General features: G+C 36.6%; 98 protein-coding genes. 69 read left to right on the top strand and 29 right to left on the bottom strand.

The genetic code is table 11. The annotated features are described in order from the left end of the window. Positions 1-167 precede the first annotated feature (167 nt). Positions 168-725 (bottom strand): CDP-alcohol phosphatidyltransferase family protein, encoded by a 558-nt coding sequence (locus tag IEV35_RS14180; protein ID WP_188385320.1) that lies wholly within the window; start codon positions 723-725, stop codon positions 168-170. 223 nt (positions 726-948) lie between these two features. Here IEV35_RS14180 and IEV35_RS14175 point away from each other — a divergent pair, with 223 nt between their 5' ends. The 3 genes from IEV35_RS14175 to spxA all read left to right on the top strand — a co-directional run bounded on the left by IEV35_RS14175 (position 949) and on the right by spxA (position 3,211). Next, entirely contained in the window at positions 949-2,040 is a 1,092-nt protein-coding gene (locus IEV35_RS14175) for a metallophosphoesterase (protein WP_188385319.1), read from the top strand. A 94-nt stretch (positions 2,041-2,134) separates the two neighbouring features. Next, positions 2,135-2,539: a hypothetical protein gene (locus tag IEV35_RS14170; RefSeq protein WP_188385318.1), complete on the top strand. Its 405-nt coding sequence runs from the start codon at positions 2,135-2,137 to the stop codon at positions 2,537-2,539. Between the two features lie 276 nt (positions 2,540-2,815). Next, entirely contained in the window at positions 2,816-3,211 is a 396-nt protein-coding gene (gene spxA, locus IEV35_RS14165; protein ID WP_188385317.1) for a transcriptional regulator SpxA, read from the top strand. A 39-nt stretch (positions 3,212-3,250) separates the two neighbouring features. On the opposite strand, the gene guaC is transcribed toward spxA, so the two are convergent. Continuing rightward, positions 3,251-4,234, bottom strand: coding sequence for a GMP reductase (gene guaC, locus IEV35_RS14160; RefSeq protein WP_188385316.1), 984 nt, complete (start codon positions 4,232-4,234; stop codon positions 3,251-3,253). 807 nt (positions 4,235-5,041) lie between these two features. Continuing rightward, on the bottom strand, positions 5,042-5,695 hold the full coding sequence (locus tag IEV35_RS14155; RefSeq protein WP_188385315.1) for a YdeI/OmpD-associated family protein: 654 nt from the start codon (positions 5,693-5,695) through the stop codon (positions 5,042-5,044). 156 nt (positions 5,696-5,851) lie between these two features. Between IEV35_RS14155 and IEV35_RS14150 the strand changes: the two genes are divergently transcribed. The 6 genes from IEV35_RS14150 (at position 5,852) to IEV35_RS14125 (ending at position 9,520) form a co-directional block, all read left to right on the top strand. Continuing rightward, on the top strand, positions 5,852-6,376 hold the full coding sequence (locus IEV35_RS14150; RefSeq protein WP_188385314.1) for a D-glycero-alpha-D-manno-heptose-1,7-bisphosphate 7-phosphatase: 525 nt from the start codon (positions 5,852-5,854) through the stop codon (positions 6,374-6,376). Positions 6,377-6,529: 153 nt separating this feature from the next. Further along, the gene (locus IEV35_RS14145) at positions 6,530-7,096 is read left to right on the top strand and encodes a DJ-1/PfpI family protein (protein WP_188385313.1); all 567 of its coding nucleotides are present in this window, start codon (positions 6,530-6,532) and stop codon (positions 7,094-7,096) included. A 105-nt stretch (positions 7,097-7,201) separates the two neighbouring features. After that, a complete protein-coding gene (locus IEV35_RS14140; RefSeq protein WP_188385312.1) occupies positions 7,202-7,621 on the top strand; it encodes a VOC family protein in 420 nt (139 codons plus the stop codon). Positions 7,622-7,677: 56 nt separating this feature from the next. Further along, positions 7,678-8,247: a GNAT family N-acetyltransferase gene (locus IEV35_RS14135; protein WP_188385311.1), complete on the top strand. Its 570-nt coding sequence runs from the start codon at positions 7,678-7,680 to the stop codon at positions 8,245-8,247. A gap of 74 nt (positions 8,248-8,321) precedes the next feature. After that, the gene (locus tag IEV35_RS14130) at positions 8,322-9,251 is read left to right on the top strand and encodes a fumarylacetoacetate hydrolase family protein (protein ID WP_188385310.1); all 930 of its coding nucleotides are present in this window, start codon (positions 8,322-8,324) and stop codon (positions 9,249-9,251) included. 65 nt (positions 9,252-9,316) lie between these two features. Further along, positions 9,317-9,520, top strand: coding sequence for a CDGSH iron-sulfur domain-containing protein (locus tag IEV35_RS14125; protein ID WP_188385309.1), 204 nt, complete (start codon positions 9,317-9,319; stop codon positions 9,518-9,520). A gap of 40 nt (positions 9,521-9,560) precedes the next feature. Here the strand turns inward: IEV35_RS14125 and IEV35_RS14120 are convergent, their stop codons facing one another. Both IEV35_RS14120 and IEV35_RS14115 read right to left on the bottom strand, forming a co-directional pair. After that, positions 9,561-10,745 carry a hypothetical protein gene (locus IEV35_RS14120; RefSeq protein WP_188385308.1) on the bottom strand — a complete coding sequence of 395 codons (1,185 nt, stop codon included), beginning with the start codon at positions 10,743-10,745 and terminating at the stop codon, positions 9,561-9,563. Beyond that, positions 10,738-11,331, bottom strand: a complete 594-nt coding sequence (locus IEV35_RS14115; RefSeq protein ID WP_188385307.1) for a sigma-70 family RNA polymerase sigma factor — start codon at positions 11,329-11,331, stop codon at positions 10,738-10,740. Before IEV35_RS14115 ends, IEV35_RS14120 begins: the two co-directional genes overlap by 8 nt. A gap of 198 nt (positions 11,332-11,529) precedes the next feature. On the opposite strand from IEV35_RS14115, the gene IEV35_RS14110 reads away from it, so the two are divergent. Beyond that, the gene (locus tag IEV35_RS14110) at positions 11,530-13,227 is read left to right on the top strand and encodes an FAD-binding dehydrogenase (RefSeq protein WP_188385306.1); all 1,698 of its coding nucleotides are present in this window, start codon (positions 11,530-11,532) and stop codon (positions 13,225-13,227) included. A gap of 111 nt (positions 13,228-13,338) precedes the next feature. Beyond that, entirely contained in the window at positions 13,339-13,485 is a 147-nt protein-coding gene (locus IEV35_RS14105) for a hypothetical protein (protein ID WP_188385305.1), read from the top strand. Between the two features lie 41 nt (positions 13,486-13,526). On the opposite strand, the gene IEV35_RS14100 is transcribed toward IEV35_RS14105, so the two are convergent. Genes IEV35_RS14100 through IEV35_RS14090 form a run of 3 tightly spaced genes read right to left on the bottom strand, consistent with a single transcriptional unit; the run spans position 13,527 to position 15,677 of the window. Further along, positions 13,527-14,264 (bottom strand): P-II family nitrogen regulator, encoded by a 738-nt coding sequence (locus IEV35_RS14100; protein ID WP_188385304.1) that lies wholly within the window; start codon positions 14,262-14,264, stop codon positions 13,527-13,529. Continuing rightward, on the bottom strand, positions 14,218-14,988 hold the full coding sequence (locus IEV35_RS14095) for a DUF1538 domain-containing protein (RefSeq protein ID WP_188385303.1): 771 nt from the start codon (positions 14,986-14,988) through the stop codon (positions 14,218-14,220). The genes IEV35_RS14100 and IEV35_RS14095 overlap by 47 nt, the downstream gene beginning before the upstream one ends. Further along, complete coding sequence (locus IEV35_RS14090) at positions 14,985-15,677, bottom strand: DUF1538 domain-containing protein (RefSeq protein ID WP_188385302.1); 693 nt, start codon at positions 15,675-15,677, stop codon at positions 14,985-14,987. Before IEV35_RS14090 ends, IEV35_RS14095 begins: the two co-directional genes overlap by 4 nt. 259 nt (positions 15,678-15,936) lie before the next feature. Here IEV35_RS14090 and IEV35_RS14085 point away from each other — a divergent pair, with 259 nt between their 5' ends. Next, entirely contained in the window at positions 15,937-16,686 is a 750-nt protein-coding gene (locus IEV35_RS14085; RefSeq protein ID WP_188385301.1) for a hypothetical protein, read from the top strand. A 263-nt stretch (positions 16,687-16,949) separates the two neighbouring features. Here IEV35_RS14085 and IEV35_RS14080 read toward each other — a convergent pair whose 3' ends face one another. Further along, a complete protein-coding gene (locus IEV35_RS14080) occupies positions 16,950-18,011 on the bottom strand; it encodes an NAD(P)/FAD-dependent oxidoreductase (protein WP_188385300.1) in 1,062 nt (353 codons plus the stop codon). Positions 18,012-18,242: 231 nt separating this feature from the next. On the opposite strand from IEV35_RS14080, the gene IEV35_RS14075 reads away from it, so the two are divergent. Further along, positions 18,243-19,007, top strand: a complete 765-nt coding sequence (locus IEV35_RS14075) for a hypothetical protein (protein WP_188385299.1) — start codon at positions 18,243-18,245, stop codon at positions 19,005-19,007. Positions 19,008-19,052: 45 nt separating this feature from the next. On the opposite strand, the gene IEV35_RS14070 is transcribed toward IEV35_RS14075, so the two are convergent. Together IEV35_RS14070 and htpX are read right to left on the bottom strand one after the other, a co-directional pair. Next, positions 19,053-19,724 carry an SIMPL domain-containing protein gene (locus tag IEV35_RS14070; protein WP_188385298.1) on the bottom strand — a complete coding sequence of 224 codons (672 nt, stop codon included), beginning with the start codon at positions 19,722-19,724 and terminating at the stop codon, positions 19,053-19,055. 589 nt (positions 19,725-20,313) lie between these two features. Then, complete coding sequence (gene htpX, locus IEV35_RS14065) at positions 20,314-21,189, bottom strand: protease HtpX (RefSeq protein ID WP_188385297.1); 876 nt, start codon at positions 21,187-21,189, stop codon at positions 20,314-20,316. A gap of 146 nt (positions 21,190-21,335) precedes the next feature. Here htpX and IEV35_RS14060 point away from each other — a divergent pair, with 146 nt between their 5' ends. The 4 genes from IEV35_RS14060 (at position 21,336) to IEV35_RS14045 (ending at position 24,900) form a co-directional block, all read left to right on the top strand. Further along, positions 21,336-21,815 carry a PaaI family thioesterase gene (locus IEV35_RS14060; protein WP_188385296.1) on the top strand — a complete coding sequence of 160 codons (480 nt, stop codon included), beginning with the start codon at positions 21,336-21,338 and terminating at the stop codon, positions 21,813-21,815. 123 nt (positions 21,816-21,938) lie between these two features. Beyond that, positions 21,939-22,565, top strand: coding sequence for a LytTR family DNA-binding domain-containing protein (locus IEV35_RS14055; protein WP_188385295.1), 627 nt, complete (start codon positions 21,939-21,941; stop codon positions 22,563-22,565). A gap of 129 nt (positions 22,566-22,694) precedes the next feature. Beyond that, entirely contained in the window at positions 22,695-24,212 is a 1,518-nt protein-coding gene (gene scpC, locus IEV35_RS14050) for a succinyl-CoA:acetate CoA-transferase ScpC (protein ID WP_188385294.1), read from the top strand. Positions 24,213-24,426: 214 nt separating this feature from the next. Next, on the top strand, positions 24,427-24,900 hold the full coding sequence (locus IEV35_RS14045; protein WP_188385293.1) for a hypothetical protein: 474 nt from the start codon (positions 24,427-24,429) through the stop codon (positions 24,898-24,900). 54 nt (positions 24,901-24,954) lie between these two features. Here IEV35_RS14045 and IEV35_RS14040 read toward each other — a convergent pair whose 3' ends face one another. The 3 genes from IEV35_RS14040 to thiD all read right to left on the bottom strand — a co-directional run bounded on the left by IEV35_RS14040 (position 24,955) and on the right by thiD (position 27,640). Continuing rightward, positions 24,955-26,046: a DUF4179 domain-containing protein gene (locus tag IEV35_RS14040; RefSeq protein WP_188385292.1), complete on the bottom strand. Its 1,092-nt coding sequence runs from the start codon at positions 26,044-26,046 to the stop codon at positions 24,955-24,957. Further along, positions 26,043-26,609 carry a sigma-70 family RNA polymerase sigma factor gene (locus IEV35_RS14035; protein WP_188385291.1) on the bottom strand — a complete coding sequence of 189 codons (567 nt, stop codon included), beginning with the start codon at positions 26,607-26,609 and terminating at the stop codon, positions 26,043-26,045. Before IEV35_RS14035 ends, IEV35_RS14040 begins: the two co-directional genes overlap by 4 nt. Before the next feature lie 206 nt (positions 26,610-26,815). Beyond that, a complete protein-coding gene (thiD, locus tag IEV35_RS14030) occupies positions 26,816-27,640 on the bottom strand; it encodes a bifunctional hydroxymethylpyrimidine kinase/phosphomethylpyrimidine kinase (protein ID WP_188385290.1) in 825 nt (274 codons plus the stop codon). Positions 27,641-27,821: 181 nt separating this feature from the next. On the opposite strand from thiD, the gene IEV35_RS14025 reads away from it, so the two are divergent. Further along, positions 27,822-29,753 carry an ATP-dependent DNA helicase gene (locus IEV35_RS14025; protein ID WP_188385289.1) on the top strand — a complete coding sequence of 644 codons (1,932 nt, stop codon included), beginning with the start codon at positions 27,822-27,824 and terminating at the stop codon, positions 29,751-29,753. Positions 29,754-30,099: 346 nt separating this feature from the next. On the opposite strand, the gene IEV35_RS14020 is transcribed toward IEV35_RS14025, so the two are convergent. Further along, the gene (locus IEV35_RS14020; protein ID WP_188385325.1) at positions 30,100-30,663 is read right to left on the bottom strand and encodes an NUDIX hydrolase; all 564 of its coding nucleotides are present in this window, start codon (positions 30,661-30,663) and stop codon (positions 30,100-30,102) included. Between the two features lie 214 nt (positions 30,664-30,877). Here IEV35_RS14020 and IEV35_RS14015 point away from each other — a divergent pair, with 214 nt between their 5' ends. From IEV35_RS14015 to IEV35_RS13970, 10 genes are all read left to right on the top strand, one after another. Next, positions 30,878-31,390, top strand: coding sequence for a DUF3231 family protein (locus tag IEV35_RS14015; protein ID WP_188385324.1), 513 nt, complete (start codon positions 30,878-30,880; stop codon positions 31,388-31,390). A 204-nt stretch (positions 31,391-31,594) separates the two neighbouring features. Then, positions 31,595-32,647, top strand: a complete 1,053-nt coding sequence (desA, locus tag IEV35_RS14010) for a Delta(5) desaturase DesA (protein ID WP_188385288.1) — start codon at positions 31,595-31,597, stop codon at positions 32,645-32,647. 88 nt (positions 32,648-32,735) lie between these two features. Next, positions 32,736-33,869, top strand: coding sequence for a sensor histidine kinase (locus IEV35_RS14005; RefSeq protein WP_188385287.1), 1,134 nt, complete (start codon positions 32,736-32,738; stop codon positions 33,867-33,869). Continuing rightward, a complete protein-coding gene (locus tag IEV35_RS14000; RefSeq protein WP_188385286.1) occupies positions 33,866-34,468 on the top strand; it encodes a response regulator transcription factor in 603 nt (200 codons plus the stop codon). Before IEV35_RS14005 ends, IEV35_RS14000 begins: the two co-directional genes overlap by 4 nt. Positions 34,469-34,632: 164 nt before the next feature. After that, positions 34,633-35,742, top strand: a complete 1,110-nt coding sequence (locus IEV35_RS13995) for a PfkB family carbohydrate kinase (RefSeq protein ID WP_229740757.1) — start codon at positions 34,633-34,635, stop codon at positions 35,740-35,742. Continuing rightward, positions 35,739-36,653 (top strand): pseudouridine-5'-phosphate glycosidase, encoded by a 915-nt coding sequence (locus IEV35_RS13990; RefSeq protein ID WP_188385285.1) that lies wholly within the window; start codon positions 35,739-35,741, stop codon positions 36,651-36,653. The genes IEV35_RS13995 and IEV35_RS13990 overlap by 4 nt, the downstream gene beginning before the upstream one ends. Positions 36,654-37,199: 546 nt before the next feature. Continuing rightward, on the top strand, positions 37,200-37,964 hold the full coding sequence (locus tag IEV35_RS13985) for a MerR family transcriptional regulator (RefSeq protein ID WP_188385284.1): 765 nt from the start codon (positions 37,200-37,202) through the stop codon (positions 37,962-37,964). Further along, a complete protein-coding gene (locus tag IEV35_RS13980) occupies positions 37,961-38,971 on the top strand; it encodes a C45 family autoproteolytic acyltransferase/hydrolase (RefSeq protein ID WP_188385283.1) in 1,011 nt (336 codons plus the stop codon). Before IEV35_RS13985 ends, IEV35_RS13980 begins: the two co-directional genes overlap by 4 nt. Positions 38,972-39,044: 73 nt before the next feature. Next, on the top strand, positions 39,045-39,644 hold the full coding sequence (wrbA, locus tag IEV35_RS13975; protein WP_373284759.1) for an NAD(P)H:quinone oxidoreductase: 600 nt from the start codon (positions 39,045-39,047) through the stop codon (positions 39,642-39,644). 124 nt (positions 39,645-39,768) lie between these two features. Next, positions 39,769-40,554, top strand: a complete 786-nt coding sequence (locus IEV35_RS13970) for an ion transporter (protein WP_188385281.1) — start codon at positions 39,769-39,771, stop codon at positions 40,552-40,554. Positions 40,555-41,040: 486 nt separating this feature from the next. Here IEV35_RS13970 and IEV35_RS13965 read toward each other — a convergent pair whose 3' ends face one another. Beyond that, positions 41,041-42,060, bottom strand: a complete 1,020-nt coding sequence (locus IEV35_RS13965) for an LLM class flavin-dependent oxidoreductase (RefSeq protein ID WP_188385280.1) — start codon at positions 42,058-42,060, stop codon at positions 41,041-41,043. A 438-nt stretch (positions 42,061-42,498) separates the two neighbouring features. Between IEV35_RS13965 and rlmN the strand changes: the two genes are divergently transcribed. Together rlmN and asnB are read left to right on the top strand one after the other, a co-directional pair. Continuing rightward, positions 42,499-43,566 (top strand): dual-specificity RNA methyltransferase RlmN, encoded by a 1,068-nt coding sequence (gene rlmN, locus IEV35_RS13960; RefSeq protein WP_188385279.1) that lies wholly within the window; start codon positions 42,499-42,501, stop codon positions 43,564-43,566. A 105-nt stretch (positions 43,567-43,671) separates the two neighbouring features. Beyond that, positions 43,672-45,516, top strand: coding sequence for an asparagine synthase (glutamine-hydrolyzing) (gene asnB / locus IEV35_RS13955; RefSeq protein ID WP_188385278.1), 1,845 nt, complete (start codon positions 43,672-43,674; stop codon positions 45,514-45,516). 15 nt (positions 45,517-45,531) lie between these two features. Here asnB and IEV35_RS13950 read toward each other — a convergent pair whose 3' ends face one another. Continuing rightward, positions 45,532-46,788, bottom strand: coding sequence for a GGDEF domain-containing protein (locus IEV35_RS13950; RefSeq protein ID WP_188385277.1), 1,257 nt, complete (start codon positions 46,786-46,788; stop codon positions 45,532-45,534). Positions 46,789-47,061: 273 nt separating this feature from the next. Here IEV35_RS13950 and IEV35_RS13945 point away from each other — a divergent pair, with 273 nt between their 5' ends. The 4 genes from IEV35_RS13945 to IEV35_RS13930 are packed head-to-tail and all read left to right on the top strand — an operon-like array spanning position 47,062 to position 50,734. Further along, complete coding sequence (locus IEV35_RS13945) at positions 47,062-48,246, top strand: carboxylate--amine ligase (RefSeq protein WP_188385276.1); 1,185 nt, start codon at positions 47,062-47,064, stop codon at positions 48,244-48,246. Between the two features lie 12 nt (positions 48,247-48,258). Then, entirely contained in the window at positions 48,259-49,752 is a 1,494-nt protein-coding gene (locus IEV35_RS13940) for a Mur ligase family protein (RefSeq protein ID WP_188385275.1), read from the top strand. 37 nt (positions 49,753-49,789) lie between these two features. Beyond that, positions 49,790-50,521 carry a cysteate racemase gene (gene cuyB, locus IEV35_RS13935; RefSeq protein WP_188385274.1) on the top strand — a complete coding sequence of 244 codons (732 nt, stop codon included), beginning with the start codon at positions 49,790-49,792 and terminating at the stop codon, positions 50,519-50,521. A gap of 12 nt (positions 50,522-50,533) precedes the next feature. Continuing rightward, positions 50,534-50,734 (top strand): hypothetical protein, encoded by a 201-nt coding sequence (locus IEV35_RS13930; protein ID WP_188385273.1) that lies wholly within the window; start codon positions 50,534-50,536, stop codon positions 50,732-50,734. A 57-nt stretch (positions 50,735-50,791) separates the two neighbouring features. Here the strand turns inward: IEV35_RS13930 and IEV35_RS13925 are convergent, their stop codons facing one another. Next, on the bottom strand, positions 50,792-51,790 hold the full coding sequence (locus tag IEV35_RS13925; RefSeq protein ID WP_188385272.1) for an NAD(P)/FAD-dependent oxidoreductase: 999 nt from the start codon (positions 51,788-51,790) through the stop codon (positions 50,792-50,794). 326 nt (positions 51,791-52,116) lie between these two features. On the opposite strand from IEV35_RS13925, the gene IEV35_RS13920 reads away from it, so the two are divergent. From IEV35_RS13920 to IEV35_RS13910, 3 genes are all read left to right on the top strand, one after another. Further along, positions 52,117-52,533 carry a PaaI family thioesterase gene (locus IEV35_RS13920; protein WP_188385271.1) on the top strand — a complete coding sequence of 139 codons (417 nt, stop codon included), beginning with the start codon at positions 52,117-52,119 and terminating at the stop codon, positions 52,531-52,533. Positions 52,534-52,633: 100 nt separating this feature from the next. Then, positions 52,634-53,611 (top strand): aldo/keto reductase, encoded by a 978-nt coding sequence (locus tag IEV35_RS13915; protein ID WP_188385270.1) that lies wholly within the window; start codon positions 52,634-52,636, stop codon positions 53,609-53,611. Between the two features lie 103 nt (positions 53,612-53,714). Further along, complete coding sequence (locus IEV35_RS13910; RefSeq protein ID WP_188385269.1) at positions 53,715-54,746, top strand: S66 family peptidase; 1,032 nt, start codon at positions 53,715-53,717, stop codon at positions 54,744-54,746. A gap of 67 nt (positions 54,747-54,813) precedes the next feature. Here IEV35_RS13910 and paaX read toward each other — a convergent pair whose 3' ends face one another. After that, positions 54,814-55,647 carry a phenylacetic acid degradation operon negative regulatory protein PaaX gene (gene paaX / locus IEV35_RS13905; RefSeq protein ID WP_188385322.1) on the bottom strand — a complete coding sequence of 278 codons (834 nt, stop codon included), beginning with the start codon at positions 55,645-55,647 and terminating at the stop codon, positions 54,814-54,816. Positions 55,648-56,072: 425 nt separating this feature from the next. Between paaX and paaA the strand changes: the two genes are divergently transcribed. The 17 genes from paaA (at position 56,073) to IEV35_RS13820 (ending at position 71,938) form a co-directional block, all read left to right on the top strand. Beyond that, positions 56,073-57,062 carry a 1,2-phenylacetyl-CoA epoxidase subunit PaaA gene (gene paaA, locus IEV35_RS13900; protein ID WP_188385268.1) on the top strand — a complete coding sequence of 330 codons (990 nt, stop codon included), beginning with the start codon at positions 56,073-56,075 and terminating at the stop codon, positions 57,060-57,062. 17 nt (positions 57,063-57,079) lie between these two features. Beyond that, complete coding sequence (paaB, locus tag IEV35_RS13895; protein ID WP_188385267.1) at positions 57,080-57,433, top strand: 1,2-phenylacetyl-CoA epoxidase subunit PaaB; 354 nt, start codon at positions 57,080-57,082, stop codon at positions 57,431-57,433. Next, the gene (gene paaC, locus IEV35_RS13890; RefSeq protein ID WP_188385266.1) at positions 57,430-58,251 is read left to right on the top strand and encodes a 1,2-phenylacetyl-CoA epoxidase subunit PaaC; all 822 of its coding nucleotides are present in this window, start codon (positions 57,430-57,432) and stop codon (positions 58,249-58,251) included. The genes paaB and paaC overlap by 4 nt, the downstream gene beginning before the upstream one ends. A 45-nt stretch (positions 58,252-58,296) precedes the next feature. Continuing rightward, complete coding sequence (paaD, locus tag IEV35_RS13885; RefSeq protein WP_188385265.1) at positions 58,297-58,806, top strand: 1,2-phenylacetyl-CoA epoxidase subunit PaaD; 510 nt, start codon at positions 58,297-58,299, stop codon at positions 58,804-58,806. Between the two features lie 11 nt (positions 58,807-58,817). After that, positions 58,818-59,123 (top strand): EthD family reductase, encoded by a 306-nt coding sequence (locus IEV35_RS13880; protein ID WP_188385264.1) that lies wholly within the window; start codon positions 58,818-58,820, stop codon positions 59,121-59,123. Next, positions 59,116-59,886, top strand: coding sequence for an enoyl-CoA hydratase/isomerase family protein (locus IEV35_RS13875; RefSeq protein WP_188385263.1), 771 nt, complete (start codon positions 59,116-59,118; stop codon positions 59,884-59,886). The genes IEV35_RS13880 and IEV35_RS13875 overlap by 8 nt, the downstream gene beginning before the upstream one ends. A 2-nt stretch (positions 59,887-59,888) precedes the next feature. Beyond that, positions 59,889-60,665 (top strand): enoyl-CoA hydratase/isomerase family protein, encoded by a 777-nt coding sequence (locus IEV35_RS13870; RefSeq protein WP_229740756.1) that lies wholly within the window; start codon positions 59,889-59,891, stop codon positions 60,663-60,665. 10 nt (positions 60,666-60,675) lie between these two features. Further along, positions 60,676-62,196, top strand: coding sequence for an aldehyde dehydrogenase family protein (locus IEV35_RS13865; protein ID WP_188385261.1), 1,521 nt, complete (start codon positions 60,676-60,678; stop codon positions 62,194-62,196). Between the two features lie 486 nt (positions 62,197-62,682). Next, positions 62,683-63,558, top strand: coding sequence for a 3-hydroxyacyl-CoA dehydrogenase (locus IEV35_RS13860; protein ID WP_188385260.1), 876 nt, complete (start codon positions 62,683-62,685; stop codon positions 63,556-63,558). Further along, positions 63,555-64,754: an acetyl-CoA C-acyltransferase gene (locus IEV35_RS13855; RefSeq protein WP_188385259.1), complete on the top strand. Its 1,200-nt coding sequence runs from the start codon at positions 63,555-63,557 to the stop codon at positions 64,752-64,754. Before IEV35_RS13860 ends, IEV35_RS13855 begins: the two co-directional genes overlap by 4 nt. Positions 64,755-64,908: 154 nt before the next feature. Then, a complete protein-coding gene (locus IEV35_RS13850) occupies positions 64,909-65,685 on the top strand; it encodes an enoyl-CoA hydratase-related protein (RefSeq protein ID WP_188385258.1) in 777 nt (258 codons plus the stop codon). 8 nt (positions 65,686-65,693) lie between these two features. Next, a complete protein-coding gene (locus IEV35_RS13845) occupies positions 65,694-66,674 on the top strand; it encodes an NAD(P)H-dependent flavin oxidoreductase (RefSeq protein ID WP_188385257.1) in 981 nt (326 codons plus the stop codon). A 113-nt stretch (positions 66,675-66,787) separates the two neighbouring features. Beyond that, positions 66,788-67,843: a pyruvate dehydrogenase (acetyl-transferring) E1 component subunit alpha gene (gene pdhA, locus IEV35_RS13840; RefSeq protein ID WP_188385256.1), complete on the top strand. Its 1,056-nt coding sequence runs from the start codon at positions 66,788-66,790 to the stop codon at positions 67,841-67,843. Then, positions 67,844-68,854, top strand: coding sequence for an alpha-ketoacid dehydrogenase subunit beta (locus IEV35_RS13835; RefSeq protein ID WP_188385255.1), 1,011 nt, complete (start codon positions 67,844-67,846; stop codon positions 68,852-68,854). Between the two features lie 176 nt (positions 68,855-69,030). Then, entirely contained in the window at positions 69,031-70,047 is a 1,017-nt protein-coding gene (locus tag IEV35_RS13830) for an ABC transporter substrate-binding protein (protein ID WP_188385254.1), read from the top strand. A 117-nt stretch (positions 70,048-70,164) separates the two neighbouring features. Continuing rightward, the gene (locus IEV35_RS13825) at positions 70,165-71,142 is read left to right on the top strand and encodes an ABC transporter permease (protein ID WP_188385253.1); all 978 of its coding nucleotides are present in this window, start codon (positions 70,165-70,167) and stop codon (positions 71,140-71,142) included. Between the two features lies 1 nt (position 71,143). Then, the gene (locus IEV35_RS13820; protein WP_188385252.1) at positions 71,144-71,938 is read left to right on the top strand and encodes an ABC transporter ATP-binding protein; all 795 of its coding nucleotides are present in this window, start codon (positions 71,144-71,146) and stop codon (positions 71,936-71,938) included. A gap of 420 nt (positions 71,939-72,358) precedes the next feature. Here the strand turns inward: IEV35_RS13820 and IEV35_RS13815 are convergent, their stop codons facing one another. The 3 genes from IEV35_RS13815 to IEV35_RS13805 form a co-directional block, all read right to left on the bottom strand. Beyond that, positions 72,359-73,081: an SIR2 family NAD-dependent protein deacylase gene (locus tag IEV35_RS13815; protein ID WP_188385251.1), complete on the bottom strand. Its 723-nt coding sequence runs from the start codon at positions 73,079-73,081 to the stop codon at positions 72,359-72,361. A gap of 98 nt (positions 73,082-73,179) precedes the next feature. Beyond that, positions 73,180-73,938: a TerC family protein gene (locus tag IEV35_RS13810; protein WP_188385250.1), complete on the bottom strand. Its 759-nt coding sequence runs from the start codon at positions 73,936-73,938 to the stop codon at positions 73,180-73,182. Between the two features lie 321 nt (positions 73,939-74,259). Continuing rightward, on the bottom strand, positions 74,260-75,501 hold the full coding sequence (locus tag IEV35_RS13805) for a hypothetical protein (RefSeq protein ID WP_188385249.1): 1,242 nt from the start codon (positions 75,499-75,501) through the stop codon (positions 74,260-74,262). 119 nt (positions 75,502-75,620) lie between these two features. Between IEV35_RS13805 and IEV35_RS13800 the strand changes: the two genes are divergently transcribed. Next, complete coding sequence (locus tag IEV35_RS13800) at positions 75,621-76,091, top strand: GyrI-like domain-containing protein (RefSeq protein ID WP_188385248.1); 471 nt, start codon at positions 75,621-75,623, stop codon at positions 76,089-76,091. Between the two features lie 18 nt (positions 76,092-76,109). Here IEV35_RS13800 and IEV35_RS13795 read toward each other — a convergent pair whose 3' ends face one another. Continuing rightward, positions 76,110-76,946 carry an N-acetylmuramoyl-L-alanine amidase family protein gene (locus IEV35_RS13795; protein WP_188385247.1) on the bottom strand — a complete coding sequence of 279 codons (837 nt, stop codon included), beginning with the start codon at positions 76,944-76,946 and terminating at the stop codon, positions 76,110-76,112. Between the two features lie 180 nt (positions 76,947-77,126). Between IEV35_RS13795 and IEV35_RS13790 the strand changes: the two genes are divergently transcribed. The 6 genes from IEV35_RS13790 to IEV35_RS13765 are packed head-to-tail and all read left to right on the top strand — an operon-like array spanning position 77,127 to position 82,896. Beyond that, positions 77,127-77,903: a 3-hydroxybutyrate dehydrogenase gene (locus IEV35_RS13790; RefSeq protein ID WP_188385246.1), complete on the top strand. Its 777-nt coding sequence runs from the start codon at positions 77,127-77,129 to the stop codon at positions 77,901-77,903. Between the two features lie 42 nt (positions 77,904-77,945). Continuing rightward, positions 77,946-78,860: a hypothetical protein gene (locus IEV35_RS13785; RefSeq protein ID WP_188385245.1), complete on the top strand. Its 915-nt coding sequence runs from the start codon at positions 77,946-77,948 to the stop codon at positions 78,858-78,860. Positions 78,861-78,880: 20 nt separating this feature from the next. Next, complete coding sequence (locus IEV35_RS13780; protein WP_188385244.1) at positions 78,881-79,546, top strand: DUF4129 domain-containing protein; 666 nt, start codon at positions 78,881-78,883, stop codon at positions 79,544-79,546. Continuing rightward, entirely contained in the window at positions 79,543-80,661 is a 1,119-nt protein-coding gene (locus IEV35_RS13775; RefSeq protein WP_188385243.1) for a DUF4350 domain-containing protein, read from the top strand. The genes IEV35_RS13780 and IEV35_RS13775 overlap by 4 nt, the downstream gene beginning before the upstream one ends. After that, positions 80,658-81,587 (top strand): AAA family ATPase, encoded by a 930-nt coding sequence (locus IEV35_RS13770; protein WP_188385242.1) that lies wholly within the window; start codon positions 80,658-80,660, stop codon positions 81,585-81,587. Before IEV35_RS13775 ends, IEV35_RS13770 begins: the two co-directional genes overlap by 4 nt. Positions 81,588-81,594: 7 nt before the next feature. Beyond that, the gene (locus IEV35_RS13765; RefSeq protein ID WP_188385321.1) at positions 81,595-82,896 is read left to right on the top strand and encodes a DUF58 domain-containing protein; all 1,302 of its coding nucleotides are present in this window, start codon (positions 81,595-81,597) and stop codon (positions 82,894-82,896) included. Here IEV35_RS13765 and IEV35_RS13760 read toward each other — a convergent pair. Beyond that, positions 82,877-83,854 (bottom strand): stage II sporulation protein M, encoded by a 978-nt coding sequence (locus tag IEV35_RS13760; protein ID WP_188385241.1) that lies wholly within the window; start codon positions 83,852-83,854, stop codon positions 82,877-82,879. The genes IEV35_RS13765 and IEV35_RS13760 overlap by 20 nt on opposite strands. 79 nt (positions 83,855-83,933) lie before the next feature. Between IEV35_RS13760 and IEV35_RS13755 the strand changes: the two genes are divergently transcribed. From IEV35_RS13755 to IEV35_RS13745, 3 genes are all read left to right on the top strand, one after another. Further along, complete coding sequence (locus IEV35_RS13755; protein ID WP_188385240.1) at positions 83,934-84,725, top strand: RDD family protein; 792 nt, start codon at positions 83,934-83,936, stop codon at positions 84,723-84,725. 244 nt (positions 84,726-84,969) lie between these two features. After that, positions 84,970-86,100, top strand: a complete 1,131-nt coding sequence (gene dnaN / locus IEV35_RS13750; protein ID WP_188385239.1) for a DNA polymerase III subunit beta — start codon at positions 84,970-84,972, stop codon at positions 86,098-86,100. Between the two features lie 16 nt (positions 86,101-86,116). Further along, positions 86,117-86,485, top strand: a complete 369-nt coding sequence (locus IEV35_RS13745) for a hypothetical protein (RefSeq protein ID WP_188385238.1) — start codon at positions 86,117-86,119, stop codon at positions 86,483-86,485. On the opposite strand, the gene IEV35_RS13740 is transcribed toward IEV35_RS13745, so the two are convergent. From IEV35_RS13740 to IEV35_RS13720, 5 genes are read right to left on the bottom strand one after another with little or no spacing between them, the layout of a single operon-like run. Beyond that, positions 86,430-87,656: an ABC transporter permease gene (locus IEV35_RS13740; protein ID WP_188385237.1), complete on the bottom strand. Its 1,227-nt coding sequence runs from the start codon at positions 87,654-87,656 to the stop codon at positions 86,430-86,432. The genes IEV35_RS13745 and IEV35_RS13740 overlap by 56 nt on opposite strands. Then, positions 87,649-88,581 carry an ABC transporter ATP-binding protein gene (locus tag IEV35_RS13735; protein ID WP_188385236.1) on the bottom strand — a complete coding sequence of 311 codons (933 nt, stop codon included), beginning with the start codon at positions 88,579-88,581 and terminating at the stop codon, positions 87,649-87,651. Before IEV35_RS13735 ends, IEV35_RS13740 begins: the two co-directional genes overlap by 8 nt. A gap of 17 nt (positions 88,582-88,598) precedes the next feature. Beyond that, complete coding sequence (locus tag IEV35_RS13730; RefSeq protein WP_188385235.1) at positions 88,599-89,459, bottom strand: ATP-binding cassette domain-containing protein; 861 nt, start codon at positions 89,457-89,459, stop codon at positions 88,599-88,601. A gap of 4 nt (positions 89,460-89,463) precedes the next feature. Continuing rightward, complete coding sequence (locus IEV35_RS13725; RefSeq protein ID WP_188385234.1) at positions 89,464-89,856, bottom strand: GntR family transcriptional regulator; 393 nt, start codon at positions 89,854-89,856, stop codon at positions 89,464-89,466. A gap of 17 nt (positions 89,857-89,873) precedes the next feature. Continuing rightward, positions 89,874-90,599, bottom strand: coding sequence for a hypothetical protein (locus IEV35_RS13720; RefSeq protein ID WP_188385233.1), 726 nt, complete (start codon positions 90,597-90,599; stop codon positions 89,874-89,876). A gap of 290 nt (positions 90,600-90,889) precedes the next feature. On the opposite strand from IEV35_RS13720, the gene IEV35_RS13715 reads away from it, so the two are divergent. From IEV35_RS13715 to IEV35_RS13695, 5 genes are all read left to right on the top strand, one after another. Beyond that, positions 90,890-91,396, top strand: coding sequence for a DoxX family protein (locus IEV35_RS13715; RefSeq protein WP_188385232.1), 507 nt, complete (start codon positions 90,890-90,892; stop codon positions 91,394-91,396). A 148-nt stretch (positions 91,397-91,544) separates the two neighbouring features. After that, entirely contained in the window at positions 91,545-92,141 is a 597-nt protein-coding gene (locus IEV35_RS13710) for a superoxide dismutase family protein (protein ID WP_188385231.1), read from the top strand. Positions 92,142-92,458: 317 nt separating this feature from the next. Beyond that, positions 92,459-92,596, top strand: a complete 138-nt coding sequence (locus tag IEV35_RS13705) for a hypothetical protein (RefSeq protein ID WP_188385230.1) — start codon at positions 92,459-92,461, stop codon at positions 92,594-92,596. A 302-nt stretch (positions 92,597-92,898) separates the two neighbouring features. Next, complete coding sequence (locus IEV35_RS13700) at positions 92,899-94,104, top strand: MFS transporter (protein WP_188385229.1); 1,206 nt, start codon at positions 92,899-92,901, stop codon at positions 94,102-94,104. Between the two features lie 320 nt (positions 94,105-94,424). Continuing rightward, complete coding sequence (locus IEV35_RS13695; RefSeq protein WP_188385228.1) at positions 94,425-97,598, top strand: DEAD/DEAH box helicase; 3,174 nt, start codon at positions 94,425-94,427, stop codon at positions 97,596-97,598. Positions 97,599-97,736: the final 138 nt, after the last annotated feature.

Raw genomic sequence — 97,736 nt, 5'->3', positions numbered from 1 at the left:
TGGTGTCCTTTTTGTTTACTTTAATATCAGAAAATTGCGTGCAAAAAATAATAAGCATGGTCCTTACCATTAAAACGTTGGTAAGGACCATGCTTATATTAATTTACTGGGGTTTTGTCCCAGCCTCCATACTTATCTACTAATTTTTTAATTGTTATATTGATAAATTAAACTTTTCGATAAAGCTTTAAAAACTCTGGTATGTATAAGACAAATGCTAATGCTAGAAAAGCACCAGTAGATAAGATTAATAGAGATGCAACTTGGGAACTTATTTCGGGAAAACCGATTAATATAAATGTTGCTACGTAAAATACAGCGGTAGATACTTTTCCAAACCACATTGCGCCATCGAGTTTTTTACCTCTTTTTAGTAATATTAGACCGTTAATTCCCATAAATAACTCTTTGACGACGAGTAAGATTACTAGAATCCACATGTAGTCATAGCGAAACATTAAACAACCAAGTATTGCAGCCTGGGTTAGCTTGTCTGCTATTGGGTCAACCGTTTTCCCTAATTCAGTTATTTGATTAAACTTTCTAGCAATCCAACCATCTAGCATATCGGTTAGTCCAGATACTAGAATAATAAAAGCAGCAATATAATAAGCTTCGGCATGATCGGCAGTTATGTAAATATATACGAAAACAGGTATTAAAAGCAGCCTTATATAAGAAAGGATATTAGGTATTGTGAAAATTTCTCTTTTTGTGAGCTTCATTTCTTTTCCCCCTAGAAGCAATGAACATTGAAGTTTGTGAACTCCCTTTATTATATTGTAATATTTCTGGGGAATATTGGAAAGCAGAAGCTTGTTGACTAGAGAAAGTGGTAGGATAGATAGAAGGCGTTTATCAATATTTATTAGAAAAATACATTGCTACCATTCTCGTAGTTAGATAATCTATTGATAGAAAAACTAAAAGAAGAGAAGGGATTATTAGATGTTAAATGTTCAACAGATAAAGTTAAACAATGCAAATCGAGTAATCATCACCTCAGATATTCACGCAAATCTAAGCCTATTTAAAAAGTTATTAACTAAAGTAAATTATTCTAAGGATGATTATTTAATCATAAATGGGGATCTTTGTGAAAAGGGACCAAATAGTTTAGCGGTTATCGACTATGTACAATCATTAGTAAAAGACACCCCCAATGTTTATGTGATAAAGGGGAATTGTGATGTTGTTCATCGCTATGTATTTAATGGCAATGAAGGGATTTTCCAATACATGAGAAATAGGAAAATGTCTGTTTTAAATGAGATGATCGATAGTATTGGTTACTCACTTGATGATTTTTCTAATCTAGAAGAGCTAGCAAATTTTTATCGTAAACATTTTGCAAATGAAATTAACTGGCTGGAATCCCTGCCTACCGCGATTGAGATAGAAGATTATATTATTGTACATGCGGGGATTGATTCGCAGGATTGGTTAAAAACTGATGAAGATACAGTTCTCTATGAAAAAGCTTTTTATAATAAGGGCCATCAGTTAGACAAAACGGTTATTGTTGGACATTGGCCGGTCGTGAATTACCGTTCAGAACAAGTAAGTTCCCATAATCCATTAATAGATTTAGATAAACGGATAATATCCATTGATGGAGGAAATCTAATTAAACAAGACGGACAGCTTAACGCGCTAATCATTGAGGGGGGTAATCTTTCTTATACATATGTCGATGAATTAGTAAACGAAGTAATGATTGTTAAAGAACATATCGATACGACTAAGCGAGTTGGAACTGTCACATATCCGAACTATGAAATGGAAATTACGCAAAAAGAGCAATTTTTTACTCAATGCATAAATAAAAAACTAGGTTGTATTCAGTGGATTAAGAATGAATATCTCATTGAACAAGGCGGGCATACTTTCAGTAAAGATGATCTTAGCGTGACTTTTTTAACTGTAAAGAATGGAGAATATGTGAAAATAATAGATGATGATTGTGAGGGCTATGCACTAGTAAAGAAAACAAGTGGTGAAGTTGGCTGGATACCTAAAGAATGTATTAAACGTACCTAAGAAAAAAGCTAATAAATAGAACTTTACTACCATTGTCACTCCTAATACCTTTGGTACACTTACTTTATAAGTATTTAATAAGGAGCGTAAGGTAATGGAGTATTTAGGTAATAAAAATAAATATAAGAAGATGATTATTGTCGGGGCAATAATTTCGTTACTTGCATTCATTGTTGGTATTGTAACACAAGGGGATGGCTTCCAAATAATGAATGCCTTTTTATTTGCATTGGGTGGAGGGGCAGCAGGTGGACTTATTGGAGTACCTCTTGTTTATCTCACTCAACCTGTTAAGAAGATTGTTGTTACCAATGAAGCAATTCATGTCGTGGAAAGCAAGAAACCAAAGGTTATCAGGCTAGAAGAAATAAAGAAAATTACGTTAATGAAAAATGGAATACGTATTTCCTATAATAAGGGAAGGCTCATTATTAGCGGCATGCATGGTTATCCCTTAAAAGATATCTATAATCATATCAATTCAAAACTTAGTGCATAATTTTTAAACATTTTTGGGTAAACTTTCTATTGTGTGTTTGAAGTTTTTATTAGAAATAGGCAAAGGATTTAATTTTTGAAAAACTATAGCAAACATAGGTTTTATAATGGTATAATGATAATAGAGTCAAGGGATGATGTTGACACTAATCCCTAGCTGTAATAAAATTATATTGAATTAAGGATAATTAAATATATAATTTTTTGGGAATACATGAGTCTAAGTATCTGTCGATGTGTTTGTCAGATCTCTTCTAGAGAGAAAGGAAGTAATTACATGGTAACACTATACGTTACACCAAGTTGTACATCCTGTAGAAAGGCAAAAGCATGGTTCCAGGCGAATAACATACCATACAAAGAACGTAATATTTTTTCGGAACCGCTATCATTCGAGGAAATTAAAGGGATATTACGTTTAACTGAAGATGGTACAGAAGAAATTATTTCTGAACGTTCTAAGGTTTTCAAGGAAATTGATGTTGATATTGAACAGCTTCCAATGAAGGAGCTCTATCAACTAATCCAAGAAAATCCTGGTTTATTAAGAAGACCGATTATTATTGATGAAAAACGTCTTCAAGTGGGTTATAACGAAGATGAGATTCGTCGCTTCTTACCAAGATCGGTTCGCACATTCCAGTTGCATCAACTACAGAAAATGGTTGATTAAAAAAGGTGAGTACAATTTTGTACTCACCTTTTGCTATATTTAGTAAACTTTGTCTCCGTTAAAAATAGAATTCTTGACAACAACATAGTCTACATTACGGATAGCATCAAGTTTATTACCACCTGCGTAAGAGATGGATGATTGTAAGTCTTGTTCCATTTCCGTTAACGTATCTTTCAATGCACCTCTATGCTCCACAAGCATCTTTTTACCTTCCACATTCTTTCTTTCTCCTTTTTGGAATTCAGATGCAGAGCCAAAGTATTCTTTAAATAGTTTACCGTCTTTTTCAACTGTTTCTCCTGGAGATTCTTCATGACCTGCAAAAAGTGATCCAATCATTACCATTGAAGCACCAAAACGAACAGATTTTGCAATATCGCCATGTGTACGGATGCCGCCATCCGCAATAATTGGTTTACTTGCAGCTTTTGCACACCAGCGTAATGCTGCTAATTGCCAACCGCCAGTTCCAAATCCAGTTTTAATTTTCGTAATACATACTTTACCTGGTCCGATACCTACTTTTGTTGCATCCGCACCAGCATTTTCTAATTCACGGACTGCTTCAGGAGTACCAACATTACCAGCAATAACAAAGCTATTTGGTAGATGTTTCTTAATATGTTGGATCATTTCAATAACTTGATTAGAATGACCGTGAGCAATATCAATAGTTATATATTCAGGAGTTAGATTTTCTTCTGCTAACTCTTCGACAAATCTATATTCTTCTTCTTTAACACCAACACTAATGGACGCGTATAATCCACGTTCTTGCATATCCTTTATAAAATCAATACGCTTTTCGGGCTGGAAACGATGCATGATGTAAAAATATCCATCTTCAGCTAATTGCAATGCAATTTTTTCATCAATGATTGTTTGCATGTTTGCTGGAACAACCGGTAATTTAAATTTTCGGCCACCAAATGTAACTGATGTATCACATTCAGAACGGCTTTTCACAATACATTTTGCAGGAATTAACTGAATATCTTCGTAATCAAATACGTTTTCCATAATTTGCACCCCTAAACACGAATATTTTATTTATAGTGAACATAAATCGTTCGCCATTAGCTAATTTACTACATTTTGTTTAGTGTGTCAAATATAGTTTATAAGGATATACTAAATGCTGTTAGAATAATAGTTTTAACGTAGGTTGAAGCCATTAAATATAATATTTTTTTTATGTTAACTAACTGATCTATTGTTTTTCTTATAGTAAAAGGCACTCATTGTTGTGGTGAGTGCCTGTTGTATTGAAGTTTGTGGATCGAGGGTCACTCATGGCAGAGATGAGTGCCCGTTGCATTGAAGTTTGTGGATCGAGCGTCACTCATGTTGGAAATGAGTGCCCGTAGCAATGAAAATCCATCGTCAACCGTCACTCATAGTGGAGATGAGTGCCCGTTGCATTAGAAATTCATCGTCAACTGTCACTCATGGCAGAGATGAGTGACCTTAGCAAAGAAAATCCATGGTCAACCGTCACTCATAGTGGAGATGAGTGCCCGTTACAAAGAAAATCCATGGTCAACCGTCACTCATAGTGGAGATGAGTGCCCGTTACAAAGAAAATCCATGGTCAACCGTCATTCATAGTGGAGATGAGTGCCCGTTACCTAGGAAATCCATGGTCAACTGTCACTCATGGCAGAGATGAGTGCCCGTTACAAAGAAAATCCATGGTCAACCGTCACTCATAGTGGAGATGAGTGCCCGTTACCTAGGAAATCCATCGTCAACCGTCATTCATAATTAATATAAGTGCTCTTTGAATGAGATATTCCACCAATAAGAGCACTCATTACAGCCAAATGCTTATTTCTTCTTCATTCGATACAGATCCATCGTTTTATAGCCTTGTGATAATATATCAATCATTTGTTCGGCTCGTTTATCTCTCGTTTTTTGCTGTTTAGCAGAAAAGATATAGCGTGCCCAATCTCTGCGATACCCTGGTGTGAGACTTTGGTAGAATTTTAATTCCTTAGAGTGGTTAACTAGCAGCATCTCTATATCTGGTTCTTTTCCTTCGTAATCAGCTACACACTGACTTGCTGGAGTTGTTTTCTTTTCTTTCTTTTTCTCGTGCTTTAAGCCAACAACGGTGAACACATCATCCATACTTACCATTCGGGAGAACTTAATATCACTACCATTCACATAACCATCTTCATCAACATGTAGAGCAGGAAAGATATCATCACGGTGAACAAACGTTTCGTAGCGTTTATTTCCTTTTTTAGGATAAGCGAAAAAAAGATATCCTTTCTCTTTTAGTACTTCCTTGCTTGTAATAATTTGGTTAACTTTTGTTTTCATTTCATCTAATGTCTCTACAAAAATAAAGATAGCATCATGATTCTCTGATAGTTCAGTTGGAAATCCGTCAAATACGGAATAATCATTAGGTTCGTTGATGACAGTCATTTGAATATATTTTGTTAGTTTAAGCTTATCAATTACAGACATTAAGTACACTCCTCATATTTACTAGTAACATAAAATGAATAGCTTCATTATGTACAATAGTTATATTGAACTTACATTTCTTTAAAAATTATGTCAATGAAGAAACTGGATTAGGTTGGGAATACTAGTTATGTAGATATAAGGAGGTAATACAAGATGAAAGCAGGAATCTTTTTAGATCGTGATGGTGTGATAAACGAGGTATTAACTAAGCGAGTGAAGTTTGTAAATAAACCGAGTGATTTTTATTTGCTTGAAAAAGTAGGCGAAGCCATTAAATTGTTAAACGATGCAGAGTACAAAGTCTTTGTTGTGACAAATCAAGGGGGGATTGGCTTAGGTTATATGAAAGAGAAAGAACTCGAAAGGGTACATGGGAAAATGAAACATGAACTAGAGAAATACGGTGCCTTTATTGATGACATTGCCTATTGTCCGCATAAGCCACATGCAGGATGCGCTTGTCGAAAACCAGAGCCACAAATGATTGTTGATTTAGCGAAGAGACATGATGTAAATTTAGAAAACAGTTATATGGTAGGAGATCGGGACCCAGATATTGAAGCAGGTAAAGCTGCTGGTGTGAAGACGGTCTTAGTTGGTAAACGGGAAAAATCGAATACAAATGCAGATATGGAATTTGAACGTTTATATGATTTCGCAAAATGGTTAATAAGTTAATTACCATGTTTTTCAGGAAAGAGGGGACTACCCAGCCCGAAGATAGTCGAACTTCTTTAAGTTTATGTAAATACCTAAAATTTGGAAGGATATTTAACATACTCATCGAATATAGTATTAGAGCTGTTAATATTAAAAAGAGGAGGAGTATATATGTCCAAAAAAGTATTAATTCTAGCTGGAGATGCAGTGGAAGCCTTAGAAATCTATTATCCTTACTTTCGTTGTCTAGAGGAAGGCTTTGAAACAACAATTGCTGCATCATCACCTAAGAAACTACATACTGTTGTACATGACTTCATCGGTTGGGAAACATACACAGAAAAGGAAGGGTATTTGATTGAGGCGTCTGCAAGTTTCGCTGATATCAATCCAGAAGACTACGATGGGTTAATTATTCCTGGTGGTAGAGCACCAGAACATATGCGGTTGAATGAACATGTTCCAGCCATTGTGAGTCACTTCTTTGAAGCAGATAAGCCAATTGCTGCAGTATGTCACGCAGCTCAAGTACTAACTACTGTACGTGAACATATGAAAGACCGTCAGCTAACAGCTTACATTGCTTGTAAGCCAGAAGTGGAAGCACTTGGTTCCACGTATGTATCAGAGCCGAATCATGTTGATCGCAACTTAATCTCTGGTCATGCATGGCCAGATTTACCTGGATTAATGAAAGAATTTGTAAAACAAGTTAATGGGGCCAAGGTAGAAGCTTAATATTAAAAAGGAGTAGCCATATCGGCTGCTCCTTCATTTTGACTAAAATTCTATCAATATGGTAACCCTCATAATAAATAAAATGAATTATTTGAGGTGGAACAATTGATCCAAGAGATTAGTCCTTATTTAGTAACAAATGGAAATGGCCAAGAAGCAGTAGAATTTTATAAAGATGTTCTCCAAGCAGAGTTAATTAGTTTTCAGACATTTGGGGAAAATCCTATGGAGGGTCATTCTCTGCCCGAGGAAGCAAAGGATATGGTACTTCATGCGCATCTAAAAATCGGTGGGTCGGTACTAATGATATCCGATAACTTTCCGGGGAGGCCATATCAAGTAGGAAATCATCTATCCATTGCAATCATGATTAAAGGGGCCGATAATACAAAAGCTGTTTTTGCCAAACTTGAGCAAGGCGGAGAAGTTGAAATGCCATTACAAGAAACATTTTGGAGCCCACTATATGGACAAGTTCAAGACCGTTTTGGTATATTGTGGAAAGTATCAACAACCGAAAATTAATTGGAGTTAGGGTGTGGAACAAAATCCATGCCCTTTCATTTTACGGAGGAATAAATATGTATGAAGAAAATTTTATAACAGATATTCCTATTCTAGAAACCGACCATTATTTATTACGTGGTGTAGCATTAGAAGATTCAAAAGCATTATTTCCAATCTTGAGTGATAAAACAACGATGAAGTTTATCACTCCCCACCCTGTTTTGGGTGAAGAAGATGTAAAGTTACTTATCACTACTTATTTAACCAGATTTACTGAACAAAAGGAAATTCCATGGGTTATTGTACATAAAGAAAGTAATGAGGTTATTGGCCAGTTTCGTCTGCATAAATTGCATCTTTGGCATCGAAAAGCAGAGATGGGTGCGGTGATTCGAGAGGACTTTCAAAGAAAGGGAGTAATGACAGAGATTCTTCAATCAATTTTACCGTTCTTTTTTGATACATTGAAACTCAACCGATTAGTAGGGGATATATTTGAAGGGAATGTTGGCTCCATGAAGCTCCTAGAAAAGTTTGGGTTTACCAAGGAAGGTGTACTAAGAGATACAGACTTTGATGGAGAAGTTTTCCATCATACAGTCGTTTATTCAATGTTAAGGCGTGAATACTTAGAAAATAAGTGATAGCAACTGATAATTTACTTAATTTTTGAAAAATTATATACTAATAGTATCAAATAGTAAATAGAGGTGCAGCAATGAAACTAGTAAGTTACCGATTAAAAAATACTAATGAATCGTTACGAGTGGGAATTGTTATAGATGAAAATGTGATAAATTTACAAGATGCGTATCGAGCTGTCAATCCTGATGTTGATAGGACAAGGATTGAGGGAATCATCCCAGCTGATCCGACAAGTTTTTATAAATTAGGAAGTCCAGCAATTGAAGTTGCAAAGGAATTACATAGACAATTGAAGAACAATGATCAATATGCCTTACACTACTTATCGCTTGAAGATGTTTATTTAGGCACACCAATTCCAGAGCCATCTAAAATTATCTGTGTCGGTAGAAACTATATAGAGCATGCACAAGAGATGAAAAGTGATATTCCAGAAATTCCGGTGCTTTTTGCTAAGTTTGCTAACGCATTAATAGGACCCAATGATGATATTGAAAAAACGCCACTAACTGAAAAGCTAGATTATGAAGTGGAGCTGACAGTTGTTATAGGGAAGGAAGCTTCTAAAGTAAAGAAAGAAGATGCCCTTAATTATATTGCTGGATATACAATTGGTAACGATATATCTGCACGTGATCTACAAAAACGGACACCACAATGGTTACAAGGAAAATCGGTTGATAAAAGTACACCGATTGGACCATGGATTGTAACTGCTGATGAAATAGAAGATCCAGGTAAGCTTGATGTTCGATGCTATGTTAACGGCGAACTACGTCAGTCATCCAATACGGATAAATTTATCTTTGATGTTCCGTATTTAATTGAATTTATATCAAATATCATGACATTAAATCCAGGAGATATTATAATGACAGGCACTCCTGAGGGGGTTGCCTTTGGGATGGAAGATCCTAAATTCCTACAACCTGGAGATGTTGTAACATTAGAAATAGAGAAGATAGGTACGATGAAGAACCGTATTACTGAAGGACTTGTTTAGACATAAATCGAAATGCACACTCGTAAAATGATAGTATGTTTCCTAATCGTATAAGGAGGGATAACATGAGTGAAAAGGTTGTTATTAAAGTAAATGACAATGGCTCCTTACGTATTACAGGTGATGTGGAATTAATTGATGCGGAAGGTAATGTATTTGAGACGAAAAAGAGTTTTTCTCTATGTCGTTGTGGGCATTCAGCTAAAAAACCATTCTGTGACGGTACTCATCGCAAAATTGACTTTGAAAGTGCACCACGAGCAGAATGAAAAAATCCGTAATCCCAAAATTGGGGTTACGGATTTTTACTTATTGTAATGCTAGCCATCCAACTTTCCATACACCTAGTTCCTCATCTTTATGAAGTCGGAATGCCATATGATGGTTATCCAGAGTAAAACGAATCAATGCTTCATTGTCGGATAGATATGTTTCATCAAAATGATTAATTTCTAACATATTGTAATAATGTTTTTCAGATTCGTCAGTTGAAGAATCACTCCGCTCCGAAAGGAATGCTTCTTTATCTGGATAGATGGAATTCTCATTTTTAATATACAGGCCATATTCCACATCGAGATTATTTTCAAAAATAGCATGATAATGAAGTCTAAAGACGTCAAATGGACTCAGTCCCTTTAGCAGTTCTTCATCAAATGTAGCCTCATATTGTTTATAAATGGTTAATAACTCATCAGATAATTCTATTGTTGACTCATGCTCTGTTAAAGAGATAGAAGGAATCCCATATTCATCTAAAATAGTTACGTAAACTTTACTTCCTATATCCTGGGAATGATGGTATTCCAATTTGATAATATCAAACTTAGCCACACCATTTGTTGCAGATTCCATGTTATTTTTATAATAACGAGCTAAATCTTCATTCTTAAAATAAAAGGAAATTTCTCGATTGACATCTGTTTCAGCAATTGGTAGCTCTAATAGTGATTCCTCATCTGGAAGAAATTTCAATGGATTATCATCAATAAATTGTCCGCTAATGGAACCACTCCCTGTAAAGGAGATGATTGTTGAGTCTTTGGACTCAGTAACTGATTCTACGAACATATTGCCATACCGACCATTTGCTTGAATGGTTTCAGGGTTAAACAAAGTATTGCTAGAATAATTAGTTAGATTGTCCTGAGCAGTTGATTTTTCTTCTTCAATTACTTCGAAATTAGAAGCAGAATCTTCATCTGCATCGAATATTTCCATTTCCGAACCTTCTATACTATCCTCAACTGCTGCATTGTCATTTGAAGTAGTATTAAGTAAATTCGGTTGATTATTAATGGTAATAACAAAAATCAATACCGCAACAGAAATGGCCATACCGGTTATAACTTTTGGGATCAAAGAGACTTGCTTTTGAACCGGCTTTCTTTCTAGTTCTTGAATCTTCGTACGCACTGCCTTTCGGTTTGTATCTGAAAAGGAAATGGGAATGTTATTAAATTCATCTTTTAAATCGTGTAATCGCTTATCCATGGTTGACACCACCTTTTTCAGCAGATAAGCTATCTTTCAATTTTAACCGACCTCGGTTTAGTCTTGTACGAACAGTCGCTTCGTTCATGTTCAATACCTCACTTATTTCTTTCGTGCTAAGGTCTTTAAAATAAAATAAGATGATTACTTCACGATATTTGATCGGTAAATTCATAACCGTTTGAAGTAATTCACTCGAATGATCCTTCTGAAGTGTCAATTCTTCCGGAGTTATTTCTTCTTTCTTTTGTGTATGAGATGAGGTGATTAGTTTTTCTCGCAACCGCTTATTACGGGCATGCCAACTTCTTAAATAGTCCTTACATTTATTAATAGCAATAGAGTAAATCCAACTCTTTAATGTTGAATTTCCTTGAAATGTATTTAACTTCTGGTAAATTGTTACGAATACCTCTTGTGTAACATCATCTGTATCTGCTGCATTTTTTAAGTATGCAAATACTAGTCGTTTTATTTCATCTCCATACATATCCATAATTTTTTCAATGGCGAGGGCTGGATTGGACTGCAGTTCCTTTATGCCCTCTTTGTCGTATGAAGGATGGAAAGCTTTCGAGTGGCCCACTCTATTTCCTCCTAACTACCTAATCGTTTATAAGACGGAATGATTTAACGAGATGTTTCATGTTTTCTAATTGTAGTCTATCACAACTGGAAAAGGTTGTAATTATGTTTACAATTTTCCCAATATTATTGTAATATGCGTGGCTAATTTAATATACTGAAGGAAAGATGTTGCAGTTGATTTAAAGGGGGAAATCAAATGAAGTATGACTGTATCGTGGTTGGAGCTGGTCTTGCCGGGTTAGTTGCAACTACAGAGTTAGCCGATGCAGGAAAAAAGGTGCTATTACTTGATCAAGAGCCAGAATCAGCTTTAGGTGGACAAGCTTGGTGGTCGTTTGGGGGCTTATTTCTAGTGGATTCTCCAGAACAACGTCGTATGGGTATTAAGGATTCTTTAGATTTAGCCTGGCAGGACTGGTTAGGAACAGCGGGTTTTGACCGCGAAGAAGATGAAGATTATTGGGGCAAAAAGTGGGCTCGTGCGTATGTTGAATTTGCTGCTGGAGAAAAAAGAGATTGGTTAAGAAGTTTAGGAATTCGGTTTTTTCCTGTTGTCGGTTGGGCAGAACGTGGTGGCTATCTAGCGGATGGGCATGGCAATTCTGTTCCGAGATTTCACATTGTATGGGGAACTGGGCCAGGAGTAGTAAGTCCGTTTGAGAAAAAAGTCAGGGAGTATATAAATAATGGATTAGTGGAATACCTTCCTAGGCACCAAGTGGATTCGTTAATTCAGGAAGTTAATAGGGTAGCTGGTGTTCGTGGCTCAATATTGGAGCCTAGTGATGTAGCGCGAGGAGAGGAAAGCTCTAGAAAGATTATTGGTGAGTTTTCTTATGAAGCGGAGGCAGTTATAGTTGCAAGTGGAGGAATAGGGGCTAATTTTGAACTTATTCGTAAAAACTGGCCGAGTCGATTGGGAGTTCCTCCGAAAAATATGATATCAGGTGTTCCAGCTCATGTGGATGGAAGGATGCTAGCCATTACGGAACAGGCTGGTGGCCAAATCGTTAACAGAGATCGTATGTGGCATTACACAGAAGGAATTAAAAACTGGAATCCCATTTGGCCAGCACATGGCATTCGGATTTTACCAGGCCCATCCTCCATTTGGCTTGATGCAGTAGGGAATCGTTTTGGGGCACCAAATTTTCCGGGCTTTGATACACTAGGGACATTGGAAGCTATTATGAAGTCAGGTTATGATTATTCTTGGTATATTTTAACGGAGAAAATTATTGAAAAAGAATTTGCCTTATCTGGCTCAGAGCAAAATCCTGATTTAACAGAAAAAAGCATTCGTAAGTTATTATCAAGGATACTCCCTGGTCCACCAGCACCTGTTAAAGCATTTATGGATAAAGGTGAAGATTTTATAGTAGCTAATTCACTATCTGAATTGGTAAAAGGGATGAATGAATTAACGGGAGAAAATTTGTTACATCTGGAAAAAATAGAAGAACAGATTGCCGCCAGGGATAGGGAGATGGAGAACAAGTTTACAAAGGATCTACAAATAACAGCATTACGTGGTGCAAGGCATTATCGAGGTGATAAGTTAATACGTGTTGCTTCCCCTCATAAAATACTTGATCCCCAAAATGGACCATTAATTGCTGTTCGATTAAATATATTAAGCCGAAAAACATTAGGCGGTCTTCAAACAGATTTGTCTGCAAGAGTGTTAGGTGATAATGGTCAACCTATTCCAGGCTTATATGCTGCAGGAGAAGTAGCTGGCTTTGGTGGTGGTGGTGCTCATGGGTATAGAGCGTTAGAAGGGACCTTCCTTGGAGGATGCTTATTCTCAGGACGTGTTGCTGGTAGGAGTGTTGCCGAGGAACTTGGAAAGGGAATTGTTACTGTTAACACTAATCCTGTTTTGGAATACTAAAGTTAAAGTTTTAAACGATTTAGATTTTCATTGCCTCTTAAAACGTAAAGAACGAGCACTATGTATAAGTTTCCCATATGTTCAAAAACTAACACGAGGAGGCGATGAAAAATGGTAAATAAAGAAAAGGAATTTAATAATATGTTTAAAGAGAATAGAAATCATGGCGAACATCGTAACGGTAGAAAGAGTCAATTTAAAAATAGTTCGGCTCATGGAGATGGAAAACCAGATGAATACTTGAATCGTAAGGATTAGTAAAAAAAGGCATTCGCATTTATATTGCGAATGCCTTTATATTATTCTTTACTCTCATTCATTTTTTCGCTAACCATACTGTTTAATATATGGTTAATCCCAACCGTCTTTTCCACTTCTAATACAAAAGCAATCCCTTTTCCAGGCGTATTTAACTCCGCATCTTTATTAATTGCATCAAGGACTGTAGATGTTTTATCTCTTGAAATAAGCGTCAAAATTACTTCTTTTTCTGGTTCAATAAGAATATTGAAGAGTTTTGCCTGCTCATGAATACCGGTTCCACGACCATTTATAATCGTACCGCCTTCAGCTCCAGCTCTTTTTGAGGCATCAATCACTTTGTCTGAATCCCCTTTATTAACAATAGTAACAATTAAATCATAAAGAACTTTCTCCTCATTCATCGTGATTGAACCCTCCTTAACTTCTGTTTCATATTCTGTTTCTAATCCGAGCATATGACAAATTCCAGTTACTTGTTTTGTGTTAATGACAAATGCGATACCCTGTTTCTTTTCTTTTAATTTTGCTGTTGTAATAATGGTATTTAATACGTTTTGATAAATATCTTCCGTAACAAGCGTTAAAATAATTTCGCGTTCTCGTTCAACAGGTATTCCCATAAAGCGCATTTTTTCATCCGCGCGAAATCCATTTCCTAAAAGAGTTGTTCCCCCTCTGGCGCCTGCCTTTTTGGAAGCTTGAACAATCTTTTTTGCTTTTTCCTTTTTAACGATCGTGATAATAAGCTTTTGATTCAGCCTCATTTTGGGCATTTTGTTTCTTCTCCTTCCTACCATATAAAATTCCAAGGGTCAGAACACTTAAGATTGGTGCCAGTGCAACAAGAGCAACCATACCAAAACCGTCAAGTAGAGGATCTCTTCCATCTGTCACGCCAGCAACGCCAACAAATAAAGCTAATAAGAAAGTTGCAGTCATCGGTCCAGTTGCAACACCGCCAGAATCAAAAGCGATGGATGTAAATGTCTTAGAGGAAAACTTAACCATAATTAAGGCTATTATATAACCAGGAACAATAAAATACCATAGGGAAATGCCTAAGAAAATTCGAATGAAGGCACAAACAATTGCAAGACCAACTCCAATTGACAATGTGTATAAGAGGATCTTTCCTGGAATGTATCCACCAGATACTTTTTCCACCTGTTTCGTTAATACTGCGACAGCAGGTTCAGCATAGACGACGAAAAATCCAATGACAAATCCAACCGGTAATAAAATCCACTTATAAGATAGTGAACCTAACTTTTGTCCCATAATCTCTCCGACAGGTAAAAATCCTATATGTACACCTTGTAAGAATATGGATAAACCGAGGAAGGTTAATAGAAAACCTACACCAATATCAAATATACGACGCATAGGAAGTTTTAAAAATATTATCTGAAAGAACAGAAACAGAATAGCTAATGGTGTAAGCGCACTCAATACTTCCAACAAAACATCAGAGAAACCTTCAAAAATATGCAAGCTCATCCGTAAATCACCCCTAGCAGTAGAACCGAAATAATTGGTCCTATGGAAGCAAGAGCGACTAAGCCAAACCCGTCACTAGATGATGACTTCCCTCGAATAACTGTAGCAACACCAACTCCTAATGCCAAAATAAATGGTACAGTTAAGGGCCCAGTAGTAACCCCACCAGAATCAAATGAAATGGGCACAAATGTGGCTGGTGTAAACAGAGCAAGGATAAACGCTATGGTATACCCAACTATTAATAAATAAACAATATTTATATTTAGAATGATACGAAGCATGGCAAGTGCAACAAAAATCCCTACACCTAATGCTACAGATAATATTAATATCGATTGTGGAATTGACCCACCTGACACACTATCAACTTGGGTTCCAAGTACTCTCACATCAGGCTCTGCAATTGTTACAACCACCCCTAAAATAAATCCAAATAAGACAATCATCCATACCTTTTTTGTTTTAGATAATGCTGAGCCAATTAATTCACCAACAGGCTGTAATCCAACATTTACTCCTAATAAGAATAAAATAAGTCCAAGTCCAACCATAAATGCACCAATTAAAAATTGAAGAAATGTTTCCATTGGGAGCCATATTAAAGTGAATTGTAGAATTGTAATAATTATTGTTATTGGAACAATAGACATAATTACTTCTTTAATTGTTTCTCTAATATTGTCCATATAAAACCACCTTTCGTTTGATCATAGAAACAAAAAGCAAAATAGATATAAGAGCGAAAAAGGATAACTACCTTGAAACGGATAGGGGAAAAAATTATACTTATACTTTTAAATTATATCAGTTATTTGGTATTTTCAGAAATATTTGTGCGAAATATTAAGAGAATTCACCTTGTTTTTTATGAAATCGTCCCAGTGTTCTTACCTAACGCATAGAATAAAGTACTGTAACTTATAGGGCATAAAGGGGAGAGTACCCATGAGTTTATTTATTAATAAAAAATTACATCCAACAGTGTTCAAAAATAATGCTTCTATAAAAGAGCCTAATCAATCCTATTACGAGACAAATTATTTAAAGGAACTAATAGAAAATCAAAATAAACTAAATGATTCATTTCATCAGTCGATGAAAAACTTTAAAATATCACTCCAAAAGCATCGACATAATGACGAAAATCGTTGGCAGGAAGTTAAGCATGATATAGAAGTTATTAAACAAAGTGAACAAAAGCATCAAGAATTTGAGAAGGAGATGAGGGGGTGGATTAAGTTGTTAAAGCAAAATAATCAAGAACTTCATCGAATAGTGCAATCAAATAGCGAAGTTAATGAAGAGATTTTACAAGAAATTAATCGGATCCATGAGTCCAATCAATTAATGATGCAGCAAGTAGAGGAATTTTTCTCGATGAATCAACAGGTTAATAGTAAAGTAGAGACCCTTGTAAATGGTCAAGAAACATTACTTGAGCAAGCAGTTCACACCAACGAAAAACAGGATAAAGTAATTAATCATCTGGAAAAACAGGATGCAATTCTTGAGAAAAACAATCGTGAATTAAACCATATTCGTTCTATTATATTTGAGCGCACTAGTTTTATTGCAGAGAAAATTGAGGAAAGTGTTAAACTTACTTCATCCGTATTATATAAATTTTTTACCAAGTCAGATAAACCAATAGGATTACTCATAGGGAATGAGAAGAAAGAGAAGAAGGGTGGATAATCATTATAGAGGTTGGGACAAAACTAAATTTCTAATTTTAAAGCCGAACAATACGATACATTAGCTCCGGAAATATACGTAGACTCCTGCGGGAGGAAAGGCATAGGTGAGACCCCGCAGTGCGTTAGCACGAGGAGGCTCAGCAGCCGCCCGCGGAAAGCGAAGTATATTTCCGGAGCGGGTTAGTTGCATCCAAATCGTATAGTTCGGTTCTACTATTTAGAAAAATATTGTCTTAGCCTCTATTGTTGTGGAAAAGTTAATTAATGTCGTTTGTTTAACCAAAGTACTCCTGACTTAACAAGTCTTGGTACGATTCCAGTTAAAGGTTGTTTCATCATATTTCCGAATCCGTCATTTTTTCCAAGCGAACCAAGTGTACCTCTCAAACGGATATCCCTTGGTTTCTTTGGTTCTTGGTTTCTTAAAATGGCCTGCAGAATAACGGCAGTCTGTTCACCTTGTAAACCTGCTAATTGTGCACTTGGAGAGTGGATAGAAGATGCACAATCTCCAATAACATAAACTTTAGGGTCATCAGGTACTTGGAAATATTCATTAACAACGATCTTCTGTTGATTGTCCTTTTTATATGGAAGTTCCCGCGCAATTCTAGATGGTTGTACACCTGCTGTCCAAATGGTCACATCATTTACATAACATACTCCATTGTTACAAACCCCATCTTTTTCTACGTATTCTACATTTGCATGGTGGATTACTTCCACATCATTTTTGTTAAACCAGTCTGCTACATAGCCTTGGATTTTCGGATCAAATGGCCTTAGAACAGAGTTTCCACGATCTAATAAGCGAATATTAAGATCTTCACGGCTCTCTCTAATTTCTGAAGCAACTTCGACTCCACTTAAACCAGCGCCAACAATAGTTACTTTTCCATTTGCTTTTAAGTTACCGACTGCAAGTCCTGCTTTTCTAGCGTTAGCAAATGTTTGTACACTTTCGGTATATTGTTCTGCCCCTTCTATACCGTGATAATTATCCTCACATCCTAGTGCAACAACTAAATAGTCGTAACTAACTGTTTCACTACGGTCTAGAAATAATACTTGTTGATGTTCTACATCTACTTTATCTACTTCCCCGTACACATATTGAATCTGACTATGCTTAGGAAAGTTTTGTCGTACATCTTTGTCAGCAACAGTACCTGCAGCAATTGTATAAAATTCTGTTTTTAAAGATTGATATGGATTTCGGTCTACGATGGTTAGAGTTACATCTTCTGGTAAATTCTTTTCAACCAGGCCAAGAGCAACCTTTATTCCTCCGTATCCGCCACCTAAAATAACCACATTTCTCATTTTCTATAACCCCCATCCCCTGTAGAAGTCTAGAATGCTAGATTTAGGGATTTTATTAATTTAACCAGGAAACGCTTTCCATATTTAAGATTAACAAAGAAATGACATTTAGACTAGTGAAAATATAATGTTCCATGCCTTCTGAACAATAATTAGATAGGATTCATGTAATTTAGATTTTGGGAAATAGTAACAAATGGTAAAAGACATTTTATGAAAGGAAGGAATTATATGAAAGAAAAAATTATGTTGCTATTTGTAGCAGTTTTACTAGCGGGATCATGGCAAGTATCGACGGTGTTTGGCGATGTGGAAAATAACGAAGTATTTTTTGATTTTAAGAAAAAGGATGAAGAGAAATCAAACAAGAATTCAAAAGAGGATGATAATGGGATACATAAGCATGAAGGATGGATTAAGTACTATGCAAAGGAATTAGGAATTAAAACAGAAGGAAAAGATTTGAAAGAACTAGCAATGGAAGTTAAAGAAGCAAAGATGGAAAAAACAGCAAAAGAACTAGGTGTGGAAACTGAGGGGAAGGATTGGAAGCAATTAGCGAAAGAGCTACATCATGCAAAGGTCTTACAAGAGGCAAAACAATTAGGTGTGGAAACAGAAGGTAAAGAAGCAGAAGAATTGGCTAAAGAAGTTCTTGAACTGAAAGTAACTTCAAAAGCTGAAGAACTCGGAATTGATACAGAAGGAAAAGAATTAAAAGAACTTCTTAAAGAAGTGAAAATGGCAGCCGTTCAAAAAGAAGCAAAAGCCTATGATATTGATACGGAAGGTAAGAAACATCGTGAACTTGTGATGGAACTGCACGAAGCAAAATTGTATGACTCGGCTGATAAGCTAGGAATTGAAACAGAAGGGAAAACACCAGCTGACCTTCTAACCGAAATACTGGAGAAAAATGCCGCTGAAGCAAAAGAGTTAAATATATACCCTTTTGAGGAAAATGAAAATAAATTCTACTTTAAACATCATCATTAGGGGTATAGTCCCCATGTGAGTGTATTCGCATGGGGACTGTCCCTTTTAATAAGTAAACTCTGCTTCTACTTGTGCAATAATTTTATATTGCCCGGGTTCAATTGGTGTCGTTACTCCTTTTTCTGTGGAGGCACCTAATACAAATGGGCGCGGCGGTTCGGATGAATTCCCCGTTAACTCCCTAAGTCGTATAGGTAATGGATTAACCGTAACATCTAGCGTTTTTGCAATTACTTGTGCTTTTTCTTGAGCATCAATTATGGCATTTCCTAGTGCTTGGCGATAATATACGTCTTGGTTAGAAACTGTCATATTAATATTCCGCACAGTATTAGCACCTTGCTCTACAGCAATATCTACAATCTCTCCAACTTTATTAATATCCTTAATTAATACCGTAAGTAAGTTCGTCACTTGATACCCACGAAGTGTTTGAATCCCATTTTCAAAGTTATAAAGGATGTCGATTCGAAATTCGGATGTTTGAATATCTTCTTGTGCAATTCCGCTATTTATAAGTGCGTTAATGACATTCCGCGTTCTTTCGGCATTAATTGTCTGCACCTGTTGCAAGTCTTTTCCTTCAGTAACTACACCTAAAACTACACTTGCTTGATCAGGTTGCACCATTACAGTACCTTCGCCAAGAACTTTTACTGTGTTTCTGTTATTCCTATTTGGAAATTGTCTATGGTATGGATTTAGATAATAATACATATAATCACCTCATTTCATGTATATGGTAAATATATGTAAGTAGGAGTGATAAGTTTCTTTTTGAATTATTGGAATGAAGGGTTGTTAATAGAAATGGTGAGATAATGAGTGCCCGTTGAGGCGGAAAATTCGAATCAACGGGCACTCATCAAGGCAATGAGAGCCCGTTGAGGCGGGAAATTCGAATCAACGGTCACTCATCAAGACAATGAGTGCCCGTTGAGGCAAGAAATCCGAACCCAACGGTCACTCATCAAGGCAATGAGAGCCCGTTGAGGCGGAAAATTCGAATCAACGGTCACTCATCAAGACAATGAGTGCCCGTTGTGGCAAGAAATCCGAACCCAACGGTCACTCATCAAGGCAATGAGTGTCCGTTGAGGCAAGAAAAGCGAACCAACGGTCACTCATCTCGGGAATGAAAGCCCATTTAGGCAAGAATTCCGTAACATCTGTCACTCATCACATAAATAAGGTTTCTTTCGAAGTATACAACTCTCAATTCCTAAGTCACACATCAAGAAAAATATAAAAAAGCACATGAAAAATACATTCATGTGCTTTCTATTATGAAAAACGACCCGCCCAATTAAGCTAAGCGTTTAATACGTTCATCTAAATCTGGGTGTGTCGAGAAGATGGAAGATTTACGCTTGTTGTTAATTTTTAATGTAGCAATAGATGTATCTTCTCCACCCTTAATGCGGCTTGTGTATGCTTTTAAGCTTTCTAATGCATGGCGCATTTTATCTTTGCCCGCAAGGTCTGCTCCACCACGGTCAGCGTGGAATTCACGATGGCGAGAGTATGCGTAAACTACTAAACTTCCTAATATAGAGAAGACAAGTTGGAATACGATAATTGCAATAAAATGAACGATCCATGCAAGTTCTTCTTTTACAAATCGTGATACGATGAAAGCAGCTACACGAGATAAGAATACAACAAATGTATTCACGACACCTTGTAGGAGGGTCATCGTTACCATATCACCATTTGCGATATGGGCAACTTCATGGGCAATAACACCTTCGATAGCGTCATCATCCATTTCTTGTAATAAACCAGTTGATACAGCAACTAATGATTTCTTCTTAGAAGGACCTGTAGCAAATGCATTTACCTCTGGTGAGTTATAAATACCAACCTCAGGCATATGCATGAGGCCAGCAGCTCGTGATAAACGATGTACTTTCTCAACAACTGCTCTTTCATAATCATTCATTGGGCCGTTTGGATTAATTACTTGAACTCCCATGGCACGTTTAGCCATCCAACGTGAAATAGCTAATGAAATGAATGAACCCGAAAAACCAATAATTGCACTAAATATTAATAATGCAGCGAAATCGATTGTACCACTACTAGTAGTATATCCTCTAAACCCTATTAGATTAAGGACAATACTGATCGTTAATAGTACTAAAACGTTTGTAATAATAAAGTAGAAAATTCTCTTTCCCATACTCTCACCTTTCTATTATTTAAATTTTAAAAATTGTTTTTACAGGACAATTACGTTTATTATAAAGGTAATAGCCTTCGTTGTCATCTGGAATATATATATGAACGAGGGAGACAAGTTATTCAAGAAAAGGAGTTGGAGAAAAGTTGGATAAAGTGATACATGCTATTCAAGATGATTATGCAGATGATTATTCCTGGTGCTATGGCTGTGGCCGATTAAATAAACAGGGCCTACAGTTACGAACTGGATGGAACAGAGATAAAACGGTAACAATCTATACTCCACATGAGGAACATAAAGCAATACCTGGTTTTGTTTATGGAGGAGTTATTGCGTCATTAGTTGATTGTCATGGAACAGGTTCAGCAGCTCTCGCTTTACATCGGAAAAATGGTCATGAACCAGGTGATGAAGTCGAACCACCACGATTTGTAACGGCTTCATTACATGTCGATTATTTAAAACCAACTCCTCAAGGTGTACCATTAAAGGCAATTGGTACTATAGAAGAGATTCACCCCAAGAAATGGAAGGTTGTTACAGAAGTATTTGCTAATGACATATGTGTAGTAAAAGGTGAGGTCATTGCCGTTGTCATGCCAAAGTCGTTTATTCAACAATAATTTAAACAAAGGGCTAATTGGATGAATCCAACGGCCCTTTTTCTGTCTAAACATGATAAAATAACACTATATATATCGACAAATTTCGTATGACGAGGTTTCACGCAAAGGAGCTATTAAAGAATGGAGATATTGGACATCGTTGGGGAACTATTTTCAGATGAAATTTCTATTGCGGTTACACGTGGGCAAAAATACGTATATTACAGGCCAAGTAAACGAATTGATTTAAAAATTCGACCAGGGGACCCAGTAAAAGAGGGAACAATTGCTTATAAAGCGTGGGAATCTGAACAAAAGGTTTCGGAGTTTATTGATCGTAATATATTTGGAGTACCATATCATGGCATGGCGGTTCCATTTAAGGAAAATGGAGAAATCGCGGGTTGTGTATTGGCGATTTATCCTGCATATACGGAGGGGAAATCAGTTATTACCTTAAAAACACATGATGGATGGAAACCTATTCCTTTTCACGATGTATATTACATAGAAGTAAAAGATAGAAAGACACATGTATATGCAAAGGAACTTTCTGGAACGCATAAAAATGCCTTACAAGAGTTCGAATATAATCTACCAAGGGACACATTTATCCGATGTCATCGTTCTTTTATTGTCAATGTACATCATATTAAAGAAATTTACCCAGATACCCACTCCACATTTTCACTTGAAATGGTAAATGGAGAGACTGTACCAGTAAGTCAATCCTATTCCAGTTATTTCAGGAAGATGTTAGGGTTTTAATAAAAAATCTGCTTTAGCTATCAATTTTTCTGCTTCAGTCCATTTTCCCTTAATTCCAACATGTTTTCACAATTGTCACAATTTGTACGGTAAAATATATGAAAACGCTTAATTAGGGGGATGGCATATATGGGAAATGTAAAAGAACGTATTAAAGATCCTCTTTTACAAGATAAAGTTGTGTCTGCGGAAGAGGCAGCTTCCTGGATACAAGATGGTATGACATTGGGGTTAAGTGGATTTACTCGTGCAGGTGACGTGAAAGCGGTACCAATGGCATTAGTGAAACGAGCAGAAGCTGGGGAGAAGTTCAAAGTCAATGTCTTCACAGGGGCTTCTTTAGGATCAGATGTAGACAAGTTATTTGCTGAAGTAGGTATTATTAATAAACGCCTTCCATTCCAAGCAGAACCAACGATGAGAAAGAAAATCAATGCTGGGGAGCATCTTTTCGTTGATCATCACTTGTCACATACAGCTGAATTACTACGTGCTAATGTTATTGAACAGGTTGATTATGCAATTTTAGAAGCTATTTCGATAAATGAAGACGGTATGATTATTCCAACAACATCTATCGGAAATTCGCTAGCTTTTGCAGAGAATGCAAAAAATATCATCGTAGAAATTAACCTTGCTCAATCAGAATTATTGGAAGGTCTTCATGATCTATACAGCCCAGGAAAACAGGGAGAGCGTGATCCGATTCCATTAACGAAAGCAAATGATCGAATTGGTACAATCGGAATCCCTGTTGAACCAGGAAAGATTAAAGGAATCGTATTTACAAACCAAGACGACTCACCATCAACAATCGTTGCGCCAGATGAAGAAACCCAAATCATGGCGAATCATTTATTGGATTTCTTACGTAAGGAAATTGAGGCTGGTCGTTTAACGGAGAGATTAGCACCATTACAATCTGGTATTGGTTCCGTAGCAAACGCTGTACTACATGGGATGATAGAATCAGAGTTTACGAATTTAGAAGTGTACTCAGAAGTACTACAAGACGCAGTGTTTGATTTAATTGATGCAGGTAAAGTGGACTTCGCATCTTGCTGTTCTATCACTTTATCAGATGAAAAGATGAAACAAGTATATGGGAATTTTGAAAAATACCGCGATAAATTAATCATGCGTCCACAAGAAATTTCCAACCATCCAGAGATAATTAGACGTCTCGGATTAATTTCTATTAATACTGCATTAGAATTTGATATTTACGGAAACGTTAACTCAACGCATGTATCTGGAACGAAGATGATGAACGGTATTGGTGGTTCAGGAGACTTTGCACGTAATGCTAGACTAGCAATCTTTGTGACAAAGTCTGTTGCAAAAGGTGGTAGCATCTCTAGTATTGTTCCGTTTGTCTCTCATGTAGATCATACAGAACATGATGTTGACGTAGTTGTTACAGAACAAGGCTATGCAGATTTACGAGGACTTGCGCCACGTGAAAGAGTTCCATTAATTATTGAGAATTGTGTACATCCAATGTACCGGGCACAACTTTGGAAGTACTATGAGGAAGCACTTGAGCGGGGTGGGCAGACTCCACATGTATTAGAAAAAGCATTCTCATGGCATGACAATTTTGCTAAATATGGAACAATGCTTGAAAAAGATTTAGTAACGAATTAACAAAGTTATCTAGAAAAAAGGGAATTTGAAAAGTCTTGGGGCAGCTTGACTTTCAAATGATATTCGATTATTTAGGGGCTTGTTTGTGATATAGGACGTGAGTAACCGATTTTCTTTCTGGGGGGAAAGGAAATCGGTTATATTATTTTATGAAACTATTTTTCAATCTGTTTCGTACAATTATAGTAAATAAATGGAGGAAAAGGGTGTTCGTATGGGTTATCAATACTTACAGACTAGTCAATGGTTTAAGGAAGCGTTATGGGCATTTGCTTCTGCAATCATAGCTATTCTTTCTGCAGTTTTGACGGCTAACCAAATTGGTGGATTAGAATATATTGTGTTTGTAATAGCAATTATTCCTGTTGCATTAGGTATCATCCAAGGATTCCACTACATGAACCGCCCTAACCAAGATTATATTTACTTAGCGTCGGATGAGATGGAAATTAATAAAGGGCCATTACGTCCATCAAAAACTATAAGTTACAGAGATATTGACCATTGTGATGAATTTCATGATTATGATCGGATTGTCGTTACAGTCGTGAGGAAAGATAGAAAGGAAATCACGATTCACGGGGAGTGGCTCAGTGACAATGACTTTGCGGAATTGAAGCAAGAATTAATTAATCGAACTGGTAATGAAAAGTTATTTCGTTATCGTGTGGATAGTAAGATGGTTTAGTTGGTTTATTGAAGAAATACCCTTGATGTCTGATAACGATCAAGGGTATTAATATTACTTTAAATCAATCACAATTTCCTCCATCTGAAACTTTTCATAGTCCGCTTTACTATTCTCGGAACGGTAATTCGCCTTGATAGGTTTACCACTCTCGTAATATCCAATCGTATCATTATCGGATAGTTCAACAATTGGTGTTAGGATTAGTTTAGTAGCTTTTGGGTCTAACTTTTCAAAAGTTGAATACATTTTGACACCATAGTGGTCTTGGCCACTACCACGTATGCTTAAAGGGGTGTACGTATTTCCTAAATCATCTTCCACCTCAGCCCAAACAGAACGATTATCCCAGTTATTAATGATTTTATAATCGGAAATGAATGTATGGGTTAAAATGAATGACATTGGTGTAATTCTAATGTTTTCAGCGGTAAATTGAATCCCACTTTTTTCTACCTTTTCCTCGATTGCAATGTTCTTACTCTCAACTGCCTTCACATCAAAAGCAAATTCCCAGTTACCTTCAAAAGTAATCCCTTGGTTATTGGGCTCTGTCGATATACTGTCAATTTTCCAGTTAACTTGGGCTTCATCGAATTCGTAACTACTCATATGGTCGACAGATGAAACACCAATATAGTTACCATCTTCAATTTTTGAAACCTCATCACTTCCAACTAGTCCGCTGTCCCCAAATATTGGTGAACTATTTAACCAAGGACGAGGGCCCAAGTCTTTTTCCGTTTCAATCCTATACGTAACAAATAACTGCTTCCCGTCAAACACCGTATCCATCACACTTATTTTAATCCCATTACTCTCTTCTACTAAATCTAATTTCTTCGCATTCTCATCATATCCGGCATATGTTCCATCACTATTAAAGAACTTAAAGATATTTCCTAGAAACGGGATCTCCTCTGCATATGCTGTGAATGATAGACCAATCATGGCGGAAGTCATTAATCCAAATGTAAGGATAGCCACAGATAATCCCCTTTTCCATTTGTTTTGCTTTCTTTTTTTAACAACCTTTTGCTTTAACCCTGAGGCTAGTTTTTTCTTTTCAAACTCTGTAACTGGAGCAATATCCTCGTCTTTCAATTCCAATTCAATACCATTCAACAATTCGTAAATATCCTTCACCCAAAACTACCTCCTAATATATAGTTTTTGGCATGCTTATTTAATTTTTTTCTTCCTCTAAAGATTCTGCTATCAACAGCAGATTTAGTTAATCCGAGCTTTTCAGCAATTTCCTCTGACCGCATATCAAGGAAGTATCGCATGACTAATATTTTTTGGTCAATTGGATCTAATGTGCGAATAAGGGCTAGGATTTCCTTTTTATTTTCCATTTGAATAATCTCTTTTTCTACTGAATTATCATTAGTAGATTCAATATAATCAGACTCTACTTCTTGCTTTTTGATTGCACTTCGGTAGTAATCAATCGCTTTAAATCTAGCAATCGATGCAACCCAATGTTTGAAATTAGTTGTGTCCCCTTTGAATTTTGCTGCGTTATTCCAAATGGATAGAAAAACATCATTAATGCACTCATCTATTAAACCGTCATTATAAAGCGGTCCAAGTACTTTTATCGTGATTCCTTTTACTAAAGGTAAATAATGATCAACGATATAATCTAGAGCATCTTCTTTTTCCATTTGGAGTCGTCTGACAAAATTCTTATCATTCGATTTCATCTACATGACTCCCTTTAAAGTTATGTAAAAGCTTTTACACTATATAAGACGATAGAAAAAATATTTTTTTGCAAAATTACTTAAAAATGTTGAATTGACATTGTTTTCTTTTATTCTGGTTGAATAGAATGGCAGTTTTGCTCAGGAGAAATTAAGAAGAGGGATTGGAGGGGGGAGGCAGTTCTTTTTTTGAACCGCCCTGTTGATTAATTTACCTTAATTGGGTGAGCTTCACCAAATTTTCTTTCCGCAGCATGATAAGTCGGTCCAACCATATCATTATAAGAGAATCCGTGTTCAATCGCCGTTGTAACGAAACTTTTTGCTAAATGTACTGCTTCTTCAACGGTCTTCCCTTTTGCTAGATATGCACAGATTGCTGCCGAATACGTACATCCTGCCCCACTTGTATTTACCGTATCAATCCGTGGTGCTTCAAATGTTGTTAATGTCTTTCCGTCATATAGCACATCCACTGCAGGGCCAGAAAGACGCCCGCCTTTTACAAGGACATACTTTGCTCCTAATTCATATAAATCAATAGCAGCTTGCTTTAGTTCTTCCACATTTGAAATGGAACGGTCATCTAATAAGAACGAGGCCTCTGGTATATTAGGTGTAATGATGGTAGCTAATGGAATTAGTTTTTCTTTTAATGCCGTGATGGCATCATCTGCTAATAATTTAGAATCTAGTTTTCCAACCATTACCGGGTCAACGACAATGTGTGGAATCGAAGAACCTTGAATAAGTTCAGCGGCAGTTTCAATTACTGCTGTTGAAAATAGCATTCCAGTTTTTAATGCATCGGCCCCAACTTGTTTCATCGCAGTATCGAATTGCGCTTCAATTGCCTCTATAGTCATTGGATGTACATTTTTATCTGTTTTAGGGTGTCTTCCTACAATTGCTGTAACAACACTCATCCCATAAACATCTATTTCTTGAAACGTTTTTAAGTCTGCTTGAATTCCAGCACTTCCTCCTGAAGCAGAACCAGCAATGGTCATAACTCGTGATGGATAGTTCATCTGATTACCCTTCCTTTATATCGATTTAGATTTGTTAGTAATTTTGTCTATATTTTATCATTTATTGGATTTGTAAGGATACCAATAAGGGTTATGCTAATCATTGTCCGTTAAAATAGTATTCCTATCATTGGACATGGTAAAATAATGCTTATGTTGAGAAAGTAAAAGAGGGAAAACAATGGCAAATAATTATGGATTACCATTTCAAGTATCAAAAACAGAAAATTTTTATGATAGATTAGGCGACTATGTTGGCGATGTCTTTTATGATATTTTACCGGAGCAAGGCTTTGAAACACGTGATGAACAAATCTTCATGGCTTTTCAGTTGGAAAATACATTTAAGAACAAGCGAACAATTTTTGCTGAAGCTGGCGTAGGGACAGGGAAAACTCTTGCTTATCTTATTTATGCGATTTGTTATGCAAGATACATAGGAAAACCAGCTATTATCTCCTGTGCGGATGAAACGTTAATCGAACAGCTCGTCAAAAAAGGCGGCGATATCGAGAAACTTGAGAAAGCACTCGGTATGAATGTTGACGTTAGGTTGGCAAAAGCGCGGGAAAACTATGTATGTGCTCGAAAGTTAGATCAACTTATTGAAGTAACCGATGATAGAGATATTGTAAAAGTCTACGATGAAATCCCTGATTTTGTCTTTGATACAAGCTCGGCAAAGAAAACATTTGAACGTTATGGAGATAGAAAAGAATATCCTTGGGTGTCAGATGAAACGTGGGAGAAAATTGCTTGGGATCCACTCCAACAATGTTCAACTTGTCAATTAAGGCATCGAAGTGGTCAAACATTAAATCGTGAATATTACCGACATGCAAAGGATATTATTATTTGTTCCCATGATTTTTATATGGAACATGTGTGGACGAAAGAATCGAGAAAACGTGAGGGGCAAATTCCATTATTACCAGAGGCAAGTGCAGTTATATTTGATGAAGGGCACCTACTTGAGTTCTCTGCCCAAAAAGGACTAACATATCGTTTTCATTCTGAAACGCTAAATCAAGTTTTAACAGGGTATATGGGACAGGATGTACGTGAAGAATCGTTATACTTGATTGAAGATATTTTAACATTGCATGAAGATTGGTTTGATATATTAAGTGAATCAGCAATAGGAGTGACTGGCTCTAACCGAAAAGAGGTAGAAGCAACAGCTGCAATGCTCGACTTAGTTTCCAATCTATATGAAAAAGTAGAAAAACTACTTGATCAGCTTGTGTTTGATGCAGAGATGTTTACGATTGACGGTTATCATTTAAAAATTATTGAGGAGTATTTAGAGTTTTACCATTATGGGTTGTCTATCTTTCTTAAAGAAGATGAGGGGATCTTTTGGATTGAAGAAAATCAAGAAACAACGACTCTAGTACTCATGCCTAGACTGGTTGAAGATGTATTAAAGAAAGAAGTTTTTTCGAAAAAGATTCCATTTGTCTTTTCATCTGCGACCCTTTCACAAGGGGGAGACTTCTCCTACTTAGCTAACAGTTTGGGAATTGATGATTATGATTCCTTTACTGTAGAGTCTCCTTTTGATTATGAATCACAAATGCAGTTAATAGGACGAGTGGAAAAGGATAAAGATGTCAAGTGGAATGAAATTAGTAAACAAATGCTTGATAATAAAGGTAGTTCATTAGTACTCTTCTCTACTATGGAGGAAATGGAAGAATTCCGAAATTGGGCAAAAGAATTAAACTGGCCATTTGAGTTGTTGTTCGAAGGGGATAAGGAGATTAGCGAGATCATTAATCAATTCCAAACAGATACAAGTTCAGTATTATGTGCCCATCACTTATGGGAAGGACTTGATATTCCAGGTGAAGCTTTGACACAAGTTATCATCTCTTCCCTTCCATTCCCGCCACATGATCCAGTATTTAAAGCAAAACGCAAGGATGTAACTGATCCAGAAAGAGAAGTGGATGTTCCGTACATGCTATTACGACTAAGACAAGGAATAGGAAGATTAATTCGTACAAATGATGACCACGGAAAAATTCATCTATGGGTGAAAGAAGTAGAATGGAATAAATACAAGAAAGAAATACAAAGTGTTATGCCTATTGAGATAAAATGGGATTAGAGAGAAGCGGCTGCTCATGAACATTTATTAACTGAATTAGAGTGAAAAGTAGATGATGAAGTTTATCATAAACATTTTAAGAGAAAATTAAAGATAAAAGTACATGAAGAAGCTTCTCATAAACAATTTCAGAGAAGATTGGAGTAAAATGTATATGAGGATGCATCTCATATACATTTTGGTCGGAAATTAGATTAAAAAGTACGTGAGCAACCTTCTCGTAAACGTTTTCGAGAAAAAAACAAATGGAACGTTAATGATAAAGAATTCTCGAAACACATATAGTAAAGTGAAAAAGACAGAGTCACTATTCTACAGTGATTCTGTCTTTTTTTTATTTTCTATCTCAATCAATTAATGATACAAAATGCCTTAAAATCTTCGCTGTTAATCCCCAAATTACTTTATCCTCGTACTTATAAAATAATTCTTCAATAGGACGTGTTTTCCAATTATATTTTTCTCCACCTACAATTAGATCAAACGGGAAATTCTCTTCTGGAGTTAGGTGTACATTAACTTTAAAGGATTTAGGTGTGTACTGTTTGAGGTATGATAATGGAACAGTAAATACTTCTTCTACTTCAGCTGGGTTTGGAGAAATTTCGTCAATGGATGTAATGGTCCCAACGAATGGATAAATTATTCTACCCATATCGGCAACAACATAATCAATCGGTGTGACGTTAGATATAGAATCTTCATTAATCCCTAATTCTTCCGTTGTTTCACGAATAGCACAATATGTTGCTGTTTGATCATCTGGATCGATTCTTCCTCCAGGAAAACATATATCTCCTGGTTGACTACGCATTAGCATGGAACGGACTTCGAATAATATATGGGTTTCCCCATCAACTTCGACGAGTGGAATAAGTACTGCCGATTGTCTGTATTTGTCAGCTCCCATGATTCCGGGCTGTCTCTTCGCTAAAGTATTTACTATAGTCGTTATTTCTTTGTTCAAGATTCCTCCCCCCTCTCTCTATTTTAGTCCATTATACTAATTATTTGCGGAATTACACCATTAATTTATTATTGCGTTTTAATTTCTTAAAATTAGACAATCTAAGGATGTGCACTAAGAAAGGTGGCATACAATGAATAAATTAAGGAGGATGGCAATGGGAATTTTAAGTGGAAATCCACAAGATGAGCCGATGCATTATGGTGAGGTATTTGGTGTATGGACTGCAGTAGTTACAGAAAAAGCTTGTATTGCGGCATACCAAACATTACTTAATCACGCAGGTGATGAGGATTTAAAGAAATTAATTCAAGAAGCAATTGAACAAGCGAAACAACAGGAAGAAAGTTTAGAAGCACTGTTAAAAGCAAATGGAGTTGGCTTACCACCGTCACCACCTGAGCGACCGCAAGCGGATTTGGAATCTATTCCTCCGGGGGCTCGTTTCATGGATAATGAAATTGCAGCAAAAATGTCAGCGGATGTTGCTGCAGGACTAGTAGCGGCAAGTGGCATGATTGGCCAATCAATAAGAGAAGATATAGCTACTTTATTCGGTACTATGCATACACAAAAAGCTGCCTTTGGTGCGAAATTACTTCGTCTCAATAAAGAAAAAGGCTGGTTAGTACCCCCACCATTACATTTATCTAATGTTGATGAGAAGTAATAGAAATTGAAAAGGTAAAAAAGGTGGTGATTGATAATCATCACCTTTTTTTGTGGTGTACTAGTCTGCGCAAGTTAGCAGAAATTATGTAATAAATTTTAATATATGACATTTGTCATATACAACTCCTGACGAATATGACTTATATTTTTGCTCATTTCCACCTATCATAAATAAAAAGATATTGTTACTAGGAGGAACAAAATGAGTAAACAAAAACAAGCGCAATTAAGAAAAAGTGTTTTACCATTTGCAAAATCAAATACAAGGGCAAGTATCTTTCAGATGATCAATACGTTCATCCCATTATTCCTTCTTTGGTTTCTAGCATATCAGAGTCTTGCTGTCTCGATTTGGTTATCCATCCCCTTCATTATTCTAGCAGCAGGTTTTGTAGTTAGAACATTTATTATCTTTCACGATTGTACCCACATGTCATTTTTCCAAAATAATAAGGCAAACCGAATTGTCGGGACGATCACTGGCATAATTACACACTTTGCTTTTGAAAAATGGAAATGGAGCCACTCCATCCATCATGCAACAAGCAGTAATTTAGACAAACGTGGAATAGGTGATGTTTGGGTAATGACGGTAGATGAATATGTTAATGCTTCGTTATGGCGACGATTAGCTTATCGTTTATATCGAAATCCATTCATCATGTTTGGCTTAGGTCCACTATACTTATTCTTAATATCTAATCGTTTCAACCGTAAAGGAGCAAGAAAGAAAGAACGATTAAATACGTATCTTATTAACATAAGTATTGCATTAATATATGCCGGATTAATATGGCTAGTTGGCTGGCAGGCATTTCTCATCATTCAATTACCAATATTATTTATCGCAGGTGCGGCAGGAATTTGGTTGTTCTATGTACAACACCAATTTGAAGATTCTTACTTTGAAAATGAAGAGGAATGGGATTATGTCAAGGCTGCGGTTGATGGAAGCTCTTACTATAAACTTCCTAAAATCATAGAATGGTTAACTGGTAGTATCGGTTATCATCATGTTCACCATTTAAGCCCAAGGGTACCGAATTATAACTTAGAAAAAGCACATGAATCTACACCACCATTGCAAAAGGCTACGACAATTACTTTAAAGACTAGTTTAAAATCGATTCGTTTTCGTTTGTATGATGAGAAAACAAAGTCATTTGTTAGCTTTAAAGAGATTAAACAATACTTAAAAGATCAAAAAGAAAAATTCGAGATCCCTACAAGACGAACTAGTATTCAAGATAAGTAGTATATCATGACGAAACCCTCAATATAGAGGGTTTTTGTCATACCTTTTATTTGCTATACTGGGAGAAACATGAGGTCGGAGGTCTACTATGCAAAAGTGGTATCATATTTTCACTAAAAATACCGGATTAAGTATTTACATATGGATTGTATTTTGTATCTTGCCATTTTACTTTGTCATTCGATTCTCCACTCCTACAGAGATTTTAGTTGGAGTAGCAATGATTGTTTTATTTTTTGCTACGTTCCGATTATCGTTTATTAAGGAAGGCTGGACCGTTTATTTGTCGGTTGGCGTTGAAATGGCAATTAGTATTGGAATGATTTTATCTTTCGGCTATGTATATTTCTCCCTATTCCTTGCATTTTTTATTGGTAACATCCAAAACAAAAAAGGCTTTATTACACTGTATGTTGTACATTTAGTGACAACGATTACTGCTACAACGATTGGCTTTTTTACACAAAGTGAAATTTTCTTCACACAATTTCCATTTATCCTAATTAGTGTGGTCGGTGTCATACTTTTACCTTTTAATATGTATAATCGAATTAAGCGAGAAATGCTCGAACATCAATTGGAAGATGCCAATCAAAGAATATCCCAACTGATTGTAATGGAAGAAAGGCAACGAATTGCTCGAGATTTACATGATACATTAGGGCAGAAGCTCTCACTTATTGGTTTAAAGAGTGATTTAGCTGGTAAACTGCTACATAAACATCCAGATAGGGTATTGGAAGAAATACAAGATATCCACCAAACAGCAAGAACGGCATTAAAAGAAGTTCGGGAAATGGTCTCAGATATGCGAAGTACGAATTTGGCGGATGAGGTTACACATGCAAAGCAGGTAATTGAAGCAGCAGAGATGAAATTTTATTTAGAAGGTAATCCCAAGCTAAAAGATACCCCATTATTAGTGGAAAATGTCCTCGGTATGTGTTTGAAAGAAGCAGTTACCAATGTTGTGAAACATAGTAAGGCACGCATATGTAGGGTTAAGATCCAGCAACTACCAAGTGAAGTTTGTATTATTGTCCAAGATGATGGGATTGGTATAGAAAGCACCGACACAACAAAAGGGAATGGGCTACGTGGCATGAGAGAGCGGCTAGATTTCGTAAATGGGAACTTAGAGCTAGAGGTTAGTAACGGAACCGTTCTATCGATAAAGATTCCAAATGTTATTCAACAAATATCAGAGGAGAGGTTGTCATGATTCGGATTGTAATTGCAGAGGACCAACGGCTACTACTTGGTGCATTGGGATCCTTACTTGATTTAGAAGACGATATGGTTGTTGTAGGAAAAGCGAAGGACGGGGAAGAAGCGTTACAACTAATTCATCAACTTCAGCCTGATATTTGTATTATGGATATTGAAATGCCGCTGAAAAGTGGTCTAGATGTAGCGGAGGAGATAAAGGAACTTGATTGTAAAGTAATCATTTTAACAACCTTTGCTAGAGCTGGGTATTTCGAGCGGGCACGTAATGCAAATGTCAGTGGATATCTATTAAAAGATAGTCCAAGTGAGGAATTAGCTAACTCGATTCGAACTATTATGGATGGTAGGAAAATTTATGCTCCAGAATTAGTTGATATAGCCTACAATAAAGAGGAAAACCCATTATCTGAGCGGGAAGAACAAGTCATCAAACTTATCGCGGAAGGTAAGAATACGAAAGAAATTGCTAATCAACTATACTTAACGACTGGAACCGTAAGGAATTATGTATCTGTTATTTTAGATAAATTAGATGTAAGCAATCGAATTGAAGCTATAGCACGCTTTCGTGAAAAAGGTTGGCATAAATAAGAGAAGGCTATCTGTGTAAAAGCAGATAGCCTTTTCTTATTTTTCAAAAGTATAGAAAAGGGAGTGAAGCTAAAAATATATCTTGTTATAGTTGACGGACTGGATAAAACAATGTATTGTAAACTTATGTTTAAAAATAAACAAATGTTTGGAGGTGTGAACCTGTGAACGAAACGTTGAATATAAATGAACAGAAGTTATTTCAATTAATTAAAGAAAATCCTTTTGTTTCCCAACAAGAACTAGCGGAAAAAATGAATTTGTCACGGCCATCAGTCGCAAATCTCATATCTGGGCTAGTCAAAAAAGGCTATATTAAAGGGAAAGCATATATTGTAAATGAATCTACTCACATCACATGTATTGGTGGTGCAAACGTAGACCGGAAATATTATGTAAAAGGAAAATTGCAACTTGAAACTTCTAATCCAATCCGATCTACCCAAAGTACTGGTGGAGTTGCAAGAAACGTTGCGGAAAACTTAGGCAGATTAGGCTTAGATGTATCGCTTGTAACAGCACATGGACAAGATGCGGAGTGGAAGTATATTGAGGAGACCTCGGCTAGTTTTATGAATTTAGAACATGCAATTCCCTTACAAGAGGAAGCAACCGGGTCTTATACGGCAATCATAAATGAGAATGGGGATATGGTTCTTGCTTTAGCAGACATGGATATTTACGATTTATTAACACCAGAACTATTGCAAGCTCATTTATCTGGATTTGCTAATTCTACATGTATTATTGCAGACTTAAATCTACCTGGAGAAACGATCACTTATTTACACCAGTTGGCAACTCAACGTAATATACCACTAATTTTAATCACGGTCTCAGCACCTAAAATGGACAGGCTACCAAGTGATTTAAATGGAATTACGTGGCTCATTACAAACCGGGATGAAACAGAAGCGTATTTTAATAAGCCTATTGAGAGTGAGACAGATTGGAAAGAAGCCGTACAAAAATGGCTTGATTTAGGTATTGAACATGTTGTTATTACTAATGGTACCGAAGGCTCGATGTTTGGTAGTGGAAAAGAAGGAATTCAACACGTTCCAGCATTAAAAGTGGAACATATTGAAGATGTCACTGGAGCAGGAGATGCGTTTTCAGCTGCAGTTATTTATTCCTGGTTAGAGGGAAAAAGTCTTGTTGAAATTGCCAATGCTGCAACGGTGAATGCAGCAAAGACAATTCAAACGAAATATACAGTAAGGCAAGATCTTTCAGCAGTTCAATTACAAAAAGACATGGAGGAATTAATATGAAAAACTACGTAGTATTATCAGAAGAAGTAAAACAGGCAAAAGAACAAGGTAAGCCAGTTGTCGCATTAGAATCAACGATTATCTCTCACGGTATGCCATATCCACAAAACGTTCAAACGGCTCGTGAAGTAGAACAAATTATCCGTGACAATGGTGCAGTACCTGCTACCATTGCATTAATTGATGGAAAGATTAAAGTTGGTTTAACAGATGATGAATTAGAGCAATTTGGTAATAGTCAAGGTGTTGCAAAAGTATCTCGTCGTGACTTACCGTATATTTTAGCAACGAAGCAATTAGGGGCGACTACAGTTGCAGCAACAATGATTTGTGCAGAATTAGCTGATATTAAGATCTTTGTTACTGGTGGAATTGGTGGAGTACACCGTGGCGCAGAAACTACAATGGATATCTCAGCAGACTTAGAAGAACTTGGACAAACAAATGTAGCAGTAATATGTGCTGGTGCGAAATCTATCCTAGACTTAGGACTAACAATGGAATATTTAGAAACAAAAGGTGTTCCAGTGATTGGTTACCAAACAGATGTATTACCTGCTTTCTATACTCGTCGTAGTGAATATAAAGTTAACTTCCAAGCTGATGATGTTAATACAATTGCAGGTACATTAAAAGCGAAATGGGATCTAAACCTACATGGTGGAGCAGTAATTGCTAACCCAATTCCAGAAGAATATGCAATGCCTGAAGATGAAATTAATACAGCTATCGAATCTGCAGTTAAAGAAGCAGAAGAAAAAGGAATCGCTGGTAAAGACACAACTCCATTTTTACTTGGTAAAATTAAAGAGATTACAGCAGGTAAGAGTCTAGATGCTAATATTGCATTAGTGAAAAACAATGCTGTTGTCGGAGCGAAATTAGCAGTAGAATTAAATAAATTGGCGTAATTATATTTTTGAGGTTGACTTCGGTTGACCTCTTTTTGTTTGTGACTGGGACTGTAGTCTCATTAACATTTCAAGGTAAATTTGTGATAGAAAAGTATATGAGTGGCATTCTCATAAACATTTCAGTGAATTTTTGTTTTGGAAAGTATATGAGCGGCATTCTCATGAACATTACAAGTGAATTTTGTGTTAGAAAAGTATACGAGCGGCATTCTCATAAACATTACAAGTGAATTTTGTGTTAGAAAAGTATACGAGCAGCGTTCTCATGATCATTACAGGTGAAATATTGTCTTATAAAGTATATGAGCCACTTTCTCACAAACAATTCCAAGGTGATTTTATGTTAAAAGGTACATGATACTCGACCTCAAAGTACAATTTCAATAACCCCACCCTCACCTCAAGAACTTATAAAAGAAATTCTCCCTAAACACCCTTCTAATAAGTTCGATTTTAATATTTATCATTTTCCCTCTTGACCTTCAACTTACTTTAAGGTTTATCCTTATGGTAGAAGTTAATTTATACAAGGGGGTATGATATGTGCTAACCATCCAAGAATTTTCAAAGCGAACTGGAATACCAAAGAGTGCACTTCGGTTCTACGAAGAAAAGAAGTTGCTTATGCCGCTAAGAAACAAAGCGAACGGCTATCGGATGTACCATGAAGATCAACTAGAATATGCAAAATTAGTGTCAAGTCTCCGGTTAGCAGATGTTCCGATTAAAGATATCCAAACATATTTTTCTCAATCAAAAGAGGAACAGAAAACAATTATAAAAGAATGGATTAAGCGATTTCACAATCAGAAAGAAATATTAGAGGTACAAATTAAGTTTTTAGAAAGCCAACTAGAAGATGATTCTGTCTTCTTATTTGAAAGACAAAAGGAACGTGTTATTTGGCATTTAGCAGAAGGGGACCAAGGTGGATTTGGCAAACAGCTCTTACAAGGAAATACGTTATTACAAAAAAATAATATTAATGTAAACAACCATTACATTCAGTATATTTCCGGCAGAAAAAACGCAAAAGTATGGATAGGTTTCGGTGTTGATGAAAAGGCGGATATTTCAGACTTAGAGTTTATTGATAAGGAAGAGGAGCTAAGTAAGTCTTTATGTATAGCTACACAATTCGAGGGGGATTTTTCTAGAATAGAAACGGCATATATTAGCCTTGCAAACTATATTAGAAATAATAATTATATCCGCACTGGTGAGTTGATTGAAATGTATCATGGAAATGATTTGAAGCGAGTAACGATAATGGTGCCTGTATTAAAATTAGGGGAGGAAGAGGAATGAGAAGAGAACTAGTTGTGGAGGTGTTGGAGTATACTGGTTCAAATTATGAGATTGGATTCATGCAAGGGGAAGGTATAGAGAAGAACGGAATGTTTCAATATTTACAAGCTATAACAACTGATAATGACCCAAATGTAGTTCAATCTGTCCTTGAGAAATTTTCTCATAGGTTTTTAGAAGAAATTAGGGGCCTTGCTGATGGGATAGGTATTGACTATGATACCACCTTAAAAATGTATAGTGGTTACAATCTAAGTTTTCCAGCAATGGGGTGTACGGCTTTTTCTCAAGAAAATTTCTATGTTAGGAATTATGATTTCTCGCCAGATTTATATGATGGTAGGCTAGTTTTCCATCGTCCAGAAAAAGGGTATGCCAGCGTCGGATTTGCCCAACAAATAGTCGGCCGACTAGATGGAATGAATGAACATGGTCTAGTTATTGGATTACATCTTGTTAATGAAAACAAACAAGAAGAGGGATTAATTGGAACAACGATAGTAAGACTGATTTTAGACGAGTGTAGAAATGTTCAAGAAGCAATTGCTATGTTAACCAAATTACCACACGGCCATTGTTATAATTATTCTCTAATGGATAAAGGAGGAAATAAATGCTTGGTAGAAGCATCACCAGAAAAACAAGTTGTTTATCACGAACAGACGATAATGTGCACCAATTACTTTCAATCCGAGGAATTAAAAGACAACAATAGAGAAAATATTCAAGGTTCACTCCACCGTGAAAAAACACTTCAAGAACTAACTACTTTATCCATTACTCCAGATGAAGCCTATCATACATTTAATAATGAAAACTCAACGTTATTTTACACAGATTACCAAAACTATTTTGGGACACTTCACACGGTTGTTTATATTCCTGAAACACTTGAGATGCTAGTTGGAATCGGAGGAGATTTTCCTCCAGTACGATTATCCTTGGATAGTTTGATTAAGGGTGAACTTGAAGTTAGTAGAGATTTGGTTGGTAAAATAAAATATTAATTGTTTTTTCATAAATTTAAATAACTGGTAAATAATAGTAGCGTATTTTAATTACGTGAAAAGGAGATTGGACATGGTTAATTTAGCAGTTATTTATTATAGTTCTACAGGTACGAACTATCAATTAGCAAAATGGGCAGAGGAAGCAGGTAAAGAAGCGGGTGCTGATGTTAGGGTAGTGAAAGTTCCTGAACTGGCTCCAGAAGCGGCAATTGCTTCTAATCCTGGTTGGAAAGCACATGTTGAGGAAACGAAGGATGTGCCAGAAGCAACATCTGATGATATTGAATGGGCAGATGCTATTATCTTTAGTGTTCCTACTCGATTTGGAAACCTTGCTTCACAAATGAAACAATACCTAGATATGCAAGGAGGGCTTTGGGCAACAGGGAAAACAGTGAATAAAGTAGTGAGTGCTATGTCCTCTGCACAAAACCCACATGGCGGACAGGAGGCAACCATTCTTGCATTATATACATCAATGATGCATTGGGGGGCAATTATCGTTCCACCAGGTTACACAGATCAATTATTATTTGCAGCGGGCGGGAACCCATACGGAACAAGTGTAACACAAGGACAGGATGGAAAAATGGTTGAGGATGTTCAAGCAGCTGTGAAGCACCAAGCAAAACGTACGATTGAAATTGCTAAAAAGGTAGCGAATAAATAGCTTTAAAAAAGTAGCAATGAAACTATTGCTGCTTTTTTGTGTGAAAATTTCCAGTTCTTCCTTTTAATAAGTGACAGGGAATAAAGTAACCCTTAAAATATTATTGGAGGAGGAAGAACTAAATATGAAAGCAATTAGACAGATATGTGCGAGAATCTCAGAACACCCTATCTTTACAAATACAATTATCGTATTAATTATTTTAAATGCTATATTAGTTGGTTTAGAGACTTATAGTAATGTTGCTAGCAAGTTTCATGAATGGATCTACTTCGGAGATAGACTTTTATTATGGATTTTTACTATTGAAATTGTGATTCGTTTGGTTGGAAGAAAGTCATTAAAGAGTTTTATAAAAGATCCTTGGAATATGTTTGATGTAATTATTGTTGCACTTGGACATATTCTTGTTGGTAGTCATTATGTGACAGTACTGAGGGTAGTAAGAGTGTTACGTGTATTACGAGCGGTTTCAATCATTCCATCACTAAGGAAAATGGTCAATGCGTTAATTCTGACGATTCCATCGATGGGAACAATTATGTTGCTGCTAGGAATTTTCTTTTATATATATGCTGTTATCGGAACGATGCTTTATAGTGATATTGCACCTGAATATTTCGGCACCCTGCACGATTCCTTGTTAGCTCTTTTCCAAGTCATTACGTTAGAGTCCTGGGCAAGTGGAGTAATGCGACCAATACTAGCGGAAGACCCTACATCTTGGTGGTATTTTGTAACGTTTATTGTAATTGGTGCGTTTGTAATTATTAATTTATTTGTTGGTGTTATTGTAAATAATGTGGAGGAAGCCTCTCGGGAAGAAACACCATCCCCAACTGATATAAAATTAGCTGAATTACAACAAGAATTAGCAGAGATTAAGAGGTTGCTAGAGAACAAGAAATAATAGAATTGAGACTAATTTTACATATGTATTGTAGGAGAAAAGGTGACACAGAGGCAACATTCTATTGTACCGAGCATTTGAAAATTCTTGGGTAAGGTAACATATAGGCGCTCTATAAGCCCGAATGGAGAAGAAAACCAGAATAAGGTAACATAGAAGCACTCTATAAGCCCGAATGGAGAAGAAAACTAGAATAAGGTAACATAGAGGCGCTCTATAAGCCCGAATGGAGAAGAAAACTAGAATAAGGTAACATATAGGCGCTCTATAAGCCCGAATGGAGAAGAAAACTAGAATAAGGTAATATAGAAGCCTTCTATAAGCCCAAACGGAGAAGAAAACTAGAATAAGGTAGCATAGAAGCACTCTATAAGCCCGAATCAGAAGAAGTTCTAGGAAAAAGTAAAATAAGCACCATCTAAAAACTATACTCTAAAAAAAGGTAACAGAGCCTAGCCCTGTTACCTTTTACTGTCTAGAAAAGAATTACTTCATCATTTCCGCGACAATCTCATAGGAACGTAAACGATCTTTTTGGTGGAAAATTTGTGAACCGATAATTAGTTCATCAGCATTTGTTTCTTCAATGAAACTCTCTAAACCTTTGCGAACGGTATCTGGATTTCCAACGATGGTTGTTTTTGGATCGAGTGTTTCCATGACTGCCGCAATTTCGAGTGGTGAATACATTTCCTCTAAGTTATCAACAGGTGGTTGTAGTTTCCCAGGATTTCCACGACGTAGACTTAAAAATTGTTGTTGTTGGGATGTAGCAATTCTTTTTGCTTCTTCATCAGTATCTGCAGCGATAACGTTAATGCCAAGCATGACATATGGTTTTTCTAGTACATCCGATGGCTTGAAATTATCTCGATAGAGTTTTAATGCTTGGTGTAAAAATGCTGGTGCAAAGTGACTAGCGAATGAGAATGGTAATCCTTTATGTGCTGCAAGTTGTGCACTAAATCCACTTGAACCTAGTAACCAAAGCGGAACATTTGCCCCCTGACCAGGAACGGCCTTAACTCGTGATATAGGCTCATCAGAGAAATAATCCTGTAATTCATTTACTTGCATAGGGAAATCTTCCACACTCATATTAAGCGTTCTTCTGAGTGCATAAGAAGTTGCTTGGTCTGTGCCTGGTGCTCTTCCTAACCCTAGATCAATTCTTCCAGGGTACATAGCCTCTAATGTTCCAAACTGCTCGGCAATTACAATCGTTGCATGGTTAGGTAACATGACACCACCAGCCCCAACTCGAATACTGTTGGTATGCCCTGCAATATGCCCAATTACTACCGAAGTAGCCGAACTAGCTATACCTTCCATATTATGATGTTCTGCTAACCAATACCGGTTAAATCCCCACTTTTCAACATGTTTAGCTAATTCTACACTGTTTTTAAATGACTCACTTGCATTACTACCTTCAGTAATAGGTGCAAGATCTAGAACGGATAGTGGTATATGTTGAAATGTTCTTGCCGTATTTGCTCTTTTCATGAAGTTGATCTCCTTTTTTCGAATCCTTATTAAGAAATGATAAGTTGTTTAGTATAAAGAGTCCAACTTTTAGCTTGAACTAATTTGAGAAGCGGAAGTATGGTGTATCGAGTTTGTTTTAGGAAGGAAATCTTGTCAAAATAATGCTGAGAGGGGATCTCAAGTTTAAAATTAAGGGAAATTCCTAAGAAATGAGGTTGAGAGAGCATCTCAAGCTTAAAATAACGGAAAATCTCTAAGTAATGAGTTTGATAAAGCGGCTCAAGTCCATTTCCAATATAAATCCTTAGGAAATAAAGCTGATAAGCCCCTCAACACAAAATTTCCATCTAAATTAAATTGATTCGATTCTTTATTTCAAGTATGATAGTAAAGTGATTTAGGGAAAGATGTTACTGGAGAGCAGTATGTTATATAAACGTTGGAGATGAGAAAATAATGAATAAAAAATCCATTTATGGGTTAACGAAAGAACAATTAACGGAATGGTTATTAGAGAACGGACAGAAACGATTTCGTGCAGAGCAAGTTTGGGATTGGTTGTATAAAAAGCGTGTTCACCAGTTTTCTGAAATGAAGAATGTAAACAAAGAAACAATTGAACTTCTGGAAGAAAACTATGTAATCGAATCATTAGATGAAGAAATTAAACAAGTATCTAAAGATGGTACGGTTAAGTTTTTATTTAAATTAGCTGATGGAAATTTAATAGAGACTGTACTTATGCGATTTCCCTACGGATTATCTGTTTGTGTAACGACACAAGTTGGTTGTAATATTGGTTGTACATTTTGTGCGAGTGGCTTATTAAGAAAAAGTCGTGACTTAGATAGTGGCGAAATTGTTGGACAAATTATGAAAGTACAAAAGTATTTAGATGAAGAAGGAAAAGGGGAACGCGTTAGTCATATCGTTGTAATGGGTATAGGAGAGCCGTTTGATAACTTTGAAAATCTCATTGACTTTATAAATGTAGTAAATGATGAGAAAGGGCTGAAAATCGGTCAGCGCCATATTACTGTTTCAACAAGTGGTCTAGCTCATAAAATCTATGAATTTGCTGATACAGGATTACAAGTGAACCTAGCTATTTCCTTACACGCACCAAACAATGAGTTGCGTACAAGCATTATGAAAATTAATAGAGCTTTTCCAATTGAGAAGTTAATGAAAGCTGTTGACTATTATTTAGAAAACTCAAATCGCCGCATTACGTATGAATATATTATGCTGAAAGATGTTAATGACCATGAAGAAGAAGCGAAGCAATTAGCGAAGCTTCTACACAGCAAACGTCATTTATCGTATGTAAACTTAATTCCTTATAATTCCGTAGAGGAACATAACCAATATCAGCGCAGTACTACGGCTGATATTCAAAGATTCCATGAGATCTTGAAACAAAACGGCATTAATAGTGGCGTACGTTGGGAAAATGGAGCAGATATTGATGCGGCATGTGGACAGTTAAGAAGTAAGCAAATAAAGAATCAAAAAATCGTATAATTAATAATTAGGAAGGTTGACCCATTTCATATACCGGGTCAATCTTTTTTTATTTGAATATAATAGCTCAAAAAACACGTCTAATATTAAAAAGGGGAAGTTAGTATGTGTGGCTATTTTGGAGTATTCTCCAGTGCACAATTGAATATTTCTGATGAACAAATAATTAAGGCAAAAGAATCATTGAAAGATAGAAACCAAGAAACGGAAGATTCATATAGAGATAATCACCTTTGGATGGATGTAAATGGGGCCAATATGCCTCTTATTAATAGTCGATATCTCGTTGTTTTAGATGGGAAGATTTATAATAACAAACAGATTCAAGATAAATTAGAAAGAAAAGGATATTTATTTGAAACAGGTTCAGACATAGAGGTAATTGCGAACCTTTTTCAAGAGAGTGGAACAGATTGTTTTAAAGAACTTCGAGGGAAATTTGCTATTGTAATTTGGGACTGTGAAGAGAAAATTTTATATGCTGCTCGTGATCATTTCGGAATGAAACCATTGTATTTCCTACAAAATGAAAATGAGTGTTATGTTGCATCTGAGAAAAAGGCTATTATGCAACTTCAACCTCATACTGAATTAAATAAAGAAGCACTACAACAATACTTCTCTTTCCAATACGTACCACCTCCAATGACATTAGCTAACAATGTATATTGTTTAGAGCCTGGACATTTTCTAATACAAACACTTGAACATCCACTAAAAAAACATCGTTACTTTCATGCATCCTTTCAACCGGTAGATGGCAATGAAAAACAAATTATTAACCGCATTCAAGAAGTATTGGTAGATTCAGTAGCTTCCCATGTCCAGAAGGAGGCATCTATAGGTGCATTTTTATCTGGTGGAATTGATTCCAGTTTATTGGTAGGTATTGCTAGGGAAATTAGTCCCTCCATTAAGACATTTTCAGTCGGTTTTGAAGAATATGGGTATTCAGAAATACCTTTAGCGAAAGAAACAGCAACAAAGCTCGAAGTAGAAAATTATTCACATCTTATCCAACCAGAGGAGTTCGTAGAAAAGCTTCCAACAATCCTCTCGTACCTTGACGATCCATTAGCTGACCCAGCGTCTATTCCACTATATATTGCAGCTGAACTAGCAAAAGAACATGTAGATGTTGTTCTCTCCGGTGAAGGAGCTGACGAATTATTCGGTGGATACAATATATACAGGGAATATGAGTCGTTAAAGGTATTTCAAAAGATACCAGAAACACTATTACGATGGATAAATGTATTAGCTCGGATATTTCCTGATGGAATGACTGGGAAGAGTTTTCTACAACGTGGTACGACACCACTAAATAAGCGATATATAGGAAATGCAAAGATATTTGAAGAAAAAGAGAAAAGGAATCTTTTAAAAGAATACGATGAACAGTACCAGTACCAACAGATTACATCACCACTATTTCAACGAGTAGAAAAAGACCATCCAGCACAACAGATGCAATATATTGATATTCATACGTGGTTGCCAGGGGATATTTTGTTAAAGGCGAACCGAATGACAGGTGCTCATTTGCTGGATGTTAGAACACCATTTTTAGATAAGGAAGTTTTTGAAGTAGCACAAAAGATTCCAGTCAAATATAAGCTTACTGATAATCAGACAAAAGTAATTCTACGAAAAGCTGCCATGCGGTTTGTGCCTGGAGATGTTATTGATCGAAAGAAATTGGGGTTTCCTGTTCCCGTAAGTAAATGGCTACGAAAAGAACTATATGATTGGGCACAACGAATAATCTTAGAAAGTAAAACAGAATACTTGTTACAAAAATCTCAATGTTTAAAGCTATTAGTAGATCATGCTTATGGATATCATGATAATGGTAGAAAGCTATGGACGATTCTTGTTTTTATGTTGTGGCATAAACTTAATATTGAAGAATTAGAAGGAGATAATAAGAAAGGAGGCTTATTCCTTTAATGAATAGGCCTCTTTCTAATACCTTGCTGACAATGGTAAATCAACCAGACCATCCTTTGCAGAGAAACGATTTTTACCGAGGTTTTTAGATTTTATTAATAATTGATCCGCATAAACATAAGCTTTCTTAATATCAATAGATTCATTTGTTTTGTAATAATATAGACCAAATGATGCTGTCATTGAAATATGGATTTTTTTATTGTCATACTCTGCAATAGCCGGAGTATTTTTAATTCCATCTCTTAACTGTTCCACTAAATAAACACATTCACTATACGTGCGGTTTCTTAAGAAGATAGTAAATTCTTCACCGCCACTGCGGAATAAAAAGTCATCATCTGCTTTTAAATAGTTTTGCAGCACTTGGGCAAAGTGCTGGATTGCTCGGTCACCAACCGCATGATTATAAGTATCATTAATTCGCTTAAAAGAATCTATGTCTGTAACAATAATCCCTATTCGTTCTCCGGAATGATTAAGCTCATCCATTTTCTTATCCATGTAGGTTCGATTGTATACTTCAGTTAGAAAATCGGTATAAGCCATCTGTTCGAATTTATCCCGTTCCATCTTATGTTGAAGGGACTGGTTAATCGCAACGTTGGAACGACTGACAAGGTAATTTAACATAAATAAACCGACGACCATTTCCCATTGTCGACTTTCTAAAAATGCGAATAACAATCCGTTAGAAAAGACTATTTTACCTAGATCTAAAATACTTCTACTTTTGATAAAGGATAATACATCTTGAATAGTTTTAAATTCACCACTAAAAAGAAAAACGATTGCTAAGTATAGATGAGATAAAAAGGACATTAGCATCACGATACCAATTATTAATAACCAGAATCCAAATGGAACTTGTCCAACTACTGGATGAAGCCAATGGAATAAATAATAGCCAATTGCCCCATTTAGAGCAAAAGCTCCGACATTATAAAATGTATGTAATAGTTCCTCTTCATCTGCAATCTTACTAGACTTTCTTATGAAATAAACGGTAAACATATAACATAATTCATAAAAAAACGCACCTATTGGTCCTGCGAATAATGCTATTCCAAGGCTATATGGGATTGTGTAATCAATTCTTGAATTTCCTTGTTTGACAACTACTTTTAAATGATAGTATAAGGTTGAAAAGAAATAAAAGAGAAAAAGTGCAATCAAGTAATCAGATAGTTCTACTCTAATTCCGCCTGAGCTAAAAGCGACAACGACAGAAATGAAAAATATGAGAAAAATAAAAGCTTTATCTAGACGCATTGACTACAATTCCCCTCTATCTCTTCTAATGATTGATCAATTAATTTAGGTAAATATTACTATATATACAATATATCATACTTTTGTGGCTATTCTTATTAATTTTTGCAAAAGAACGAATAGTTTATTTGTTAATTAAAATCCCTAACAATGTCTTATTGAGCTTTAATTTGTAGATAGGTATAATGAAGAATATAATAAAGTAAGGAAACAACTAATGCTAAATGCATTTGTGTTAATTTGATAGGAATAACCCATATAGGAGAAACGAATATGAGTCATAAAGCAGTTATATTAGGTAATAACTATTATATAGGATTAAGTGCCATCCGAAGCCTTGGAAAAGAGGGTGTCCATACAGTAGCAATGGATTATTCAGAAGAGGATCGGTATGGAGCGGCTTCAAAATATTGTAATGAGAAAATAATTGTACCTCATTATCAAAAAGAGACGGAAAAGTTTATTGAGGCATTAATTGATTATGCTAAAAAGCAAGAGAAAAAACCAGTATTAATACCATGCCATGATACATATCTGGAGGTAATTGATGCTCATTTACATGAAATAAAGAAATATTATTTAATTCCACAAACCGAACAAGGTTTAGCTACGAAAGTAATGAATAAAGATACATTACATGAGCTAGCAGTGAAACATGGTGTACGTGTACCGGAGACCGTTCGAATTCATGAGCCAAACTTCAAACAAAGGGTGGAAGAAGAGATTAAATTTCCTTGTTTAGTAAAACCTTTTGATTCGCCAACCTTTGTTAGAGTGTTCCGTAAAAAGATTTTTAAAGTTTATAATATGCAGGAATTAGAAGAGGCATTAGAACAGGCGAAACAAGCAAACTTGGAAGTATTTGTTCAACGAATTATCCCTGGATTTGATGATCATATGTATACGTTCGACGCGTATTTAAATCAAGAATCTAAAGTGACCCACTGGACTACATGTCAAAAGCTTCGCCAATACCCAATTAATTTCGGGGCATCTGTTTATACGATTCAGAAGTATACCCCCAAACTATTTGAGATTGGTTCGAACTTTTTAGAAGGGATAAATTATAAAGGCTTTGCAGAGATAGAGTTTAAAAAAGATGAAGAAACCGGCGAGTTCTATTTAATTGAAATAAATGCCCGAATTACAAACTTTAACCATTTATTATATAAAGTTGGCTTAAATTTCCCTTATATTACGTATCGAGAGATGATAGGAGAACCACTTGAACCTAAAGCTGTAACAGAAACTACGAATCGTGCCTTTTGGTATGGTTATGAAGATTTACTAGCAGTTAAAGGATATGTGCAAACAGGACAATTGAAAATAGGTGAAGTGGTTAAGTCACTATTTCGTCCAAAAGCATATGCAATTTGGAGCATTCGTGATCCAAAACCAGCAATTGCTTTTACTAAACATCGAGTTGGAAAGTTATTAGGAGGCCGTAAAAGAGGCTAGGAGGTATGTTGGATGCAGTTGAAACAGTTGTTAGAAGTGTTAGATGTAACGAATAGTACAGAAGTGTTGGATGTAGAGATTAATAGTGTCTCTTATCATTCCCAAAAGGTGGAAAAAGGAGACTTATTTGTTTGTGTGAAAGGTTATAAAACAGACGGACACAAATATTTACCTGATGCCATACAACGTGGAGCAGTTGCTGCAGTAGTAGAAGACTATCAAGCAGATTTACATATTCCACAATATGTTGTTTCTGATAGCCGAATTGCACTAGCGAAATTAGGTTCACAATTATATAAAAATCCTTCGTCAAAAATGACAATGATCGGGATTACCGCGACTAATGGAAAAACAACAACCTCATATATGACGAATGCTATTTTGGAAAAAGAGGGTCGCAGAACAGGACTTATTGGAACGGTTGTCGTGAAAAATGGCGATACATCTATTCCTGCTGAATTAACGACGCCAGAGTCATTGGATTTACAAAAATATCTAAACGATATGGTTGAAAATGATGTAACGCATGTAACGATGGAAGTGTCATCGGCTGCCTTAGAATTACATCGTGTTGAAGGTGTCGAGTACGACATTGTTTCACTGAACAATATGAGTAAAGAACATATGGAAATGCACGGTACGTTTGAAAGGTATTTTGAGGTGAAATCAAGCTTAATTCGTAATGCCTCACCAGATGCTTACGCAGTGTTAAATTTAGATGATAAATATTCTGCTTCATTAGTTGACCAAACAGAGGCAAAAGTCATATCTTTTGGACTAACGAACAACAATGGCTATCTTCATTGTAAAGATTTAGACTTATCAACTGGAAGAGGGAAATTTACAGTCGAAATCTTAAAGCCATTTGAAGCGAGTGGTATTAAGTACGAGCCAAGTGAATTTAAGGTTGAGTTAGCTGTACCTGGTCTGCACTCTGTATACAATGCAATGGTTGCAATTACTATTGCTTTATTAAGTGGGGTAAGAGTAACTACGATTCAAGAAACATTAAAAGAATTTTCTGGTGTGCCAAGACGATTTGAGTTCATTCATGAAGATGAAATAAAAGTTGTTGATGATCACTTTGCCAATCCTGGAAATATCAATGTGACATTACAGACATTAGATTTTATGGATTATGAAAACCTACACCTAGTATATGCAATTAGAGGGCAAAGAGGTGCTACAATCAATCGCGAAAATGCAGAAGTGATTGTAAAGTGGGCAGAAAAACTTAAGATTAAGGAAGTAATAGCAACTCGAAGTGTATCACATACAACATCAAAGGATGAAGTAACCGATGAAGAGGTTAGTGCTTTTCAAGAAGTAATGGATAAGGCAGGCATTCGTGTAGATTTATATAATGAATTGCCAGATGCTATTCATGAAGCATTAACACATACAACAAAAGGTGACCTTGTCCTACTTGCAGGATGCCAAGGTATGGACTATGGTGCTGGAATTGCTCTTGAAGCATTAGATAAAGAAAATGTAGAGGTAAAATAGCCTAAAGTAACAGCAAGGTAGAGAAGCGGGTGGAAGAATGGAACAGAAGAAATTAGGCGTTTTAGGCGGAATGGGACCAGCGGCAACCTCATTGTTTTTTGAGAAGGTAATCGAGAATACAGTCGCTCATAAAGATCAAGATCATATTGACATGGTTATTCTTAACCATGCCACAATTCCTGATCGGACAAGGGCTATTTTAGAAGATAACAAGGAACCGTTTTTGGAAGCTGTTAAGAAAGATTTTGAAATATTTGAAGCGGCTGGCATTGAAAATATCGCTATTCCTTGTAATACATCCCATTACTTCTACGATGAGATGCAATCGATGACAACGATTAATATTATTCATATGATTGAAGAGACAGTAAAGCATATTCGAAACAAATTCGGACAAGCAATAAAAATTGGCATCTTAGCAACAGACGGTACGGTAAATAGTGGTATATATCAGCGTGTTTGTCATAAATATAATATGGAGGCACATATCCCAGATGTGCATTCCCAAGAAAAAGTGATGCGTACTATTTATGATTTTAAAGCGGATATACCGGTTGATGTAGCTGGATTTGAACAAATTATTATCAATATGACAGAAACAGAAAACTGCGATTGTGTTATTCTTGGCTGTACAGAACTTTCTTGTATTCCTATATCTAATCAGTTACAGGATTATTGTGTGGATGCAATGCAAGTTCTTGTCAATCAATCCATTATTCTTTCTGGGAAAGAAGTTAAACAGAATGTGATCATGTTAAATCAAGAGTAAGGAGGGAGATTCATGGTTTCCAATAAAGAGGCATTTGATGAATTCTTACTCGAATCTTTTAAAGATGGTAGAGGTGTACGTGAACTTAGGCTATCAAAAGAAGAAGCGAATTATTTAAAAGTAAAAATACCTAAAGCAAAGTTCAAAAAAATTGCTGGACCATCTGATTCTACTCAGAAAGAATGGTATGAAGTAAATACTAGTCGCTGCTAAATGAAGGATGCGACCCGTGTATGGAGGACTAAAAACCTCTATATACGGGTCGTTTTTTTACTTTGGTTCCGCAAACAAATGCGTACTATGTACACTGAGTTTTGCTTTTGGATCTAGGAATGATTTTGCGTGGTTAACGGCAATAGTTGCTTCTCCAAATCCAGTTGCAATTAGTTTTGGTTTCCCTTCATATGCACAAATGTCCCCTGCGGCATAAATTCCAGGTATATTGGTTTCCATCTTTCCATTTACGATAATTGCGTTTTTCGTCGTGTTAAGTCCCCAAGATTTAATAGGTCCGATATTGGTAATAAAACCATAATTAACAATAACCTCATCAATGGAATAGATCTCCGTGTCTACACTTTTAACCTTTTGAATGACAGCTTGTTCGATGACTCCATTAGTTCCGATAAGCTCCTTCAATTCAAATGGTGTTCGAATAGTAACAGAAGAGGATTTAAGCAGGGTTAAGCTATGCTCATGGGCACGAAAAGCATCTCTTCGATGAATAAGTGTTACTTCACTTGCAATATCTTCTAGTGCAAGTGCCCAATCAACAGCTGAATCTCCACCGCCGCAAATAAGAACTTGTTTTCCGTCAAAGTGGTTAAGATCTTTCACAAAGTAGTGGAGGGTTCGATTTTCAAATTCAACTGCCTCATCAAGCTTTAACCTTCTCGGCTCAAAAGCCCCAGCTCCGGCAGAAATAATAATACTTTTAGTAAAATGAATATTCTTAGATGTGTGAATTTCAAAAGTTCCATCGTCCAACTGTATAATATTTTGAACTTGTTCATCTAAACAAATGGTAGGGGAAAATGTTAATGCTTGTTTATGAAGTTCTGCTACTAAATCCCTTGCTTTTACTCCTGGAAAGCCGGCGACATCATAAATATATTTATCAGGGTATAATGCGGCAAGTTGCCCTCCGACCTCTTGCATACTATCAATAATCTTGACAGACGCTTCCCGCATACCTGCATAAAACGCCGTAAATAAGCCAACTGGACCAGCACCTATTATCGTAATATCTGATATTTCACTATTTTTCATCTGTAGGTCTCCTTTAATCTTATAATGAGAAAATTAATAATCAGCATAACAATATAACGTAAATAATACGGTTAATAAAATATTGTTATATAAATAATAAAAATATTGTGTAAAAAAGTCAATATTATTTAAAAAAGTGAAACAATAGTGCGATCTTCTCCTACATTTTCATGAAAAAACACGGGATTTTAGGTGTATTTAGTTAATAATTGAATAAACGATTAATTATCAAATTTATGATAATATTGACTTCTTTTATTTATAAACGTATTATTTTACTAACGTATAATTGACGGTTGTTTAAATTATGGAAGGGGTAGGATTTTATGAAATATTCAATTACAGATTTACAACAAGTTGCCTCTCATGGGCTAACTCCACCTCCGTGTGATACGACGATGCAAGTGACAGTTAATGAAGCCCAAGATGGAGTAGCAAAAGGGATATGGGATGTTGATCAGAAATTCATAAATGGTTTAGGAGTGGTCATGGGAGGCTTTATTTCCTCTGCCGCAGATATATTAATGGCTTATGCTATTGCCTCGAAATTAACAGAGAATCAAGGGTTTGTATCCATTGATTTAGATACAACCTTCCACCGCCCAGCCTTTGAAGGAGAGATCGAAGTAATTGCTAAAGTGGAAAAGTTGGGAAGGACATTGGCTTATGTTGTGGCTGAATTAGTTCAAAATGAGAAAAAGATTGCTACATGTGTTTCCTCTCTACTTATTCAGCAAAAATAATGAAGGTTTGTAGAAACCATTGTTTTCATGGACAATGGTTTTTTAATATGAAACGATGGAATCAGAAATCTAAAGAGTAAAATCATCAGGAGGAAATGATATGAAAGTAATGCCAATTGAGAAAAAGGGGATAACTACGAGCCGCCTCATCTTAGGTTGTATGGGTTTCGGGGGAAGTTGGGATAATACTCCCTACACCAAAGAGGATGTACTAAACACAGAAAAGGCAATTGACGTAGCATTATCTAACGGAATTACAATGTTTGATCATGCCGACATCTATAGAAAAGGAAAAGCAGAAAAAGTATTTGGCGAAATCCTACAGTCGCGCCCAGAACTCAGAGAAAACATCGTTCTTCAATCGAAATGTGGTATTCGATTTGCTGATGGCAAGAATCCGGGTCGGTATGATCTATCAAAAGACCATATACTTAACTCGGTGGATGGGATATTAGATAGATTAAATACCGATTATTTAGATATTCTCTTGCTACATCGTCCAGATCCGCTAATGGAACCAGAAGAAATAGCAGAGGCATTTGAATTATTGAGGACTTCAGGGAAAGTCCGTCACTTCGGTGTTTCTAATATGAATGCTTCTCAAATCAAAATATTGAATGCTTACTGCTCCGAACCTATGGTGATAAATCAATTGAATATGAGTTTAAAGGAAAAAGATTGGATAGAGGAAGGTGTATTAGTAAATCAGAAGGAAGGAATAGATGTAAATTTTCCAGAAGGAATGATAGAATATTGTCGTTTAACTAATATCCAGTTACAAGCTTGGGCTCCTTTAGCAAACGGGATTTATTCTGGTCGTTCGTTAGACAATCCATCAGAATCTGAGCTCGCTACGATAAAATTGGTCGAGAAATTAGCATTAGAAAAAGATACTTCTAAAGAAGCAATTGTCCTTGCGTGGCTTATGCGCCATCCGGCAATGATTCAACCAGTCATCGGAACAACAAATCCGGAAAGAATAACGAAATGCCAAGATGCTATTCGACAGGCTGAACTTATGACTCGTGAAGAATGGTATTCTCTTTACGTAGCTTCACGGGGTAATAAATTACCGTAATGTGAATAGTTTAGATATATTACTGAATTTTAGAAGATAATTGTAATTGATAATGACTTACAAGGAACAGAAAGATATTTATGTTAAATAAGGGGGAGTGAATATGTTAATCAAACCGAAAAAATTACAACCGGGAGATCTAATAGCTACGGTAAGCCCTTCTTGGGGAGGAGCGGGAGAACCAGAACTACAGTGGCGATATGAACAAGGTGTAAAGAGACTCGAAGAAGTATTTGGACTGAAAGTAACTCCTATGCCGAATAGTTTGAAGGGGGGAGACTACCTTTATAGAAATCCTCAGGCACGTGCAGAAGATTTAATGACAGCATTTATGGACAAAAATATTAAAGGGATTATTGCCAATATTGGTGGAGAAGAAAGTATACGTTTACTTCCTTTCATCGATTTTGATGTTATTCGTGAAAATCCAAAAGTATTCATGGGATATTCAGATGTGACTATATCTCATTTGTTTTGTTACAAGGCAGGGGTTTCTTCTTTTTACGGTCCAGCTATATTAACGGATTTTGCAGAAAATGTGGAGATGAATCCGTATACGATTGAAATGGTGAACCGAACGCTATTTTCTAATGAAGTTATTGGTGAGATTCAATCAGCACCGGCTTGGACAAGTGAGTTTTTGGAGTGGATAGAAGATAATAAGAATCGTCGAAGAGCTTTGCAACAGAATACAGGATATGAGATTCTTCAAGGTTCAGGAGTAGCTCAAGGACGCTTAATTGGTGGGTGCATGGAAGTACTTGAGTTTGCCAAAGGAACAGAAATTTGGCCTGAAGATAAGTGCTGGGAGAATAGTATTCTATTCTTTGAAACATCGGAGGAAAAGCCAGAACCTAAATATATAAAATATTGGTTAAGAAATTATGCAGCACAAGGAATATTACAAAAGGTGAAGGGAATCATTTTTGGCAAACCAAAGGATGAAATGTACTATGACGAGTATAAATTAGTAATTCAACAAGTAATGAAAGAGTATGAGTTGAAGGACTTACCGATCCTTTATAATTTAAATTTTGGACATACCGAACCGAAATTTATTTTGCCATATGGTGCCATGGCAGAAATTAATTGTGACAATAGAACATTCTCTATACTTGAGAGTGGGGTAGAATGAAATTTGAAAAAGCTTGAGGCGAGAATCCTCAAGCTTTTTTAGCTGTATTATCAGGGTTTATTTTCGGTTATTTATTAATCTCTTCCATAACCTTCTCCACTTCTCCTTGATTATAGACCTGTTCAAAGAATCGTTTAGCAGGCTCATTAAGCATCTTATAATAATCAGTGAATAACGATGCAGCTGAATCACCTAGCCACATATTAGGTAATAATTCCTGAGGTAGGTTTGGATCAATAAATAAAAATTTCCGGTATTGGTGAACGAGGAGCGCGGATTTGACGAAACAGCTTCCATCACTTAGTTCTCCTTTTTCCATTTTATTTTTGTCAATTACATACTTTTGACTGTACTCCTGTATAAATAATTGATATTTTTCATTGATCTCATCTAGATTCCAACATTTTTGTACAAGTTCTTCTTGGTCATTTGTTCCTATATATGAAGCTTGGAAAAAGGAAATGTACTCATGAATGTCATACTTATCAATTAGCCGATTAACTTGTTCCTCAAGAGGATTTGGAGTAATCCAACAGCTATTGGACAATAACCCAAATCCACTCCATACTAGCTCTTTTCGCAATTCATCTCGTAAATGACGCTTATTCTCTGGAATGGTGTAGACGAGGATGCGCCAATTTCCATCCCATGATGGATGTTCGGTTTTATAAATACGTTTGGAGGCTTCATCCATTCGGGCCTTTCCTCGGTCTGTTAACGAATAATAACTTTTATTTCCGATTTTATTAGATTCAACCCATCCCTGCTTATTCATTCTTGAAATAGCAGCACGTACCGATTGCTCATTATGTCCAAATTCTTGTAATAACCGTATTAAACTTCCAATCCAAATGACATTATCATAATGCCGTATATAATCACCAAACAAGGTGAAAATCATAGATCTCGTATTAAACTGCTTATTCACCAAAAAACTCCCTCACTTTTCTGTACGTCACCATCATAAAACGTTAGTAGTTTAAATTTTAACAAAAATTGTTAGTGATTAGTAGTTAATAATCTCAAAAAAGTTATTTCGAGACACTATTTATATGTATGCACTGAGTGGCCCGAATACACGTAGACTCCTGTGGGAGGAAAGGCATCGGTGAGACCCCGCAAGAGCGTTAGCTCTGAGGAGGCTCACCAGCCGCCCACGGAAAGCGAAGTGTATTCGGGCCACGGATATGGCTATTAAACTTTTTGTTAATAACACGATTATAGCACATTAAAATAATGATATTTGAGAAAATTTAAAATAATATTGTCATTAATATAACACTTTGTTATTATAACGTTAAAGAAACGTTATAAGGGAGTGGTACAATGTATAATTATGTGGAGGACGGAGATTCCAAAACAACGGCATATGTTGAGTCCGATAAAGAGAAGTACGAAGCGTTTATGGCTCGAATTGAAGCGGGAGAAAAGATTGAAGCAGACGACTGGATGCCGGATGATTATCGAATTGCACTAATTAAGCTTATTTCCATGCATGGAATTAGTGAAATAATGGGCGCACTACCTGAAAAAGAATGGGTACCGAAAGCACCAACATTAAGAAGAAAATTAGGGATTATGGCAAAAGTACAAGATGAAATGGGGCACGGTCAACTTCTCTTACGAGTGGCAGAAGATTTAATGAAACCATTGGGTAAGAATCGTGAAAGCTTAATGAAAGATTTACTAAATGGCGATTTGAAGTTTCATAACGTATTCCATATGCCGACAAAAACGTGGGCAGATGCAGGTATGGTTGGATGGCTTGTTGATGGGGCTGCAATCATTTCACAAACAAATATGCTAGATGCTTCTTATGGTCCATATCAGCGTGCGTTGCAACGGATTTGTCAGGAAGAAGTATTTCATGCCCAACATGGTGAATCAATTATTATGGCATTAGCTGAAGGAAATGAATACCAACGGAGTATTTTACAAGAATCACTAAATCGTTGGTGGCCATCCTTACTTATGTTCTTTGGCCCTGCTTCTGCGGAAACAACTGGATCGTCCAAACAAGACATTATGATTAAATATAAAATTCGTAAGAGTAATAACGAAGAATTACGCCAAGCATTCTTATCAAAATATATGCCTCGTGTCTTCGCTTTAGGGCTAACAGTACCAGATGAGACGATTCGTTATGATGAAAAAGAAGAAAAATGGATCTATAAGCAACCAGACTGGGAAGAATTTAAACAAATTATTCGAAATAAAGGCCCACGGTCTAAAGAGAGACTTCGCCTAAGAGAAATTGCATATGAAAACAATAGTTGGGTCCGAGAAGCATTAGCAACAAAAGCAGTTACGGTCTAATGAGGGGAGGAGAATAAATGGCTAATGAATCAGATTTTTATCAAGTGTATGAAGTATTCAGTAGAAGAGGAAATAAAGCTCCAATGCAACATCAATTTAGTTTATTAGCACCAAATAAAGAAATGGCGATGATGATGGCTCAAGAAAACTTCATGCGTCGTGAAGAAGTAATAGATATATGGGTTGTAAAGCAAAATGATATTCGTAAGATGACAAGTGAAGAAAGGCAAGGCTTAACAAAACGGCTTGATAATAAACAATACCGGACAACAAAAGGATATGGGTATCTCCGTCAAAAGTGGAAGGAGAAAGAACAAGGCATGTTAGATGAAAAAGAAATCATGTCATGGAAAGAGGTGAAGAAAAAATGAGTCAACACATTGAAACTGCTGAACAAGCCAAACAAGATTCTACTTATTTGGAGGCATTAAAGGAACTTCTTTTTCAGTTAGGAGACGATGACCTAATTATTTCTTTTCGAGGCTCAGAATGGCTAGGCCTTGCACCTCATATAGAAGAAGATGTTGCCTATTCTTCCATCACGCAAAATACAATGGGGCATGCTGCAATGTACTATAACTTATTAGATGAACTTGGAGTAGGAAAGGCAGATGTGTTGGCCCATGATCGCATTCCTAAACAACGTAGGAACGGGACTTATTTGGAAAAGCGTAATGGAGAAGGGACATATTTAGAAGAACCATACTATGACTGGGCGTTAGCGGTCGTTCGTAATTATCTTTATGAAGTATTTAAGAAGATAAAATTGGAAGCGATTGCAAACAGTTCTTACCAGCCGTTAGCTTTTGTCGCCAGAAAAGTATTAATGGAGCATCCATATCACCTTGCGCATTGGAAACTTTGGATGGAGCAATTACAAAGTGCAACCGATGAATCAAAAAAACGAATAAATGAACGTGTTCAGGAAGCGTGGAAAGAATTCGAAGATGTACTCGAGTTGGGTCCATTAGCCAATGACATGAGAAGTAAGCAACTTATAGCGATTGGTGAAGAAGAAATGAAAGAACGTTGGTTAGAGGAAGTTAAGAGCGTCTTGGTAGATGTGCCTGACAGTCCTTTAGAGAAAAAATATGGAAACGGTAGAAACGGGGAACATACGACTGACTTAAACCAAGCATTAGATATACTCTCTGAAGTTTATGCAAGTGATAAAGCAGCTATCTGGTAAGGCATGGATTACTAGTTAGATGAATATCCATAAAAAGGAGAGGAGTTGAGCGAGATAGATAGATTAGAAGAAATTACTGCTGTACTTAAGACTGTGGATGATCCTGAACTCCCGTCTGTCAGTGTCTATGATTTAGGGATGGTGCATAAGGTGAACGTAGAAGAGGATACAATTACGATTCAAATGGTTCCAACTTTTGCGGGTTGTCCGGCACTAGATTTCATAGAAATAAAAGTGAAAAGAGCAATCGAGGAGCTAGAGTGGGTAAAAGAATGCCATGTGAAATTTACAATGGAACACCAGTGGTCCACAGAGGCAATTACAAATAAAGGGAAAGAAGAATTAAAGAAACATGGAATTGCCCCTCCACCAGAAAATTACCGTCCGGGTGATGAGTGGTCTGTAAATTGTCCATATTGTGATTCCACGTATACATCGATGGAAAATGTCTTCGGTCCGACAGCATGTAGAAGTATTTTATATTGTCATTCTTGTAGAAATCCGTTTGAAGCGATGAAACCGGTAGTTAAGCCACAAATATCAATGAAAAAATAGGGGGAAATAAGATGGTAAAACTAATTGCGTTATATAAACAACCAAAAGATAAGGAAGCGTTTGATGAACATTACTTTAACACCCATGCACCTCTTACTAGTAAAATTCCAGGTTTAAGAAAAATGGAAGTTACTAAAATAGTAGGTTCACCAATGGGAGATAGTGAGTTTTATCTGTTATGTGAAATGTATTATGACGACCATGAATCGTTACAAAAAGCAATGCGTACCGATGAAGGAAAAGCATCTGGTAGAGATGTGATGAAATTTGCGGGTGATATTGTCACGCTAATGATTGGTGAAGAGGTAGATGAATAAGTATATAAAGGCTTTTTCTGAAGATCATGTTGGGGTTATTCAGCTAGATCGACCAAACGTTTTAAATGCCTTGAATCGAGAAATGGTTACAGAAATTGTCTCCCAATTACAGTCATTTGAAAATAACGAAGACATCCGCGTTATTGTCATTCGTGGGAATGAACTAGCATTTGCAGCAGGAGCAGATATTGACGAAATGCGAGATGCTAGTCCATTAGATTTGGAATTGTTAAACCCTTTTGCTGAATGGGATAAAATTAGTTTAATTAAAAAGCCAATCCTTGCTGCTGTTAATGGTTTTGCTTTAGGTGGGGGCTTTGAATTAGCCCTCCACTGTGATGTCATCCTTGCAGCTGAAGATGCTAAGTTTGGATTTCCAGAAGTGAAGCTCGGTGTATTACCTGGTGCGGGTGGTACGCAATTTTTAACGAAGGCAATGGGAACACGGAAAGCATTAGAGTGGATTTGGTTAGGAGAACAGATGACTGCCAATGAAGCATTGAAATACGGAGTAATTAACCGTGTAGTTGCGAAAGAACTAGTTGTTGAAGAAACAATGAGACTTGCATTTCAATTAGTTGAACAGCCACCAATCTCACTAAGACTAATTAAAGAGGCAGTTTATGCTGCTCGAGATTTGCCTTTACAAGAAGGGAAGAATTTAGAACGGAAGAATTTTTACTTAGCATTTGCCTCAGAAGACCAAAAAGAAGGAATGCAAGCTTTTATAGATAAACGTCCACCAACCTTTAAGGGGCGATGAATATGGGATTTGAAACAATACTATTTGAGAAAAAAGATTCTGTAGCTGAGATTACTCTCAACCGGCCACAGGCATACAATGCCTTTACGGAGCAGATGAATAAGGAAATAAAGAAAGCCTTAGTAAATGCGACAAAGGATGATGACATCAAATGTATTGTCATTACTGGAAGCGGTAAAGCATTTTGCTCTGGCCAAGATTTAAGTGAAGTAGATAATCAAACAAATCATGCCAATTTCTTGAGAGACAGGTATCATCCAATGTTAAAAACATTAAAAGAGACACCGAAGCCGGTCATAGCTGCAATTAATGGAACAGCAGCAGGAGCTGGAATGGGATTGGCGTTAGCTTGTGATTTTCGGCTAATGCGAAGTAATGCCAAACTCGTCAGTGCTTTTATGAATATTGGACTAGTACCAGATTCTGGCTTTCTTTATCATTTACCGCGAATGGTTGGTTATGCAAAAGCGTTAGAAATAGCTGCATTAGGAAAACCATTAACGGCTGAAGAAGCGAGAGAACTTGGTGTAGTAACGAATGTCCTTAATGAAGAAGAGTGGGACTCGGGAGTTAACGAATTTGTTCTAAGAATTGCAAGCTTACCAACAAAGGCATTTTCATTAATTAAACGTTACATGCAAAATAGCATGAACATTGACTACGATACATTTTTAGAGCAAGAAGCATATGCCCAAAGAGTTGCAGGTTTATCGGAAGATCACCAGGAAGGGTTACAAGCATTTATAGAAAAAAGGAAACCAAATTTTATAGGGAAATGAGGGGATGAACATGAAACAAACAGTAGCGGAAAAAATAACAGCGGTTGGAGAAATGAAACGGTCACATTACTCCATGATAATAAACGGTGAACGAGTGGAGAGTGTTTCAGGAAATATGTTTGAAACATATGATCCAGCTAAAGGTGAGGTCATTGCAACGATTGCAAAGGCAACTATCGAGGATGCAGAGAAGGCAGTACAAGCAGCGAGGAATTCCTTTGATAACGGAAAGTGGCGGAAGTATCCGGTAGGTAAACGAGCGCGTGTATTAAATAAAATTGCTGCTATAATGCGGAGTCGTTTCAATGAATTATGTGAGTTGGAAGTATTAAATAGCGGAAAATCTATCGGTGCTGCCCAAGTACAAATTAATCAAGCGATAGAAGATTTTGAGTTTTATGCAGGAGCTATTGTGGGACACCGTGGAAAAGTGAATAATATGCCGAATGGGTTTTTTAACTATACCCATAAAGAGCCAGTTGGCGTTTGTGCGCAAATTATCCCGTGGAACTATCCAATGATGATGGCTGCCTGGAAAATTGCTCCAGCAATTGCTGCAGGTTGTTCGGTTGTTGTAAAACCAGCAAGCTTAACTCCGATTACGGCAATTATTTTAAATGAAATTTGCCATGAAGCAGGTGTACCAGAAGGGGTAGTGAATACTGTTCCAGGCGCGGGCCAAGTAGTTGGCGATTACTTAGTAACGCATAAAGATGTCAATAAAGTAGCTTTCACAGGATCGACACCAACAGGTCGAGACATCATGGAAAAAGCATCTAGTACTTTAAAACGTTTAACACTGGAGTTAGGTGGTAAATCTCCAAGTATCGTGTTTGAGGATGCGGATATGGAAGCGGCTGTTGCAGGTTCTTTATTTGGAATCTTTTTCAATACAGGACAGTCGTGTGAAGCAAGATCTCGTTTATTCGTTCATGAAGCAATCTATGATGAATTCATGGAGCAGTTTGTCAGTCGTACAAAGAAATTAAAATTAGGCGATCCATTTGATAAAGGAACTCATCTTGGTTCGATAATTAGTCGTAGTCAACTAGAAAAAATCGATGCATATGTTCAATCAGCCATTGCTGATGGGGCAACCGTATTAACTGGTGGTAAGGAAATAAAAATAGAAGGCTTTGAAAATGGTTACTGGTATGAGCCAACGATCATTGCTGATGTTACTCCTGATATGAAAGTAGTTCAAGAAGAGATTTTCGGCCCAGTAGTTGTTGTGGAGAAGTTTACCGATGAGCGGGAAGTAATTAAGCGTGCAAATGATACGGAATATGGATTAGGTTCTGCAGTTTGGACGACAAATCAAGCTAGAGCTACTCGAGTAGCGCACCAAATTCAAGCGGGGATTGTAATGATTAACAGCCCGTTCTCTGCATTCCCTGGAACACCATTTGGCGGCTATAAGCAATCTGGATTTGGCCGTGAATTAACGGTGGAAACATTAGATTTATATATGGAAGATAAGAGTGTATTGTCATATTACGGGCCGAAGCCAATTAATCCGTTTGGGGTTTAGGGAGTTTGTATTTCTTTGTGCCCGGATTTAGGTGGATCTGGGGAGAAAGGTAACATATGAGCGTTCTATAAGCCCGAACCAGATGGAATTGAGATGAAAGGTAACATAGAGTCGTTCTATAAGCCCGAGCCAGATGGAATTAGGTTGAAAGGTAACATATGAGCGTTCTATAAGCCCGAACCAGATGGAATTGGGATGAAAGGTAACATAGAGTCGTTCTATAAGCCCGAACCAGATGGAATTAGGTTGAAAGGTAACATAGAGTCGCTCTATGAGCCCGAAGCCGATCGAAATAGCGTGAAAGTTAACATACGAGCGTTCTATGGGCCTAAAGCCAGATGGAATTAGTGTGAAAGGTAACATTGGAAACGCCTTGTTTGCCAACCTAAATGCACAATTAGTATCAAAGAATACCAGAAGAAATCTGATCAGAAATAAATAGTAGAACGAACAAAGGACTTCATTTTAACGAAAGGAAGACCATCAATGACGATAAAACGGATTACCGTTGTTGGGGCTGGAGTTATGGGACGTGGCATTGCCTACGTCTCTGCTCTCTCCAGTTTCGAAACAACACTCGTTGATATATCTCAGCAGCAATTAAAAGCAGCATTAGAAAACATGAAACTGTTAGCTGAGAAGGCAGTTGCTAAAAAGAAACTATCAAAAGAGCAGTCTAGTAATCTATTCAACAACCTACATACGTCTCTGGACCTCCAAGCAGTTGTAAAAGAGACCGATTTTGTAATCGAAGCAGTTCCCGAAAAGCGAGAGCTCAAAAAACAAGTTCTTGAAACAATTGATCAATATGCACCGAACCATATCATCATTGCCTCCAATACCTCAACGATAAGCCCAACAGAATTAGGATCGTACACAACTAGACCAAATCAAGTTGCAGCAATGCATTTTTTTAATCCAGTCCATCGAATGAGATTGGTAGAGATTGTGAAAGGATTAGAAACTGCTCCGGAAACAGTACATATTATTCGGGAAGTAGCAGAACAAATGGGGAAAGAAACAGTCGAAGTTAAGGAGTTTCCAGGTTTTGTAACGAGCCGAATTAGTGCCATGGTCGGAAATGAAGCTTTCTATATGCTTCAAGAAGGAGTTGCATCTGCTGAAGATATCGACAAAGCCATTAAGCTTGGACTTAATTATCCAATGGGACCTCTAGAACTTGGCGATTTAGTTGGGTTAGATACGAGGTTGAATAATTTAAAGTACTTACATGAGACCTTAGGAGAGAAATTCCGCCCTGCTCCATTATTAGAACAATATGTTAAAGCGGGGAGGTTAGGTAGAAAAACTGGACGTGGAGTATATGAGTACACGAATGAAGGTGAGAGGATACCGAAATGAGAGAAGTCGTGATTGTTGATGCAGTAAGAACTCCAATTGGAAGGTATAAAGGAGCGTTAAAGGATATTCGTCCGGACGATTTAGGAGCGATCGTGATAAAAGCATTAATGGAACGAAATCCGAACGTACTACCAGATCAAATTGAAGAAGTTGTATTAGGAAATGCAAATCAAGCAGGGGAAGATAATCGAAATGTTGCTCGAATGTCTGCTTTACTTGCTGGGCTTCCTGTTGAAGTTGGAGGCACTACAATTAATCGCTTATGTGGTTCTGGTTTAGATGCAGTTATCTATGCTTCACGTGCTATTGCTGTTGGAGAAGGGGACATATTTATTGCTGGTGGAACGGAAAGTATGACCCGTGCTCCGTTTGTTATGGCAAAACCAGAGAAGGATTTTCCGAGAGGTAATATGGAACTTTATGATACTACCATTGGATGGCGCTTTGTGAACCCTGTTCTCGAGGAAATGTATGGAACAGACTCAATGCCACAAACTGCAGAAAATGTAGCAGAACGCTTCCAAATTAGTCGGGAGGAACAAGATAAGTTTGCCTATCTTAGTCAACAAAAGGCAAAAAAGGCAATGGATGAAAATAAGTTTTCTAGTGAACTAGTACCAGTTATCTATCACGATAAAAAAGGGAATGAAATTCGGGTAGAGCATGATGAACATCCTCGTCCCAATACGACACTAGAAAAGCTAGAGAAGTTAAATCCATTATTTGAAAATGGAACGATTACTGCAGGGAACGCATCAGGTGTAAACGATGGAGCATCCGCGCTTTTAATCATGAGTGCAGAGAAGGCGGATGAATTGGGGTTAAAACCACTTGCAAGATATGTGACAAGTGCAACTGCTGGACTTGATCCAGCCATTATGGGGTTAGGCCCAATACACTCTTCTAGAAAAGCACTACATCGTGCTGGGCTATCCATCAAAGATATCGGACTAGTAGAGCTAAACGAAGCATTTGCCTCGCAATCTCTAGAATGTATCAATCAGCTGGAACTAGATTCTGAGATTGTAAATGTCAATGGAGGAGCAATTGCTTTTGGTCATCCACTTGGAGCAAGTGGGGCTAGAATTTTAACAACCCTTGTTCATGAGATGAAAAAACGAGAGACAACATATGGTTTGGCGACGATGTGTATTGGTGTTGGGCAAGGAATATCGATTATTGTTGAAGGGATGTAGGCGTACCATTACTGAAGTGAGTTAATGGATTGGATTGTAGTTGATTCAACCGAAATTGGATACAAATCAACCGTATATGGACCCTAATCAACCGAAAAGGCATCCGAATCAACCAAATTCCACTCTCCTAAAACCATAAGAAAGGAGAATTGTAATGCGAACTATCTTGTTAGAAATTAAAAACAAAATCGCCTATATCACCCTAAGCCGCGAAGAAGCACTTAATGCTTTCAACTACCAAATGCTTTCTGAACTTCAGGAAATTATAGAAGAAATTCATCTTAATCAAGAGATACGGGCGGTTATAATTACTGGAGCTGGTGATCGAGCATTTAGTGCGGGAGCAGATTTAAAAGAAAGAAAAACATTAACCGAACAAGAAGTGAGGCGAAATGTTAAAGCTATCCGAGATGCTTTTGATGCGATTGCAAATTTACCACAGCCAACAATTGCTGCAGTGAATGGATATTGCTTTGGCGGTGGGTTTGAATTAATGCTAGCTTGTGATTTCGTTATCGCAGTAAAAGGAGTAAAGATGGGGTTAACGGAAACAAGTTGGGCGATAATACCAGGTGCTGGTGGAACACAACGATTACCAAGATTAATTGGAGAAATGAAAGCAAAGGAATTAATCTTAACTGCAAAAAAGATAACTGCAGAGGAAGCACTAGAACTTGGGATTATCCTTCAAGTAACGGAACATGATTCGCTAATCGAAGAATGTAATCAGCTTGCCGCAAAGATTCTTCAAAATGGGCCAGTTGCAGTGACACAAGCGAAGTATGCCATCTCACTTGGCATGAATACTGATTTAAAAACAGGATTAGATATTGAAGCAAAAGCTTATGAACTTATAATACCTACCGAAGATCGATTAGAAGCATTACAAGCATTTAGTCAAAAGCGTTCCCCAAACTTTCAGGGGAGATAGGGGGTAACATGAATAGAGTAACGAACATACTAAACATTCAGTACCCCATTATACAAGGGGGAATGGGGAATATATCGAATGCCGAACTAACTGCAGCCGTTTCAGAAGCTGGTGGCCTTGGGACAATTGGGTGTGGCACTATGCCCCCTACAGAAGTTGAAAAAATTATATTAGAAACAAAAGAGCGAACACTCAAACCATTTGCTTTAAACATTGCGATTACTGTTTCTCCTTATGTAGCAGAATTAATAGATTTAAGTATAAAACATGATATTCCAGTCATATCTTTATCGGCTGGAAATCCAGCACCGTATATTCCGAAGTTACATGAACATGGAAAAATTGTTATGGCTATTGTTGCTTCGGTAAAGCATGCACAAAAAGCGGAAGCTGCAGGAGCAGATATTCTTGTTGCAGAAGGGTATGAGGCAGCTGGTATTAACTCCTCTTTAGAATTAACAACATTTACGCTTATTCCACAAATTGCCCAGAAGGTGAAAAAACCGATTGTTGCTGCTGGGGGAATTGGAGACGGAAAAGGACTTGCTGCTGCAGTCATGTTAGGGGCAGAAGGTGTACAAATGGGAACACGATTTATTGCAACGAAGGAAGCGCCATTTCATCCCATTTATAAAGAAAAACTGATCCAAGCAAACGGTACAGATGCAATTATTATCGGAAGAAGTATTGGAAGAATAAGACGGGTGTTGAACACGAATTACGTCCTTACACTCATGGAAAAAGAAAAACAAGGGGTATCATTACAAGAATTCACCCAACACACATCGGAATATTATCATGTGAATGGTGCGAAGAACGGTAACTTAGAACAAGGATTCTTAAATAGTGGTCAGGTAGCTGGATTGATCGAAGACATTCCGAGTGTAGAGGAATTAATCGACGATATGATAATCACTGCAAGAAACCAAATTCATAGTGGATTATCTGTTTTGGATCAACTACATCAATATAGTTCAAAAGATTTATAATTTTATAAAAATTTAATTGACCATGTTATTTTACGGTGATAAAATAACGTATAAATAACGCTGGTGAAAATTTAGTTATATAAATTTAAGCGTTAAATAATGGAGGTTTACAAATGATAGAGTCTTACCCGTTAAGGCAAATAATCGATGACGAAGGTAACCTAATTGATAGCAATAATCGAGATTTGATAAACCGTGAATTAGTGCAAAAAGCATACTTTAATATGTACCGAATTCGTACATTTGATAAAAAAGCAAAAAGCTTACAAAGACAAGGAAGAATTGGAACATACCCTCCATTTGAAGGGCAGGAAGCAGCACAAGTAGGAAGTGCCTTAGCCCTTGGAGAGAATGACTGGATTTTCCCGACTTATCGTGATCATGGAGCGATGCTTACATATGGTGCCGACATGACAAGAACATTTTTATATTGGAATGGCAGAATGGAAGGATGTGTACCACCAGAAGGAAAACATATTTTCCCAGCTGCTGTACCGATTGCAACTCAGCTTCTGCATGCTGTTGGTGCATCATGGGCAGAGAAACGGAAAGGAACAAATGCAATCGCTATTGCTTATTTCGGAGATGGGGCAACATCTGAAGGTGATTTTCATGAGGGGCTAAATTTTGCCAGTGTCTTTCAAACACCAACTATCTTTTTTAATCAAAATAATGGCTATGCGATTTCTGTCCCGTTTGAACGACAAACAAACTCAAAAACGATTGCGCAAAAGGGAGTAGCTTATGATATTCCGAGTGTTCGTGTGGATGGAAATGACTTTTTTGCCGTCTATTTTGAAATGCAAAAAGCCGTTAAGAGGGCAAGAACTGGTGGTGGCCCTTCATTAATTGAAGCTGTCACTTGGCGGACTGGAGCTCATACAACTGCAGATGACCCAACGAAGTATCGTCCAGAAGGCCTTGGAGAAGATGTCGTAGACCCACTTGTTCGATTGGAGCGTTTTATGAAAAATGCTGAGTATTGGGATGAAGCGTTTATTACGACTACTCACGTAGAAGTGGAAGAAGAAGTTGAAGCGGCTGTGAAAGCAATGGAAGATTACCCAGCGCCAAGAGTCGAGGACTTATTTGATTATGTCTTTGCGGAGCTTCCAGAACAACTTAAAAAGCAAAAAGCATCCTATTTGCAGTTGTTAGGAGGGCAATAAATGACTACTGAATATACAAAGTTAGATACTGCTACTAAGAGTTTAACATTGATTCAAGCAATTAATGAGGGGATGGAAACTGTACTAGAGCAGGATCCATCAACATTAATACTAGGAGAAGATGTCGGAAAAAATGGTGGTGTATTCCGAGCAACAGATGGACTACAAGAGAAGTTTGGTGAGGATCGTGTCATTGATACACCTCTATCAGAATCGGGCATTATCGGAACGTCAGTTGGTCTTGCAGTAAATGGCTTTAAACCAATTGCAGAAATCCAGTTTATGGGATTTATTTATCCAGCTTATGACCAGATTATGACTCACGTATCCCGCATACGAATGCGCACAATGGGACGTTACTCCGTTCCAATGGTAATCCGTGCCCCATTTGGAGCGGGTGTTCGAGCGCCAGAGATCCACTCCGATAGTGCAGAAAGCTTGTTTACCCATATGCCGGGGATTAAGGTCGTTTGTCCAGCAACTCCAGTAGATGCCAAAGGTTTACTTATTGCAGCAGTGAACGATCCTGACCCAGTTTTATATATGGAGCCAATGCATAGTTATCGAGCTTTTCGAGAAGAAGTGCCAGTGGAATCTTATACGGTAGAAATTGGCAAGGGTAAAATACGCAAGGAGGGAGAGGATGTAACACTCATTACATGGGGAGCAATGGTTCCTATCGTAGAAAAGGTTGCAAGGCAAGCAGATGCTAAAGGAATTAGCTGTGAAGTAATTGACTTACGAACGTTGTATCCAATTGACCAAGAAATCATAAGTGAATCTGTTCAAAAGACAGGTCGTGCTGTCATTATTCATGAAGCACCAGGAACAGGTGGACTTGGAAATGATGTTGTTTCTATTATAAATGACACTTCATTCTTATATTTAAAAGCACCAACAGAAAGAGTAACAGGATTTGATGTGCCAGTTCCATTTTTTAGTCTAGAAAAACATTATTTACCTACACCTGAGCGTATTTTTAAATCTATTGAAAAAGTAACAAATTTTTAGAAGAAACGAATAGTATTGATAATTATTTTTTTAATTGTTTAACTATCTATTGGGCTTAGGGGTAAGCGTTTCCAAGATGAAAGAATTGTCAAAAAATAGGCTTGACTAGAGTTTTCAGTATGTTATAATTTCTCAAATTATAAAATTAGTTTAGAAGAGAATAAGGGGGAGTAAAGGTGAGAAGTATTAAAATTTTAGTTTTAGCATTAATTAGTATTATTGTTTTATCCGCATGTGGTACGAGTAACAATAATGGGGATGGAGATGGAAATGGAAACGGAGATGGAGATACATATAAAATCGGTACTTCCGTAATCGTAGAACATCCATCATTAGACAATGCATTAAAAGGCTTTAAAAAAGCATTGGAAGACGCTGGTCTTAATGTAGAGTATGATGATAAAAATGCACAAGGTGATCAAAACAACTTAGGACCTATCAATGATGCATTTGTTGCGGATGACGTTGACTTAATTTTTGCCAATTCAACACCAGCAGCTTTATCTGCATTAGAAGCGACGAAAGATGCAAAGGATATTCCAGTTTTATTCACGTCAGTTACAGATGCTGTTGATGCAGGAATAGTCGAGGCAATGGATAAACCAGGTGAAAATATAACTGGGGTTGTTGACCTTCACCCAGATGCAATTAAAGAAACAGTTAATTTCATCGATAAGTACTTCCCTAATTCAACTGTAGGTCTATTATATAATTCAGGAGAAGCGAACTCAGTTACACAAATTGAAGCTGTGTTAGCAGCAGGCGAAGGTACTTCTTTAACATTTAAAGAACGTACTGTTGGAAATTCTTCAGAAGTTCAACAGGCTGCAAATTCATTAGTGAATGAAATTGATTTATTCTATATTGTTACAGATAACATGGTTGTTTCAGCACTTGACAGTGTAGTTGGAGTAGCAAATGATCAAGACATTCCATTAGTAGTTGGAGAGCCTGATTCTGTAGCTAAAGGTGGGTTTGCAACATTTGGTATTGATTACTTCACAATTGGATACCGTACAGGAGAAATGGCAGTTGAAATCTTAAAAGATGGTAAAAAGCCAAATGAAATTAATGTAGAGTATCCTCCAGAAATCCAATTATTCATTAATAAAGAAGCTGCTGAAGAGCAAGGTATTGAATGGAACGCTGATTGGGATGAAGATGCTCAATTTATTGAGACAGCTACTGAGTAATAATAAATGTACCCTATAAGTCCAAATTTGAAGCAGGCTCTAGGCCTGCTTCTCTATTCTAACTAGATAATTCCCACATTTATCCAAAGTTAAATGTGGGAAAGGAGGTAAAATCACGTGCTTTATTCTTTATTTGGTGCTGTTGAGTCTGGAGTTATATATGCAATTATGGCTTTAGGGGTATATTTAACCTTCCGAGTATTAGATTTTCCTGATTTAACAGTTGATGGTAGTTTTGTAACTGGTGCCGGTGTAGCTGCGATCTCTATTGTAAATGGTGTATCACCCATCGTTGCTACTATGTTAGCGATTGTTGCTGGATTTATTGCAGGATGTGTCACTGGTCTTCTTCATACGAAGGGAAAAATAAATGCATTATTATCAGGGATTTTGATGATGATTGCATTATATTCGATAAATTTACGAATAATGGGTCGACCAACTGTATCATTAAATAACGAAGATACTATCTTCTCACAACTTCGTGAAATTTGGCCTGCAGGAATTGATGAATTCCTAGGTGGCATGTTTACTGCAGTTGGTTCAAGAGCTCCTGCAACATGGGTAATTCTCTTCTTTATGATTATCGTTACACTAGCAATTAAATTCTTATCAGATTATTTCTTGAAAACAGAAGTTGGTCTAGCATTACGAGCAACGGGAGATAACAAGAAGATGATTCGTAGTTTTTCTGCGAATACAGATAACTTGATTATTTTAGGTGTTGGTATTTCAAATGCGATGGTTGCTTTAAGTGGGGCATTAATTGCTCAGCTAGGCGGGTTTGCAGATGCATCCATGGGAATTGGGATGATTGTTATTGGTTTGGCATCTGTTATTATCGGTGAAGCATTATTTGGAAAGAGGACGATTGTTATTACAACTCTTGCTGTAATCGGCGGGGCAATTATTTATCGTATCGTTGTCACCATTGCACTACGTGTCGAGTTTCTAGATACGAGTGACATGAAGATGATTACTGCATTTATTGTCATGCTAGCACTTGTTACACCGCGAATGATGCAGGCAAGAAGAGATAAAAAACGCCGTTTACAGAAGCGGGCAGCACTTGAACAAGCAAGGGAGGGAGCCTAATATGCTACAAGTAAATGATGTTTCTATTACATTTAATGAAGGGACTCCCGATGAGAAAAAAGCTTTACAAGGCATTAATTTGAAACTTAAAGAAGGAGAGTTTGTTACCGTAATTGGAAGTAACGGGGCAGGCAAGTCCACTATGATGAATGTTATTTCCGGTAACTTAATACCGGATATTGGTGATGTAACCATATCTGATAAAAATGTTACCATGTTACCAGAATATAAACGGTCACAATATATTGGTCGGGTATTCCAAGATCCGATGGCTGGAACTGCTCCTGCAATGACGATTGAAGAAAATCTAGCTCTTGCTTATTCTCGTATACGGAAAAGAAAGCTAATACCTGGAGTTAATAAGCAACGTAAGTCGGAGTTTAGAGATCATTTGAGCACACTTAATTTAGGATTAGAGAATCGTCTCAATGCAAAAGTAGGCTTATTGTCAGGTGGGGAAAGACAGGCATTATCTTTATTAATGGCTACTTTCACTAATCCAAATATCCTCCTTTTGGATGAACATACTGCCGCGCTTGACCCAGCTCGTGCAGAATTAATTACAAACCTAACTAAAAAAGTTGTAGAAGAACATAATTTGACAACGTTAATGGTAACTCATAATATGCAACAAGCCCTTGATTTAGGAAATCGTCTGATCATGATGGACAAAGGGCAGATTATTTTAGACATTGATGGGGAGAAGAAACAAAACTTAACAATTGAAGACTTACTAAAAGAATTCCAACGTATTCGTGGAGAACAATTTGAAAGTGATCGTGCTGTGTTGGGGTAATGATGATTATGAAAAACAGGAGTGTGAGTACTCCTGTTTTTTGTTTGGTTGCTATTCTCGACTGTATGTTGGAAAAAATTAAGTTTTATTTGGTGCTGATAGAGGATCCCGTAATCATTAGCGCAGAAAAATAACTAAAAATGAAGTTGATGTAAGTTCTCATAAACATTAACTCAAGAAAACTGGTTAAAATGTAGTTGATAACCACCCTCATAAACATTAGCAACGAAAATTAACATTAAAATGTTAATGACAGCCGTTCTCATAAACAAAAGCTCCGAAAAATCATCTCAAACTGTTAGTGACAGCCGTTCTCATAAACAAAAGCTCCGAAAAGTCATCTCAAACTGTTAGTGACAACCGTCCCTCATTAACAAAAACACCGCAAAATCATTTCAAACTGTTAATGACGACCTCCACTTACTCCGTTCCCTTATCCATCTCCACCAAAAACTCCTTAATACTCATATTCCGAATGATAACATCTGCATAATGATCCATTGGAGTAGGTTCACGATTTACAATAACAAGTTTGGCTCCTTGTTCTTTCGCGACCATTGGAAACATATTTGCAGGGCTAACGGTAAGTGAAGAGCCTAATACAATAAACAATTCAGCCTTTGCAGTTTCTAATTCAGCTTTATAAAATACGTCCTCCGGTAGCATCTCACCAAACAAAACAATACCTGGGCGAACAGGACCATCACAATAGGAACACTCGCTTTTTCCATTTAAGTAATCCTCTCTACTTTGTTCTCGTTTACATTGATTACAATAAAATTTGCGAAATGTTCCGTGCAATTCCATCACATTTTCATTTCCTGCATCATGATGAAAGCCATCTACATTTTGAGTGATGATACTGTTAATGAGACCAACTTTTTCCCATTTTGCTAGGATTAAATGCCCTTTATGAGGTTGAAATTTATTAATCTCACGTAGGCGGTATTGATAAAAATTAGTAAACTCTTCAAAGTTATTTATCAAGGCATGTACATTAGCTAATTCATCTGGATTAAATTTCTCCCAAAGTCCACGATCTTTTGTACGAAAATCAGGTAAACCACTCTCTGTAGACATACCTGCACCAGTAAAAACAACTGTATAAGAAGATGACTGAAGTAAATCTAAAACCTCTTGCATTGTTCCACCCCTTATAAATGATCTTATCTATATCATAGTATAACGTCAGGGAAAAAGAAAAAGACCGAGATGGCATCTCAGTCTTCTTCCAAAGTTTCTTAATTCTTTTTAGCTGTTCTTCCTGATAAAATCCATCCAAATACAGCAATTCCAAGTAGGATTACCCAGAATGCAATTGTCCACCCTGTGCTATGTGGGAAATCATGTGGCAATATACCGACTTTGTCATGACTTAATGTGATGACTGCTAATTTTACCCCAACCCATGCAACAATTAAGTAAGCAGTTGTTTCTAGACCTGGACGTTTATCAAGAAGTTGGACAAACCAACCTGCTGCAAACTTGATTAGTATTAACCCGGCAATACCAGCTAATACAACGATGAAGAACTGACCAGTATCCATGCCACCAAAGTGACCAAGTCCTGTTTCAGGAAGTACAATAGCTAGTGCTACCGCAGCAAGGATTGAATCGATTGCGAAAGCGAGATCTGCTAAGCCGATTTTAGCAACTGTTGGCCAAAAGCCTTTGCCGGCAGCTTCTTCTTTAAGATCCTCTTTCGCATCTTTCTTACTAAATGTATCTTGTATAACATGTTTTAATCCTAAATAAATTAAATATGCTGCACCAATAGCTTGTACTTGCCATACATTAGCTATGAATGAAATGGCAAATAGTGCGGCAAAGCGGAATGCAAATGCCATTAATATACCATAATTAATTGCTCTCTTTTTCTGATCGTCTGGTAAATGTTTCGCGATTACTGCTAAGACAAGAGCGTTGTCAGCAGACAAGATCCCTTCTAGCCCGATTAGAATTAGTAAGGTCCAGGCGTACTCTAACCAAATTGATTCCATTTGTTTTCTCCCTTCAACATAAAAAATAGAGGCTTTTACCACGTGGTAAAGGCCTCTAAAAAAGTATAGACCTTTACCACAATTGGCAAAGGTCTTGCTAACAACACCGATGGGTTGCCAGATATGCCGAGAGTACTACTACTCTGAAATGACGACATAACTGTTAAAGCTACTCCCCTTTGAAATTATATAATAATTAAATCACTATTTGGAGGTTGTGTCAATAGTTTGTCACTTGTTTGGGTGAGTGCCCTTACCTATGTATAGTTTGATTTACTACTTGTCATTTATACTAAGATTGGTACCCATCCCAATTGTAATTTATGGAATTAGAACTTCCCCAGTTATCGCTTGTACGACATAATCACAGTCAACTTTCGCACATAATTGATAGTACTCGGATTCTGCTGTTTTTACGTATACTGGCGTAATATTAACTTTTGGAAGAATTTTTTCAAGTGCTTCTTCTTTTGTTAATTTCGCCTCAGCTGATTTTTCGTAGGATTGGAACATATCAAAAATATACTTGCTATCCCAGTAGTTTGCAACAGTGCCATTTTTGCGATTAATAATTACTTTAAATTTATGGTTAAAGACTGTTGGAGAATCTTTTTGGACTTCTGTAATGATATAGTTTTTTTCTGGATACATGCCAGTGAGTTTCCATTTTCCTGAATCACTTGGATAATGCTTACTGACAAACTCTCTTGTTAATTCAGTACTAGCTTGTATCTCCTCTTCTGTCAGTGGTGGTGTACTGATCTTGTTAATTGCTTCCTCCAAAGTTATCTCTGTAGAAAAATCAACTTCTTCCAAAGAGTACTCTTTCTCGGACGGATTTTCCCATTGTAAAGAAGAATCTTGCTCTATATATGTCGACATATTATAAATTGCTTCAGGAAAAATAAGGGTAGATTTATCATTACGTATGTAAAAAGTATCAATATTCCACAAATATACCCACTTCTCATCTGCTTCAATTGGTGTCTCTACTAATGATAAATGTTGGCTAATTTCATCAAGTAGATCCTCTTTTGTTAGAGAAAATGGTTCCCAATCAATTTCGGTTTCTTCTGGAAAAACTCCATCAATAGAGAACTCAGTTAATTGGTCCTTATCATTAAAAGAAACTTTAATACTACCTGTTGGGGCAACTTCCATATTATCTACTGTAGCCTCGAAATAGAAATCAGTATCTTCTTCTTGGACAAGCTTAAATTGTCTACCAAACATCATATCCGTTAATTCTTCAATCCATTCAATGACATTTTCTATATCAGAGGAAGGAAAAATCCCTTCTTTAGCGTAAGACACATCATTAACAAAAATAATCCGTCTAATGGCTTTCGTGTGGAAATCGATATCCATGACACAAGAACCAGCTGGATTAAAATTCTCCTCTTCTTCTGTAGTATCTTTTAGGAACCACTCTAAAGAAAGAATATAATTTGTTTGATTATCTAGTGTTAATTCATAGTGAAGATGGCTTCTTTTTAGCAAATATTCGTCTAGTCCGTATTTTTCTTGTAAGGAACTCGCTATTTCTTGTATATTTTCGTTCATTAGGATACCTCACTTTGTCAGTTTCCATTTCATTATAACAAAGGTTCTACTTTTTTAATAAAATGTACTTTACCATGGGACTTGAGATAGTTTATTGTGAATATAAGGAGGTATAGTGCATGAATATTACAATGAAGCAAGTACCGGGTTTTAAAGCTGTTGGGGTTATGTGGAAAGGATCATTTCAAGGAGCTAATGCTGGTGAAATTCGAGAACTTATGCAGACATTCCGTGAAAATATACACGTTTTTGCTGAAAGTGAAGTAGAGAAAAACTCGATTATAGGCATTTCCTATGATGTAACGAAGGAAGGATTTACTTATTACATATGTTGTAAAACAACTAATTTAGCCGATGTGCCAGTAGGGATGTATGAAATAGAAGTACCCGCATTGACTTATGTAACTGTAGAGCATCGAGCAGAAGAGGACATAAGTGAAACTTACACAAATGTTTATCATTGGATTAAAGAAAATGGATATGAATTGAACAATGAAATTAATGTAAACCATCTAGAAATCTACCCTGCTGATTACCACCCAATACAAGAACGACCAAGATTAACGATCCATATTCCGGTGAAAGCTTGAGGCATAACTCCCCAAGCTTCAATCCCAGAAATATTCAATAAGCCCAATCGTAATTGCTCTAGCAACCTGTTCTTGGTATGACTCTGTTTGTAGTGTGGCAACCTCACTGGCATTGGTTATAAAACCAAGTTCAAGAAGAATAGCAGGAAAATTACTCTCATGGAGAACGGTAAAGCTTCCAGGAGAAATTCCACGATTACGAAGGGGGATTTCAGCTGCTAGTGCAGTTTGAATATGGTGAGCCAAGTCTTTACCAGATTGATTATAAAATGTACTAAACCCTCCAACGTAGCTTTCTGAAAAGGCATTATAATGGATACTAATAAAGGCACTCGTATTATGTTTATTTCCTATTAGTACGCGATTCTTTAAAGAAACAAAAGAATCATCTTCCCTAGTTAATATTACATTCGCTCCAGCTTGCCTCAGCGTCTCTGCAATTTTTAAAGATGAGTTAAGGATGAGATCTTTTTCTAGTACTCCATTACTTCCAATCGCTCCCGGATCCTTCCCTCCATGGCCAGGGTCAATAATAATTGTATACCCAACTAATAGCCCTTCAATAAGAAACGTTTCCTGTTCCTCCATTGGCAATAGATGCTTTGATAAGACCCAAACTTCTCTTCCTTGATAATACGTTTGTAACCAACCAGCTTGTTCCTTAAAAGCAGTTACTTTGTCCCCACGCTTTAAATTTCCTACAATCTCTGCTGAGTCAGTCGGTGACTTAAGTATTGGTAACCAATCGACATTCACTTCAAATGTTTGTCCAGGATGTGCCGATGAAGCTGAATAAAATAAAAAAATAGGTATTAGAAATGCTGAAAAACAGAAAATGAGTTTGATGTAATTCATGTGATGCTCCTTAAAAAAGTATTACAATGTCAGATTCTCCTTAAAGCAGTAATTTTAAACCATTATTTTTCCTATCCATTATGGCAGGAATACACCAAACATTGTCGAAATGTATAAAGATAAGGATATTACATATAAAACAGCTACGTGAGAATATGATGAAAATAGGAGGCGGTACATATGGTCGAAAATAAAGTTGTGTTTATAACTGGGGCAGCTAGTGGCATTGGATTTGCTATTGGTAAAGAATTTGCACGACTTGGCGCAAAAGTAATGTTAACAGATATGAATGAAGCTGCTTTAGCTGAATCGGTAAATAGCTTAGTAAAATTAGGTTATAACGTTTCTGGTTGTCTTTGTGATGTTACAAATGAACAAGCAATTGAAACGGCAATCAACCATACGGTGGAAACGTACGGTAAACTGGATGTTCTAATTAATAATGCAGGGATGCAGCATGTTGCTAATATTGAGGAGTTTCCAACGGAAGTGTTTGAGAAGATGACAAAAATTATGTTAGTTGGACCATTTATTGCGACAAAACATGCATTTCCAATTATGAAAAATCAACGTAATGGCCGGATTATAAACATGGCATCCATCAATGGTCTTATTGGTTTTGCTGGGAAGGCTGCTTACAATAGTGCCAAGCACGGGTTAATTGGACTTACTAAAGTAGCTGCTTTAGAAGGAGCAGAGGCAGGGATTACTGTTAATGCGATATGTCCTGGATATGTTGACACGCCGCTTGTACGAAACCAATTAGAAGATCTAGCTAAAACTCGTAATGTCGAACTCGAACAAGTATTAGAAGAAGTAATCTATCCACTTGTACCACAAAAACGATTACTTGATGTCCAAGAGATTGCTGATTATGTTGTCTTTTTAGCAAGTGATAAAGCAAAAGGATTAACCGGTCAAGCAGTTGTACTAGATGGCGGATATACTGCACAGTAATTAATTTAATTGAGGACTGTCCCCAAAAGGAGGATTGAGTAAATGAAAGAGCATTTTTCAAGGCCGAAGAGTTTTGGACAAATCTTAGATCAAACATTTCGTATTAGTAAAAACCATTTCTCTACCTTTTTTCTCATTACATTAATCGTTGTTTCACCTGTTATTTTAATTGAGGCACTTATTGCGATGTTGACTGGTACAGAACTTATACGTGATGTGGCAGGTGGCGAAACCGTCTGGGAACAACTATATAATACAATTAATGAATCCGCATATACACCGACATCACTCGCACAAGATTTCGGTGTATTACTAGTAGGTTTTATTTCTGTCATTTTTTATCCAATTGCCCAAGCGGCAATCTTGTATGGAATTGATGCAATTCGAAAAGAAGAACACTTTACAGCAAGCACTTTAATTAAAAAGGCTTTCGCTCGTTTTTGGCCAATCTTTGGTAGTGCATTATTGTTTCGTGTCATTATTTTTGCACTTATCTTTATCCCTGTCTTAGTTATTTCTGTATTTATGTTAGCAAGTCTCATGATGAACCCAATGATGGGTATCTTTCCGGTAATTATCCTATTTCTTGCAGTAGGCTGTGTCATTGCTTTTCTACTTACACGTTGGGGATTATATTTACCAGCGGTAGTGTTTGAACGTGTTGCACCAGGTTTAGAGAGAAGTTGGAACTTAACGAGAGGGAACTTTTGGAGAACATTTGGATTATTCGTTGTCATTGGGGCCATTACGATTATTATTAGTGTAATACTTGATTTTGTACTAATTTCTATATTCGGGTATAGCGTTTTATATTCGGTTCTACTCAGTATTTCTACGATTATTACGAGAATGTTTTTTTCAGTTGGATACGGATTAATTTATTTTGATTTAAAGTTACGAAATGATGGGGATGACTTAATGGAAATGATTGAAAACTATGATTCTATTAATTCCTAACCCCTACGTAGGTGATGATAATGATCGATATCGACCGAGCAAGAGAAAAGATAGATCAAATTGTAAATACGCGTGAATATCAACTCTATTATGAAGACAACCGAAATTTTCTGCAAAGATGGTGGGACTCCGTTAAGGAATGGTTTATGGAACTATTTGAAACTTTATTTGGTTCTATCACTCCTTCAAGTGGTCTTGCTAGTGCAGTAGTTGTGATTGTTTCCATTGTTGTTCTTATCGCAGTGTTCTTGGCCATTTTCCTTGTTATAAGATACTACCGAAGAAAACATCATTATAAAGACACTACTGAACTGTTTAGAACACATGAGAAAGATTGGACATATGACGACCATATAAAGAAAGCAAAAGGTGAAGAAGAAAAAGAAAACTTACAAAATGCAACTCGTCACCTATTTCTAGCTTTACTATTGTTTTTCCGTGAAAAAGGGTTTATTGAGACGAGGATTTGGAAAACAAATACAGATTATTATACCGAGCTAACCAAAGTGAACCGACAAACAGCAATTGAATTTTATAAACTAGCAAATCAATTTGATGCAGTTGTCTATGGAGAACAACGTGTAGAAGTTCATTCTTATCAACAATACAAACAAACCGTATTGCACTTAATTGAAACGCCACCCGAGAGTGATTTAGTTAATGGTTTGGGGGGCGATAATGAATGAAAAAATCAGCTAATAAAACCTGGATTTGGATCATTGTTTTACTCGTTATCTTTATTGGACTTAGTGTTATGTTGGAATCTAACCAACCAAAGGAATATCGACCATTTGCATCTCATTCTCCTTCACCGACAGGAGTAAAAGCATTTTTTACTTATTTGGAGAGTGAATTAGATTCGGTTAAGCGATTAGGGGATAGCCCAAGTCAACTGAATCAAGAAGAAAATCAATTACTACTGATGGTGGAACCAAATTTAGTAGATAGCCAAGTGACAATGGATGATTATATCACTTTTATGGAAGCTGGTAATACTATTCTATTGTTGAAGCGTAATGTGGAAGGGATGTTTCAACTCCATACGGAATTCGCACTAGATGAAGGGGAAACTGTTCGTGTAACAGATTGGCTTGAAAAAGAGTGGGAAGCATTAATTTTATCTGGAATGCGAATTATTCCTAACGAAGAGGATCAGGTGCTACTCCAGGATGAACAAGGAGTAATTGCAATTAAACGAGAATACGGTGCAGGTCAGTTAATTGCGGTAAACTCGCCAGACTGGATAACGAACCAATTTATATTAGAAGCAGATCATTTATCTTTAGTTTTCAATTTGATGGAAGAAGAGCCAACAGTTGTATGGTTTGATGAGTATTCACATCAATCCTCACAATTAGCTAATGTTACAGAAATATATCCGAAATGGTTGCTTGTTTTGGGCTTACAATTAATTATCCTTACGCTGTTATGGCTATTATATCGTGGAAAGCGGTTCGGACCAATTCGAACTCCTAGAGAATCTTATGTTCGTTTCAGTGATGAACATATTACATCACTTGCAGCATGGTATGAAAAAGGTAAGCTTTATAATGATTCTCTAAAGACCCAAGCCGATTACGTAAAAATGCTACTTAGAGAAAAATGGGGTATACCATATGAAAAAGAATGGAGATTGTTACACAATCAGCTTTCATTTAAAGTAAAGAAAATGAGTGAGGAAGAAGTTTCCACGCTAATCCATGGAATAGAAGATGTATTAACTAAATCAAACATTAGTAAACAGGAGTATGTATTATGGGCAAATCGTATTGATCGTTTACGGAATGAGGTGGAAGAATGAGAACAGAAATTAATACATTAATGGAAAACTATGAAACTCGTATTCTTGGACAAACTAATAATCTGCGTTTACTTCTTTCAGCAATAATAGCAGGTGGTCATGTGCTTCTAGAAGGTGTACCTGGAACTGGTAAAACACAAATGGTGAAAACATTAGCAAGTTTACTAGGTGGAGACTTTCAACGAATCCAATTTACTCCAGACTTATTACCGAGTGATATAACTGGTAGTACGATATACAATATGAAAAACGGGGTCTTTGAGACGTTAAAAGGGCCCATTTTTGCCAATGTAGTGTTAGCTGATGAGATTAATCGTACTCCAGCGAAAACGCAAGCAGCACTACTTGAAGCTATGGAAGAAAAACAAGTAACTATTCAAGGGGAAACATATCTTCTTCCAGAAGTATTCTTTGTTGTTGCAACACAAAACCCAATTGAATTTGAAGGGACATATCCACTCCCTGAAGCACAGCAAGATCGATTTTTACTAAAGCTGTACATTGACTTTCCTTCGGTACAAGAGGAGATAGAGGTGTTAAGAAATGTCCTTTATCCATCCGTTCTATGGAACGAAATGGGGTCAGTCTTAGATATAGAAACGTTTCTCTCCATTCGTAAAGAGATTGAGGCAGTAACAATCAGTGATGAGATGTCATCTTATATCGTTCAAATTGTTCGCAAGACTAGAGAAACGGAGTCTATACGGTATGGGGCTAGTACCCGTGCTGCCATTGCAATTGGAAAAGTAGCTCGTGCTTGGGCATATATATCTGGACGTGATTATGTCACTCCAGATGATGTGAAGGTTATTGCACAGCCTGCACTACGCCACCGTATCCAACTATCTCCTTACTTGGAATTGGAGGGAGTGAATATTGACCAAGTTATTGAAGAACTTGTGGGGCAGGTTCCTGTTCCTAGATAGAGGAATTGTGCCAACGAGGAAGTTAATCGTTATCTTTGCCTGCTTTTCGTTCGTAATGATGGTGTTAACTGTAATTGGAGTTTCTTGGCTCCAAATATTTTTACTGAATGGACTCATTTTTAGTGCTAGTCTAATCGATTTATTATTTATCCCAAAGAGAAGTGAGATTACGTTACAGCGTCAAATGCCAAGTCAATTGGAAAGAGGGTTACCATACTTGGCAACCATACTTGTAAATAACCAATCTAAGCTGCCATGTCAGGTAACATTAATGGATGGTTTACCTCAATCTTTTCAAGCACGCTTCCCACTTATGAGTCAAGTGGAAGCGGAAGAAGGAGTTCGAATAAGCTATGAATTGTGTGCCCCTGTTCGAGGAGATTACAAGCTAGATAAACTGTACGCAAGGTACTCTAGTAAATTTGGACTTTGGGAAAAACAAACGGCGGTTCATGATAGTTTTAATGTTCGTGTTTTACCAGATTTATCCGAAACGAAAAACTATCTCGAAGATGCTCAGAAATATTTAATGCATGAAGGAGTCAAAGTTCGAAAAAGGAAAACTGGAGTTGGAGAGTTTGCCCAAATTCGTAGCTATGTAGTGGGGGATGACCCAAGAAAAATAAATTGGCGACAAACGGCAAAATTACAAACAGTCATGACAAATGAATTCGAACCAGAGCATGGGAAACATGTCATGCTACTTATTGATTGCGGTCGAATGATGGGAGCCGAATTAAAACATGGCAATCGATTGGAAAAGGCCATTGAGGCAGCACTAACGGTTGCAGCAGCTGCATTAAATAATGGAGATTATGTTGGGGTCATTGCATTTTCTAAACAAGTATCTGTGTTTTTACCTCCAGAAAAAGGGATAACTCATCTACATAAAATAGTAGATGCTGTTTATAATCTCCAAGTTGATCCATCAGAATCTAATTATCTCGCTGCATTACAATATGTTCAGGCAGCACAGAAGAAGCGGAGTTTAATGTTGCTATTTAGTGATACAAAAACATTTCTTCAGGAGAATCGAACATTAGCATATTTTGAAGGGATTAAAAAACGGCATTTATTGTTATTAGTTACGGTGGAAGATGAGTTATTACGAAGTCGTGCTAGGCAAGAGCCTATCGATATAAAAAAGGCAGTGATAAAAGGAGTTGCTCAACAGGAAATCATCCATAAAAAGAAGCAACGAATAAAGTGGGAAAAACAAGGCTTCTTATTAGTGGAAGCAAAGGAAGACAGGTTAGCGACGGCGGCTGTCTCCCATTACATTCAAGTTATTAATCAAGGTTTGCTGTAGCTTTCCTTTGGCTGAGTAATACTTTCCCTATTATTACGTATGCAATCATCCCAATGACTGTAATTCCAGCAACAGCATATTTAGCTTCTAACGAAATAGCTGCTGGGGTAATGAAACCTTCGATAATTCCTGCAATGATAAAGAGGGGAACGGTACCAAGAAATAAAAGAACAGATCGTTTCCCGCAAACTTTTAATTGATAGCTTCGTGTGTATGGGCCAGGGGAAAATAATTTGTACCCCATTAATAAACCAGCTCCACCCGCGATAAAGATGGCGGTCAATTCAACCAGGCCATGAGGAACAATATATGCCCAAAATTCATACGTCATATTACTATGCCAAAACAGTCCGGCTAATGCGCCTACTAATAGTCCATTAAATACTAGTAAGTAGACGGTTAAAATACCAAACGTAATCCCACTTGCAAAGGCAAGAATAGCTACTTGAGTATTGTTCGTCATAATCTCAGCTGACATAAGGGATGAGTCAATAGCATCATGTCCTTCACCAAGACGGGCTGGGTCAACATTTTGTGAAATATCGGAAGGAAGTACAGAATAGATATGGAGTGGGTCATTATAAATAGCAAAAAAACCTGCTAGCCCTCCAAGAATGAATAAAAACATAGCTATAACAACAAACTTCCATTGTTCTAATAAGAGCCCAATAAATGTCCGAGTGAAAAAATTCCTTACTTGAGTCCAGCTCGTTAATTGGTTCTTATATAGTAGATTATGAGATTTACCAACTAGTTCATTAAGATAACTAGTCACTTCTTCATTAGGAAAATAAGTTTGGCTGTAAGATAAATGTTGTGTTGCCTTTTCATATAAATTGCTAAATTCCGTTAGATTTTCATAGGTGATATTTTTCTTACTTTTACTTAATAAACTTATGTACTGTTCCAACTGTCTCCATTCATCTCGATGGAGCTTAATAAATTGTTTGATATCCACTATGATAACCTTCTTTCAAGGTTGCTCTTTGTTTCATTATAGTTGATAGAATAGTGAAACATCAACAGGGGGATGAGAAATGAATCAAGCACAAGTTGAAATTAAAACTCCAGAGTATGTGTCTTTACAGTATCAGGTAGCTGGTCTAGGTAGTCGATCTGCAGCAATGATTATAGATCAATTACTAATACTAGCAGCCAATCTAATCATTTATTTATTATTTCTATTTATCAATCTAGCAGACTTATTTTTTTATTCCGGCTCATGGGCTCCAATTGCTATTGCGACTGTTATTATTTTCCTCATTAACTGGGGTTATTTCTTTATCGCAGAATACTTTTTTGGTGGAAGAACCGTTGGTAAGAAGCTGATTGGAATTCGGGTTATACAAGAAAATGGACATAGTACGACACTGCTTTCTAGCTTAATTCGGAATCTACTACGAATTATTGACATGCTTCCAGTAGGTTACTTTGTTGGTATGCTATTCGTCTTCTTTCATTCGAAACATAAGCGGTTAGGTGATATTGTAGCTGGTACGATTGTAGTCCATGAGCGAAGGGCGAAAAAGATAGGAATGTCCAAATTGGATAAAGAAATAGCTAAGAGAGGATTAACGAAAGATAGTTTGCCATTAGATGAATTGACACGAAGGCAACTCGGAGAAAAGGAATGGCAACTTCTTCGCATTTACAGTGAAAAGTTCTTAAATATGAAGCCCCAGGAAAGAGGATTACTTACAACCCGACTTTCTTATAAGTTACTACCGAAACTTGGCATAGATGTAGGGGGCAAAGACAATTTAGAACTGGAGAATATACTACTTACTCTGTATTTAATTGCACGGGATGAATGGGAGTTTGAGTTTTGAATGATGTTCAGGCGGGGGGGTTTGCTTATTCATAGACGTTTTGGTTTGAAATTGGGTTGGAAAAGTAAATGAGGAGCTCTCTCATGAACGTTTTGGAAGGAAAATTAGATGAAAAGTATATGAGGAGCACTTTCATGCACATTGGGAAAGAAAATTTGGTATGAATTGTAAATGACAGAACCCATCATAGGCATTTCGAATGAAATAAAGCATAAAAGATAGATGAAGCCAAAAGGAGATCCGTATGGAATTTAAAATAGATCATAGTATTCTTAAAAAGGCAATCACAGAAGTAAGTCATGCAGTATCTTCCAAAACAGCAATCCCCATTTTAACTGGAATAAAGATAGAAGCAAAGCTAGATCGTTTAATCGTAACAGGAAGTAATTCAGATTTTATCATTGAGAGAATTGTTCCAGTAGAAAATAATGAGGTTGCTAGATTAGATATTATAGAAACAGGAAGTGTTGTTCTTTCTGCCAAGTATTTAACGGAAATTATTAAGAAATTACCGAAAGATATATACTTTAAAGCGGATGAGAACCAAACAGTTATTATCCAATCCGGTGAAATTGTCACTAAAATGAGTGGTTTAAATCAGGCGGAATACCCATCACTTCCGGACAATAATGCAAATACAATAGTTACAATTACTAGTAACGATTTGATTGATATGTTAAAGCAAACGGTTTTTGCTGCTTCTAACCATGAAACGAATCCAGTGCTAACAGGGGTGAATTTTTCGTTTCAACAAGGTCTTCTAACTTGTATTGCTACAAACTCTCATCGATTATCCTTGAAAAGAAAGAAAGTAAATACAAATGTAAATGAATCCTTTATCGTACCAAGTTCTTCAGTAAGTGAACTTATTAAGTTATTCGGTACATATACAACAGATATAGTTATTATTGCGACAAACACAACGATTGTTTGTAAATCGGATACATTATCTTTTTACTCGAGATTGATTGAAGGCAATTACCCTAATATATCAGGGCTAATTTCTCAGCAACCAAATACAATTGTTACTATGAATACGAAGCAGTTGTTAGAAGGGATTGATCGAGCGACTGTTTTTGCGAGTGAATGGAGAAATAACAATATAAAATTCGAAATAGATGAGAATCAAAAATTAGTAATCTCCTCTAGACATTCAGAAATGGGACAGATAAAAGAAAAACAGTACATGAAAGATATCTCTGGTGAAGAAGAGCTAAGTGTTACAATAAATGGTAGTTTTATGATAGAAGCTTTAAAAGCAATAAAGACAAACGAAGTACAACTATGTTTTAATGGTTCAATGAGACCGATTTTAATTCATCCAATTGGTGATGACACACATGTACAACTTATCTCACCTGTAAGGACATATTAAAAGAAGGGGATTTTCTATGAAGATATTCGTACAAGCAATTATTGCATCGCTAATTATTCATCTCTTATATTATGGCGGTATGACTTTAATCGGTTATATACAAACTAAAAATTACGCACCAGATATTGCAGGTGCATGGAATAATGTACAAGTACTTCAAACTGAAGTGGCCATTGGTCATACTTATTCTCCTTTTCTTATCTTTGTTACATTTATAGGAGTTACGGTCCTTTGTGCGATTATGATGTACGTTTATAAAAGAATAAGACACAAAAGAAAAAGCTTGAGGGAACATTTATTCCCTCAAGCTTCGTCATATACTAAATTTCCTATGAACGGATCCACTTCCAAATCTCCCCAGGTGTTGCATTCTTACCATACATAAGAATCCCAACCTTAAAGATTTTACCTGCTAGTTTCATGAATAGAACGATACTAATAATTAATATCGCTAATGCGATAATAATTTCAATCCATGGCCATTCATCTAATACCGTTAATCGCATGATTAGTACACCAGGAGATGTAAATGGAATGTATGAAGCAACTTGTGCAACCATTCCACTTGGATTGCCTAGTACTGGTGCGATAAGAACAAAGGATAAGAATGGAAGCATCATAACAAACCCCTGGAAGTTACCACTTGTTGTCATATCAGATAAAGTTGCTCCAATTCCAACGAAGATGGCTGCAAATAATAGATAGCCAAGTACCGCAATGAATACGAGTAATAATGTTTCTGGAACTAATAGATATTCAATAATTGGTTCATCAATTTTCCAAACAGCAAACGGTACGACAAAAACAAGAAATACTAGGACCTGAACCATTCCAAGAACAAAGTATCCAAGAATCTTACCGTTCATTAATTCACCAGGTGTAACGGATGAAAGAATAATTTCTGCAATTTTATCCTTTTTCTCTTGAGATGCACTTTGGAAAATCATCATCCCTGTCATGACAATAGCAAAGAAGATAATCCCTGCAAATAAGCCAGGTGCAATTTTTTCAAAAGGATTTTCAGATATAACAGAATCCTCGCCAGCACTTGCTAGCTCTTCTGCGGAAGTTTCTTCAAACATAACATTACTGGATACAATCGCCAGTTCTTCTTCCGTTAAGTCTAATTGTGAGATACGAATTTGTTGTAATGGACCGGCTAGTAATTGAACATTTGCACTAAATCCTGAATCCATTTCATCTGCTGTATATACTGGAATAACACCACTCTCTAATGCCTCACCAGTTAAGAAAATATAAGCAGTATCTTCTGTATCTTCTAATGCACTTTGTACTTCATTTTCACTCAGCGTTGTTTCATTTAATGTCCAATTTAACTCGAAATTATCAACCGTTTGCACTAATAAATCATAAATTTCAATTTGATCGTTTACAAAGACTGCTGTCTCGGTTGGTTCATCATCCGACTCAAATAGACTTCCTAATAATCCAAAGCCAATAATAAGAAGTGGTGTTAGGAACAAACCAATAACAAAGGACTTATTTTTTAGATTTCTTCTAACTTCCCATCTTGCTACTTTCATTGAATTACGCATTTATATCACCTGCTTCCTGAATTAAGTTTTTGTTTGTTGCAATATCAATGAAGATTTCATGTAGGGAGATTCGATTCATTTTAAGTTCACTCACATTCAAATAGTCAGGTAGGTTTTGCAACCAATTTGTAGGATGAACATCTTGGTCAAGGTAAAGAACTGCAGATTCTTCTTTTACTTCAACTCGTTGCACGTGGGAAATCTTCTCTAAATCTCGCACATTGTTTTTACCTCGAATGGTACATTTAAAGTTCGCGTATTTTGTTTTAACTTCATCTAATGTGCCATAAATCACCTTTTGTCCATTTTGAATCATAAATAGGCGATCACACATTTCTTCTACTAAATTCATTTGGTGGGATGACAATAGAATGGCAGTTCCATTGTTTGCTAGATTACGAATCTCATCTTTGAATAACTCCTGACTAACAGGATCCAGTCCAGAAAAAGGCTCATCTAGAATAAGCAGTTCAGGCTCATGAAGGATGGATCCGATAAATTGTACTTTTTGTCCCATACCTTTAGATAATTCATCCATCGAAACCTTCTCTTTACCTTCTAAATCAAATTTCTTTAAATATGTTAAAATACGTTCCTTCGCTTTATCGAGCGGATAATCTTTTAAATCTGCTAAATATAAGAGGATATCCATTACTTTAACATTTTTGTATAAGCCACGTTCCTCTGGTAAATAACCAATTTTATGACGAGGTATTTCTTTCCCTTGGTGATTGTGGAAAGTAATGGAGCCTTTATCTGGGTACATAATCCCCATAATGTTTCGGATAGTAGTCGATTTTCCAGCTCCGTTTGGACCAAGAATGGCCATAATCTCGCCTTTTCTTACTTCAAAGGAAATTCCTTTTAACGCTTGTTTGTCTTTGAACGATTTCTCAAGTCCATCAACTGTTAACATAACTTCCATGACTGTATTCCTCCTATTTATTGTTTATTTTGAGTTAATAAAAGTGTAATAATATCATCTAATTCCAATGTGTTGCGTTTATTCCATTTGATGTTTTGACTTTCAAGATAATTTTCCGTTTCACTTATACGATTGGAAATAATAACATTCCCTTCTTGTAACACTACACCTGGAATAGTTGCATCTTCTAAGGAACTAGTAATCCAATAACGGGCATAATTTTCGATTAACTCTTCTTTTTCGAAGTGACCTAAAAATTTCCCGTTATGTAGTACGAATAAGTAATCAGAAAGTTTCCTAATATCGTCAATTTGATGACTTGCAATGATGATAGAACGGTCTCCAGGCTCCATCCAATCAACGATTAAGTCCATTAATATTTTTTTCGATGGAATATCCATAAAGTATGTTGGTTCATCTAAAAGTAATAAAGGTGCATTTCTAGGAAGTGTAAGGGCAAGGTTTAACTTTTGTTGAACACCTTGTGAAAGCTTACTAAACTTTTTATTTAGTGGAATCTCAAATAGATTGACCATCTTGAGAAATAATTCCTCATCCCAATTTGGGTAAAGGGCTTTAATTAGTTCTTTTAACGTATTGCCAGTAAAAGCATCCCAACCTAGAACCGTCTGGGGAAGATAGGCAACAGAATTTTTCCAGTCTTCATTTTCACCGTGCGTAAAGATGTTATTTACTTTTATATTTCCTTTCTCGGGTTTAGCTAGATTCATAATCAACTTTAGAAATGTACTCTTACCAGAACCATTATTTCCAACAAGAGCAGTGATTGTTCCAGGTTCAATTTCTAAATTAATTGGACCGAGATGAAATTCATCGATACGCTTCTCAAGATGCTCAATATATAATAGGGAATTCATTGGGTTATTCTCCTTTCTCTTTGTCTTTTAATATGGTAAGGAAGATTTCTTTTACTTGGGAAAGATTATAATCATAGCTAAGTGCCGTATCTACTGCATTTTCAATTATGTTATGGACAGATGTCACCTTGACCTCCTCCTTTAAATCCTCTGCAATCTCTGCAACAAACGTACCTTTTCCTTGGAGTGTCTTAATAAAGCCTTGTAATTCTAAATCTTGGTATGCTCTTCTTGTTGTAATAATACTAATCTCCAAATCCTTTGATAAGGCTCTTATAGAAGGGAGTGGTGCTCCTGCAGAGAGGTGACCACCAGCTATTAACGCTTTAAATTGGTTGACAATTTGATGGTAGATGGGCTCTCTCGAATCTTTAGATATCCGTATTGGTAGTTCCATTTCAACACTCCTTTCTATTAAAGGAAATCGATTTTCTTTAGATAAGAGATCGATTTATTTTTCCAATAGGAAACTCCGATAATTGCTGCAATAAGTGAAAGGCACGCTGTTAGAAGTGGCCATTTCATTGCTATAATAGCTGTCCATTCTACGATTCCATACGTAAAGGTGAATGGAAAGACAAGAATGAGCACTACAATAGCAGCAAGTAACAAATAGGACAATATATGAGCCATTGCGCTATATTTCGCACGTATCCCTGTATATACTGGAATTGCACAAAAACCTGCATACAGTCCGAATGAAATCCATATTATTGCAAAAGCAAGATAGGTATCAATGCTAAAGATATTCTTAACCTCTGGACTCGTAAGGTACAAGATAGTGAACATATAAAGTTGGTAAGGAATTGAACTTAACATGTAAAAAATCATTTCTTTAAGAACAATAATTTTCTTGGGAATAGGTAAGTGTAACTTCATGGCATTAGTAGGGGATGCCCAAGTAATATCTCCAATTTTTTTGTTTTGTAATACTTTTGCTCTAAAGCTGATCGGTCCAAAAATGAATAGAAGAAAGAAAAATATATCTAAGTTCTCAAATCTTGTTTGTTGTGCTTCCAGACCAGTGTGAAATAAATAGGTGAATAATGAATAATAGAGAAATAATAAGATGAAGTTGAACCATGAAATTCTAAGTTCAGGTATTAATAGTTGAAAAGCGAGTTTCAAGTCTTTTTGCATTTATATACCACCTTTTAATCAAACTGTTATACTGTATATATCTATATGCACAGTATAACTGTGAGCCGAATTATTTGTCAACAGGTTATGTTGAGATCAATTGTAAAGAATGAAAACGTTTCATTAAATCCCGTTCATATTTCTGTAACATATATTGTGAAATATATCACAAATTACTATTTACATGATAAAAAATACATGCTATTATCAAAGTGTAATAAGGAAACACACTTACAATTAAATGTGAAATAGTGAACAAACAAAACTAAAATTTAAGGAGATGGATTCATATGTTGAATTTCATTCGTGAAAATAAAGTAGTTGCAGGTATCTTAGTTTTTATTAGAGTTTATATTGGTTATGCTTGGCTTACAGCAGGGTTTGGTAAAATTACTGGTGGTGGATTCGATGCAAGTGGATTTATTCAAGGCGCGATTGCCAATTCAGGTGGCGATCATCCAGCAGTACAAGGCTGGTGGGCTTCATTTCTAGAAGCTGTTGCACTTCCAAACGCAGAACTTTTCAGCTTCATGGTTATGTGGGGAGAATTCTTAGTAGGTGCTGCTTTAATCTTAGGTATTTTCACTAACTTTGCTGCACTAATGGGAATGACAATGAATTTTGCATTCTTATTCAGTGGAACTGTAAGCACAAACGCACAAATGGTACTATTAACAGTATTCTTAGTAGTTGCTGGAGCTAATGCAGGCCGTTATGGATTAGATAGATGGGTTATTCCTTTTATCAAAAACAATAAGACAACTCGTAAGCAAACTAAAAAAGTGGCTGTAGCTTAATAGACAGATTTCTACCGAATAGCAGGGGACGATTCCTCTGCTATTTTTTTATGTAACTCGCCCCTTCTGAAGAGGTAGTAATAGGTTTATTTTCCCTCATTCATGTAAACACTGTAAAAGATTACTATACTATTCTGGAGGGATTGGCATGAAAAAAGTGTGGTATATTGTCCTACTTACTTGGGCGATTGTACTTGTCGTATATGGTGTGATGGAGGCTAATGATAAGAAACACATGGTTAATGAAGAAGAAAACCCGAGTGTTGAAGTGTCTGGGACATTGAATGAAGGTAGCAATTCCTTATTAGTAACAATGATAAATACAAAAGGAGAAACAGTTGGTGAAGCTAAGCTGGAGCAGACAAACAAGGGTGTAAATATTCAATTAAATGCCTCTAACCTAACGCCAGGTGTCCATGGTTTTCATATTCATGAAAATGGTGTATGTGAGGCGCCGAGCTTTGAATCGGCAGGTGGTCATTTTAATCCAACTGGAGCAAAACATGGGTTCGACCATCCAGAAGGACCACATGCAGGGGATCTTCCTAATATAGAGGTCAAGCAAGATGGAACAGTCTCGACAAATGTTCTAGCTGAAATGGTAACGTTGGAAAAAGGAAAAGATAATTCCTTGCTTAAAGAAGGTGGAACATCACTTATGATCCATTCCAAAGCAGATGATTACAAATCCCAGCCTGCAGGTGATTCTGGTGAACGAATAGCCTGTGGCGTGATAGCAGAATAGAGACGGATATATAGAAGGTATTTCGATGAAAAAGGCAAGGGAACTCCTTTTGAAGAAGAACATGTAGTACTTAACGTTCGGGCGATTACACGGTGGTTTGGCAGATTATCCTGAAGTTCGGGCGATTGCACGTGGGTTTGGCAGATAATCCTGAAGTTCGGGCGATTACACGCTGGTTTGGCAGATTATCCTGAAGTTCGGGCGATTGCACGTGGGTTTGGCAGATTATCCTGAAGTTCGGGCGATTACACGCTGGTTTGGCAGATTATCCTGAAGTTTGGTCGATTACACGTGGGTTTGGCAGATTATCCTGAAGTTTGGTCGATTACGCGTGGGTTTGGCAGATTATCCTGAAGTTCGGGCGATTACACGTGGGTTTGGCAGATTATCCTGAAGTTTGGTCGATTACACGTGGGTTTGGCAGATTAGCTGTTACTTTCGGTCGATTACCATGAATATTGGCAGATTAACTGTGATTTCGGTCGATTAACCAGAATTATGGTCGATTAACCAGAACTTTGGCAGATTAGCCGTACGTTCGGCCGATTGCCCAAATTCTCACCCGATGTCGTTCCAATACTGGAGATACCGGCCGTATGTTTCAGTAAATAAAAATTCTTTTCTTCCTTAATTAAAAATGGGAAAAGCTGTTTTAACTCTATGTTTCAAAATTTCAGAATTATAGCTTATATCCCATTCCATTTCGCTTCATACTCCTGTATAATATATTTCGAGTATCGAAGGATGGGGGATATGAATGGAGGCACAACTTAAGGTAGAACAAGAAAAACAGGGACATGAAAAAATTTGGACGCGAGACTTTATACTAATATGTCTGGCTAATTTTTTTATCTTTTTTGGTTTTCAAATGACATTACCAACACTTCCTTTATTCGTGAAAGAGTTAGGAGGAAGTGATCAATTAATTGGAGTTATTGTTGGTATTTTTACTTTCTCTGCTTTAATCTTTAGACCATATGCAGGTCATGCATTAGAAACGAAAGGCCGTGCATTTGTTTATATGGTTGGTCTGGCAATTTTCGTATTATCGATAGGCTCTTTTGCCTTTATTACAAGTATTGCTTTTCTCTTAATGATGAGGGTTGTTCAAGGAATTGGGTGGGGGTTATCTACAACAGCAACCGGCACAATCGCAACGGATATTATTCCAGCTAGTAGAAGAGGAGAAGGACTTGGGTACTTTGGTTTGTCTGGGAATATTGCACTAGCCTTTGGACCAGGTCTTGGCCTAGCGTTAGTTGGAAAAATCTCCTTTACAACATTATTTCTACTTTGTGCTGCTTTCGGTTTAATTGCACTTATACTTTCATCACGAGTAAAGTATAAAAGGGTAGAGGAGATTCCGGATAAAGCACATACACCTCGCTTTGATATATTTGAAAAAACTGCAATACAGCCTTCTATTCTTATGTTATTTATTACATTTACATTTGGTGGAATTGCGACTTTTTTACCTTTGCATGCGATAGAAAGAAGTGTAGCTGGAATTGAGGCCTATTTTCTCGTATATGCCGCTTTTCTTTTTATTTCACGAACATTTGCAGGAAAGGTTTATGATAAGAAAGGGCATCTATATGTCTTCTTGCCAGGAACGATGCTTATTCTAATAGCTATGATTCTACTAGCCTGGTTACCCAGCTCTTTTATATTATTAATTGCTGCTGGACTATACGGGTTTGGATTTGGAACAGTACAACCAGCATTACAAGCTTGGGCAGTTGAAAAAGCAGCGACGAACAGAAAAGGAATGGCAAATGCAACTTTCTTTTCTTTCTTTGATTTAGGAATAGGATTTGGAGCATTAACATTCGGACAAATCGCCTATCTTTTTAATTACGGAACAATCTACGCAGTCAGTGCAGGCTCCATATTCGTATCCATGTGTATTTACATTATGTTAGTTATAAGGGCTAAAAAGTTACATAGAGAAAAAGGCGTGTAAAAGATTTTTATAAATGAAATTATAAACAATCAGGAACGATTGTGCATTACACTGCCCCAGAAATATACGGAGACTCCTTGGAAAAGAAGATCGCTTCTGCGTGCGGGGACTGTTTCCGGAGGGGCTAGTTATATGCACTGAGGAGAATATCTCAGCCGAAAATTGGTTAAGCTAAAGTAGCCTTATTTTTAATACATATTATTAGGTATAATCTATCAATTTTTATCCAATCCTATTAATAAATAGAATCGTTTTAATTTTATTGCAAACTCCTATACAATGAATATATAGCATTGTACTAAAAGGCAGGTTAATAGATTTTGAAAAAACTAAGCGATATTAATGTCCAAAAGCTATTCCCTTCTTTAATATATAAACGTGGTTTAGAGTATTTTAATAATGGATTAGTAAGTGATTTAACTTATGATAATAATTACAAAGTATGGACTGCCACAGTTCATGGTAGTGAGGATTACTTTGTTGAAATAAATATGAAAGACTTTGATAGAGGATCTGTCGATACGTATTGTGATTGTCCTGCATTTGATACATATCGATCTTGTAAGCATATTGCTGCTACATTAATCGGTATCGTGAATAAAGAGGAGCCGCAAACTGAAATGTATTCTAAGTTTGATTATGAGCTAACGAATCGCTTTATTCGCGCGTTAAGTAATATCGGTGAACCGCAGGACGTAGAGGATATCCTGCCAAATAAATTACAGCTTCACATAGAATATTTGTTGAAGTGGTCCTATGATAAAAATCTATTAATTGAAATAAAAGCTGGTGTAACGAGGAATTATGTTGTCAAAGATATCCATGAATTTTTGCAAGATGTATTAAGTGGGAATGAACATTTTTTTACAAAAATGTTCACCTATTCTCCGAACCACCATTATATAGACTCAAAAGATAAAGAGATTTTAGAAATACTTGGATCTATCCAAAAGAATGAAAAAATCTATGATGGTTATCATGTCTATCATTATCGTGGAAATGTAAATGATAAACGGTCGCTAACGATTCCACCACTAGTAGCAAAAACAGTACTAGAAAAATTGGTCGATAGAGATTTTACTGTTGAAACAACAACTGGCAAATCGTTCTCCAATGTCATGATTGAAGAGGGCAAGTTACCATATCATTTTTCATTAAATAAAAATGAGCAAAACGATCTTCTATTGACGATGCATGATGTAGAGAATAGTATCTTCTTTAAGAATTACGAAATATTATTTGATAATGGAGTGTTCTATTTTCCATTAAAAGAGCAAATTCCTATTTTGGAATTAGTTTCCCAGTTTGGAAAAGTGGATCAGAAGCTTCCTATATCTAAGAAACAAGCAGATGCCTTTTTATCAGAAGTGTTACCTTCTCTAAAAAAAGTTGGCGAAGTAGAAATATCGGAACAAGTTTCCTCAGAAATAGTCCAACTGCCGTTACGAGCAAAATTGTATTTAGAAGCTAAAGATGATTTTATTATTGGAAAACTGGAATATCATTATGGTGACCATGTCATTGATCCATTTAGTGGGCGAGAGGATCACGAGGTAATCATTATTCGTGATGTGGAAAAAGAAAAGCAAATTATGCAGCTTATTGAATACGCAAACTTCCATTATAATGGTAGGGAATTATTTATAGATGCAGATGAAGATGAATTATATGAATTCCTATACCAAGTGTTACCTTTATTTGATCAATATGTAGAATTATTTTTAACATCTGAAGTGCGTAGTTTCATTTTAGAAAATGAACCTATCCCAAGAACGACGGTAAGGATGGAAGGCTCAACAAATCTTTTGGAAATTGGATTTGATATGGATGGCCTAAACGAAGAGGATATTAATCGGATTCTCGATGCGGTTATCGAGAAAAAACGATATTATCGTCTCCAAAGTGGAGAAATGTTGTCATTAGAAGGAGAAGAGTTTACTTCCATTCGCAACTTCTTTCAGGATATGGATATTCATAAAGGTGATGTGCAAGATGGAAAAATTCAAATGCCCATATACCGTGGTACACAAATTGATGAGTTAATCGAAACGAGAAAAAATTATGATCCTGCTTTTAGACAATTATTGCATCAATTAAAGGAACCAGAAGAGCAACATTATGAGCTTCCGAGCATTCTAAATGCTTCTTTACGCTCTTATCAAATGACAGGATACCAATGGTTTAAATCTCTAAGCAATTACCATTTAGGAGGAATTCTAGCAGATGATATGGGACTTGGAAAAACATTACAGACGATTGCGTACTTAGCTTCAGAACCAAGCACCAATCCTCATCTAATTGTTGTTCCATCATCTGTTGTTTATAATTGGAAAAATGAATTGGAAAAGTTCACTCCTTCCTTAACAGTAAGTATTATGACAGGACCACCAGGGGAGCGAGAACAAAAATTCACTACAGCACTTGATTCCGATGTGTGGGTTACCTCCTATGCGACATTGAGGCAAGATATTGAACGATATCGTAATTTATCCTTCCAAACGTTAATTTTGGATGAAGCACAATATATAAAAAATTACGCAACGAAAACTTCAAAGGCAATTAGAGAAATACAAGCAAGTAGACGCTTTGCATTAAGTGGTACACCAATTGAGAATTCGATTGATGAATTGTGGGCTATTTTTCAAGTAGTCTTACCAGGTCTTATGCCAAATCAAAAAACGTTTAAGCAATTATCCCATGAAAAAATTGCTACGATTACGAAACCATTTATTTTGAGGCGTTTAAAGAAAGATGTACTAAAAGAGTTACCAGACAAGATCGAATCCGTTAGTATTTCGGAGTTAACAAATGAGCAAAAAGAATTATATGTTGCTTATTTAAGGCAACTACAACAAGAGACAGCTGAATCGATTAAAGAGAGTGGTTTTCAAAAGAATAGGATGAAGATTTTAGCTGGATTAACCCGTTTAAGACAAATATGTTGTCATCCCTCATTATTCTTAGAGAACTATGAAGGAAAATCGGGTAAGTTAGACTTATTAATGGAAACCGTTCACAATGCGATTGCTAATGGGAAACGAATGTTAATCTTCTCTCAATTCACAAGCATGCATGAAATTATTATTCAAAAATTAAAGCAAGAGGGAATTGATTATTTCTATCTTAGTGGTCAAACTCCGTCAAGTGAACGCGTGGAAATGAGTGACAGATTCAATAATGGAGAAAAAAGTATCTTTCTCATTTCTCTTAAAGCTGGTGGAACAGGCTTAAATCTAACTGGGGCAGATACGGTAATATTGTATGATTTATGGTGGAATCCAGCAGTAGAAGATCAAGCTACTGGTAGAGCCCATCGATTTGGCCAAAAAAATGTTGTTCAAGTTATACGCCTCATTACCGAAGGAACGATTGAAGAAAAAATTTACGAGCTTCAACAGAAGAAAAGAGAACTTATTGATAAAGTCATCCAACCGGGCGAGACGATGTTGTCTAGTTTAAGTGAAGATGATGTAAGAGAGTTACTAAGCATATAGAATTAAGGGGTCTGTCCCCATAGCCATCAAGCTAACAGTAGGTGAGATAAGAAATGCTCACCTCTGTTAGCTTTTTGTATCTCTTCTATAAATTTACGCATGACAAAATAAGCCTCTCAAGAGACTTTGTTTTCGGAA

It is taken from the genome of Ornithinibacillus halotolerans (assembly GCF_014637405.1).
GTDB classification, from domain to species: domain Bacteria; phylum Bacillota; class Bacilli; order Bacillales; family Amphibacillaceae; genus Ornithinibacillus; species Ornithinibacillus halotolerans.
The sequence above is the reverse complement of the archived record's forward strand: the minus strand, read 5'-3'. Positions and strand labels throughout refer to the sequence as shown.

Excerpts from the sequence above, each read along its gene's own strand:
- IEV35_RS14180 (WP_188385320.1), bottom strand. The coding sequence starts at position 725 with ATGAAGCTCACAAAAAGAGAAATTTTCACAATACCTAATATCCTTTCT.
- IEV35_RS14175 (WP_188385319.1), top strand. The coding sequence starts at position 949 with ATGTTAAATGTTCAACAGATAAAGTTAAACAATGCAAATCGAGTAATC.
- IEV35_RS14170 (WP_188385318.1), top strand. The coding sequence starts at position 2,135 with ATGGAGTATTTAGGTAATAAAAATAAATATAAGAAGATGATTATTGTC.
- spxA (WP_188385317.1), top strand. The coding sequence starts at position 2,816 with ATGGTAACACTATACGTTACACCAAGTTGTACATCCTGTAGAAAGGCA.
- guaC (WP_188385316.1), bottom strand. The coding sequence starts at position 4,234 with ATGGAAAACGTATTTGATTACGAAGATATTCAGTTAATTCCTGCAAAA.
- IEV35_RS14155 (WP_188385315.1), bottom strand. The coding sequence starts at position 5,695 with ATGTCTGTAATTGATAAGCTTAAACTAACAAAATATATTCAAATGACT.
- IEV35_RS14150 (WP_188385314.1), top strand. The coding sequence starts at position 5,852 with ATGAAAGCAGGAATCTTTTTAGATCGTGATGGTGTGATAAACGAGGTA.
- IEV35_RS14145 (WP_188385313.1), top strand. The coding sequence starts at position 6,530 with ATGTCCAAAAAAGTATTAATTCTAGCTGGAGATGCAGTGGAAGCCTTA.
- IEV35_RS14135 (WP_188385311.1), top strand. The coding sequence starts at position 7,678 with ATGTATGAAGAAAATTTTATAACAGATATTCCTATTCTAGAAACCGAC.
- IEV35_RS14130 (WP_188385310.1), top strand. The coding sequence starts at position 8,322 with ATGAAACTAGTAAGTTACCGATTAAAAAATACTAATGAATCGTTACGA.
- IEV35_RS14125 (WP_188385309.1), top strand. The coding sequence starts at position 9,317 with ATGAGTGAAAAGGTTGTTATTAAAGTAAATGACAATGGCTCCTTACGT.
- IEV35_RS14120 (WP_188385308.1), bottom strand. The coding sequence starts at position 10,745 with ATGGATAAGCGATTACACGATTTAAAAGATGAATTTAATAACATTCCC.
- IEV35_RS14110 (WP_188385306.1), top strand. The coding sequence starts at position 11,530 with ATGAAGTATGACTGTATCGTGGTTGGAGCTGGTCTTGCCGGGTTAGTT.
- IEV35_RS14105 (WP_188385305.1), top strand. The coding sequence starts at position 13,339 with ATGGTAAATAAAGAAAAGGAATTTAATAATATGTTTAAAGAGAATAGA.
- IEV35_RS14100 (WP_188385304.1), bottom strand. The coding sequence starts at position 14,264 with ATGCCCAAAATGAGGCTGAATCAAAAGCTTATTATCACGATCGTTAAA.
- IEV35_RS14095 (WP_188385303.1), bottom strand. The coding sequence starts at position 14,988 with ATGAGCTTGCATATTTTTGAAGGTTTCTCTGATGTTTTGTTGGAAGTA.
- IEV35_RS14090 (WP_188385302.1), bottom strand. The coding sequence starts at position 15,677 with ATGGACAATATTAGAGAAACAATTAAAGAAGTAATTATGTCTATTGTT.
- IEV35_RS14085 (WP_188385301.1), top strand. The coding sequence starts at position 15,937 with ATGAGTTTATTTATTAATAAAAAATTACATCCAACAGTGTTCAAAAAT.
- IEV35_RS14080 (WP_188385300.1), bottom strand. The coding sequence starts at position 18,011 with ATGAGAAATGTGGTTATTTTAGGTGGCGGATACGGAGGAATAAAGGTT.
- IEV35_RS14075 (WP_188385299.1), top strand. The coding sequence starts at position 18,243 with ATGAAAGAAAAAATTATGTTGCTATTTGTAGCAGTTTTACTAGCGGGA.
- IEV35_RS14070 (WP_188385298.1), bottom strand. The coding sequence starts at position 19,724 with ATGTATTATTATCTAAATCCATACCATAGACAATTTCCAAATAGGAAT.
- htpX (WP_188385297.1), bottom strand. The coding sequence starts at position 21,189 with ATGGGAAAGAGAATTTTCTACTTTATTATTACAAACGTTTTAGTACTA.
- IEV35_RS14055 (WP_188385295.1), top strand. The coding sequence starts at position 21,939 with ATGGAGATATTGGACATCGTTGGGGAACTATTTTCAGATGAAATTTCT.
- scpC (WP_188385294.1), top strand. The coding sequence starts at position 22,695 with ATGGGAAATGTAAAAGAACGTATTAAAGATCCTCTTTTACAAGATAAA.
- IEV35_RS14045 (WP_188385293.1), top strand. The coding sequence starts at position 24,427 with ATGGGTTATCAATACTTACAGACTAGTCAATGGTTTAAGGAAGCGTTA.
- IEV35_RS14035 (WP_188385291.1), bottom strand. The coding sequence starts at position 26,609 with ATGAAATCGAATGATAAGAATTTTGTCAGACGACTCCAAATGGAAAAA.
- thiD (WP_188385290.1), bottom strand. The coding sequence starts at position 27,640 with ATGAACTATCCATCACGAGTTATGACCATTGCTGGTTCTGCTTCAGGA.
- IEV35_RS14025 (WP_188385289.1), top strand. The coding sequence starts at position 27,822 with ATGGCAAATAATTATGGATTACCATTTCAAGTATCAAAAACAGAAAAT.
- IEV35_RS14020 (WP_188385325.1), bottom strand. The coding sequence starts at position 30,663 with ATGGGAGCTGACAAATACAGACAATCGGCAGTACTTATTCCACTCGTC.
- IEV35_RS14015 (WP_188385324.1), top strand. The coding sequence starts at position 30,878 with ATGGGAATTTTAAGTGGAAATCCACAAGATGAGCCGATGCATTATGGT.
- desA (WP_188385288.1), top strand. The coding sequence starts at position 31,595 with ATGAGTAAACAAAAACAAGCGCAATTAAGAAAAAGTGTTTTACCATTT.
- IEV35_RS14005 (WP_188385287.1), top strand. The coding sequence starts at position 32,736 with ATGCAAAAGTGGTATCATATTTTCACTAAAAATACCGGATTAAGTATT.
- IEV35_RS14000 (WP_188385286.1), top strand. The coding sequence starts at position 33,866 with ATGATTCGGATTGTAATTGCAGAGGACCAACGGCTACTACTTGGTGCA.
- IEV35_RS13990 (WP_188385285.1), top strand. The coding sequence starts at position 35,739 with ATGAAAAACTACGTAGTATTATCAGAAGAAGTAAAACAGGCAAAAGAA.
- IEV35_RS13980 (WP_188385283.1), top strand. The coding sequence starts at position 37,961 with ATGAGAAGAGAACTAGTTGTGGAGGTGTTGGAGTATACTGGTTCAAAT.
- wrbA (WP_373284759.1), top strand. The coding sequence starts at position 39,045 with ATGGTTAATTTAGCAGTTATTTATTATAGTTCTACAGGTACGAACTAT.
- IEV35_RS13970 (WP_188385281.1), top strand. The coding sequence starts at position 39,769 with ATGAAAGCAATTAGACAGATATGTGCGAGAATCTCAGAACACCCTATC.
- IEV35_RS13965 (WP_188385280.1), bottom strand. The coding sequence starts at position 42,060 with ATGAAAAGAGCAAATACGGCAAGAACATTTCAACATATACCACTATCC.
- rlmN (WP_188385279.1), top strand. The coding sequence starts at position 42,499 with ATGAATAAAAAATCCATTTATGGGTTAACGAAAGAACAATTAACGGAA.
- asnB (WP_188385278.1), top strand. The coding sequence starts at position 43,672 with ATGTGTGGCTATTTTGGAGTATTCTCCAGTGCACAATTGAATATTTCT.
- IEV35_RS13950 (WP_188385277.1), bottom strand. The coding sequence starts at position 46,788 with ATGCGTCTAGATAAAGCTTTTATTTTTCTCATATTTTTCATTTCTGTC.
- IEV35_RS13945 (WP_188385276.1), top strand. The coding sequence starts at position 47,062 with ATGAGTCATAAAGCAGTTATATTAGGTAATAACTATTATATAGGATTA.
- IEV35_RS13940 (WP_188385275.1), top strand. The coding sequence starts at position 48,259 with ATGCAGTTGAAACAGTTGTTAGAAGTGTTAGATGTAACGAATAGTACA.
- cuyB (WP_188385274.1), top strand. The coding sequence starts at position 49,790 with ATGGAACAGAAGAAATTAGGCGTTTTAGGCGGAATGGGACCAGCGGCA.
- IEV35_RS13930 (WP_188385273.1), top strand. The coding sequence starts at position 50,534 with ATGGTTTCCAATAAAGAGGCATTTGATGAATTCTTACTCGAATCTTTT.
- IEV35_RS13925 (WP_188385272.1), bottom strand. The coding sequence starts at position 51,790 with ATGAAAAATAGTGAAATATCAGATATTACGATAATAGGTGCTGGTCCA.
- IEV35_RS13920 (WP_188385271.1), top strand. The coding sequence starts at position 52,117 with ATGAAATATTCAATTACAGATTTACAACAAGTTGCCTCTCATGGGCTA.
- IEV35_RS13915 (WP_188385270.1), top strand. The coding sequence starts at position 52,634 with ATGAAAGTAATGCCAATTGAGAAAAAGGGGATAACTACGAGCCGCCTC.
- IEV35_RS13910 (WP_188385269.1), top strand. The coding sequence starts at position 53,715 with ATGTTAATCAAACCGAAAAAATTACAACCGGGAGATCTAATAGCTACG.
- paaX (WP_188385322.1), bottom strand. The coding sequence starts at position 55,647 with ATGATTTTCACCTTGTTTGGTGATTATATACGGCATTATGATAATGTC.
- paaA (WP_188385268.1), top strand. The coding sequence starts at position 56,073 with ATGTATAATTATGTGGAGGACGGAGATTCCAAAACAACGGCATATGTT.
- paaB (WP_188385267.1), top strand. The coding sequence starts at position 57,080 with ATGGCTAATGAATCAGATTTTTATCAAGTGTATGAAGTATTCAGTAGA.
- paaC (WP_188385266.1), top strand. The coding sequence starts at position 57,430 with ATGAGTCAACACATTGAAACTGCTGAACAAGCCAAACAAGATTCTACT.
- IEV35_RS13880 (WP_188385264.1), top strand. The coding sequence starts at position 58,818 with ATGGTAAAACTAATTGCGTTATATAAACAACCAAAAGATAAGGAAGCG.
- IEV35_RS13875 (WP_188385263.1), top strand. The coding sequence starts at position 59,116 with ATGAATAAGTATATAAAGGCTTTTTCTGAAGATCATGTTGGGGTTATT.
- IEV35_RS13870 (WP_229740756.1), top strand. The coding sequence starts at position 59,889 with ATGGGATTTGAAACAATACTATTTGAGAAAAAAGATTCTGTAGCTGAG.
- IEV35_RS13865 (WP_188385261.1), top strand. The coding sequence starts at position 60,676 with ATGAAACAAACAGTAGCGGAAAAAATAACAGCGGTTGGAGAAATGAAA.
- IEV35_RS13860 (WP_188385260.1), top strand. The coding sequence starts at position 62,683 with ATGACGATAAAACGGATTACCGTTGTTGGGGCTGGAGTTATGGGACGT.
- IEV35_RS13855 (WP_188385259.1), top strand. The coding sequence starts at position 63,555 with ATGAGAGAAGTCGTGATTGTTGATGCAGTAAGAACTCCAATTGGAAGG.
- IEV35_RS13850 (WP_188385258.1), top strand. The coding sequence starts at position 64,909 with ATGCGAACTATCTTGTTAGAAATTAAAAACAAAATCGCCTATATCACC.
- IEV35_RS13845 (WP_188385257.1), top strand. The coding sequence starts at position 65,694 with ATGAATAGAGTAACGAACATACTAAACATTCAGTACCCCATTATACAA.
- pdhA (WP_188385256.1), top strand. The coding sequence starts at position 66,788 with ATGATAGAGTCTTACCCGTTAAGGCAAATAATCGATGACGAAGGTAAC.
- IEV35_RS13835 (WP_188385255.1), top strand. The coding sequence starts at position 67,844 with ATGACTACTGAATATACAAAGTTAGATACTGCTACTAAGAGTTTAACA.
- IEV35_RS13820 (WP_188385252.1), top strand. The coding sequence starts at position 71,144 with ATGCTACAAGTAAATGATGTTTCTATTACATTTAATGAAGGGACTCCC.
- IEV35_RS13815 (WP_188385251.1), bottom strand. The coding sequence starts at position 73,081 with ATGCAAGAGGTTTTAGATTTACTTCAGTCATCTTCTTATACAGTTGTT.
- IEV35_RS13810 (WP_188385250.1), bottom strand. The coding sequence starts at position 73,938 with ATGGAATCAATTTGGTTAGAGTACGCCTGGACCTTACTAATTCTAATC.
- IEV35_RS13805 (WP_188385249.1), bottom strand. The coding sequence starts at position 75,501 with ATGAACGAAAATATACAAGAAATAGCGAGTTCCTTACAAGAAAAATAC.
- IEV35_RS13800 (WP_188385248.1), top strand. The coding sequence starts at position 75,621 with ATGAATATTACAATGAAGCAAGTACCGGGTTTTAAAGCTGTTGGGGTT.
- IEV35_RS13795 (WP_188385247.1), bottom strand. The coding sequence starts at position 76,946 with ATGAATTACATCAAACTCATTTTCTGTTTTTCAGCATTTCTAATACCT.
- IEV35_RS13790 (WP_188385246.1), top strand. The coding sequence starts at position 77,127 with ATGGTCGAAAATAAAGTTGTGTTTATAACTGGGGCAGCTAGTGGCATT.
- IEV35_RS13785 (WP_188385245.1), top strand. The coding sequence starts at position 77,946 with ATGAAAGAGCATTTTTCAAGGCCGAAGAGTTTTGGACAAATCTTAGAT.
- IEV35_RS13780 (WP_188385244.1), top strand. The coding sequence starts at position 78,881 with ATGATCGATATCGACCGAGCAAGAGAAAAGATAGATCAAATTGTAAAT.
- IEV35_RS13775 (WP_188385243.1), top strand. The coding sequence starts at position 79,543 with ATGAAAAAATCAGCTAATAAAACCTGGATTTGGATCATTGTTTTACTC.
- IEV35_RS13770 (WP_188385242.1), top strand. The coding sequence starts at position 80,658 with ATGAGAACAGAAATTAATACATTAATGGAAAACTATGAAACTCGTATT.
- IEV35_RS13755 (WP_188385240.1), top strand. The coding sequence starts at position 83,934 with ATGAATCAAGCACAAGTTGAAATTAAAACTCCAGAGTATGTGTCTTTA.
- dnaN (WP_188385239.1), top strand. The coding sequence starts at position 84,970 with ATGGAATTTAAAATAGATCATAGTATTCTTAAAAAGGCAATCACAGAA.
- IEV35_RS13745 (WP_188385238.1), top strand. The coding sequence starts at position 86,117 with ATGAAGATATTCGTACAAGCAATTATTGCATCGCTAATTATTCATCTC.
- IEV35_RS13740 (WP_188385237.1), bottom strand. The coding sequence starts at position 87,656 with ATGCGTAATTCAATGAAAGTAGCAAGATGGGAAGTTAGAAGAAATCTA.
- IEV35_RS13735 (WP_188385236.1), bottom strand. The coding sequence starts at position 88,581 with ATGGAAGTTATGTTAACAGTTGATGGACTTGAGAAATCGTTCAAAGAC.
- IEV35_RS13730 (WP_188385235.1), bottom strand. The coding sequence starts at position 89,459 with ATGAATTCCCTATTATATATTGAGCATCTTGAGAAGCGTATCGATGAA.
- IEV35_RS13725 (WP_188385234.1), bottom strand. The coding sequence starts at position 89,856 with ATGGAACTACCAATACGGATATCTAAAGATTCGAGAGAGCCCATCTAC.
- IEV35_RS13720 (WP_188385233.1), bottom strand. The coding sequence starts at position 90,599 with ATGCAAAAAGACTTGAAACTCGCTTTTCAACTATTAATACCTGAACTT.
- IEV35_RS13715 (WP_188385232.1), top strand. The coding sequence starts at position 90,890 with ATGTTGAATTTCATTCGTGAAAATAAAGTAGTTGCAGGTATCTTAGTT.
- IEV35_RS13710 (WP_188385231.1), top strand. The coding sequence starts at position 91,545 with ATGAAAAAAGTGTGGTATATTGTCCTACTTACTTGGGCGATTGTACTT.
- IEV35_RS13700 (WP_188385229.1), top strand. The coding sequence starts at position 92,899 with ATGGAGGCACAACTTAAGGTAGAACAAGAAAAACAGGGACATGAAAAA.